The 115,343-nt window shown below is 71.7% G+C and carries 95 protein-coding genes and 3 pseudogenes (1 of these 98 running past the window's edge); 46 read left to right on the plus strand and 52 right to left on the minus strand.

The genetic code is table 11. From position 1 onward, the window contains the following. The 17 genes and pseudogenes from IEJ02_RS07770 to IEJ02_RS07850 all read left to right on the plus strand — a co-directional run. Positions 1-226, plus strand: a pseudogene (locus IEJ02_RS07770) (hypothetical protein); the annotation flags it as partial. A 4-nt stretch (positions 227-230) separates the two neighbouring features. Then, a complete protein-coding gene (locus IEJ02_RS07775) occupies positions 231-1,163 on the plus strand; it encodes a Pvc16 family protein (RefSeq protein WP_191064056.1) in 933 nt (310 codons plus the stop codon). Between the two features lie 266 nt (positions 1,164-1,429). Continuing rightward, positions 1,430-3,721, plus strand: a complete 2,292-nt coding sequence (locus tag IEJ02_RS07780) for an ATP-binding protein (protein ID WP_223863588.1) — start codon at positions 1,430-1,432, stop codon at positions 3,719-3,721. Positions 3,722-3,735: 14 nt separating this feature from the next. Next, the gene (locus IEJ02_RS07785; protein ID WP_223863565.1) at positions 3,736-4,005 is read left to right on the plus strand and encodes a hypothetical protein; all 270 of its coding nucleotides are present in this window, start codon (positions 3,736-3,738) and stop codon (positions 4,003-4,005) included. Beyond that, a complete protein-coding gene (locus tag IEJ02_RS07790; RefSeq protein WP_223863566.1) occupies positions 4,002-10,646 on the plus strand; it encodes an eCIS core domain-containing protein in 6,645 nt (2,214 codons plus the stop codon). The genes IEJ02_RS07785 and IEJ02_RS07790 overlap by 4 nt, the downstream gene beginning before the upstream one ends. Beyond that, complete coding sequence (locus IEJ02_RS07795; RefSeq protein ID WP_191064058.1) at positions 10,609-11,340, plus strand: hypothetical protein; 732 nt, start codon at positions 10,609-10,611, stop codon at positions 11,338-11,340. The genes IEJ02_RS07790 and IEJ02_RS07795 overlap by 38 nt, the downstream gene beginning before the upstream one ends. Then, entirely contained in the window at positions 11,337-12,023 is a 687-nt protein-coding gene (locus tag IEJ02_RS07800) for a hypothetical protein (protein ID WP_125755359.1), read from the plus strand. The genes IEJ02_RS07795 and IEJ02_RS07800 overlap by 4 nt, the downstream gene beginning before the upstream one ends. Positions 12,024-12,029: 6 nt before the next feature. Further along, a complete protein-coding gene (locus IEJ02_RS07805; RefSeq protein WP_191064059.1) occupies positions 12,030-12,413 on the plus strand; it encodes a LysM peptidoglycan-binding domain-containing protein in 384 nt (127 codons plus the stop codon). After that, positions 12,406-13,545, plus strand: coding sequence for a hypothetical protein (locus tag IEJ02_RS07810; protein ID WP_191064060.1), 1,140 nt, complete (start codon positions 12,406-12,408; stop codon positions 13,543-13,545). The genes IEJ02_RS07805 and IEJ02_RS07810 overlap by 8 nt, the downstream gene beginning before the upstream one ends. Positions 13,546-13,563: 18 nt before the next feature. Beyond that, on the plus strand, positions 13,564-14,097 hold the full coding sequence (locus IEJ02_RS07815) for a phage baseplate assembly protein V (RefSeq protein ID WP_191064061.1): 534 nt from the start codon (positions 13,564-13,566) through the stop codon (positions 14,095-14,097). A 46-nt stretch (positions 14,098-14,143) separates the two neighbouring features. Next, the gene (locus IEJ02_RS07820; RefSeq protein ID WP_037947567.1) at positions 14,144-14,491 is read left to right on the plus strand and encodes a hypothetical protein; all 348 of its coding nucleotides are present in this window, start codon (positions 14,144-14,146) and stop codon (positions 14,489-14,491) included. Then, positions 14,488-14,916: a GPW/gp25 family protein gene (locus tag IEJ02_RS07825; protein ID WP_223863567.1), complete on the plus strand. Its 429-nt coding sequence runs from the start codon at positions 14,488-14,490 to the stop codon at positions 14,914-14,916. The genes IEJ02_RS07820 and IEJ02_RS07825 overlap by 4 nt, the downstream gene beginning before the upstream one ends. Beyond that, positions 14,913-18,098: a putative baseplate assembly protein gene (locus IEJ02_RS07830; protein ID WP_191064062.1), complete on the plus strand. Its 3,186-nt coding sequence runs from the start codon at positions 14,913-14,915 to the stop codon at positions 18,096-18,098. The genes IEJ02_RS07825 and IEJ02_RS07830 overlap by 4 nt, the downstream gene beginning before the upstream one ends. Continuing rightward, entirely contained in the window at positions 18,095-22,006 is a 3,912-nt protein-coding gene (locus IEJ02_RS07835) for a putative baseplate assembly protein (protein WP_191064063.1), read from the plus strand. Before IEJ02_RS07830 ends, IEJ02_RS07835 begins: the two co-directional genes overlap by 4 nt. Continuing rightward, positions 22,003-24,204 (plus strand): hypothetical protein, encoded by a 2,202-nt coding sequence (locus IEJ02_RS07840; RefSeq protein ID WP_191064064.1) that lies wholly within the window; start codon positions 22,003-22,005, stop codon positions 24,202-24,204. The genes IEJ02_RS07835 and IEJ02_RS07840 overlap by 4 nt, the downstream gene beginning before the upstream one ends. A 99-nt stretch (positions 24,205-24,303) precedes the next feature. Then, positions 24,304-25,839 (plus strand): DUF6519 domain-containing protein, encoded by a 1,536-nt coding sequence (locus IEJ02_RS07845; protein WP_191064065.1) that lies wholly within the window; start codon positions 24,304-24,306, stop codon positions 25,837-25,839. 79 nt (positions 25,840-25,918) lie between these two features. After that, positions 25,919-26,806, plus strand: coding sequence for a peptidoglycan-binding protein (locus IEJ02_RS07850; RefSeq protein ID WP_191064066.1), 888 nt, complete (start codon positions 25,919-25,921; stop codon positions 26,804-26,806). 221 nt (positions 26,807-27,027) lie between these two features. On the opposite strand, the gene IEJ02_RS07855 is transcribed toward IEJ02_RS07850, so the two are convergent. After that, complete coding sequence (locus tag IEJ02_RS07855) at positions 27,028-27,657, minus strand: TetR/AcrR family transcriptional regulator (RefSeq protein ID WP_275558796.1); 630 nt, start codon at positions 27,655-27,657, stop codon at positions 27,028-27,030. 264 nt (positions 27,658-27,921) lie between these two features. Here IEJ02_RS07855 and IEJ02_RS07860 point away from each other — a divergent pair, with 264 nt between their 5' ends. From IEJ02_RS07860 to IEJ02_RS07870, 3 genes are all read left to right on the plus strand, one after another. Then, entirely contained in the window at positions 27,922-29,235 is a 1,314-nt protein-coding gene (locus tag IEJ02_RS07860) for a UDP-glucose dehydrogenase family protein (RefSeq protein WP_191064068.1), read from the plus strand. Positions 29,236-29,321: 86 nt separating this feature from the next. Beyond that, entirely contained in the window at positions 29,322-30,548 is a 1,227-nt protein-coding gene (locus tag IEJ02_RS07865) for a glycosyltransferase (protein WP_191064069.1), read from the plus strand. Between the two features lie 116 nt (positions 30,549-30,664). Further along, positions 30,665-32,281, plus strand: a complete 1,617-nt coding sequence (locus tag IEJ02_RS07870) for an MDR family MFS transporter (RefSeq protein ID WP_191064070.1) — start codon at positions 30,665-30,667, stop codon at positions 32,279-32,281. 78 nt (positions 32,282-32,359) lie between these two features. Here the strand turns inward: IEJ02_RS07870 and IEJ02_RS07875 are convergent, their stop codons facing one another. Then, positions 32,360-33,076: an SDR family oxidoreductase gene (locus IEJ02_RS07875; protein WP_191064071.1), complete on the minus strand. Its 717-nt coding sequence runs from the start codon at positions 33,074-33,076 to the stop codon at positions 32,360-32,362. An 81-nt stretch (positions 33,077-33,157) separates the two neighbouring features. Here IEJ02_RS07875 and IEJ02_RS07880 point away from each other — a divergent pair, with 81 nt between their 5' ends. Next, positions 33,158-33,970 carry a helix-turn-helix transcriptional regulator gene (locus IEJ02_RS07880; protein ID WP_191064072.1) on the plus strand — a complete coding sequence of 271 codons (813 nt, stop codon included), beginning with the start codon at positions 33,158-33,160 and terminating at the stop codon, positions 33,968-33,970. A 79-nt stretch (positions 33,971-34,049) separates the two neighbouring features. Here the strand turns inward: IEJ02_RS07880 and IEJ02_RS07885 are convergent, their stop codons facing one another. The 5 genes from IEJ02_RS07885 to IEJ02_RS07905 all read right to left on the minus strand — a co-directional run bounded on the left by IEJ02_RS07885 (position 34,050) and on the right by IEJ02_RS07905 (position 39,924). Further along, a complete protein-coding gene (locus IEJ02_RS07885) occupies positions 34,050-35,564 on the minus strand; it encodes an LCP family protein (protein WP_191064073.1) in 1,515 nt (504 codons plus the stop codon). A 132-nt stretch (positions 35,565-35,696) separates the two neighbouring features. Then, positions 35,697-36,344, minus strand: a complete 648-nt coding sequence (locus tag IEJ02_RS07890; protein WP_191064074.1) for an NADPH-dependent F420 reductase — start codon at positions 36,342-36,344, stop codon at positions 35,697-35,699. 31 nt (positions 36,345-36,375) lie between these two features. Then, positions 36,376-37,203, minus strand: coding sequence for an inositol monophosphatase family protein (locus IEJ02_RS07895; RefSeq protein ID WP_191064075.1), 828 nt, complete (start codon positions 37,201-37,203; stop codon positions 36,376-36,378). Between the two features lie 211 nt (positions 37,204-37,414). Further along, positions 37,415-38,809, minus strand: coding sequence for a C4-dicarboxylate transporter DctA (gene dctA, locus IEJ02_RS07900; protein WP_191064076.1), 1,395 nt, complete (start codon positions 38,807-38,809; stop codon positions 37,415-37,417). Then, positions 38,806-39,924, minus strand: coding sequence for a PrpF domain-containing protein (locus tag IEJ02_RS07905; protein ID WP_191064077.1), 1,119 nt, complete (start codon positions 39,922-39,924; stop codon positions 38,806-38,808). The genes dctA and IEJ02_RS07905 overlap by 4 nt, the downstream gene beginning before the upstream one ends. 145 nt (positions 39,925-40,069) lie before the next feature. Between IEJ02_RS07905 and IEJ02_RS07910 the strand changes: the two genes are divergently transcribed. After that, complete coding sequence (locus IEJ02_RS07910) at positions 40,070-41,029, plus strand: LysR family transcriptional regulator (RefSeq protein ID WP_191064078.1); 960 nt, start codon at positions 40,070-40,072, stop codon at positions 41,027-41,029. Positions 41,030-41,035: 6 nt separating this feature from the next. Here IEJ02_RS07910 and IEJ02_RS07915 read toward each other — a convergent pair whose 3' ends face one another. From IEJ02_RS07915 to IEJ02_RS07925, 3 genes are all read right to left on the minus strand, one after another. Then, positions 41,036-41,998 carry an alpha/beta hydrolase fold domain-containing protein gene (locus tag IEJ02_RS07915; protein ID WP_191064079.1) on the minus strand — a complete coding sequence of 321 codons (963 nt, stop codon included), beginning with the start codon at positions 41,996-41,998 and terminating at the stop codon, positions 41,036-41,038. Positions 41,999-42,282: 284 nt separating this feature from the next. Continuing rightward, positions 42,283-46,080: a tetratricopeptide repeat protein gene (locus tag IEJ02_RS07920; protein ID WP_191064080.1), complete on the minus strand. Its 3,798-nt coding sequence runs from the start codon at positions 46,078-46,080 to the stop codon at positions 42,283-42,285. 241 nt (positions 46,081-46,321) lie between these two features. Further along, positions 46,322-47,257, minus strand: coding sequence for a D-alanyl-D-alanine carboxypeptidase family protein (locus IEJ02_RS07925; RefSeq protein WP_191064081.1), 936 nt, complete (start codon positions 47,255-47,257; stop codon positions 46,322-46,324). Positions 47,258-47,448: 191 nt separating this feature from the next. Between IEJ02_RS07925 and IEJ02_RS07930 the strand changes: the two genes are divergently transcribed. Next, positions 47,449-47,754, plus strand: a complete 306-nt coding sequence (locus IEJ02_RS07930) for a hypothetical protein (protein WP_191064297.1) — start codon at positions 47,449-47,451, stop codon at positions 47,752-47,754. 156 nt (positions 47,755-47,910) lie between these two features. On the opposite strand, the gene IEJ02_RS07935 is transcribed toward IEJ02_RS07930, so the two are convergent. After that, the gene (locus tag IEJ02_RS07935; protein WP_191064082.1) at positions 47,911-49,029 is read right to left on the minus strand and encodes an NADH:flavin oxidoreductase; all 1,119 of its coding nucleotides are present in this window, start codon (positions 49,027-49,029) and stop codon (positions 47,911-47,913) included. Between the two features lie 177 nt (positions 49,030-49,206). Between IEJ02_RS07935 and IEJ02_RS07940 the strand changes: the two genes are divergently transcribed. Continuing rightward, positions 49,207-49,656: an RrF2 family transcriptional regulator gene (locus IEJ02_RS07940; protein WP_191064083.1), complete on the plus strand. Its 450-nt coding sequence runs from the start codon at positions 49,207-49,209 to the stop codon at positions 49,654-49,656. Positions 49,657-49,715: 59 nt separating this feature from the next. Here the strand turns inward: IEJ02_RS07940 and IEJ02_RS07945 are convergent, their stop codons facing one another. Next, on the minus strand, positions 49,716-50,639 hold the full coding sequence (locus IEJ02_RS07945; RefSeq protein ID WP_191064084.1) for a LysR family transcriptional regulator: 924 nt from the start codon (positions 50,637-50,639) through the stop codon (positions 49,716-49,718). Between the two features lie 84 nt (positions 50,640-50,723). On the opposite strand from IEJ02_RS07945, the gene IEJ02_RS07950 reads away from it, so the two are divergent. Continuing rightward, positions 50,724-51,485, plus strand: a complete 762-nt coding sequence (locus IEJ02_RS07950) for a sulfite exporter TauE/SafE family protein (protein ID WP_191064085.1) — start codon at positions 50,724-50,726, stop codon at positions 51,483-51,485. Positions 51,486-51,529: 44 nt separating this feature from the next. Here the strand turns inward: IEJ02_RS07950 and bla are convergent, their stop codons facing one another. After that, positions 51,530-52,489, minus strand: a complete 960-nt coding sequence (gene bla / locus IEJ02_RS07955) for a class A beta-lactamase (protein WP_370467007.1) — start codon at positions 52,487-52,489, stop codon at positions 51,530-51,532. Between the two features lie 183 nt (positions 52,490-52,672). Between bla and IEJ02_RS07960 the strand changes: the two genes are divergently transcribed. Both IEJ02_RS07960 and IEJ02_RS07965 read left to right on the plus strand, forming a co-directional pair. Further along, entirely contained in the window at positions 52,673-53,674 is a 1,002-nt protein-coding gene (locus IEJ02_RS07960; protein WP_275558788.1) for a LysR family transcriptional regulator, read from the plus strand. Beyond that, the gene (locus IEJ02_RS07965; protein WP_191064087.1) at positions 53,671-54,573 is read left to right on the plus strand and encodes a serine hydrolase; all 903 of its coding nucleotides are present in this window, start codon (positions 53,671-53,673) and stop codon (positions 54,571-54,573) included. The genes IEJ02_RS07960 and IEJ02_RS07965 overlap by 4 nt, the downstream gene beginning before the upstream one ends. A gap of 54 nt (positions 54,574-54,627) precedes the next feature. On the opposite strand, the gene IEJ02_RS07970 is transcribed toward IEJ02_RS07965, so the two are convergent. Both IEJ02_RS07970 and IEJ02_RS07975 read right to left on the minus strand, forming a co-directional pair. Then, entirely contained in the window at positions 54,628-55,383 is a 756-nt protein-coding gene (locus IEJ02_RS07970) for a dienelactone hydrolase family protein (RefSeq protein WP_191064088.1), read from the minus strand. Positions 55,384-55,554: 171 nt separating this feature from the next. Then, positions 55,555-56,181 carry a 3'-5' exonuclease gene (locus IEJ02_RS07975; protein ID WP_191064089.1) on the minus strand — a complete coding sequence of 209 codons (627 nt, stop codon included), beginning with the start codon at positions 56,179-56,181 and terminating at the stop codon, positions 55,555-55,557. Between the two features lie 196 nt (positions 56,182-56,377). Between IEJ02_RS07975 and IEJ02_RS07980 the strand changes: the two genes are divergently transcribed. After that, complete coding sequence (locus IEJ02_RS07980; RefSeq protein WP_191064090.1) at positions 56,378-57,934, plus strand: alpha-L-arabinofuranosidase B; 1,557 nt, start codon at positions 56,378-56,380, stop codon at positions 57,932-57,934. A 72-nt stretch (positions 57,935-58,006) separates the two neighbouring features. Here IEJ02_RS07980 and IEJ02_RS07985 read toward each other — a convergent pair whose 3' ends face one another. The 3 genes from IEJ02_RS07985 to IEJ02_RS07995 form a co-directional block, all read right to left on the minus strand. Continuing rightward, a complete protein-coding gene (locus tag IEJ02_RS07985) occupies positions 58,007-58,777 on the minus strand; it encodes an SDR family NAD(P)-dependent oxidoreductase (RefSeq protein WP_191064091.1) in 771 nt (256 codons plus the stop codon). Positions 58,778-58,911: 134 nt separating this feature from the next. Beyond that, positions 58,912-59,793: an aldo/keto reductase gene (locus IEJ02_RS07990; RefSeq protein ID WP_191064092.1), complete on the minus strand. Its 882-nt coding sequence runs from the start codon at positions 59,791-59,793 to the stop codon at positions 58,912-58,914. 205 nt (positions 59,794-59,998) lie between these two features. Further along, a complete protein-coding gene (locus tag IEJ02_RS07995; protein ID WP_191064093.1) occupies positions 59,999-60,862 on the minus strand; it encodes a helix-turn-helix transcriptional regulator in 864 nt (287 codons plus the stop codon). A 199-nt stretch (positions 60,863-61,061) separates the two neighbouring features. On the opposite strand from IEJ02_RS07995, the gene IEJ02_RS08000 reads away from it, so the two are divergent. The 3 genes from IEJ02_RS08000 to IEJ02_RS08010 are packed head-to-tail and all read left to right on the plus strand — an operon-like array spanning position 61,062 to position 63,056. After that, complete coding sequence (locus IEJ02_RS08000) at positions 61,062-61,829, plus strand: SDR family oxidoreductase (RefSeq protein WP_191064094.1); 768 nt, start codon at positions 61,062-61,064, stop codon at positions 61,827-61,829. A 44-nt stretch (positions 61,830-61,873) separates the two neighbouring features. Further along, on the plus strand, positions 61,874-62,782 hold the full coding sequence (locus tag IEJ02_RS08005) for an SDR family NAD(P)-dependent oxidoreductase (RefSeq protein ID WP_191064095.1): 909 nt from the start codon (positions 61,874-61,876) through the stop codon (positions 62,780-62,782). A gap of 58 nt (positions 62,783-62,840) precedes the next feature. Beyond that, positions 62,841-63,056, plus strand: a complete 216-nt coding sequence (locus IEJ02_RS08010; protein ID WP_020873857.1) for a tautomerase family protein — start codon at positions 62,841-62,843, stop codon at positions 63,054-63,056. A gap of 131 nt (positions 63,057-63,187) precedes the next feature. Here the strand turns inward: IEJ02_RS08010 and IEJ02_RS08015 are convergent, their stop codons facing one another. Next, entirely contained in the window at positions 63,188-64,522 is a 1,335-nt protein-coding gene (locus IEJ02_RS08015; RefSeq protein WP_191064096.1) for a cytochrome P450, read from the minus strand. 639 nt (positions 64,523-65,161) lie between these two features. Here IEJ02_RS08015 and IEJ02_RS08025 point away from each other — a divergent pair. From IEJ02_RS08025 to IEJ02_RS08050, 6 genes are all read left to right on the plus strand, one after another. Then, positions 65,162-65,947 (plus strand): trypsin-like serine peptidase, encoded by a 786-nt coding sequence (locus tag IEJ02_RS08025; RefSeq protein WP_191064098.1) that lies wholly within the window; start codon positions 65,162-65,164, stop codon positions 65,945-65,947. A gap of 106 nt (positions 65,948-66,053) precedes the next feature. After that, positions 66,054-66,320, plus strand: a complete 267-nt coding sequence (locus tag IEJ02_RS08030) for a hypothetical protein (protein WP_191064099.1) — start codon at positions 66,054-66,056, stop codon at positions 66,318-66,320. 78 nt (positions 66,321-66,398) lie between these two features. Next, the gene (locus IEJ02_RS08035) at positions 66,399-67,634 is read left to right on the plus strand and encodes a sensor histidine kinase (protein WP_191064100.1); all 1,236 of its coding nucleotides are present in this window, start codon (positions 66,399-66,401) and stop codon (positions 67,632-67,634) included. Then, entirely contained in the window at positions 67,631-68,281 is a 651-nt protein-coding gene (locus IEJ02_RS08040; RefSeq protein ID WP_191064101.1) for a response regulator, read from the plus strand. The genes IEJ02_RS08035 and IEJ02_RS08040 overlap by 4 nt, the downstream gene beginning before the upstream one ends. Positions 68,282-68,485: 204 nt before the next feature. Then, a complete protein-coding gene (locus tag IEJ02_RS08045) occupies positions 68,486-69,250 on the plus strand; it encodes an ABC transporter ATP-binding protein (protein ID WP_137976551.1) in 765 nt (254 codons plus the stop codon). Between the two features lie 51 nt (positions 69,251-69,301). Beyond that, on the plus strand, positions 69,302-71,833 hold the full coding sequence (locus tag IEJ02_RS08050; RefSeq protein WP_191064102.1) for an ABC transporter permease: 2,532 nt from the start codon (positions 69,302-69,304) through the stop codon (positions 71,831-71,833). A gap of 47 nt (positions 71,834-71,880) precedes the next feature. Here IEJ02_RS08050 and IEJ02_RS08055 read toward each other — a convergent pair whose 3' ends face one another. The 5 genes from IEJ02_RS08055 to IEJ02_RS08075 form a co-directional block, all read right to left on the minus strand. Then, positions 71,881-73,080 (minus strand): serine hydrolase domain-containing protein, encoded by a 1,200-nt coding sequence (locus tag IEJ02_RS08055; RefSeq protein WP_191064103.1) that lies wholly within the window; start codon positions 73,078-73,080, stop codon positions 71,881-71,883. A 95-nt stretch (positions 73,081-73,175) separates the two neighbouring features. Further along, positions 73,176-73,886 carry a response regulator gene (locus IEJ02_RS08060; RefSeq protein WP_191064104.1) on the minus strand — a complete coding sequence of 237 codons (711 nt, stop codon included), beginning with the start codon at positions 73,884-73,886 and terminating at the stop codon, positions 73,176-73,178. Then, positions 73,883-75,028, minus strand: a complete 1,146-nt coding sequence (locus IEJ02_RS08065; RefSeq protein ID WP_191064105.1) for an ATP-binding protein — start codon at positions 75,026-75,028, stop codon at positions 73,883-73,885. Before IEJ02_RS08065 ends, IEJ02_RS08060 begins: the two co-directional genes overlap by 4 nt. Before the next feature lie 60 nt (positions 75,029-75,088). Further along, the gene (locus IEJ02_RS08070; RefSeq protein WP_191064106.1) at positions 75,089-75,643 is read right to left on the minus strand and encodes a TetR/AcrR family transcriptional regulator; all 555 of its coding nucleotides are present in this window, start codon (positions 75,641-75,643) and stop codon (positions 75,089-75,091) included. A gap of 27 nt (positions 75,644-75,670) precedes the next feature. Next, positions 75,671-76,147 (minus strand): nuclear transport factor 2 family protein, encoded by a 477-nt coding sequence (locus IEJ02_RS08075; RefSeq protein WP_191064107.1) that lies wholly within the window; start codon positions 76,145-76,147, stop codon positions 75,671-75,673. 243 nt (positions 76,148-76,390) lie between these two features. Here IEJ02_RS08075 and IEJ02_RS08080 point away from each other — a divergent pair, with 243 nt between their 5' ends. Further along, positions 76,391-77,722 (plus strand): FAD-binding oxidoreductase, encoded by a 1,332-nt coding sequence (locus tag IEJ02_RS08080; protein WP_223863601.1) that lies wholly within the window; start codon positions 76,391-76,393, stop codon positions 77,720-77,722. A 67-nt stretch (positions 77,723-77,789) separates the two neighbouring features. Here IEJ02_RS08080 and IEJ02_RS08085 read toward each other — a convergent pair. Further along, positions 77,790-77,921 (minus strand): annotated as a pseudogene (locus IEJ02_RS08085) (acyl-CoA dehydrogenase family protein); the annotation flags it as partial. A gap of 20 nt (positions 77,922-77,941) precedes the next feature. Between IEJ02_RS08085 and IEJ02_RS08090 the strand changes: the two are divergent. After that, positions 77,942-78,748 carry an alpha/beta fold hydrolase gene (locus tag IEJ02_RS08090; RefSeq protein WP_191064109.1) on the plus strand — a complete coding sequence of 269 codons (807 nt, stop codon included), beginning with the start codon at positions 77,942-77,944 and terminating at the stop codon, positions 78,746-78,748. Positions 78,749-79,243: 495 nt separating this feature from the next. Here the strand turns inward: IEJ02_RS08090 and IEJ02_RS08095 are convergent. Together IEJ02_RS08095 and IEJ02_RS08100 are read right to left on the minus strand one after the other, a co-directional pair. After that, positions 79,244-80,536 (minus strand): annotated as a pseudogene (locus tag IEJ02_RS08095) (MFS transporter); the annotation flags it as partial. Between the two features lie 241 nt (positions 80,537-80,777). Next, positions 80,778-81,569: a thioesterase family protein gene (locus IEJ02_RS08100; RefSeq protein ID WP_191064110.1), complete on the minus strand. Its 792-nt coding sequence runs from the start codon at positions 81,567-81,569 to the stop codon at positions 80,778-80,780. Positions 81,570-81,679: 110 nt separating this feature from the next. Between IEJ02_RS08100 and IEJ02_RS08105 the strand changes: the two genes are divergently transcribed. Further along, on the plus strand, positions 81,680-82,336 hold the full coding sequence (locus IEJ02_RS08105; RefSeq protein WP_137976543.1) for a YceI family protein: 657 nt from the start codon (positions 81,680-81,682) through the stop codon (positions 82,334-82,336). Between the two features lie 85 nt (positions 82,337-82,421). On the opposite strand, the gene IEJ02_RS08110 is transcribed toward IEJ02_RS08105, so the two are convergent. Next, on the minus strand, positions 82,422-82,796 hold the full coding sequence (locus tag IEJ02_RS08110; protein ID WP_191064111.1) for a winged helix-turn-helix transcriptional regulator: 375 nt from the start codon (positions 82,794-82,796) through the stop codon (positions 82,422-82,424). A gap of 138 nt (positions 82,797-82,934) precedes the next feature. On the opposite strand from IEJ02_RS08110, the gene IEJ02_RS08115 reads away from it, so the two are divergent. Then, positions 82,935-83,903 (plus strand): NADP-dependent oxidoreductase, encoded by a 969-nt coding sequence (locus IEJ02_RS08115; protein ID WP_370467000.1) that lies wholly within the window; start codon positions 82,935-82,937, stop codon positions 83,901-83,903. Between the two features lie 72 nt (positions 83,904-83,975). Beyond that, complete coding sequence (locus IEJ02_RS08120) at positions 83,976-84,296, plus strand: NIPSNAP family protein (protein ID WP_191064112.1); 321 nt, start codon at positions 83,976-83,978, stop codon at positions 84,294-84,296. 50 nt (positions 84,297-84,346) lie between these two features. Here IEJ02_RS08120 and IEJ02_RS08125 read toward each other — a convergent pair whose 3' ends face one another. Further along, positions 84,347-85,702: an MFS transporter gene (locus tag IEJ02_RS08125; protein ID WP_191064113.1), complete on the minus strand. Its 1,356-nt coding sequence runs from the start codon at positions 85,700-85,702 to the stop codon at positions 84,347-84,349. A 214-nt stretch (positions 85,703-85,916) separates the two neighbouring features. On the opposite strand from IEJ02_RS08125, the gene IEJ02_RS08130 reads away from it, so the two are divergent. Then, the gene (locus IEJ02_RS08130) at positions 85,917-87,191 is read left to right on the plus strand and encodes a glucarate dehydratase family protein (RefSeq protein WP_191064114.1); all 1,275 of its coding nucleotides are present in this window, start codon (positions 85,917-85,919) and stop codon (positions 87,189-87,191) included. 229 nt (positions 87,192-87,420) lie between these two features. Then, the gene (locus tag IEJ02_RS08135; protein ID WP_191064115.1) at positions 87,421-89,283 is read left to right on the plus strand and encodes a glycoside hydrolase family 9 protein; all 1,863 of its coding nucleotides are present in this window, start codon (positions 87,421-87,423) and stop codon (positions 89,281-89,283) included. Positions 89,284-89,359: 76 nt separating this feature from the next. Here IEJ02_RS08135 and argG read toward each other — a convergent pair whose 3' ends face one another. The 16 genes from argG to IEJ02_RS08215 all read right to left on the minus strand — a co-directional run bounded on the left by argG (position 89,360) and on the right by IEJ02_RS08215 (position 109,113). Continuing rightward, positions 89,360-90,808 carry an argininosuccinate synthase gene (argG, locus tag IEJ02_RS08140; protein WP_137976541.1) on the minus strand — a complete coding sequence of 483 codons (1,449 nt, stop codon included), beginning with the start codon at positions 90,806-90,808 and terminating at the stop codon, positions 89,360-89,362. Between the two features lie 90 nt (positions 90,809-90,898). Beyond that, complete coding sequence (locus IEJ02_RS08145; RefSeq protein ID WP_191064116.1) at positions 90,899-93,088, minus strand: discoidin domain-containing protein; 2,190 nt, start codon at positions 93,086-93,088, stop codon at positions 90,899-90,901. Between the two features lie 55 nt (positions 93,089-93,143). Further along, positions 93,144-94,742 (minus strand): glycoside hydrolase family 13 protein, encoded by a 1,599-nt coding sequence (locus IEJ02_RS08150; RefSeq protein ID WP_191064117.1) that lies wholly within the window; start codon positions 94,740-94,742, stop codon positions 93,144-93,146. A gap of 30 nt (positions 94,743-94,772) precedes the next feature. Continuing rightward, a complete protein-coding gene (locus IEJ02_RS08155; protein ID WP_191064118.1) occupies positions 94,773-95,648 on the minus strand; it encodes a carbohydrate ABC transporter permease in 876 nt (291 codons plus the stop codon). Then, positions 95,645-96,601 (minus strand): carbohydrate ABC transporter permease, encoded by a 957-nt coding sequence (locus tag IEJ02_RS08160; protein WP_191064119.1) that lies wholly within the window; start codon positions 96,599-96,601, stop codon positions 95,645-95,647. The genes IEJ02_RS08155 and IEJ02_RS08160 overlap by 4 nt, the downstream gene beginning before the upstream one ends. 4 nt (positions 96,602-96,605) lie before the next feature. After that, a complete protein-coding gene (locus IEJ02_RS08165; protein WP_191064120.1) occupies positions 96,606-97,949 on the minus strand; it encodes an ABC transporter substrate-binding protein in 1,344 nt (447 codons plus the stop codon). 252 nt (positions 97,950-98,201) lie between these two features. Beyond that, positions 98,202-99,200 carry a LacI family DNA-binding transcriptional regulator gene (locus tag IEJ02_RS08170; RefSeq protein WP_191064121.1) on the minus strand — a complete coding sequence of 333 codons (999 nt, stop codon included), beginning with the start codon at positions 99,198-99,200 and terminating at the stop codon, positions 98,202-98,204. Further along, positions 99,181-99,492 carry a hypothetical protein gene (locus IEJ02_RS08175; RefSeq protein WP_191064122.1) on the minus strand — a complete coding sequence of 104 codons (312 nt, stop codon included), beginning with the start codon at positions 99,490-99,492 and terminating at the stop codon, positions 99,181-99,183. The genes IEJ02_RS08170 and IEJ02_RS08175 overlap by 20 nt, the downstream gene beginning before the upstream one ends. Positions 99,493-99,531: 39 nt before the next feature. Beyond that, positions 99,532-99,966 carry a hypothetical protein gene (locus IEJ02_RS08180; RefSeq protein WP_191064123.1) on the minus strand — a complete coding sequence of 145 codons (435 nt, stop codon included), beginning with the start codon at positions 99,964-99,966 and terminating at the stop codon, positions 99,532-99,534. A gap of 228 nt (positions 99,967-100,194) precedes the next feature. Beyond that, a complete protein-coding gene (locus IEJ02_RS08185; RefSeq protein ID WP_317985754.1) occupies positions 100,195-100,893 on the minus strand; it encodes a DUF1775 domain-containing protein in 699 nt (232 codons plus the stop codon). A gap of 280 nt (positions 100,894-101,173) precedes the next feature. Continuing rightward, entirely contained in the window at positions 101,174-102,454 is a 1,281-nt protein-coding gene (locus IEJ02_RS08190) for a lanthionine synthetase C family protein (RefSeq protein ID WP_191064124.1), read from the minus strand. Next, positions 102,451-105,561 (minus strand): lantibiotic dehydratase, encoded by a 3,111-nt coding sequence (locus tag IEJ02_RS08195; RefSeq protein WP_223863568.1) that lies wholly within the window; start codon positions 105,559-105,561, stop codon positions 102,451-102,453. Before IEJ02_RS08195 ends, IEJ02_RS08190 begins: the two co-directional genes overlap by 4 nt. A 152-nt stretch (positions 105,562-105,713) precedes the next feature. Next, positions 105,714-105,896 (minus strand): hypothetical protein, encoded by a 183-nt coding sequence (locus IEJ02_RS08200; RefSeq protein WP_191064126.1) that lies wholly within the window; start codon positions 105,894-105,896, stop codon positions 105,714-105,716. 127 nt (positions 105,897-106,023) lie between these two features. Beyond that, positions 106,024-107,550 carry an MFS transporter gene (locus IEJ02_RS08205; protein WP_191064127.1) on the minus strand — a complete coding sequence of 509 codons (1,527 nt, stop codon included), beginning with the start codon at positions 107,548-107,550 and terminating at the stop codon, positions 106,024-106,026. A 126-nt stretch (positions 107,551-107,676) separates the two neighbouring features. After that, positions 107,677-108,165: a MarR family winged helix-turn-helix transcriptional regulator gene (locus tag IEJ02_RS08210; protein WP_191064128.1), complete on the minus strand. Its 489-nt coding sequence runs from the start codon at positions 108,163-108,165 to the stop codon at positions 107,677-107,679. Between the two features lie 93 nt (positions 108,166-108,258). Further along, entirely contained in the window at positions 108,259-109,113 is an 855-nt protein-coding gene (locus IEJ02_RS08215; protein ID WP_191064129.1) for a LysR family transcriptional regulator, read from the minus strand. Positions 109,114-109,181: 68 nt separating this feature from the next. Here IEJ02_RS08215 and IEJ02_RS08220 point away from each other — a divergent pair, with 68 nt between their 5' ends. Next, entirely contained in the window at positions 109,182-110,123 is a 942-nt protein-coding gene (locus IEJ02_RS08220; protein ID WP_191064130.1) for an EamA family transporter, read from the plus strand. A 70-nt stretch (positions 110,124-110,193) separates the two neighbouring features. Here IEJ02_RS08220 and IEJ02_RS08225 read toward each other — a convergent pair whose 3' ends face one another. The 6 genes from IEJ02_RS08225 to IEJ02_RS08250 form a co-directional block, all read right to left on the minus strand. Then, entirely contained in the window at positions 110,194-110,943 is a 750-nt protein-coding gene (locus tag IEJ02_RS08225) for a nucleotidyltransferase domain-containing protein (protein WP_191064131.1), read from the minus strand. A gap of 230 nt (positions 110,944-111,173) precedes the next feature. Further along, on the minus strand, positions 111,174-112,256 hold the full coding sequence (locus IEJ02_RS08230; RefSeq protein WP_191064132.1) for an SDR family oxidoreductase: 1,083 nt from the start codon (positions 112,254-112,256) through the stop codon (positions 111,174-111,176). Positions 112,257-112,303: 47 nt separating this feature from the next. Then, a complete protein-coding gene (locus IEJ02_RS08235) occupies positions 112,304-112,762 on the minus strand; it encodes a MerR family transcriptional regulator (protein WP_191064133.1) in 459 nt (152 codons plus the stop codon). Between the two features lie 78 nt (positions 112,763-112,840). Beyond that, positions 112,841-113,542 carry an MFS transporter gene (locus IEJ02_RS08240; RefSeq protein ID WP_191064134.1) on the minus strand — a complete coding sequence of 234 codons (702 nt, stop codon included), beginning with the start codon at positions 113,540-113,542 and terminating at the stop codon, positions 112,841-112,843. After that, the gene (locus tag IEJ02_RS08245) at positions 113,511-114,152 is read right to left on the minus strand and encodes a TetR/AcrR family transcriptional regulator (RefSeq protein WP_223863569.1); all 642 of its coding nucleotides are present in this window, start codon (positions 114,150-114,152) and stop codon (positions 113,511-113,513) included. Before IEJ02_RS08245 ends, IEJ02_RS08240 begins: the two co-directional genes overlap by 32 nt. A 96-nt stretch (positions 114,153-114,248) precedes the next feature. Further along, the gene (locus IEJ02_RS08250) at positions 114,249-114,659 is read right to left on the minus strand and encodes a LysR substrate-binding domain-containing protein (RefSeq protein ID WP_191064135.1); all 411 of its coding nucleotides are present in this window, start codon (positions 114,657-114,659) and stop codon (positions 114,249-114,251) included. Between IEJ02_RS08250 and IEJ02_RS08255 the strand changes: the two genes are divergently transcribed. Further along, a complete protein-coding gene (locus IEJ02_RS08255; RefSeq protein WP_191064136.1) occupies positions 114,658-115,113 on the plus strand; it encodes an aromatic-ring hydroxylase C-terminal domain-containing protein in 456 nt (151 codons plus the stop codon). The two genes, IEJ02_RS08250 and IEJ02_RS08255, sit on opposite strands and share 2 nt — an antisense overlap. A 49-nt stretch (positions 115,114-115,162) precedes the next feature. On the opposite strand, the gene IEJ02_RS08260 is transcribed toward IEJ02_RS08255, so the two are convergent. Continuing rightward, a protein-coding gene (locus IEJ02_RS08260; RefSeq protein WP_317985764.1) for a DUF6010 family protein crosses the window boundary here: on the minus strand, positions 115,163-115,343 show its final stretch. It continues 275 nt past the right edge of the window; the window shows 181 of its 456 coding nt (coding positions 276-456); its start codon lies beyond the right edge, outside the window — the gene reads right to left on this strand; the stop codon is at positions 115,163-115,165.

The raw sequence follows: 115,343 nt of genomic DNA on the forward strand, positions 1-115,343 counted from the left end.
GACCGACCCCGCCCTGGGCCGCGAGGCCGCGCGGGTCCCCGCCGGGCGGCGCCGCGCCCGGTCCGCCCAGCGCACGGTGCACGTCCAGATCGGGCGGCTGGAGGTCACCGCCGCCGCCCCGCCCGGCGCCGACCGCACTACGGGCGCCCGCGCCGGAACGACGGGACGGCGCGCGCCCGCGCTGAGCCTGGAGGACTACCTGGCACGCGGCGAGAGGAGGGACTGACACCATGAGCAACGGACTCGCCTTCGCGACCGTCACCCAGGCCCTCGCGCTGCTGATCGCGAACAACCTGCGGCCCGAGATCGACATCGCGGTCACGGTGGACACCCGTAGGCCCCCGGCCGAGCCGCCCACCGAACCGACCATCAACATCTTCCTCTACCAGGTCACCCCGAACGCCTCGATGCGCGCCACCGACCTGCCCACCCGCGCCTCGGACGGCACCCTGCTCAAGCGACCGGCCGCGGCGATGGACCTGCACTACCTGATCAGCGCGTACGGCGAGGAGTCCGAACTGGTCGGGCAGCGCCTGATCGGCACCGTGGTGCGCATCCTGCACGAGATACCGATGCTGCCGAAGGACGTGATCGAGGAGGCCGCCCGGCGCTCGTACCTGACCGGCAGCGACCTGGTCGAGGCGGTGCAGCGGGTCCGCTTCACCCCGACGCAGATGGACGTGGACGAGACCTCGAAGCTCTGGGGGATGCTCTACCAGACCCCGTATGTGCTGTCGGTCTGCTACCAGGGCTCGTTGGTCCTGATCGAGGGGCGCGAACGCCCGGTCCCGGCGAAGCCGGTGGAACGGCCCACGGTGCGGGTACTGCCGTTCGGCGCCCCGGGAGCGCCGGAGCCCCCCACCCTGCCGGGGGCGGAGCGGGAACGGCCCGGGGAACCCGCCGAGGCTGAGGCGGAGGGGGAGGGGAAGGCGGCGGGGGAGGCGTCGACGGAGGCCGAGACTCCGACGCCCGCCCAGCCCGCCAAGAAGCGCCCCGCCGCCGCGAAGACGGCCGCGGCCAAAACCGCCAAAGCGGCCGCCACCAAGTCGGCCGCGACCAAGACCACAAAGTCCGCTGCCGCCAAGTCCGCAACCTCACCCACCCGTACCCGCAAGTCCACACCCCGGCGCCGCGGCGGCCGCTCCGGGGACGCGGAGAGCTGAGGCACACGGTGGGGGAGAAGGGGGCGGACGACCGCATGGGCACACGGGAGGGCCGCGCATCGACGGCCGCCGGGACCAGCGGGGGAGCGGGCGCGGACGTGGCCGGGGGCCCCATCCCGGGCTCGGACGCCAGTGTGGGCGGGGACGCCGCTCCGGGTGGCGACTTCGTCGCGGGCGCAGACTCCAGCGCGGGCGCGGGCGCAGACTCCAGCGCGGGCGCCGCTCCCTTCGCGGCCGAGTCCCTCGCGGCCGAGGACGGACAGGCCCTGGCCGCCGCCGTCCAGGCCGTACTGGCCCGCGTCGACGCCCACGCCCGCCGCGCCACCACCAACGGCTCCCGCCCCAGCACCTCCCGGCCCGGCGACCCCCGCCACGATGCCACTGGGCCCGGCGCCGTACGCCCCGATGCCACGGGCTCTGACGCCGCCCGCACAGGCGCCGTTGGTCCCAGCGCCGTTCGCCCCGGCCCCGCCTCCGGTGCTGCCGCGCCCGGCGCCGTCACCACTGACGAGTCCATCGCTCCGGCCGACGACGGCCAAGGCCACGACCGCCACACGTCCCAAGGACCCACATCTCCAACGACGACCGTGGCCGGCCCCACACCGGACCCGTCGGCCGAGCCCGAGCCCGCGACCTCGGACGCCACCCCCGCTCCACTGCCCCGCACCGAAGACCGCGAGCAGCGCCACACCACCGCACGCCCCCACCCCACCCCGAAGGCGATCCCCGGCCCCGCCACGCTCGACGCTCTCGCCTCCTGTTTCGGGCTCAGCACGTTCGAGCGCCAGCTCGTCCTGCTGGCGGCGGCCGCCGAGCTGGACCCCACCGCCGCCGCGCGGTGCGCCGCCGCCAGCGGCGATCCGACCCGTGCGTACCCGACCTTCTCGCTCGCCCTCGCCGCGCTCGACGAGCCGCACTGGAGCGCGCTCACCCCCGTGTCCCCGCTCCGCCGCTGGCGGCTCATCGAGCTCGACGACGAGACCCGGCTGACCACCTCCCGCCTCCGGATCGACGAGCGCATCCTGCACTTCCTGGCCGGATCGCCCTACCTCGACGCCCGGCTGCACGGGCTGCTGCGCCGTGCGCGGCCCCCGCGGACCCTGCCCCCCTCGTACGACCGGGCGGCGGACCAGGTGGCCGCGGGCTGGAACGAGACCCGCCCGGAGGCCCCGCTGCGCGTGGAACTCGTCGGCGGCGACCTGACCACCCGTACGGACATCGCCGCCGCGGCCGCCCGCCGCACCGGACTCGCGCTGTACGTCATGGCCTCGGACGACGTCCCCACCGACGCGGCCGAACGCGATCGCCTGGCCCGCCTCTGGCAGCGCGAGGCGGTGCTGCTGCCCGCGGCGCTCCTGCTGGAGGTCGGTGAGATCGACCGGGAGCAGACCGCCGCCACCGACGCGTTCATCGAGGGCGCCGCCGTGCCCCTCGTCGTCTCCAGCGAGGACCCGCGCCGGACCGGCCGCCCGCGCGGCGAGCGGGTCACCGTGCCCGGGCTGGACGACGGCGAACAACTCGCCCTCTGGGCGGACGCCTTCGCCGACATCCCGCGGATCGAGGAGGCCCATCTGCGGTCGCTGGTGGCCCAGTTCCAGCTGCCGCCGCACATCATCCGCTCCGCGGCCGCCGCCGTACGCCGCGACCTCCCCGAATCGGACACGGACGCGGACACGGGCATGCACACGGACGCACTCGACCCCACCCAACTCGCCTGGCGCGCCGGGCTCATCGAGGCGCGCATCGGCCTGGACGAGCTGGGCCGGCGGATCGAACCCGAGGCCGCCTGGGACGACCTGGTGCTCGCCGACCACCAGGCGCGGATCCTGCGCGAGATCGTCGCCCACGTACGGCAGCGCGCCACCGTCCACCAGGAGTGGGGCTTCGCCGCGACACTCCGCCGCGGCCTGGGCGTCACCGCCCTCTTCGCGGGCGGCTCCGGCACCGGCAAGACCCTCGCCGCCGAGGTGATGGCCAAGGAGCTGGGCCTGGACCTCTTCATCATCGACCTCTCCCAGGTGGTCAGCAAATACATCGGCGAGACCGAGAAGAACCTGCGCAAGGTCTTCGACGCCGCCGAGCGCGGTGGCGCGCTGCTCCTCTTCGACGAGGCGGACGCGCTGTTCGGCAAGCGCAGCGAGGTCAAGGACAGCCACGACCGGTACGCCAACCTGGAGGTCAGCTATCTGCTGATGCGCATGGAGGCGTACCGGGGCCTGGCCATCCTCACCACCAACATGAAGAAGGCCCTCGACCCGGCCTTCATGCGCCGGATCCGCTTCGTCGTGGACTTCCCCTTCCCCGGCGAGAGCGAGCGCGCCGAGATCTGGCGCCGGGTGCTTCCCGCCCGGGCGCCGATGAAGGACATCGACCCCGAACGCCTGGCCCAACTCACCGTGGCCGGCGGCTCGATCCGCAACATCGCGCTCTCCGGCGCCTTCCTCGCCGCCGAGGAGGGCGACCGCCTCCAGATGCGCCACATGCTGGCGGCGGCGCGCACCGAGTACCAGAAGCTGGACCGTTCGCTCACGCCCTCGGAGGTCGCCGGATGGGTCTGAACGAGGAGCCGCGCATGGTCCGTGTGGACATCGGCGAGCTGGCGTTGTCGGGCTTCGACGCCCGGATCGACCCGGACCGGGTCGGGGTGGCATTCCAAACGGAGCTGACCCGACTCATAGCGGAACGCGGCGTCCCGCTGGTGACGGCCGGAGCCGACCGCTCCCTCGACATCCTGTCCGATCTGCCCCCGCTCCCCGCCACCACCTCCCCGGCCCGGCTGGGCGAGGCCCTGGCCCGGGCCGTGCACGCGGGCCTGTCCGGAAGGGGGCGGGAGGGGACATGAGCAACGCACCGTCCACCACCCAGGACGACCGCGGGTCCCAGTCCGCCAAGCGCCGCAAGCGCAAGGAGCGGACCGGGAAGGTCCGTACGCCCGAGCCCAAGGACATCGTCAGCGGTGCCGGACAGCCCCTCGACCCGAGCGTGCGGCGCGACCTCGAAGAGCAGCTCGGCCACGACCTCGGCCAGGTCCGCCTGCACACCGACCGCGACGCGGGCCACCTCACCGAACTGCTGGGCGCGGACGCGGTGGCGGTCGGCCAGGACATCTTCTTCCGCGAGAACACCTACCGCCCCGGCACGACGGAGGGCCAACGCCTCCTCGCCCACGAACTGCTCCACACCGTCCAGAACCCCCACGGCCTCGGCACCCTCCGCGCGGGCCGCGACCTGGGCGCGGTGAGCCTGCCGCAGCAGGCCGTCGAACGCGAGGCGGAGGACACGGCACAGGAACTCGTACGCGGCGGCCAACCGGAAACGCGCGTGGAACCGCCGCAGTCCGCGACCCCGGGCTGGCTCCGCTACGCCACGGTCGACGCCGACCGCAACCGCATGGAGAAGCTCGACCCGGCGACCCTGGTCGACCGCCTCGCCAACAGCGTCGTCCGCTCCCTGCGCGGCGACCCCGAGGACCGCTCCAGGCGCACCCGTATGCAACTGGCGCGGATGCCGGACGAGGTGCAGGACGCCGTCCTCGACCGCCTCGAGACCAGGCTCCTCAGCTCGGAGCACGAGCGGGTGCTCGACTTCGTCGACGAGATCGAGGCCGACGACAACCTGGAGCGGGAGTCCCTGGACGCCCCGGACGTCGAGCCCGATCCGGTCGAGGAGTTGCTGTTCGAACGCGAGACGCAGCGGCGGAGGGCGGAGGAGCGCCGCGAGGAGGAACGGCGGCCGGCACCCGCGCCGGGTCCGGAGAGGGACCAGCCCGCGGGGGAGGGCGCGCCGGGCAGTACGCCGCAGAACGGCGGGGGTGCGCCGGAGAAGGAGGGCCAGGGCGGGAGCCAGGAGCAGCGGCCGGGCGCCAACGGGGGGCGCGAGGGTGGGAGCCCCGCGTCGGGTGGGAAGTCCGGCGGTTCGGCCTCGGCGGCTGCCCCTCGGCCCCAACCCCAGTCTCAACAGCCGTCCGGGGGCGGGCAGCAGGGTGGCGAGAAGAAGGCCGAGGGCTCCGAGAAGGCCAGGGAAGGAAAGGAAGCCAAGGAAGGAAAGGACGGCAAGGAGGGGGAGGGGAAGGAAGGGCAGGAGCAGCAGGGCGTCGCGACGCCGAGCAAGGAGGAGTCGGCGGCCAAGAACCGCCCGGGCGCGGTCGATTCGCTCGTAGCGGGTCAGCAGCTGAAGCAGCAGGACAAGCGGGGCGCGGACAAGCCCACCGGTTCGCCGATGGCGGCCGGCAAGGACACCCAGTCGCCTGGCGCGTTCTCCACGCTCGACGGCGTACGCGCCCAGGATCTGGACGGCCCGGAGGAGCGGGTCGAGGAGGATCCGTTCGGCTCCGGCAGTGAGTCGGAGGTCGAGGTCGGGGGCGCGGAGAAGAGCGCCTGGGACATCAAGCTCCAGCCGGAGGACTTCCTGCCCGAGCAGGACCTCGACGTGTCCGGCGTACCGACCGCGGACACGCTCGACCCCGCCTCGTCCGCCACCCCTCCCGTCCCGTCCTTCCCCGCCCCTCCGCTGACCAAGGCCGACAAGGTGCAGGCCGAGCGGGACGCGGAGGACGCCGAGGACGAGGCGGAGGACGCCGAACCCGAGGAGGACGCCGAGGACTCGGCCGCCGACGCCGAGCCGTCGGCGGAGGCGGACGACGGCGCGGCGGCCGCAGGCGGCGGGCTCGGCGGGCTCGCCGTGGAGCAGGCCGCCGAGAGCCGACCGGGACCGGCCGTGACCCGCGACCCGAAGAGTGGCGCCGACCCCAAGGACGGGCCCGTCGTCGCCCAGACGACGGTGCAGGAGGCCGCGGGCAGGTCGGAGGACGGCAGCCAAGCCACCGAACGGGCCGCGAAGGAGGAGAAGGGCACTTCCGCGGCGGGCGACGCGTCCGGCGGTGCGCAGGAGAAGGCGTCCCCGCAGGCGGTGGGCGGTCAGGCGGCGCAGGAGCCCGCGGCCAAGGAGGAACAGAAGAAGGCGGACACGGCGCCGGCGGCCAAGAGCGAGCCCACCGCGGACGCCCAGTCCCCCTCACCCGCGCGGGACACCCAGGTCACGGGCGGGTCCAACGCGGATACGCCCGGCGGGGCGAGCAGCGGTGCGCAGAGCGGGCAGGGCGGGCAGGGCGCGCCGGCGGAACGTACGGAGACCCCGGCGGCGGAGTCGGCGCCGCCCGCACCGGAACCGAAGAAGTCCGCCGAGCCCGAGCGGACTCCTGCGCCTGCGGCCGCGCCGCCGAAGGAGACACCCGCGCCCAAGGCCGCACCAGGCGCGAAGGCCGCAGCGCCGAAGTCGGCACCGTCCGCCAAGACACCAGGCGGCGGCGGTGGCGGGGGCGGCGGTGGCGGCAAGGCATCCGCCCCGGCCAAGGGCAAGAAGAAGGACTCCGGACCGGCCCCGAACCTCTCCCAAGTGAGCCCGGAAGCGGGCCTGTCCACCGCCTCGAAGCTCAAGCCCCATGTGGCGCTGCAGGCCATGACCGGTGTGAGCGGCTCGGTCAACCGCACCGTCGGCGATGAACACAAGGCGCTCGCCGCCGCCCCGCCCTCGATGCAGCGCCCGGCGGGCGCCCCGCAGACCCTCCAGGGCAAGCCGAAGACCGACGCCCCGGCCCAGTACTCGCAGGATCCGGCCCAGAAGTCCCAGGTCCCGGAGAAGGAAGACGCCAAGGTCACGGGCGCCAAGGAACCCGAGGGCCAGATCGAGGCGGAGAAGGCCGAGGAGCCCGGCGGCTGGGACACCTTCAAGATGGCCCTGGGCTTCGGCGTCGGCAAGCTCCTGAGCTGGGCCGGTTTCAAGGTGGACGCACAGGAGTTGGCCGCCAAGTTCGCCGGGCTGCCGACCAAGGACGAGGCGCTCAAGCAGGCCCAGGCGGGTAACGCACCGGGCGTACAGATGCGGGGCGCCGCCGACCAGACGGCCGGTGAGCAGGGCTCGGCCGTCGACACCAAGGGTCAGGAGACCGTCGCGACGGGCCGCGATGACGCGGGCCGGGGGATGGGCGAGGACCAGGTCTATCCCAACGCTCCCAAGGAGCAGATGGAGGCGAAGGTCCCCGGCCAGCAGGGCGGCGGAGGCGGCGGTGCGCCCGGGGGCGGCGCGGCGACGGGTGCCGTGCCTCCCGAGGCCGCGTCGGAGGTGGCCGAGCACGAACGCGGACCGCAGTTCCAGGCGGCGTTCACCGACGGCCAGAAGAGCATGTCCGAGGGGCGGCAGACCAAGGACCGCGACTTCAGGAACGGTCAGCAGCAGCACAAGCAGCAGGTCAACGCGGAGATCGCGACCAACACCAAGAGTCAAGCGAGCGAGCGTCAGAAGGCGATGACGGAGGTCACCGCCAAGCGTGCGGACTGGCGCGCGGAGCAGGACAAGGAGCTCCAGTCGCTCGGCGACAAGAAGACCGAGCGCCACGAGAAGATCCGCAAGGACGTCAAGGAGAAGGAAGAGAAGACCGACAAGGACGTCGACAAGGAGAAGGACGACAGCGACAAGAAGATCCAGGACAAGAGCGACCAAGCCGAGCGGGATGCCGAGAAGAAGCGCGACGCGAGTGTCAACGAGTCGGGCAACTGGGTCAGCAAGGCTTTCGACTGGATCAAAGACAAAGTCATCGAGATCAAGAACGCGATCGTCCGCGTCATCCGGGAGGCGCGGGACGCGGTCGTCGGTTTCATCAAGAACTTCAAGGAGACCGTCGAACGCTGGATCAACGACGCTCGCAAGGCCATCGTTGACGCGATCAAGAACTTCATCAACGACCTGATCGAGTTCGCCAAGACGATGGTGCGGGCCGTCATCGACCTGGCCAAGCGCATCCGGAACTTCATCACGGGGCTCATCGAGGCGGCGATCGCCCTCGTCAACAAGCTCGCCACCATGCTCAAGCAGGCCATCACCGACCTGCTGAACGCCCTCGGCAAGCTGCTGAGCAGCATCCTGGACGTCCTGAAGAAGATGCTGCTGGACGTCGTCAAGGCCGTCGTGGACGCGGTCAAGGCGGTCCTGGACTTCGCCTCCAAGCTCTTGGGTGCGCTCGGCGACTTCATGCTCATCGCGGTCGACTTCCTCTCCGACCCGGGCGGCTGGCTGAGCGGGGCGAAGAACTCGGCGGTGGACGGCGCGAAGAACCACCTGTTCCGCGAGGTCAAGTCGGCCGTCAAGGAATGGTTCCAGTCCAAGATCCAAGAGATCATCGGCGTCCCCAAGGCCATCCTGGACAGGCTGCTCAAGGGCGGCTTCACGCTGGAGCAGATCGTCAAGGAGACATGGGACGCGATCGTCCCCCAACTCCCCTTCATCATCGGCGAGATCGTCATCACGAAGGTCATCGCCAAGCTGATCCCGGGAGCGGGCTGGGTGATGGCCGTCATCGACGCCATCCGCACGGCCATCGGCGCGCTCGGCGCGATCCTGCGCGCGGTGGGCGCGGTCCTCGACTGGCTGAAGCTCGTCCGCATGGGCGGCGCGGGCCTCCTCTTCGCGAAGGCCGTCGCGGCGGGCATCGTGGCACTCCTCGAATTGGCCTACCAGGCGCTGCTGTCGGGGATCGGCAAGTACGTCGCGAAGGTGGGCCGGCGCTTCAAGGCCATCGCGGCGAAGTTGGGCCGGGGCAAGGGCGGCAAGGGCGGAGCGGGAGGGAAGGGCGGCGCGGACGGAGAGGGCGCGGACAGTCGGGGCAGCAAGCCGAAGCCCGACGAAAAGCCGCAAGAGCCGACCCCACCCGGGACAAGCGCCCCCACAATGCGTCCGACGACGACAACGACCACGAAGCCGAAGCCCACAACGCCATCGCACCCACAAACCAAACCCACCCGGCCTGAAACCCCCGGTAGGCCGAAGCCAAAACCGGACACCAAGGCCCCGGCCCCCACGACAAAGGACAAAAACGGCAAGCCCAAGCCCGAGGAAGACCGCCCGGACACCCGCCCGACCCCATCCCCCAAACCCAAGCCCAAGCCGGAACCCCCGACCAAGCCCAAGCCCGAACCGCAGACGAAGCCCACCCCCAAGGACGACAAAACCCCGAGCACCCCCAAGGACGACAAGGGGCCCGAGAACAGCCCGAAGACCGACGACAAGCCCTCAACCAAGGACCCCAAGGACCAGGACCCCACCAAGCCCAAGCCCGACAAGGACGACCCGAAGAAACCCAAGCCCGACAAGGACGGCGACAAGCCCACCAGGCCGAAGGAAGGCGACGGCAAGAAGCCCAAGCCGGACAAGGACGGCGACAAGCCGGGCCCCCGAAAGCCCAAGCCCGACAAGGACGGCCCCGGCAGGCGCCCGAACAAGAAGGGCCCCAACAAGCGCAAGCCCCACCCCGACAAGAGTGGCCCGGGCAGGCCCAAGTCCAAGCCGGACAAGGACAAGCAGAAGAAGGACGAGAACTCGAAGGAGTCCAAGGACGACCGTCTGGATCAGATCATCGCCAGGATTCGACCGACGATCACCAAGAAGGTCGAACGGCGGATGTGGCTACCTCCGTTCAACGCCATGCTGACAGCGTTGAGGGCCTGGCACCGCCTAACGTCCCTACGGGCCACCGGGAACCCGGAAGTGACCATCATTGCCACCTTGAACCCCTCCCGCGACTTCATGAAAGCTCGACGAGACAGCGACGAGGTGTTTCTTAAGGATCTAGAGAAAGACGAGCTCCCCGATCCCAAGTGGCCGGCATTCCGGGACAGAAAAGCGAACAGCATCACGGCTGAATTCCTCAGCGAACATGTGAAAGACACAGGCGAGGACGCGGACCTCGCCACGGGCGGGGCCACCCCACAGCCTCTGGGCTGGAAGCACGTGAAAGACAATGGCCTCTCCGACGAGGGGGCATGGGTGCGTATGCACTTGCTGCCCGAAGCACTTGGGGGAATGGCTTCCGGGAACAACCTGGTGCCGGCGCGCGGGCCGGTGACGAACATTCCATTCGCTGCAGCCCTGGAACGTAAGGCATATGACGATTTACCAAAGGAGGAAAAGCTTATCTGGTACAAGTCGCGTGTCACGTTCCATCCCGACCAGGGGAAGCCGGGGAAAGACGGGTATCCTCAAGGGTTTCCGCAGTCGATCACCTCTGAGTACGGCGGCTACGACAAGATTGATAACAAACCTGGTCGACTGCCAACCTCGTGGCGCCCAAAGGGAACCAAGAAGACGAAGACAGATTCCAACATTCCGCTGCCAACAAAGGATGAGCACAACAAATTGTTCATCAATCGGGCTGGTGAAGACCGCATATCTGCGGCCATTGGAGTAGAAAACCTTACACTGGCTCGCTATATTTCCGGAAAGAATCCGAGTACCGGGAAAGGGAAGGAGAAGCTGAACGGTGTTGAGGTGGACATCGAGCGTCCGAAGTACGAAAAAGTCGAGGATGTCAAGGATTATCTAGAAAGTAGGCCGAGAATGCAGGCGGATACTCGAGCGAAGATCAAGTCGGTGATAGCGAAGCTAAGGAAGTTGGATGGTGAAGAAAAGATTGACTGGTCCACGTTCGAGTAGCGTACCGAAAGAGAGAACGAGTATGGGCTCATTGGGTTTCGTCGATCGCTGTGAACGCTCTATTTCCTCGCTCGAGGCAGTCGACGGCGTCCACCTTGAAAGGCGATCTGCTGTCTTCCCCGCAGGGCAAGGAAATGGCGTGGAGGGACGGTTGGCCCTCCTGGAGAATGACGGGATCAGTCTCCCTGAAGCAATCCGGCCGTATGTATTCGATGTTCCCGAACTGCATGCGAGTTGGCAATACTCGGATCCCGTTATTGTCGGAGAGTTCTGTCTGGGGAATCTACCCCGCCGTCTCGCGGGGGGAGGCGTTCCAATGGAGGACTCTCGGCTGCCGGAAGCTCAGCAGAGGATTCTGGCTGAGTTGAAGCTGATAGACCAGGCGCCCTTTTCGGGGTCGGGGCGCATCGCGGGACTCCGGATTCCGCAGGAGGGAGAATGGGAAATTTGGTATTATGACATGAAGAAATCCTACTTCGGGCGGCTGGACCTTGACTACGGCTGCTATCTGGAGAACGTTCTCCTTACGAGAGGTGCTTTTGGCTGGCAATACCTCTTCAGTGAAGAGGATATGAGGGCAGGAAAGTATCGCAGCGTCACCAAGAATCTCACTTCGATGCTCAACACCTTCGCGGCCCTCTTTCCCGATCAGGATTACACCGCCTTAGCTGATCGGCTGGAGGCCCGCCTGTGACCCGCTACCCCGACATCCCCAAGCCCATCCGCTCCGGAATCGTCCTCGTCGACCCCGAGCGGGGGACGCCGCAGCGCATCATCGTGCTGCAGTTCAATCCGGACACGCTCGAGCGGTCATTGGCTCCCCAATCCGCCGGCGACCAAGCCGACAGCGGCGGAGGTGGCAGCGGAAGCGGGGACAAAAATGAAGCCCTCCGCCTCAAGGGCCCCGCCCAGGAGACGTGGAAGTTCACGGCGGAGATCGACGCGACCGATCAGTTCGAGGTGGCCGCGCCCGACGGGATACACCCGCAGCTCGCGACGCTCGAAATGCTCGTGCAGCCGACCACCGCCAAGTTACGAGAGGCGATGCGGCTGTCCAAGAAGGGGACCATCGAGATCAGCCCCATCGAGATGCCGCTGACCCTCTTCACCTGGGGGAGTAAGCGGGTCATGCCCGTCCGCATCACCGAACTGTCCATCAATGAATCGGCATTCGACGTCAACCTCAACCCCATCCGCGCATCCCTCAGCATCGGGCTGAAGGTGCTCACCGTCAGCGACCTGCCCGCCGGCCACCGGGGCGCCGAGCTCTATCTCGCGCATCTCGCGCAGAAGGAACGGCTCGCGGCGGCGGCGCGCGGCGGTGCGCTCAGCGCGCTGGGGTTGAACAGCGGGGACATCGGGCTGGGGAGGGTGTAACAACAGATGGCAGAGCCACAGCCGTACGAGAGTGCGCTCGACGCGATTCCAGGGGCGCATCCCTACCCTCGCTCCAGCCGCTACCACGACGCCGAGATCGGCATCCACACCCAACCCGACGGGACCCCCGTGCGGTACGCCAAGCGGCGGCTGCTGCCGCCCATCAGCGAGGTGGACGAGGACACCGCCACCCACACCGTCAGCAGCGGCGAACGCCCCGACCACCTCGGTCAGCGCTACTTCGGCGACCCCGCCGCCTGGTGGCGGATCGCCGACGCCAATCCCGTTCTCGACCCTCGCGAGCTGACCGCCGAGCCGGGCGAGGAGATCGCGATCCCCAACGGATTCCCAGGCGGCGGAGGCGGCGGAGGCGGTGGGCGCCATGGCTGATGAGCCCGTCGGGCAGGGGCCCATCCACCTCGAATTACGGATGGGGCCCAAGCTCACCCGCCCCGTGCCCCCCGAGGTCACCCAGGCGCTGCTGTCCGCGCAGATCACCACCACCGCGGGCGAACGCAGCGGCTTCCAGATGGCGTTCGACCTCACCAAAAGGGGCGCGATCATCGATCGGCTGCTTCCCGAGGGGTTCTTCGACCCCCGCACCCGCGTCATCGTCACGGCCGCCGTCAAGGGCACGCCGATCGTCCTCCTCGACGGGCTCATCGTGCGCCACGAGGTGGGGGCCAGCAATCAGCCCGGGCAGACGACCCTCACCGTCACCGGCGAGGACCTCACCCTCCTCATGGACCTCGAGGAGCGGACCGACCGTTACCCCAACCTCTCACCCTGGCAGCGCGTCACCCGCATCCTCACCAAATACACCGACTACGGCATCGAGGCCGACGTCGTCAAAGAGAAGATCCTCCAACCGCCCAACGCCCAGCGCCGCGTGGACTACCAGACCGGCACCGACCTCCAGTACGTCACCGATCTCGCCCACGCCAACGGCTATGTCTTCTACCTCATCCCCGGGCCCTTCCCCGAGGTCTCCACCGCCTACTGGGGGCCCGAGAAGCGCGTCGGGACACCCCAGCACGCCCTCACCGTCAACATGGACGTCAACTCGACCGTCGACCAGCTGACGTTCGCCTACGACGGGACCGCCCGCGAGGAGCCCCAGGCCCGTGTGCAGGACCCCGCCACCCGCACCTCCACGCTCCTCGCCCAGCCCGACATCAGCCCTCTCCGGCCGCCCCTCGGCAAACGGGCCACCCCCGCCCTCAAGCGCAAGACGCTCTCCGGCACCGCCAAGAAGGACCGGGCGCAGGCCGAGGCCGAGGCCCTGGCGAGGGCCGCCACCACCGCCGACGCCATCTCCGGCTCCGGCTCGCTCGACGTCAACCGGCACGGGTACATCCTCCAGCCGCGCCAGCTCGTCGGCGTCCGCGGCGCAGGGGTCACCTACGACGGGGAGTACTACGTCAAATCCGTCACTCACAACCTCCGGCCCGGCTCGTTCCTGCAGAACTTCACGCTCACCCGCGAAGGGCTGATCGCCCGGAGCGACACCGTTCGGCCCTAAGCCCTCAAGGAGCCCCCCATGGCGGCCACGTCCAACAACCGCTTCCTCGGCAAGTTCCGGGGCCGGGTGCGGGACAACCAGGACCCGCTCGGAATCGGCCGGATCACCGTCGAGGTGCCCGATGTCCTCGGCGATGAGCCGTCCACCTGGGCCATGCCCTGCTTCCCCTTCACCGGGGAGCAGCAGCGGCCCGCCGGGCAATATGTCGTGCCGTCCGTCGGGGCCGGGGTGTGGGTGGAGTTCGAGCAGGGGGACCCCAGCTTCCCCATCTGGACGGGGTGCTGGTTCGGGGCCAGGGAGCAACTCCCGGAGGACGCGCGGACCGATCCGGCGACCGCGCACCCGGTGGTGATCCAGACTCCGGGGAAACACAAGATCGTGATGTCCGACGTTCCGGCCGAGGGCATTTTGCTCCAGGCGCCCGGCGGCGCGTCCATACGGATCGACGCGACCGGAGTGCACATCGACAACGGCCAGGGGGCCTCCGTTTCCCTGGTCGGAGACCAAGTCGACCTGAACCAGGGCCGGTTGACCGTGCCCAAGAAGCGATAGCCACAAGAAAGCGATAGTCAGCAGCCAACGGGGAGGGACCAGCGACGTGTCCGGGAATTCCGGGAACCTCGTCAGCCATACCGCCGTGATCAGTTGCCCGCACGGCGGACGCGTACAGGCGGCCTCCGGCGCGTCGTCGTCCGGTGTGCGGCTCGACGGGCAGCCCGTGCCGACCGCCGACGACGTCTTCACGGTCGTCGGCTGCCCGCACACCGTCGACCGTGTCCCGCTGCCGTGCACCACCGTCCGGTGGACTCCGGACCGCGACACGGTGCTGATCGACGGCGTGCCCGTCCTGCTCGACACCTCCTCGGCACAGTGCTTCAGCGCGGGGCTCGTGCCGCAGGGGCCACCCGTCGTCTCCGCCGCGCGGCAAGGAGTCATGTGCGGATGAGGACACCGACAGGCAGGACACCGACAGGCAGGACACGGACCGGCAGGACACACACCGTACGGACCGATATCGCCTTCCCGTTCCGGATCGACCGGCGCGGGCGCACCGCGCACGCGGACCACGACGACCACATACGCGATCTCATCGAGCAGTTGCTCTTCACCAGCCCCGGCGAACGCGTCATGCGGCCCGACTTCGGCTGCGGGCTGCTCGACCTCGTCTTCACGCCCAACAGCCCCGAGCTGGCCTCCGCCGTCGAGCTGTCCGTCCAGGCGTCGCTGCAGCGCTGGCTCGGCGAGCTGATCGAGGTGGAGTCCCTGGACGTGGTCAGCGAGGAGAACGTCGTACGCGTCCATCTGCGGTACGTGGTGCGCGCCACCGGCGGCCTGCGCGATGAGGTGTTCGAGGGGAGGGGTTCCGCATGAGCCACCCCACCGCGTCACGGCGCGATCGCATCAGGGCCGCCCACCTCAACGGGGTCGACGCCGTCGAGGTCGGCGACGACGGCATCACCCTCACCGTCACCTTCCTCGGCAAGGCCCCGCACGGCCTGTGCCCGGAGAACGTACGCGTCGACGGCGGCCGCCGGATCACCGGCATCGAGGTCATGGAGATCTCCGTCGAGCGCGAGGAGGACCCCGAGCTCGACGACAAGCTGTACGTCACCGTGGACCGGGCCGGGGATACGTCGCCGTACAGGCTCTCCGTCGTCGAAACCGACCCCTACGGGCGCCCCGGCACCGAGCCCTTCCGCGGGTTCGACCAGCGCTACTACTCCGCCGAGTTCCGCTTTCGGCCCGACTGCCCCACCCCCTTCGACTGCAGGGACGAGACCCCAGACCTCCCGGCCACCTTCCACCCCGCCCCCGTCATCGACTACACCGCCCGCGACTACGACACCCTCCGCCAACTCGTCCTGGACCGGCTCCGCCTCACCACCCCCGACTGGATCGAGCGCAACGCCGCCGACCTCGGCACCACCCTGGTCGAGCTGCTCGCCCACACCGCCGACCAGATCAGCTACCAGCAGGACGCGGTGGCCACCGAGGCGTATCTCGACACCGCCCGCCGCCGGGTGTCCGTACGCCGCCACGTGCGGCTCATCGACTATCCGATGCACGACGGCTGCAACGCCCGCGCCTTCGTCACCGTCGAGACGGTCGAGCCGCTGACCCTGAACCCGGGGGAGTACCGCTTCGCCGCCGTGGACATCCGTACGCTCGGCCCGCTGGACCGGCCGGACGTCGGGGCCGTGCTGGACGACCGGGAGCTGGCCGTGCTCGATGAGCGCGGATCGGTGGAGGTGTTCGAGCCCGTCGTCACCGATCGCCCCCTCCACCTGCGGCCGGAACACCACCGCATCCGGCTGTGGACCTGGGGCGGCGAGGTGTGCTCGCTGCCCGTGGGCGCCACCTCCGCGACGCTGCGCGACGCGTGGGTCGACGAGGAGTGCCGGGCCCGCACGATCGATCTGCGCCCCGGCGATCTGCTGCTCTTCGAGGAGGTGCGGGGGCCGCGCTCCGGGACGCCCGGCGACGCCGACCCGTCGCACCGGCAGGCGGTGCGCCTCACCTCCGTCACCCCCGCCGTCGACCGGCTCGCCGAGCAGCCGGTGCTGGAGGTCACCTGGGCGCGGGAGGACGCGCTGGCGTTCCCGCTGTGCCTGGCCACCCGGGGCGGTCCGGACTGCGCGCCCATCGAGGACGTCAGCGTGGCGCGCGGCAATGTGGTGCTGGTCGACCACGGCCGCTCGCTGACCTTCTGCTGCGGCACACCGGAGACCCTCACCGTGCCGCCCGTCCCCGCCGTCGCCGGCACCTGTGACCCACCCGCCTTCGGCTGCTTCGACAAGGAGGCGGGGAACGCGCCCGCGCGGCTCATCGACTCCCTGCTGGACCGGGCCCGCCACGGGCGGCAGCTGACCCCCGGCGACGTACGGGAGCTGTTCACCACCGTCGGCCCGGAGGCCACCGGCCGGGCCGGGATCGGCCTGGAGTCGGCCGGGCAGCGGCGCGAGAAGGTCGTGCCCGGCACCGCGTACGCGCAGGCCGAGGCGTTGCGGACGCTTCTCGCTCAAGTCCTCTACCCCGGGATCGTGCCGCGCTTCCGGCCCGTACTGCACCAGGCGCCCGTCACCCAGGCCGTGCCCTTCCCCGATCCGCGCCATATCGCGGCCGGGCAGGCCGAGCACCTGGCCGCCATCCCGGGGCGGGTGCGGCAGCGGCTGACGGAGCTGTGGCGCAGCGCCCGCGACCGCGACGGGCTCTCGGACGAGGAGATCGCCGAGCTGACCGTCCTGTTCGGGCTGCGTGTCCTGGAGCGCCTCGAACTCGCCCGCCACCCCGTCCGCGCGCTGCGCGAGCTGCTGCACCGCTGCGACCGGCTGCTCGACGCCAAGCTGGGGCGCCTGGCCGCACTGACCGCCAGGGCCCGGGCGGGCACCGTCCTGGACGGGCGCATCGCCTGGGAGGTCGCCCACAGCTGGGGCCGGGCGTACGCGGCCGGGCTGCGGCCCGAGGATCCGGTGCTGCACGGTCCGGCCGCCGCGCTCGTCCAGGACCCACGGGCCGCGCTCCCCGCCGTGACGATCGAGGACGGCGACGAGACCTGGACACCGCGCCGCGATCTGCTCACCTCCCGCCCCCGGGACCGCCACTTCGTCGGCGAGCTGGAGGACGACGGCCGTATCGCGCTGCGCTTCGGCGACGGCCGGTACGGCGCCGTGCCGAAGCCCGGGGCGCGCCTCGCGGTCCACTACCGGACCGGCGGCGGCACGGCGGGCAACGTCGGCCCCGAGGCCATCAACCACCTGGTGCTGTGCCGGGATCCGGAAGCGGCGGACACCGGACAGCCCCTGCCGGTGGCCGGGGTGCGCAATCCGCTGCCCGCCGTGGGTGGCACCGAGCCCGAGCCGGTCGAGCGGGTCCGCCAGCTCGCCCCGCTCGACCTGAAGCGCACCCGGCACCGGGCCATCACCGCCGAGGACTACGCGGCGCTCGCCTCCGAACTGCCCGGGGTGCGGCGCGCGGCGGCGGAGATCCGCTGGACCGGCAGTGTGCGGGAGGCGCACATCGCCATCGACGCGTACGGGACCGGGGCACCGCCCCCCGCCCTCCTCGACGCGGTCGCGCACGCCCTGGAGGGCTACCGCCGGATCGGACACGACCTGGTGGTCGGCCCGGCCCGCGCCGTGCCGCTGGACATCGCGATCGAGGTGTGCGCCGCGCCCGGCCACCAGCACGGGCAGATCCTCGCCGAGCTGTACCGGGCGCTGGGCAGCCGCCGGTCCTCCGGCGGGGGGCTCGGCTTCTTCCACCCCGACGCGCTGACCTTCGGCGAACCGGTGCGGCTCAGCCGTCTGGTGGCCGTCGCCGCGGCGGTGCCGGGGGTGCGACGCGTCGAGGTCACCCGGCTGCGACGGCTGTGGCACGAGGGGCTGGAGGGGCCGAAGGAGCCCGATGACGGCACCTCGTACGAGACGACACACGGCGAGGCGCTGGAGGAGGGCATCCTGCGCATCGGCCCCCTGGAGATCGCCCAATGCGACAACGACCCCGACCGGCCCGAATGCGGCCGCCTGGTCATCGAGCTGAAGGGGGCCCGATGAGCGACCACCCCGACCACATCAACTCCGGCGGTTGTGGCTGCGGTTGCGGCGGCCACGACGAGCGCCGCGCGGCCCCCGGCACCCCGCACAACCCGCCCGGCCGCACCGCCCTGGACTACCGCGTCGGCGACTACGGCTCGTTCCTGGCCGCCATGCTCGACCGGCTCGCCTCGCCCGCCTACCCCGCGCTGCGCGGCCTGACCGTACGCACCCCGGACGACCCGGCCATCGGGCTGCTGGACGCCTGGGCGGTCCTGAGCGACCTGCTGACCTTCCACTCCGAGCGGATCGCCGACGAGGGCTATCTGCGCACCGCCCACGACCCCCGCTCGCTCGCCCTCCTGGGGCGGCTGGTGGGGCATGTGCCACGGCCGGGAGTGGCCGCCGACACCCACCTCGCGTACACCCTGGACCGGGATCCGCGCGCCGAGGACGTGGTGGTGACGATTCCGCGCGGGGCCATCAGCCACAGCGTCCCGGCGGCCTCCGACGAGGAGTCGCAGACCTTCGAGACCAGCGAGGAGCTGACGGCCCGCTGGGCGTGGAACGACCTGGCGGTGCGCCGCCGCCGACCCGCCCTGATCGGCTCCGACGACCTGCGGCGCCGCTCGGAGTTGCTGGTGTCCGGGACCTCGCTCGGGCTGACCGTGGGCGACAAGCTGTTCTTCGTCTTCGGCGGAACGGCCGAGTCCGGGGGCGGTGGCCAGAAGCTGCTGCTGCCGGTGGCGCGCGTGGCCGTCGACCGCGACGAGGACGTGACGGCGATCGGGCTGCCGCAGTCCGCCCCGCCGTCGCTCAAGGAGCTGGTGGACGAGGTACGACGGTGGATCACCGACCCGGAGGCGGACGAGGACCCGGACGACCGGGGGGACGCCGAGCCCACGCCGGACCACCCCGATCCGCGCCCCGTCAGCCGCCTGATCGAGGAGTTCGACGCGCAGGTCCTGGCGCCGCTGCGGGGCGACCTGGACGGGATCACCACGCCCGGGCAGCTCGCCCGGCGGCTCGCCGAACCGCATGACCGGCTGGCGGAGGCGCAGGTGCTGGCCGCTCCGTACGAGGAGGTCGCCGCCTGGTTCGAGCGGCTGGAGGCGGTGATCGGCGAACTGCGCGAGCGGGCGGGGGAGTTGGACGCCACCGGGCCCGGCGAGGTGCGGCTGCGGTCCCAGCTCGCCGAGGACCGGCCCGCGGCCGACAGCGCCACCGGAAGCCGAAGTCCCGACACAGGGGCCCACGGCACCGCCGCCGTGACGGCGCTCGGCGCCGTCCTGCCCGCCCTGCGCACCCGCGTCGTACGGCCCCCGTCCGGTGCCCGCGCCACGGCGGGGCACGATCCACGGCGGCTCTTCGGGCCGGGCTCGGACCTGGCCGCCGGGCTGCTGCCCGCCCTCGACCCGAGGGTGGCGAGCGGGATGTACGCGGCGTGGCGGCGCGCCGCCCCGGCCGCCACCGCCCCGCCGGGGACCCTCCCGCTCCTGCGCGAGCTGCTGGCGATGCGGGTGACGGCCGCGCCCTTCGGGGCGATGGCGCCGCTCAAGCCGGTGCAGGACGACCGGGGCCGGGTCATCCGGCAGACCGACTGGCCGCTGACCGGCGGTGAGCTGACCGCCGTACGGATCGTGTACGACACGGCGGGCAAGGTGCCGGTGAAGGCGGAGTTCCAGCATATCGAGACCGGGACGTCATGGCAGCGCAGCGAGAACCTGCCGCAGACCGCCGAGTTCGAGCTCGGGCCGGGGCGGGTGCAGCTGTCCACCCGCGTCGGCCAGGACCACGACCTGGGCTGGCTCCGGGGCCGTCCCACCGACTCGCAGGAGCCCGGTGTCACCGCCACCCTGCTGCCCGGGCTGCCCGCGCTCACCCTGTTCGTGTCCCGGCCCGCCGAGGACGGGCGGGTGCATGTGGTCGTGGAGAACGGAGAGACCAAGCAGTGGATGCTCAGCCGTGGCGAACCCCCGAAACAGATCAGCTACGGCGCCTATGAACTGACGCTGCGGTTCACCCCCGGCAGCGAGCCCCCGGCCGTCGAGATCGGCGTCGCCACCGTGCCCGAGCCCGCCAACCGCCATGTGCTGCCGCTGGATTCGGTGCAGAACTCCATCACGGTCGGCAGCTGGGTGGCCATCGAGCGCCCCCGCAAGGGGTCCGGCGAGCCGGATGGCATCCCGGGCGACAAGAAGCTCGCCTTCGTCACCACCCGCGTCGTCGCCGTGCGCACCGCCGCGTACACCAACTACGGCATCACCGGCCGGGGCACCCAGCTGACCCTCGCCGACCCGTGGCTCGACGAACACGATGTGCTGCTCTCCGCGATCCGCGACACCACCGTGCACGCGGGCGGTGAGCCGCTGCGCCCGGCGGACGAGCCGCTGGGCGAGGATGTGCACGGCAACGAGATCGAGCTCGCCGAGCTGTACGACGGGCTGCGGCCGGGCCGCCGGATCGTCGTCTCCGGTGAGCGCGCCGACATCCCGGGGCCGGCCGGTCCGGGCGGCCCGACCGGGGTCCGGGGCACGGAGCTGGCGGTGATCGCCGCCGTGGACCAGCGCGTCGACCCCGATCTGCCCGGTGACCACGTGCACACCACCCTCACCCTCACCGCCGATCTGGCCTACCGCTACCGCCGCGAGACGGTCCGGATCCAGGGCAACGTCGTGCCCGCCACGCACGGCGAGAGCCGTGACGAGCCCATCGGCAGCGGCGACCCCGCCCTGGCCCATCAGACGTTCACCCTGTGGCAGTCGCCACTGACCTGGCTCCCCGCCGACAACCCCCTGGGCGCCACCCCGGCCCTCGAGGTCCGCGTCGACGGGCTGCTGTGGCACCGGGTGGACAGCCTCGCCGGACGCGGACCGCGCGAGCGTGTCTACGTCACCGGGACCACCGGCGACGGGCGGACCACGGTGACCTTCGGCGACGGGGTGCACGGCGCCCGGCTGCCCGGCGGCCACGAGAACGTACGGGCCCGCTACCGCTTCGGCACCGGCGAGGCCGCCAACGTGCCCGCGGACCGCATCACCCAGGCCCTGACCCGGCCCCTCGGCGTCACCGCCGTCACCAATCCGCAGCCCGCGACCGGCGGCGCGGACGGCGACGGCCCGGGCCTGACCCGCCGCACCATCCCGCTCGCGGTCTCCGCGCTCGACCGGCTGGTCTCCCTCCAGGACTACGAGGACTTCGCCCGGTCCCGCGCGGGCATCGGCCGGGCCGCCGCCCGCGAACTCTTCGACGGGCGGCGCAGGGTGCTCCATGTGACCGTGGCCGGGGTGGACGACGCGCCGATCGGCGAGGACGCGGAGGTGCTGCGCGCCCTGCGCGCCTCGCTGGCCACCTACGGGGACACCCGGCTGCCGGTCCGGGTGGATGTGCGCGAGCTGGTGCTGCTGGTGCTGGTGGCACGGGTGAAGGTGGCGCCGGACCACTCCTGGGAGCTGGTCGAACCCCGGCTGCGCCAGGCCCTGCTGCGCGAACTCGGCTATCCGGGACGCGAGTTGGGCCAGCCCGCCGTGCTCTCCGAGGTGCTGGCCACCGCCCAGTCGGTGCCCGGAGTGGACTATGCGGACGTGGACGCCTTCACCGGCGTCCCGGCCTCCAGCACCCCACGGGAACTGGCCGACCTGGCCGCCCGGCTGACCGAGCCCAGCCCCGTGGTCCCCGCCCGGCCCGCCGAGTACGCCGAGGACACCTACCGGGTCACCGCCACGGACGGCGAGACGCTCACCGACGTCGCCGGACGCCACGGCATCCCGCTCGCCGAACTGCTGCGCCTCAACCCCGACATCACCGACACCCGCCGCCTCGCCAAGGGCCGCTCGGTGTCCGTCTTCCGCGGCATCCGCCCGGCGCGGCTCGCGATGTTCTCACCCGATGTCCCGGACACGCTGATCCTTACGGAGGTCACCTCATGAGCAGGGAGCCGGACGGGCTCGCCGAGCTGCTTCCGCAGTGGCATCGCCTCAGGGACGCCGAGGCGGGTGAGCCCCTGCGCGCCCTGCTCGCCGTGATCGCCGAGCAGGTCGATCGGGTACGCGACGGGGTGGAGCGCGGTTACGACGACTGGTTCGTGGAGACCGCCACCGCATGGGTGCTGCCGTACCTGGGCGATCTGGTGGGCTACCGTCCGCTGCCCGGCTACGAGCGGGTGCTGGCCACCGGACTGCGCGACGGCGGACCGCCGGACGCGTCCCTGGCGCGGCTGGCCGAGGCGCTCGCGCCGCGCCGGGACGTGGCCGCCACCGTGGCCTACCGACGGCGCAAGGGCACGCTCGCGCTGCTGGAGGAGGTCTCCGCGTCGGTGGCCGGATGGCCCGCCCGCGCCGTCGAACTCTCCCGGCTCACCGCGCACCAGCAGCCGGTCAAGCTCTACGGCGGGACGGGCGGCGCGGCGGCGGACCTCCGCAGGCTCTCCCGGGGCCGGCTCGCCGATCTGCGGGACGGGGCGGCGCTGGACCTGGCGGGCGGGCCGTTCGGCACGGTGGCGCGCTCGGCGGACGTCCGGCGCGCGGCCTCCCGCCGCCGACAGGGCGGCCACACCCCGGCCGGGGTCGGGCTGTTCGTGTGGCGGCTGAAGCCGTACCACGTGACCAGGGCGCCCGCGTACTGCATCGACCGGGCCCGCAACCTCTACACCTTCTCGATCCTCGGCAATGACATCCCGCTGGTGACCCGCCCCGAACCCGAGCCGTCCAGCACGTGCCCCCTGCCTTCGGCGGGGGGACCCCCGGCGTCCATCGACAACGTGCCCGCGTACATCCGCCGCCGTCAGCTCGCCGACCGCCTCCTCGACTCCTACGGTCCGGGCAAGAGCTTCACCGTCTGGCGGGACGGCCACGACGAGCCCGTACCGCCGTCGGACATCGTGGTGGCCGATCTGACGGACTGGCGCTACCGCGCGGGGCGCGGCCAGGTGGTCATCGACCCCGAGCTCGGCCGGATCGCCTTCGGCTCGCGCACCGCGCCGCGCCACGGCGTGTGGGTCACCTACCACTACGCCTACCCCGACGACATGGGCGGCGGGGAGTACGACCGGGACGACCGCGAGACCTCCCCGGCCGCGGAGGTCTACCGGGTCGGACCGGGGTGCGCGTACCAGCGGATCATGGACGCGTACCGGCAGTGGCAGCACGACCGGCGGGGCGGGCGATGCGGCCCTGAGGGCATCATCGAGATCACCCACAGCGGTGCCTACCAGGAGCAGCTGGACTTCGACCTGGACCCGGGCGACCGGCTCGAACTGCGCGCCGCCGAGGGCACCCGGCCGGTGATCCGGCTGCTGGACTGGTACAGCAACCGCCCCGACGCGCTCAACATCCGGGCGCGGGAGGAGCACGGGAACACCGGTGGCGAGGCGCCGCGCATCGTGCTGGACGGGCTGCTGATCGCGGGGCGCGGCCTCAACGTCACCGGGCCGGTCGGCGCCGTGGTGCTGCGCCACTGCACCCTCGTCCCCGGCTGGTCCCTGGAGCCGGAGTGCGAGCCGCGCTCGCCCGACGAGCCCAGCCTGGTCCTGGAGCGCACCACCGCGTGCGTCCAGATCGAGCGCAGCGTCCTCGGCACCATCGAGGTGATCGGCGAGGAGGTGCACACCGATCCGCTCGCCCTCCACATCCGCGACTCCATCCTGGACGCCACCGGACACGACCGCCCGGCGCTGTCCGCCCCGGACTGCCGCCACGCCCACGCCGTACTGCACGCCCACCGCACCACCGTCATCGGCGAAGTGCACACCCACGCCGTGCGGATCGGCGAGAACAGCATCTTCACCGGGCGGATGCACGTGGCCCGGCGCGGTGTCGGATGTCTGCGGTTCAGCTATGTGCCGCCGGGATCGCGCACCCCGCGCCGCCACCGCTGCCAGCCGGATCTGGTGGGCGCCGAGGAGGCGTGGCGGGTGCGGCCGCTGTTCAGCGGCGAGCGCTACGGCACCCCGGTGTACGGGCAGTTGGCGGCCGGATGCGCGGAGGAGATCCGCCGGGGCGCCGAGGACGGCGCCGAGATGGGCGCCTTCCACGACCTGTACCAGCCGCAGCGCGAGGACAGCCTGCGGGCGCGGCTCGCGGAGTACGCGCCGGCGGGCACGGACGCGGGAGTCATCGCCGTGACGTGAGCCGATCTGACACCGACACCGACACCGCTGCCCCAGCCCGCCCGCCCGTCCGAGCCGCGCCCGCCAGACTTCCGAACCTTTTCGAGGGGGACCCCTTCCATGCACGCCGATCTCTCCCGTCTCACCTTCCGGCCCGACCGGCGCTACTCCGCCGTCGTCGCCCAGCAGGGCCGGGTACAGCTCGACGCCGACGCCAACGAGCAGACCGCGATCCAGCTCCACCAGGCCCGGACGCTCGCCGCCGACCTGATCGGGCGGCACGGCGGCCCGTCCGCGGACGCCGGATTCCGCATCCGGTTCAAGGGCGGCAGCCGCGATCTGGACGACCTGATCATCGAGGGCGGCCGCTACTACGTGGACGGCATCCTGTGCGACGCGACCCGGCCGCTGCCCGGTGTGGCCGTCGACGACGAGGCGGCGGACGGGACTGAAGGCCAGGAGGGCGAGGCCGAGGCGCCCGAGCCCGACGAGCCGCCCGCCACCTGGACCTACTGGGACCAGCCGGACGCCTACCGGGACCCGGAGCGGCCGGGCGACCGGCTGCCGGAGCAGCGTCCGTTCCTGGTCGCCCTGAAGGTGTGGGAGCGGTCGGTGACCGCCGCCGAGGACCCGGCGCTGCGCGAGGTGGCCCTCGGCTCGGCGATGCCGGACACCGCGGCGCGGGTCAAGGTGGTCTGGCAGGTGCTGCCGGTGGAGGGCGCGGCGCTGGAGCTGGAGAACCCGGGAGGGGCGAACAAGGAGCAGGTCGGCAAGGCGTTCGAGGCGTGGGCACGGAAGGCCACGGCCCCCGGATCCCGGCTGGCGGCACGCGCCGAGCGGCCGGAACACGCGGACCAGGACCCCTGCCTGGTCCGGCCGGACGCCCGCTACCGGGGGCCGGAGAACCAGCTGTACCGGGTGGAGATCCACGAGGGCGGCACGGCGAAGGAGGCCACCTTCAAATGGTCCCGGGAGAACGGCTCGGTGGTCTTCCCGGTCGACGAACTCGACGGCACCTGGGTGGAGTTGGCCTCGCTGGGCAGCGACGACAAGCTGGACCTCAATGTCGGGGACCTGGTGGAGTTCGTGGACACCGCCTACACCAGCCGGGGCGAGCCGCTGCCGCTGCTGCGGGTGGAGGAGGCCGACCTGCCGGGGCGGCGGGTGCGGCTGTCCGGTGAGCCCGAGCCGGGCGTCGGACGCCGCCCGGAGCTGCGGCCGTTCCTGCGCCGCTGGGACCACCGGGAGACCACCCGGCGTCCCCGCAAGGGCGCGGCGGCGCGGCTGAAGCGCGGTGCGCTCAGGGTCGAGGAGGGCCGCTGGCTGCCCCTGGAGGACGGCGTCGAGGTGTACTTCGCCCCCGACGGCGCCTACCGCTCCGGGGACCACTGGCTGATCCCGGCCCGCACCGCCACGGGCGGCGTGGAGTGGCCGGTGAACGCGGCCCGCAAACCGCTCCTCCAGGCACCGGCCGGGATCCAGGCGCACTACGCGCCCCTGGCGTGGGTGACGGCCGAGCAGGCGGAGCTGGATCTGCGGATGGTGTTCGGGCCGCTGGCCACGCCCGCCCCGGCCGCGGACGCCTCGGCGCTCGCGGCGGAGGCCGAGGCGGAGGCCGAGACCAGGGCCAGGGAGGACACCGAACCGGAAGCGTAGGCCCGGTGCGGAGCCGATTGAGTTCCGTGCCCGCGGCATCCGTACATCACCATGCCTCATCCCTAAGGAGCACATCACCATGGCCACGCCGCTCACCGCCGACCGTCTGCTCAAGGCGCTTCGCGACGAGGGACTGGAAGTCCATGAGTACCGCGACTGGCGGACTCACAACCGCAACTCCAAGGGCCCCTGGGGGCCAGTCAACGGGGTGATGATCCATCACACCGTCACCAAGGGCACGGACTCCTCGGTGGAGCTGTGCTACGAGGGGCACGCATCACTGCCGGGGCCGCTGTGCCACGGGGTCATCGACAAGTCCGGCGCGGTCCACCTGGTCGGCAACGGCCGCGCCAACCACGCGGGCCTGGGCGACGGCGATGTGCTCAGAGCCGTCGTCGACGAATCCGCGCTGCCCCACGACAACGAGGCCGACACCGACGGCAACCGCCACTTCTACGGCTTCGAGTGCATCAATCTCGGCGACGGCGAGGACCCGTGGCCGGAGGCGCAGAAGCTGGCGATCGAGAAGGTGTCCGCGGCCATCTGCCGCGCCCACGGCTGGACCCAGCGCTCGGTGATCGGCCATCTGGAGTGGCAGCCGGGCAAGGTCGACCCGCGTGGCTTCACGATGGACAGCATGCGCAGCCGCGTCGCCAAGCGGCTCGGCGCCAAGCCGGACGGCCCGGCCCCCAAGCCACCGGCGCCCAAGCCACCGGCGTCCTACGAGCCGTTCCCGGGCGCCGACTTCTTCCGGACAGGCCGCGAAAGCAAGATCATCACGGCGATGGGCAAGCGGCTGGTGGCCGAGGGCTGCGGACGCTACGAGGAGGGCCCGGGCCCGGAGTGGACCGAGGCGGACCGCAAGTCCTACGCGGCCTGGCAGCGCAAGCTGGGCTACTCCGGCGATGACGCGGACGGCGTCCCCGGCAAGACCAGCTGGGACAAGCTGCGCGTGCCGAACGTCTAGCCGCCACACCGGTTTCCCCCAAGGGGCGTCCGACGGATCTTGCCGCCTGGGGCGGGCTGCTCCCCTACCCGCCCCTTCCCGCTACCAAGGGCTTCGCCCCTGGACCCCGGGGGCTGGGGCGGAGCCCCAGTTTCGGGGAGGGGCGGGTAGGGGAAAGAACCGCCGGACACCCCGCAGGCCGCCATGGCGGCTTCCCCGCCCCGGGGCGGAGCGAGGACAGGTCAGCCGTCCTCGCGCCTGCTCCCGGGGCAGCCCGCGTCCAGCAGCGGATCGATACCCGCCCGGAGGAACCGCAGCAGGGTGTCGTCCGGCGTGTCGGCCAGCGCGGGTGAACGGATGGCCAGGCGCAGCAGGGTGATGCCCATCAGCCACGCCGCCAGCAACTCGGCCCGCAGCTCGGCGTCCTCGCCCTCCAGACGCCGCGCGAACCCCTCCGAGAACACCTCGGTGACCTCCTCGCGCAGCCGCCCGACGGTCTCCTCCCGGCTGGAGGAGCGCAGCTTGGTCAGCAGCGGATGCGGGGCCTCTTCCTCGGTGGGCCCCGTGGAGACCACATCGCAGATCCACGCCGACACCTCGTCCAGCGGCAGATGGCGCAGCGGCTCGAACATGCCGGTGCTGGTCGACACCGCGTCGAACAGCGCCTCCTTTGAGCCGAAATAGCGGTAGACCAGGGCGGCGTCCACCCCCGCGTCCTTGGCGATGTCGCGCACGCTGCAGCCGTCGTAGCCGTATCTGGCGAACCGCAGCGCGGCGGCCCCCAGGAGGGCGCTGCGCGTGCCCGCCGCGTCGTATCTGCGGGCGCGGCGGGGGTGGTCGTCGCACCCTGGTGAGTCGCTTTCCCGGTTCACCTGTCGTACCTCCGCCTGGACCGTGCCGTACATGCTGCCGGTTCAGCCTCGCATGTCCAGAAGTCATCCACTGTTGTCATCGCTTGTTGACCAAGCTGTGGGTCGGCGCGTTATGTTTTGTCAACGCGTGGTGACTTTGGTCGCCGCCTCGCGCGGTCCCGGCCGGACGACGGTGTCCGGCCTGCTCGTACCCCGACCGGGCGGCCCCGCGCCGTCCCTCGCCACGCACCCGCATCTGACCCCCAGCAGAAGTGGTGATCCCCTGTGCAGATACGACGCGTCGCGGTGGTGGGCACCGGCTATGTCGGATTGACCACCGGCGCCTGTCTGGCCACCCTCGGCCATCGAGTGGTGTGCGCGGACACCGACCATCAGAAGGTCGAACGGCTCCGGCGCGGACAGGTCGACATCCTCGAGCCCCGGCTGCCGGAACTCGTCCGGGAGGGACTGGACTCCGGGCGGCTCGCGTTCGTCCGCGACACCCGGGCCGCGGTCGCCGACGCCGACGTGGTGTTCCTGTGCCTGCCGACCCCGATGGGCGTCGGCGGCGCCGCCGACCTGGCCGCCGTCGAGGCCGTGGCGGACCAGATCCGCGACGCGCTGCCGCGCGGCAGTGTGGTGGTCAACAAGTCCACCGTGCCCGTGGGTACCGCCGAGCGCGTCGCCGCGCTGCTGGACCGCCCCGACGTGGCCGTGGTGAGCAACCCGGAGTTCCTCCGCGAGGGTTACGCGGTGCGCGACTTCCTCCACCCCGACCGCATCGTGGTCGGCGCCGCGGACCGGGACGCGGCGCGGAAGGTGGCGGACCTCTACACCGGGCTGGACGCCCCGCTGGTGCTCACCGACGCCGCGGGCGCCGAACTCGCCAAGTACGCGGCCAACTTCTTCCTGGCCATGAAGCTCTCCTTCGCCAACAACCTCGCCACGCTGTGCGAGCACTTCGGCGCCGACGTGGACGATGTGCTCACCGGCATCGGCCACGACCCCCGCATCGGCTCGGCCTTCCTCAAGCCGGGCCCCGGCTGGGGCGGCTCCTGCCTGCCCAAGGACACCCACGCCCTGCTGACCGTCTGCCAGGAGTCGGGCGTGGACTTCCCGCTGCTGGGCGCCACCATCGAGACCAACGTCGAGCACCAGCGGCGGCTCGTCGAGCGCGTGGTGGCCGGATGCACCCCGGGCGACGGCTCGCTGCGCGGCGTACGGCTGGCCGTCCTGGGCCTGGCCTTCAAGGCGGGCACCTCCGATCTGCGCGACTCACCGGCCCTGGCCATCGCCCGGCTGCTCAAGGAGCGGGGCGCCGAACTCCACGCCTACGACCCCGCGCTCAGCGAGACCCGCCCCGACCTCAGCGATCTGCTCACCCTCGCGGACACCCCCGAGGAGGCCCTCCGGGGAGCGCGCGCATGTCTCGTGCTCACCGAGTGGCCGGAGTTCCGCGACCTGGACTGGGAGCGCGTCGCCGGGCTGCTCGGGGCCCCGATGGTCTACGACTTCCGCAACCTCCTGGACCCCGACCGGCTGCGCCGCGCCGGACTCACCTGCGAGGGCATCGGCCGCGCGCCCGCGATGGCGCGCTGACCGCCCCGCCCCTCTCTCGCCGTACCTCTCGCCGTATTTCTCCCGTACGAGACCCTTCTCACAGAAAGGCCCTTGCGTTGCGGGTTATGTTCACCACGCTCGCCAGCCCCTCCCACGGCCGGGCGCAGCTTCCCCTGGCCCGGTCCCTCGCGGCGGCCGGCCATGAGGTGCTGGTGGTCACCACCCCGGCCCTCGTCCCCGTCTTCGAACGGGAGGAGGTGCGGGTGACGAGCGCCATCCGCGACTTCAGCCCGTCCTCCCTCATCGGCCCCGTCCTGGCCGAGGAGTCCGGACCGGCCGGCCTGCCGGACATGGACGACGAGCAGCGGCAGGAGTTCATGCTGCGCGTCATGTGCAAGGTCGTGTCCGGCCCGATGGCCACGATGCTCCTGGACGCCGTGCTCCCCGAGGCACGCGACTTCCGTCCCGACCTCATCCTGCGCGACGGCATGGACCTCAGCGCCTGCGTCGTCGCCGAAACGCTCGGCATACCCCAGCTGCCCACCCCCTCCGGGGCCGTCAACGGCTTCGACCCGGCCGCATTGCTGCCCGGCCTCAACGCGCTGCGGAAGCGGCAGGGACTGGCCACTCCCGAGGACCCGCTGTCGATCGTGCCGCACGGGCGCATCGACTACGTACCACCGGCCTTCTCCTTCGCCCACCACCTGTCGGCCTCCTGGGCCTACCGGCAGACGGTGGACGTGGACCGCGGCGCCGTGCTGCCGCGCTGGGTGGCCGAACTGCCCACCGACCGGCCCCTGATGTTCGCCGCCATCGGCACCGCGATCCCCATGTTCCACGACGGCTCACGCGAGGCGGACGTCTCCGCGCCGACGCCCATGCCGATCCCGATGCCGGACCCGGTGGACACGTTGCGCGCCATGGTCCAGGGGGTGTCGCGGCTGGAGGAGTGCACCGTCATCCTCGCCACCGGGGGCATTCCCGTGGACACCGACGGGGTGCCACCGCATGTGCACATCACCGATCGGCTGCCTCAGCCGTTGCTGCTGGAATCCGTGGACCTCTTCCTCACCCACGGCGGCTTCAACAGCATCCGCGAGTCGCTGCGCACGGCGACACCGATGGCGGTGCTGCCCCAGTTCGGCGACCAGCCCGGCAACGCACAGCGGGTCGAGGAGCTCGGCCTCGGCCGGCGCGTCACCGACCCCACACCGGACGGCATCGCCGCCGTCTGCCGTGAGGTGCTGGCCGACGACGGCTGCCGCGCCGTGGCCCGCCGGGCGCGGCTGGAGATGCTGGCGCTGCCGGAGATCGACAGCGCCGTCCCCGACCTGGAGAAGCTCGCCGGATAACACCCCGCTCCGGAGCCCGGGCCCCCGGCGCCCGGGCTCCGGGCCCCGCCCCTCCCCGCGGGTTTCCGGCCCCCGCTACGTCCCCCACGCGCGGCAGAGAAGGTTCGCAGGTACGTATGTCGTCCTCATCCACCACCACCGAGCCCACCGAGCCCCAGACCCCCGCCCGGCTGACCCACCGCCAGGTCGTCACCGTGCTGTCCGGGCTGGTGCTCGGCATGTTCCTCGCCGCGCTGGACCAGACCGTGGTCTCCTCGGCGCTGCGCACCATCGCCGACGATCTGCACGGACTCACCGCCCAGGCGTGGGTGACCACCGCCTATCTCGTCACCGGCACCATCGTCACCCCGCTGTACGGAAAGCTCTCCGACATCTACGGCCGCCGCCCGGTCTATCTGTCCGCGATCGTGCTGTTCACCTTCGGGTCGCTGCTGTGCGGATTCGCCACGTCCATCCACCAGCTCGCGGCCTTCCGGGCGGTGCAGGGCCTCGGCGGCGGCGGGCTGATGTCCCTCGCCATGACGATCATCGCCGACATCACCTCGCCACGGGAGCGCGGCCGCTACCAGGGCTACATCACGGCGGTGTTCGCCGGGTCCAGTGTCATCGGCCCGCTGGTGGGCGGGGTGTTCGCCGGACGCGCCACTCTGCTGGGCATCGACGGATGGCGCTGGATCTTCCTGGTCAACGTGCCGCTGGCGGCCCTCGCCATCGTGGTGATCCTCCGCGTGCTGCACATACCCCACCAGCCCGTACGGCACCGGCTGGACTACGGCGGGGCGCTGACGCTGGCGGTCGGCATCGTGCCGCTGCTCGTCGTGGCCGAACAGGGGCGGAGCTGGGGCTGGGCCTCGCCCCGGGCGCTGGTGATGTACGCGGTGGGAGCGGTCGGGCTGGTCGCCTTCGTCCTGCTGGAGCGGCGGATGGCGGATGCCGCGCTGCTGCCGGTCAGGCTGTTCCGCATCCGCGCGTTCCGGCTCGGCACCGTGCTGCACTTCACCGTGGGCATCGCCATGTTCGGCGCCATGACGACCCTCCCGCTCTATCTCCAGCTGGCCAAGGGCATGAGCCCGATGGGGGCGGGCCTGGCCACGCTGCCCACCATGGCGGCGAACGTCACGGCGACCCTGGTGGTGGGCCGGCTGATGTCACGGACGGGCCGGTTCAAAATCCATCTGGCGGCGGGCGTCGGCTCCCTCACGGTCGCCATGCTGGTGTTCGCCACGCTGAGGGACGACAGCCCGCTGTGGTACGTGGCCATCGGCATGGTGTTCATGGGGGCGGGCCTCGGCGCGGCGATGCAGACCATCACCACGCTCGCCCAGTCCGAGGTGCCCGGGCGGGACATGGGGGCGGCCACCGCCTCGGTCAACTTCTTCCGCTCCAACGGCGGCACGGTGGGCGCCGCCGCCTTCCTGTCCATCCTCTTCTCCCTGGCCGGTACGCGGATCAGCGACCGCCTGGCGGTGGCCTCCCAGGACGCGTCGTACCGCAGGCTGGCCGAGGAACCGGCGAACGCGGAGGCGCTGAAGGGCGTCGTACAACCCGACGGCGGGGTGAACCTGGAGGACTCGGCCTTCCTCCACCACCTCGATCCGGCCGTGGCGCAGCCGTTCCTCGAGGGCTATGTCAGCGCCCTGCGCGTGGTCTTCCTCACCGGGGCCGCGGTGGGCCTGATCGCCTTCGTGATCGCCGCCTGGCGGGTGCCGAACACCCAGCTCTCCGCCGACTGACGCGGTCGGCGGGAGCGGGCGGGAGACACCGGTGCGGTGGCGCGGGCGCCACCGCACGGCACGTGTGACGCCGGGGGTCTACCAGGGCGCCGGAGTGCCATCCCAGGAGAAGAACCCGCCGGTGGGCCCGGTGTCCGGGAGCAGGGCCAGCCGGACCGCGCCCGCCGCGCCCTCGGCCGGATCCCCGTCGCTCCCGGCGGCGAGGGCGTTCAGATCCGTCCTGCGCAGCCCGGGAGCCAGTGCGTTGACCTTGAAGCCTTCGGAGGCCAGGGCCTGTGCGGTGTAGAGGGTCAGCGCGTTCAGCGCCGTCTTGGAGGAGCGATAGGCCGCGCCCGACCCGGCGGACACGGCGAACTGGTGGTCCGGGTCCGCGCTCCAGGTCAACGAGCCGGTGCCGCTGGACACATTGACGATCCGGGGCGCGTCCGAGCGGCGCAGGGCCGGGAGGAAGGCGTTGGTGACGGCGAGGACACCGAAGACGTTGGTCTCATAGGTCCGGCGGAAGTCCTCGAGACCGGCCTCGGGCGCCGTGGAGCCGTCCACCATGATGCCCGCGTTGTTGACCAGGATGTCCAGCCGTTCCAGCTGGGCCGCGGCCGTGGCGACGCTGTCCGCGTCGGTCACGTCGAGCACCATCGGCCGGGCGTCGCCGCCGATCTCCCGGGCGGCCCGCCGCCCCCGCTCGGCGTCGCGTGAGCCCACGTACACGGTGAGTCCCTCGGCGGCGAGCTGGCGTGCGATTTCCTTGCCTATGCCCTTGTTGGCACCGGTGACCAGTGCTGTGCGATCGTTCATGGCACCAAGGGTTACCCGGCCACGTTCCCCCTGCCAGGGACAACCTGTCCCAGGCAGCACCCGTCAGCCGAAGGAGGCAGCATGGCGAGGCACGAGCTGGCCCGCTTCCTGCGGGACCGCCGCGAGGGGCTGCGTCCCCAGGACATCGGCCTGCCCGCCGACCCCCACCGCCGTACGCCGGGGCTGCGGCGGGAGGAGGTGGCGGAGCTGGCCCATATGTCGGTCGACTACTACACCCGTCTGGAACAGGCCCGTGGCCCCCGGCCCTCGCCGCGCATCCTGGACGGGCTGGCGGCGGCGCTGCGGCTCGCGCCCGCCGAGCGCAGCCATCTGTTCCGGCTCGCGGGGACGAGCGCGCCCCCGGGCACGCGGGCGGTGCGGCGGGTCCGCCCGCATGTGGCGCAGCTGCTGCGGCGGCTGCCCGACACCGCGGCGATCGTCACCGACGCCGCCTACGACGTGGTCGCCTGGAACCCGCTGGCGCAGACCCTGCTCGGCGACGACCTCGGGCGGCACAGCAACCTCGCCCGCCGCCGTTTCCTCGGCCGGGGCCACGCGTACGAGAGCTCCAGCGCCGAGGAGTTCGGGCACATCGTGGTCGCCCGGCTGCGCCGGGCCGCCGACCGCTACCCCCGCGACGCGGCGCTCACCGCACTCCTGGCCGAGCTGCGCACCGGCAGCGAGGAGTTCCGGCAGATCTGGGAGGAGCGTCCGGTCCACGCCCCCGGACACCGGACCAAGACCGTCGACCACCCCACGGCCGGACCACTGCGGCTGAACTGCGACGTCCTGCTCGTCCCCGAGGACGACCAGGAGGTGGTCCTGATCACGGCCGACCCCGGATCCCCCTCCGCCCGTACAATCCGCGGGCTCGCGGGCGCGGCGGCACCCTGATCGCGCGGCGTTTTTCCCGGATGCCCGGGGAGCGGTGCGCCATGCCCGGACCGGATGTGAGGGCCGCGAGGGGATCCGGTCAGCCGTAGGACAGGTTGGAGCAGGGGTCGTCGTCGGCGGAGCGTGCGTCGTCGGCCACGTGGGAGGACGGGGCGGAGGGCGTGGCGGGCGTGGAGGCGTCGGGGGAGGGCGCGGTGAGGTACGTGCGTCCCAGGGTGAGGCTGATGCCCGGGGTGGTGGCGGGGCGCAGTCCGGCGCCGGGGAAGAGCCGGGCCACCGTCTGGGCCCGGTCCCGCTCACCGGGGCCGTAGCCGACCACGGTGGTGGCGTGGTCCTGGGTGGCGGCGTTGGTGGCGCCGGTCACGGTGAAGCCATGCGTCCTGAGCGTGTCCGCGGCGCGTGCGGCGAGGCCCTGGGTGGTGGTGCCGTTGTAGACGGTGACGCTGATGCCCGCGCCCGACACGGTGGACGTGGGCGTAGGCGTGGCCGGGGCCCGGGGCTCGTCCTTCTTCCCGCCGGCCGCCTTCCCGTCGATGGTGCGGTCGGCCCTGATATCGGCCCACAGCTCATCGGCGTCGGGCTGGACGACGGCGACCCGTTCGCCCTGGTAGCGCCAGGGGATGGTGACGAACTTGGTGTTGTGCAGATCGATGTCCTTCATCGACATGGCGAAGGACATCAGCTTCTTCGCGGAGCCGAGCCCCGGGTCCACGGTCATGGACTTGGTGGCCGCGTCCGCCAGCGGATACAGCGTGGTCGGGTCGATTCCCCGGCTCTTGACCTTCTTGAGCAGGGCGGAGATGAACGCCTGCTGCCGCCGTATGCGCCCGATGTCGGAGCCGTCGCCGATCCCGTGGCGGATGCGCACGTAGTCCAGCGCCTTCTGCCCGGAGACCGTCTGGACCCCCTTGCTGAAGATGCGCTTGCCGCGGGTGGGGCGGCTGGGGCTCAGATCGCGTTCGTAGACGTCCTGGGGCACGCACACCCGCACCCCGCCGACCGCGGAGGTCATCCGGGAGAAACCCTCGAAGTCGATGACGACGGTGTGGTCCATGCGCAGCCCGGTCAGCTTCTCGACGGTGTTCTGGGTGCAGGCCGGGTTGCCCTGGGCGGTCTCGCCCACGGAGAACGCCGAGTTGAACATGGCGTTCCGCCGCGTCCTGGTCCATGAGCCGTCGGGCAGCCGGCACGGCGGGATGTCGACCAGGGTGTCGCGGGGTATCGACACCCCGACCGCGTGCTTGCCATCGGCGTAGACGTGCAGCAGCAAGGCGGTGTCCGAGCGGCCCACGTCCCCGGTGCCGCCGCCCAGCTTGCTGTTGTCGCCGGAGCGGGTGTCCGAGCCGATGACCAGCACATTCCGACCGGCGGCGTTCCCCTCCGGCCGGTTGTCGGAGAGGCCGTCCGCCCCGAAGGTGGTGATGTTCCCGTTCAGCTTGAAGTAGAGCCAGCCCACTCCGCCGCCGAGCAGCACGAGGAACGACGCCACGATCACCAGAGCGATCCGCAGCGGGCGGCGCCCCTTGCGCTGCTGCCCGGCGGCGGTCCGTTCCGCGGTGGCGCTCCCCGTCGTCTCCCCGTCTCTGCCTGTCATGCGCGTCCTTCGTCCGGCGGCTGTTCGGAAGAGAAGACGATCGATGCTGGCCCCAGGTTCTATCGATGCGCAAGGGCACGTTTCACGGCGTGTGGTACGACACGTCCCCGCGGTGCCTAAGGTGCGGGGCGGTCAGCGGGCCAGGGAGACGGCGAACGGCCGGAGTCCATGGCGGCGCAGCACATGGGGAACCAGCAGCACGAGGGCTTCGGTGGCGCGGGCGGTGGTGATGTCGCCGATGTCCTCGATCCACTCGGGCTTCCAGCCGAGGTCGGCGAGGAGGCCCGCGGTGATGGCCTTGGCGTCCGCGTCGTCGCCGGACAGATAGGCGGTGGGCGGGGTGGACAGATCGGCGGGGGCGGTCATGACCGTGAAGAGCATAGTGTTGAGGGTCTTGACCACCCGCGTGGCGGGCAGGGCCCGCTGGAGCCGCTCGGCCAGGCTGCTGCCGGGGTAGCACAGGTCCGAGGGGAGTCCGTCGGGCGCGTGGCGGGTGGCGTTGGAGACGTCGATGAGGATCTTGCCCGCCAGCTCGGTGTGCAGGGCGGAGAGGCGTTCCAGGGTGGTGTCGCCCGGGGTGGCGTTGATGACGATGTCGGTGGTGGCGGCGGTGGTGCGCTGGTCGGCGTGGCGGATCGCCGGGACGGCGCCGGTCGGGTCGGCCGGGGTCTCCTGGGGCGGCTGCCGGTGGCCGAGGGTGATCTGGTGGCCGGTGGCGGCGAGGGTGCGGGCGAGGCCGCTGCCGACGCGTCCGGTGCCGAGGATGCCGATGCTGGTCATGCGGATGAACTCCTTGCCGGGGGGTGGGTGGTCAGGCGATGGGCGACAGGACGGAGACGGCCTCGGCGTGGATGCCGGGGGCGGTGGCCAGGAAGTCGGGGGAGGCCAGGTCCCAGGGATTGCCCCGGGTGTCGGTGACGGTGCCACCGGCCTCGGCGACCAGCAGGGCTCCGGCCACCAGACCCGAGCGCACATCGGAGAACTGCCAGAACGCGTCCATGCGCCCGGCGGCCACTTGGATCAGCTGGAGGGTGGCGGGCACGGAGACCCGGACGACGAGGCCGTGGATCAGCATCCGGGTGACCGACGTGCCGATCCGGTGGAACGTGTGCTCGTCCTCGCCCGGCCGGGCCTGGCCGGTGCCGACCAGGGCCGCGCCCAGGTCCGTCTTGGCCGACACCCGCAGGGGCGCGCCGTTCAGCTGGGCGCCGTGACCGGAAATCGCGGTGTACCAGTCGCCGGTCAGCGGAAGGTGGACGACGGTGAGCACCGGGTGGTTGTCGCGGACGAGAGTGGCGGTCACGGCCCAGTCGGACATGCCGTGCACATGGTTGATGTTGCCCTCGGCCGGGTCGACGATCCACCACTCGCCCGGCGGCAGCGCGCCGCCCTCCAGCTCGTCCTCGGCCCAGCGCGCGCCCGGCCTGGCGGCCATCAGTGGCTGCCTCAGGACGTCCAGCACCGCGTCGTCGTTGGCGTGGATCTCCTTGACGATCTCGTCGAGCTCCACCCCGCGTGCCTGTGGGGTGTGGCGCTCCCGCAGCAGGTCACCGGCGGTGCGGACGGCGGCGGTGACCCGGTTGAGCAACGCGGCGTCGAGGCCGGTGCCGGAGGCGGTGGTGCCGTTGGCAGTGGACATGGGTGCTCCCTCGCATGGTGAAAGAGAAGGGGAGGCTCGGCGCGCGCTTCGCCGTCTGTGCCTCGACCGTAGGCACCCTCGTTCATGACGGCAATTGCACAGATGGCACGGCTCGGTTTACCCACGTGCAACGGGAAAATGGCGGTCCGACGAGCGACGCCCGGGCCGAAGCGTTCGCTTCGGCCCGGGCGGATCGCCTGGCGCGGTGTGGTCAGCCGACGGCGGGGACGGGTTCGCGTGGCGATCCCGCCGGCTCCTTGGACGCGAGGTCGTCGGCGGCCGTGTCATCGGGGTTGAAGGGCAGGTCGCCCCGGAGCACCGCCCGGGTCCGGGCCTCGTCCAGCTGCCCCTCCCAGCGGGCCACGGCCAAGGTGGCGACACCATTGCCCACCAGGCTGGTCAGGGCCCGCGCCTCGGACATGAACCGGTCGATGCCGAAGATCAGCGCGAGGGCCGCCACCGGGACATGGGGGACGGCGCTGAGCGTGGCCGCCAGGGCGACGAAGCCCGAACCGGTCACCCCCGCCGCGCCCTTGGAGGTGAGCAGCATGACGGCGAGCATGGTCAGCTGCTGGGTGAGGCTGAGGTCCACCCCCACCGCCTGGGCGAGGAACACCGACCCCATGGTGAGGTAGATGGCCGTTCCGTCGAGGTTGAAGGAGTACCCGGCGGGCAGCGTGATGCCCACGACCGGCTTCGAGGCGCCCGCGTGTTCCAGCTTGGCCATCATGCGCGGCAGCACCGGTTCGGTGGACGAGGTGCCGAGCACGATCAGCAGCTCCTCCTTGATGTAGCGGAGGAACGGCAGCAGGCGCAGGCCGCCCAGGCGCATCACCGCGCCGAGGACCACCAGGACGAAGAAGAGGGCGGTCAGCCAGAACGAGCCGACCAGCAGCGCCAGATGGCGCAGGGTGCCCAGGCCGTAGTTGCCGATGGTGAAGGCCATCGAGCCGAAGGCGCCGATGGGGGCCAGCCGCATGATCCAGCGGATGAGCCGGAACAGCACCGTGGAGAGCTTCTCGACGCCCGCGGCGATGCCCGCCCCGGCCTCGCCACTGGCCTGCAGACCGAAGCCGAACAGGACCGCCACGAACAGCACCGGCAGGATCTCCTCGCCGGTCAGCGCGGAGACGAGGGTGTCCGGGATGGTGCTGAGGATGAAGTCCGCGAAGCTCTCATGGGCCTGGGTCGCCTCCGCCGGGAGGCTGTCGGTGCTGAGGGTGGAGACATCGACGTGCAGCCCGCTGCCGGGCCGTACGACGTTGACCACGACCAGGCCGAGGACCAGGGCGATGGTGGTCAGGATCTCGAAGTAGACCAGGGCCTTGAGGCTCACCCGGCCGACCGCTCTGCGGTCGCTCATGGCGGCGATGCCGTGGACGACCGTACAGAAGATGATCGGCGCGATCATCATCCTCACCAGCGCGACGAAGCCGTCTCCCAGCGGTTTCAGCTCCGCCCCGAAGGAGGGCCACAGCGAACCGACGACGACCCCGGCGAGGACACCGAGCAGGCACTGGACATAGAGGCGGGACAGCAGCAGGCGGATGCGGCCGGGCCGGTCGGGGGCGGCGACGGTGCCCGGCGCTGCGACATTGCGGCTCATACGGGGCGTCCTTCCGGGACGGGAACGAGGAGTTCGGCTCGGGCGATGCGCCGGGCGGCGCGGTGCAGGAGCACCGTGGGGGACGCGCCGTCCGGTGCGGGGACGGCTCGGGCGGTGATGACGCCCGCGGGGGTGCCCAGCCGCAGCGTGCCGTCGGCGGTCTGCCGCGTGACGCGGTGGGCGAGGGTGCCGGGGGTCGTGGCGGCCATCGCCAGGGCGACGGCGGAGGTGAGGCCGATCGCCGGATGCGGGGCGTGCATGGAGACCATGCGCACGGCCACGTCGTACTGGTCCTGAGTGACCAGGTGGCCGTGAGTGGTGCGATATGTTACGGGGCCGCCGACGACACCGACCTTGGGCACCGCATGGCTGACCGGGGCGTCCTCGCCGACCAGCCCCATCGCGAGCGCCGCCGTGCGGCGCAGCACGGTGAGCGCGGGCACCACGGCGGCGAACGCGGCCGGGGACTCGGAGCCGTCGAGGCCGAACGCCTTGGCGTCGAAGAGCGCGGCGGGCGCCCCCGCGTCCACGAGCGAGGCCTCGACGGGGCCGTCCGGTCCGGTCAGGGTGTCCAGGGGGCGGCCGGTGGGCAGGGCGCGGCCGGTGGTGGACCCGGCCGGGTCCTGGAACCCCAGCAGGACCGGCACCCCGAGCGCGTCGGTGCCGGGCACCACGGCGGTGCCCTCGTCGGGCGCGGTCAGGCCGGGGGTGGGGATGGTGCCGGTGAGGCGGGCCCCGGTGTTCACGTTGAGCATGCGGACGGTGGTGGTGTCCGAGGTGATCGGCACCAGACCGCGGTGGACGGCGTACAGCGCGACCGCGGTGGCGCAGTTGCCGCAGTTGCTGGTCCACTCCACCCGCTCGTCGCCGATGCCCACCTGCGCGAAGGCGTAGGAGACATCCACGCCCGCCACGTCCGACGTCTGGACGATCGCGGCCTTGGAGGTGGTGGACGAGGCGCCGCCCACCCCGTCGATCTGGCGGGGGTCGGCCGCGTTGAAGGCGGCGAGCAGCAGGGTGTCGGCATCCACTCCGGTGGCCACCACCTCGTGGTGGTCGAAGATCCAGCACTTGCTGGTACCCCCGCGGATCATCTCGCCCTGCAGACGCAACACAACGGACTCCCCATGGCCGTGGAATCGACACCCGCCGACGGCTCCTCCGTGGGCGGTGGCATCTACGGTGGGTTACGGCAGTGTGAAGTACAATCTCGAAAATCTGCAGGGGTATTAAGCAGAACTGAAGGCTTGAGGTGATGCCGTGCTGGACGTCCGGCGCATTCTGCTCTTCGCCGAGGTGGCCCGGCGCGGCTCCGTGACGGCCACCGCCCGCGCCCTGAACTACACGCCCTCAGCGGTGTCCCAGCAGATCAGCCGACTGGAGACGGAGGCCGGCCAGCCGCTGCTGGACCGCCACGCACGGGGTGTCACACTCACCGACGCCGGGCGCGCCCTGGCCGACCGAGGGGAGCGGATCGCCCGCGAGCTGAAGGCCGCGGAGAGTGAGCTCGCCGACTTCGCGGGGCTCCGCGCGGGCACGCTGCGCATCGGCACCTTCCCCACCGTCGGCGCCTCGCTGCTGCCGCCCGCCGTCATCGCCTTCCGCGACACCCACCCGGACGTACGGCTGACCGTGCGCAGCGCCCGTATCGCGGGCCTGTGGTCGATGCTGGAGAACCGGGAGATCGAGATGTCGCTGATGTGGGACTACGACTGGTGCCGCATCGATCGCGAGGACGTGGACATCACCCCGCTCCTCGACGATCCGCCCGCCCTCCTGGTCGGCGACCGCCACCCGATGGCCTCCCGTACCGACGCCACCCTCGCCGATCTCGCCGACGATTCGTGGATCACCCGCGCCGACCGCCATCCGGTGGCCGAGGCCCTGGTGCGCAGCTGCCGGGCGGTCGGCTTCGAACCGCAGATCGCCTACGAGGCACACGACTACCAGGAGGCGCAGGCGATGGTGGCCGCCGGTCTGGGCGTGGCGCTGGCCCCGACCCTGGCCCTGGAGGGCATCCGCCCGGGCGTCAGCGTGCTGCCGCTGCGCCCGCCCGCACCGGTGCGCCGGATCCTGCTGGTGCGCATGGCCGACCACGCCCTCACCCCCGCCGCCGGGGCGTTCCTCGGCTCGCTGCGCGAGAGCGCCGCGGCCCGGCGGACCGACGCGATGGACGCGGGCGGGCGAGCGGTGGTGCCGGATCCGCGCTCTGGCTCATGACGGCCCTCACAGCGAGGAGATCACCCGCATGCGGTCCTCCATGGCCCGGCGGGCGAGCCGGGAGGCGGGGGCGAGGCGGTCGTACTCATGGATGGCCCCGCCGTGCAGATGCAGTTCGGTGGGGATGTCGGCGTCGGCGAGCCGCTGGGCGTAGGTGACGGCCTCGGCGCGGAAGATGTCGAGCTCTCCGACCTCGACATAGGCCGGTGCCAGGCCCTCGACGGTGGCGACGCGCGCGGGCGCCACCTGCGGCGGGACGTCGTCGGTGCCGAACGCCGCGCCCAGCAGGGCGTGCCAGCCGGTCCAGTTGTCGTCCCAGGTCCAGGCCACATAGGGGGTCAGCAGGGGATCCGGGGTGAGAGTGCGGTCGTCCAGCATGGGATACAGCAGGGCCTGGCGGGCGAGCGGAACGCCCCGGTCACGGGCGAGGATGGCCACTCCGGCGGCGAGCCCGCCCCCGGCGCTGTCGCCCATGACGGCGACGCGGCGGGGATCGACCCTCAGCTCGGGCGCCTGATCGCCCAGCCAGGTCAGCGCGGCGAACACATCCTCCACGGGGCCGGTGCCGGTGGCCGCGTCGGGGGCCAGGCGGTAGTCCACGGACAGGAACGGCACCCCGGTGGCCTGGACGTATCCGGCGACGGCGGAGTCGTAGAGATCGACGCTTCCGGCGATCATCCCTCCGCCATGGGCGTAGACGACCGCGGAACCCGGTGCGGACTCGGCCTTCTCGTACCAGCGGACGAGGATCTCCGCCCCGTCCGCGGACCGCACCTTGTGCGAGGACGCCTTCACCAGCGGATAGCCGGAGGGGTACGCCGGGAGGAGCGAGGCCATCCACCGCATCGAGGCCGTGCCCCTGGCGCGCAGCGTCCGCCAGTCGTCGCGCTCGGGCGGGGGAGTGGGGTCGCTCTGCTCGGCGAGTGCCTGGAGAACCGCGGCGAGCTCAGGGTCGAGGGTGAAGGCCATGGTCGACTCCGTTCGAGGACGGCGGGGCCGCTGCCCCAACTGTCCTCCCAGACTGTCGAGTTGCGCTCGAGGCCCGGTACAGGGACTGGCGGCGGCCTGACGACTACCACGGGGTGTCCGGCGGGTCTTTGCCCCTCCCCGCCCCTCCCCGCGGCATCGGTATGCGGCTCCGATACGTGGCTCCGCCGTGTGCGGCGCTCCGCCCCGGACTCCGGGGTCCAGGGGCGAAGCCCTTGGTATCGGGAAGGGGCGGGGAGGGGAGCAGCACGCCGCAGGCGTCCGCCTCATCCGGCCCGCAGCGAATCCCTCAGCTTCCTGGCCGCCTCGGTCTCGGAGACGTACGTGCCGGGATGGGCCGCGCCGAGCTCCTCGTACAGTGCCACCGCCTGCTCGGCCGGGGCCAGGGCCTCCGCACGGCGCCCGTCCGCCACCAGCAGCGCCGCCTGCCGGTACGCGGCCATCGCCAGCAGCGGACGGTAGGTGCCGGGCGCGGTGGCATCGAGCCGCTGGTAGATGTCGCGCGCCTCCCGCCATGCGTCGGCGCCCGCGCCGGGCCGGCCCGCGGACTGCAGCAGGGCGCCGAGATTGCCCAGCGCCCAGGCCAGATCGGGCAGATCCTCGCGGCGGCGGTAGACCGCCACCGCGTCGCGTCCGGCCGCCACCGCCTCCTCGTGGCGGCCCGCATGCTGGAGATACATCCCCAGGAACACCAGCGTCTTGGCCATCTCCGCCTCGAAGGCGGGGTTGGCGGCGGCCAGGACCCGATAGGCGGCCACCGCACGCCGCTGCGTCTCCGCGGCCTCCTCGGGGCGACCGGCCTGGTAGAAGAGGGCCGCCAGGTTTCCCAGCGCCCACGCCACGTGCTCCTCGTCCCCGATGGCCCGGTACTCGGCGACGCCCTTCTGGCCGATGGTGATCGCCTCGTCATGGCGCCCGACCCGGGACAGATACATCCCGAGGATGACCAGCGTCTGGGCCACGTCCCGGCGGGCCGGGGCGGACACCGCGGCGAGCTGCAGATACGCGTCGCGGGCCTGGAACTGGACCTCGACGGCCTCGGCGTGGCGACCGGCGTTCGTCAGCACGGCGGCGCGCTGCCGGAACGTGTTCGCGAGCAGACGCATACGCGGGAGGTCGGTGGGCCGGGGGACGTAGTCGGCGGTCCGCCAGTAGTGGACCGCGGCGGGGCCGCCGTCCGCCCGGGTGGTGTACAGCTTGCGGTTGTCCGGCCGGAACACCGCCAGTTCGGCCTTCCCGTCACCGTCGTAGTCGGCCGGTACGGGGATGTCGCCGGGCCGTCCCCAGGGCAGCGAGCGCGGCGGGGCGCCGGACGACGGCCGGATCTGCCAGGAGCCCTCGGCGGACGACCAGATGGCCTCGTCGACGACGCCGTCCCCGTCGTAGTCGGCCCGCACCGGCATGGGCGCGACGGGCTGCGCCGTGCCGGTGGGCGAGGTGAAGTACCAGTACCAGATGGTCAGTTGGAGCGCGCTCAGCCGGTCCAGCTTCAGGCCGCCCTCCCGCGCCGACGTCGGCTCGACGGTGACCGTCCAGGTCGTCGCGGGGCTGCGACCCCAGTAGGACGGCCGCGGATCCGCGGGGTCGGTCGGGTCGCTCCTGTCGAACGTGGCCTCCACGGTGGCGGTCAGGGGACGCCCGCTCGGACGCTCCTCCGTCCCGCTCCGGCGCCGGTTCACGGCCGCGCCTCCGTGCTGGAGGAACAGGACGACGGCCGGTGTCTCGGCGGTGGCTCCGACCAGACCCAGATGCACCCGGTCGATCTTGAGTTCCGAGAAGGCGGCCGGGAAACCGTCGAGGGAGACGGTGAACGTCGCCCGCCCGGTGGTCCGCAGCGCGGTCAGCACCTCGGGCGCGGTGATGTTCACAAAGCGCACCGTGTGGTCGAGAAGCGCCTTGTACTCCATGTACCTGGTGCGCAGCGGCTCCAGTTTGAGCATCGCGTTCCACGACTGGTGGTACCGCTCGAACAGGCCGGGCACTCTGCTCGCGTCGCCCCGGGCGAGCGGCTGATAGGCGTTCTCGACCTCGTCCGGGTGCAGATGGCCCCAGTCGAAGCTGTAGGCCGGGGCCTCGTTGCTGAAGGTGAAGATGTCCAGCGCCCGGTGTGCGTAGAACGAGTACCGGATCAGGACGTCGACATAGAACTGGGTCTGGGTGACCAGGCGGCGGGCGGTGGCGCTGAGCACGGTGATGTCGGAGGCCCAGTCCCCGTCGAGCCTCCGCATCGCCTCGAGGTCGGCCTCATTCCGGGCGATCTTGGCCTCGGCCGCCCGCTTGAGCAGCTGCTTCTGCTGGACCTCCAGGATCTGCACACCGAGTTGCCGGACCAGGTCGAGGTGGCGGGCCACCAGGTCCCGCTCCCTGCTCTCCAGCTTGCCGTCGATCGTGGTGGAGGCCAGCTCCGCGATGGTCCGCCCGGCCTCGATGAACTTCGCGCTCTTCTTGACGAGGTCGCTCAGCCCGCCCATCACCTTGGCGGCTTCCGGCTTGGGCTTGGGGTGGGTGGGGTCGGACCAGTCGATGTAGTTGATGAGATAGGCGCCCTCGCCGTACCGGCCGGTGGCGGTGTCGAACCCCTCGAACGAGGCGCTGGAGGTGGCGATGGCCTCGGCGGCGGCGACGAACGCCACGGCGGTGGCACCGGCGGAGGCGATCGCGGACGCCGCGGCGGCCACCGCGATGGCCGCGCCCACCAGCGGACCGAGGTCGTTGCCCGGCGGGAACTGCATGCGCTGCCGGGTCATCTCCTCGCGGACCTGCTGGATCTGCTGGTTGACCTCCTCGATCTGCTGATTGATGATCTTCTGCCGGCCCTCGGCCCCCTCCAGCGCCAGCCCCGCGGCCTTCTCCTCCAGGACCAGCACATCGCGCATACCGGCCAGCTGCTCCATGTCGGTCTTCAGCAACTCACGCTTCTGGCCAGTGCTGAGGACGGAGAGCAGCAGGTTCATGGCGTCGGTGAAGCGGCCGTGCACGATCGCGTCGTAATCGACGACCACGCCCTCGAAGTTCGGGAAGTCCGGCATGAGGTCGAGGTTGTACGGCTGGCCGATCGGCGAGAGGTTGGTCGCGATGTACCGCGACAGCTCGGCGGCCCGCTCCTGCCCCGGGTCGAGCGCGAGGGCCCGGTCGAACTCATGGGCCGCGGTGTCGCGGTGGCCGCTCCGGTTCGGCAACCCCGGGGCGTAGGAGCGGAAGAGGAACTCTCCCACCGTCGTCCGGTAGTGGGCCCACTCCGCCGCGCGCCCGCCCAGGCGCGACCGCACCACGCCCCACCAGTCGGCGTCGGAGTGCACCAGGAGCCGGGGCTCCACCCCCGGACCGGCCGCGGGCCCGGCGGCGCCCGGCGGTCCGCCGGGACCGTTCTCGCCGCCGTGCCTGCCTCCGGTGCCGCCCCTGCCGCCGGACCCGGCGGCGCCGGGCGCTCCGCCCGCCCCGTCGAGCGACAGGCCCGAGTACGTGGCCGTCTCGACCACGATCTCCGCGGCCGGGCCGCCGACGCCCCCGGTGCCACCCGGTCCGCCGGAGCCTCCGTTGCCGCCCGGGATGGAGTCGGGCGGGTCGGGCCGGTTGGGCGGGCGGCCGCCGTCCTTGCCGCGCCCGCCGAGCCCGCCCGTACCACCCTGGCCACCCTGGCCGCCGCGGGCGGCGATCCGCAGGTCGGTAATGGTGTGCGCGAGCACCGTGACGGGTGTGGCGGCGCCCCCCGTGCCTCCGGTGCCGCCCGGTCCACCGGGGCCGCCGTCCATACCGTTGTAGCCGACACCGGACGGCCCGGTGGCGCCGTAGGCACCCGCGGCCCCGGACGCGCCGCTGTTGTCCAGCGCGCCGCCGTTGCCGCGGTAGGTCTCGGCTACCACGACGAGGGGGTGGCCCGGAAGTCCGGTCAGGACGTACTGGGGATCGTGCACCACCTCGCGCGCGATGAGTGCCAGCCGCGCCTCGGGCGGCAGATGTGTCAGCTCGGCCCTGATCTCGGCGAGCAGTGCGTCGTTGACCTGGATGGTGTCCCTGATGTGGACCCAGTCGACCGTGATGTCCCCACCCGCGGGCATCGTCATCGCGGAACTCCCCCTTTGCGCGCCGCCGATTCGACGTCATTCTTCGGCCGCGCAGGGCTCCTATGATGTGTGTACCCGCTATATCACCCGATCGGGGTACTTCGTTCGCGTGTGCGGGTCCGGGATCAAGGGGCCGGGGTTGAAGAGGCCCAGGCTCAAGGGGCTTGGCCCCGAGCACCGGTGCCCCGGCCGGAACGAGTCCGGCCGGAGCACCGCGCCATCGCCTCACGGGGCTTGTGGATCAGTCCCGTTGAGCGTCCTCGGGAAGCCGGCGCCACTTCACCTCGGTGGTGGTGTCGTACGTCCAGTCGAGCATCTTCTTCGCGTCCGGGTAACGGTCCGCGTCGTTGAGGATGACTCCCACGACCGTCTTGTCACCGCGCTTGGCGGCGAACACCAGGCAGGGACCGGCAGGGGTGGTGGTCCCGGTCTTGACGCCGATCGCGCCCTGGTACGAACCCAGCAACTGGTTGGTGTTGTCCCAGGAGTAGTACCGGGTGCGGCCATTGGCCGCCGGTGCCTCCTGCTTGGTGGACACCGACTTGACAACCGTGTCGAACGTCGCGTTCTCCATGGCGCGGCGGGTCAGCTGCGCCAGGTCGTGGGGCGTCGAGTAGTTGTCGGCGTCGGCCGAGACACCGTCGAAGGAGTCGTACTTGGTGTTGGTCAGCCCCAAGTCCTGCGCCTTGGCGTTCATCTTGGAGATGAACGACTTGGTCCGCTCGGCGGTGGTGTCGCCGGTGCCGAACGTGTCGGCCAGCGCCATCGCCGCGTCGCAGCCCGACGGCAGCATCAACCCGTACAGCAGCTGGTTGACGGTGAGTTTGTCACCGGTCTGCAGATCCGCCGTGCTGGCACCGGACTTGGTCACATAGTCGCGGTACTCCTGCTTGATGGTGACCTGCTGGTTGAGGTCCAGGCCTCGGGTCTCGAGCACCACGAGGGCAGTCATGATCTTCGTGGTGCTCGCCATCGGACGCTTGGTGTCGGCGTCCTTGGCCATCAGCTCCTTGTTGGAACCGGTGTCGAGCAGGTACGCGCCCTTGGCGCTGACCTCCGGTGGCGGTTCGGCCGAAGCCTGGGCCATCGCCACCGGGACCGCGATCGCTACGGCCACCGTGGACGCGACCGCCGCGACTCTCCAGCGACGGGTCACGGTTCCACGACGTTTATGCATTCGCCCTCCGTTTCGCTTGATGAGGTGTGTTTCGGGCGAGCGCATCGTCTCACCAGGCGAAAATGGGCCATGCTTCGGGGTGGCGGACACGTGGCGTCCTTGGGGAAACAACTAGTGTCCGGGCCAGCGCTGTTGACCCGACGGCGGATCAGGGGCGGCCAGAGCGCCGCCCAGCTCGCCCGGGAGTACGGATGCACCGACACCGACACCGACGGCGCGCGGCCCGACAGCTGGTCCGCCCCGCCCGCGGCTCGGTCACCATCGGCTTCACCGCCGGTAAGGGCGCCACCAACTCCGCGCCGACCGCCTTCACCCTCGACGGCGGCGCCTGCGCCCCCGGCTCAGCGCTCCGCTGGAAGGGCCGCGATGCGTCGTCGGCCGTCTGCGGCGCCGTCGTGGCTGGTCCCACGCGGCGGAGCCGCATATCGACGCAGCCGCGCGGCGGAGCCGCACATCGACGCAGCCCCGCGCCCCTTCGGGGCGCTGCCGAACCATAGCGGGCTTCCTCCGACCTGCTGAGCGCCGGGAATGCGGGGCGATCGTGAAATGTTAAACTAACTGCCACACCCCCTGCCCGGCGCCGGCCGGATCCCCCCGTGCCGGCCGGCGCCGTCCCCATCGGTGCGGGGGCGGCGCGGGGGCGGCGTGAGGACTCAGTGCAGGGACTCCACCGCGTCCCGGCTGAACGGAATGAGCTCGCTCGTCCGGCCGCTCAGGACCTTGTCGGCCCACTCGGGGTCGGCGAGCAGTGCGCGGCCGACCGCGACGATGTCGAATTCGTCCCGCTCCAGCGGCTCGAGGAGCCGGTCGATGGACTCCACGGCCGCGGTCGCGCCGGAGAGGGAGCCGGGGTGGAAGGCCTTGTCCAGGCCGACCGAACCGACGGTGATCACCGGCTTGCCGGTGACCTTCTTCGTCCACCCGGCGATGTTCAGATCCGATCCCGTGTCGGGGAACTCCGGCTGCCAGTAGCGCCGCCCGGAGGCGTGGAACGCGTCGACCCCGGCCTCCGCCAGCGGCGTGAGCACGGTTTCCAGCTCCTTGGGGTTCTCGGCGAGGCGGACGTCGTAGTGGTCGGACTTCCACTGGGAGAACCGGAGGATGACGGGGAAGTCGGGCGCGACCCGCTCGCGGATGGCGGCCACGAGGTCGGCGGCGAACGTGGTCCGGGAGGCCGGATCGCCACCGTAGTGGTCGGTGCGCCGGTTGGTGCGCTCCCAGAGGAACTGGTCGATGAGATAGCCGTGTGCGCCGTGCAGCTCCACGCCGTCGAAGCCGATTTCCTCGGCCGCCCGCGCGGCCTTCGCGAAGGCGCCGATGACGTCGTCGATGTCGGCGAGGGTCATCGTCTCGCCCGCACCGGGCGTGCCGTCCAGCGCGATCCCGGACGGGCCCAGGGACGGGGCGTCGGGGAACGGCGGCGCTCCCGGGGTGCGCTGTATGCCCACGTGCCAGAGCTGGGGCATGATCGCGCCACCGTGGGTGTGCACGGCGTCGACGACTTTTTGCCACCCGGCCAGTTGCTCCTCGCCGTGGAACCGGGGGACCCCGTCGAGGTAACCGGCGGACCGGTGGTCGACGGTGGTGCCCTCGGTGATGATCAGGCCGGTCCCCGCCGCCGCCCGGCGCGCGTAGTACGCGGCGACATCCTCGCCGGGGATGCCGTCGGGGGAGTGCCCACGGGTCATGGGTGCCATGGCGATCCGGTTCGGCAGCTTGGCCGAACCCAGTGTGAACGGGCGGGACAGTGCCGTGGTCAGGCGGGTGTTCACTGCGTCGCTCTCCAGACGTGTCGTTCCGAGGAGGCTTCCCCCGAGCCTCGAAAGTGCGAGTCTGAAAGGTACAGTTTTCACGGCGTAAACTGCAACTGTTTGGATTGCTTTTTAGGTGGGGGCGGAACGGCGCCGTCGAGTAGGCTGTGCCCCGATTCGCGGGCGGAGGTGGAGAAGGTGTTGGACATCCGGTTCTCCCGTGCGCTCCAGGTGATGCTGTTCCTCGCCGTGGCCGCCGAGAACGGGGCCGGGCCGCTGAGCTCCGCCGAGTTGGCCCAGAAGCTGAACGCCAACCCGAGCCTGGTCCGCAAGCTCCTCGTCCCGCTGACGGACGAGGGGCTGGTCGTCTGCGTCAAGGGCCGTTCCGGTGGGGCGCGGCTGGGGCGGCCGACCGACCGGATCACCCTGGCCGAGATCTATCGCTGTGCCGTCGGCGACAAGCCCCTGTTCGCCCCCTCGCCGGGGGTGGAGCCCGTGTGCCCGGTGACCGCGCACGGCGGTGAGTACTTCGCCGCGCTCACCGCCGAGGCCGAGGAAGCGGTCCTCGCATCGCTGGGTGACCGCACGCTCGCGGACAGTGTGGGGGAACTGCGCCGCCTCTGCACCGGGCACGCCCGGCAGGGCTGATCCGAGAACGGGCCCGTGCGGAACGGGACCGTGCCGGCGCCACCTCCGGGGACGGCACCCTACTGGGCCGGAAGGCCGTCGCCCCCGTCCGGTTCCGACATGGCCGCGCGGCGCAGATGTTCGGCGAGTGCCGCGGTGGCGGTGGAGGAGGCCCGGGCCTTGGCGCCCCAGGCCAGCAGATGGCGGCGGCGTGCCCAGGGATCGCGGAGGTCGCATACGTCGAGCGGATGGTGCGGGGCGATGGCGCGGCGTGGTACGACGGCGAGTCCGACGCCGGCGGCCGCGAGGGAGACCAGGGTGTTGAGGTGGCCGACGGTGGTGCGGTAGCGCACCGCCGGAGCGTGCGGGCCGAGGTTCTTCTCGATCGAGCGCCGCAGCGAGGAACCGGCGTCGAGCCCCACGAGCGGATGCTCGGCCACCTCGCTGTAGGTCACCTCGGTACGACCCGCGAGGATCCCGCCGCACTGGCCGATCACCACCAGCGAGTCGTCGCCGAGGGGTTCCAGGGCGAGACCGCAGTCGCGGGCCTCGCGGTCGAGGACGACGCCCAGGTCCGCCTCGCCGTCGGCGAGCATCCGCACGGTCCGTGGGGTGCGGCTCTCGGACACCTCGACGTCGACGTCCGGGTGTGCGCGGAGGAACGAGACCAGGGCCCGCGGCACCAGGCGGTGCATCGCGGAGCCGCCGCCCAGCAGGGTCAGCGGGGCGGTCGGTGGCCGGGCGTAGCTCGCCACGGCGCTCTCCAGTCGCGCCGTCCGGTCGAGCACGTCCCGTGCGTGGCGGGCCAGTGCCGTCCCCGCCGGGGTGGGGCGCACGCCCCGCCGTCCGCGGATCAGCAGGTCCACGCCCGCGTGGTGCTCGAGCGAGCGGACCCGCGCACTGGCCGACGGGAGGCTCAGATGCATCCGGCGAGCGCCCGCCGTGATCGAGCCCTCCGCCACGATGTGAAGGAAGAGCCGCAGGTCGTCCAGGTCATACCGCACCCTGGTGAGCCTATGGCACAGCCTTGGGCCGGCTACGCGGATCACGCATTGTGGGCCCACGGGCCATGGGGCGATGCTCGGCGGGTGTCCGAGACAGTGCTTGTTCTGCTGGCGGGGGTGGCCGCCGGGGCGTTGAACGCCATCGGGGGCGGGGGCACGTTCGTGGCGCTCCCGGCCCTGGTGGCGGCCGGTCTGTCCCCCGTGACGGCGAACGCGTCCTCGACCGTGGCCCTCGTCCCCGGGAGCGTGGCGAGCGCGTGGGTGTACCGGCGCGATCTGGTCCCGGTCGGGGACACGTCCACGCGGGCCCTGACGGCGGTCAGTGTGATCGGTGGCGGGCTCGGCGCCGGTCTGCTGCTGGCGCTGCCCGCGGTGTCGTTCGACGCCGCGGTGCCCTGGCTGCTCGCCTTCGCCACGGTGGTCCTCGCCTTCGGGCGCCGCGTCTCCCGTGCGGTGAGCGAGGCGAGGGGCCATGCGGTCGGCATGAGCCCCCGGGCCGTCCTGCTCGGCCAGTTCCTCCTCGCCGTGTACGGCGGATACTTCGGCGGTGCCGTAGGCATCATGATGCTGGCCGTGTGGAGCATCGGCCTCGGCCTCGACACCTCGACCGGGAACCCGATGCGGGTCGCCCAGATCACGGCCATCTACCTCAGTGCGACCGGGCTGTTCCTCCTCGCCTCGGACGCGCTGAGCGCACCGCGTCTGCTCGCCGCCATGCTGGCCGGGGCGGTGGCCGGTGGTGTGGCCGGAGCGCGGGTCGCCCGCCGTCTGCCCGCGTGGCTGCTGCGGGGCGTCATTCTGACCACCGCCGTGACCATGACCGTCCTGTATTTCCTGCGCGGCTGAGGACGCGGCACTTCCTGCGCGGCCGAGGATCCGGGCGACGGGCGTTACGACATCGTGTCGGCCACCACGGACGCCGCGTCCGCGATCAGCTTGTTGTCGAACGGGGTGTCCTTGTCGCCCCGGTACGACATGATCGCCATGACCAGGGGAGCGGCGTCGGGCCGCCACACCACGGCGATGTCGTTGCGGGCGCCGTAGTAGCTGCCGCTTCCGGTCTTGTCGCCGACCTGCCAGCCCTTGGGCATTCCGGCCCTGATGAGCTCGTCCCCGGTGGTGTTGGTCCGCAGCCACTTGGTGAGCTGCGCGCGCTCTCCCTTGCCGAGGACATCGCCGAGGACGAACGCGCGCAGATCCTTGGCCATCGCCCGCGGGGTGCTGGTGTCATGTGTCTCGCCCGGCACCCATTGGCTCAACTCCGGCTCGTAGCGCTCCATTTGGATGACGTCGTCGCCCAACTTCTCGAGGATGGCGTCGAGCCCCTTGGGCCCACCGAGCTGGTCGAAGAGCAGATTGGCCGCGGTGTTGTCGCTGTAGCGGACGGCCGCGTCACACAGCGCGCCCAGGCTCATCCCGGTGTCCACGTGCTTCTCGGTCACGGGGGAGTTCTCGACCAGGTCGTCCTTTGAGTACCGGATCACCCGGTCCAGCCCGCTCAGCTTGTACTTCCGCAGCACGGCACCGGCGGCCAGCGCCTTGAAGGTGGAGGCGTGCGCGAACCGCTCGTCGCCGCGGTACGCCACCTCGCGTCCGGTGCCGGTGTCGATCGCGTAGACCCCCAGGTGCGCGTCATAGGAGCGCTCCAGCTTCTTGAACTCGCCGGTGAACGCCTTCGCGTCCGCGCCCGGACGCGTCGTACTCGCCCTCTCGGCGGAGGTGGACGAGGAACGGGACGGCCCCGACGCGTCCGGGGAATCGCCCTCGCCGCCGCAGGCCGTCAGGGGGACGAGGAGCGCGAGCGTGGCGAACGCGCTGACAGCGGTGTGCCGGGCACGGGTGAATCGCAGGGTGAATCGCATGGTCCGAACCTCCGGTTGGCTCCCCGTCAGGCGGGGCGCACACGGGATGGAATGACCGGGCCCCCTCTTCCGGGGCGTGGGTCTGGCGTTGGGATCACCTTCGCCGTCGGCGGCTATGCGGTCCAATACGCTCGTGCGCTTCTTCATGCCGATCTGGCATAGAGTGCGGCTGTGGATCTGGTGGGAGTGTGCCGGGCGTTCGTCAGCGTCAGCGAGCGGGGAAGTTTCACCGTCGGGGCGGCCGCCGCCCGGATGTCCCAGTCCGTGGCCAGCCGTCGCGTGGCCGCGCTGGAGGAGCGCTTCGGGGAGCAGCTCTTCGAGCGCACCTCGCGGCGGGCCGTGCTCACCCCGTTCGGGCGGGAGATGCTGCCGGTGGCCAGACAGCTCGTACAGGCGGCCGATGTGCTGCTGCACGAGGCGGAGGCGGCCAAGCGCAAGCCGTGGCGGCTCGCGGTGCCCGGCATCTGCTCCACGGCCGGTCTCGCCCAGCTCGTCGCCGAGGCGCGGGGGCACGGGGTCACCCTCGATCTCCGCGTGGCGGCGCCCGCGCAGCGCCTGGAACTCATCCACGCACAGCAGGTGCGGGCGGCGCTGCTCGCGGTGCCCGCGGACGAGGCCACGTGGTCGGTGCCGCTCGGGCTCGCCGGAGTGGGGGATCCCGGTGTGCGGCGGCTCTACCTCGAGACGCTGCGGCTCGGCCGGGCCGCTCCGGGCCCGGCCCGCCGGATATGGATCCAGCCGGAGGACGATGTGCCGCACATCCGCGACCCGCTCACCCGGCTGCGTGACGCGGTCGGTCTGCGGCCCGCGCAACTCGTGGCCGCCACCGATCTGACGACCGCCGCCGCCGAAGTCCTCTGCACCCGCGACCTGTTGCTGTGCTCTCCCGCGCAGGCGAAGGAACTCGCCCTGACGTGGCGGCCCATCGGTGAGATCGCGCTCAGCCGGGGGTTCGCCCTCGCCGCCGCCGCGGACGGCAATCCGCAGCACCTCGAAGGGCGCCTGGGCGGCGCCATCGCCCGCTGCCTCGGCGCTGACACCTGCGCGGACACCGAGGCATCGCGCACCCGGGGGGACACCGCGGCATCGCGCACCCGGGCGGGCACCGCGGCATCGGCCACCCGGGCGGGCGCCGCGGAATCGGGGGACACCGTGGCAGGAGCCGAGGCATGAGCACCGAGGCACTGCTGAGCGAGCTGCGCGGGCAGCTGCGCGACGGCGGCCTGCACGGCTGTCTGCTCGTACGGGACCTCCACACGGGGGACGAGGTGGGGATCGACCCGGACACCCAGCTGCCCTCCGCCTCCCTGGTCAAGGTCCCGCTCGCGCTGGCCACGGCGGAGCGCGTCCGGCGCGGTGAGCTCGACGGAGCCACGATGCTCGATGTGCCACCCGGGCGGATCACCACACCCGGCCCCACCGGGCTGAGCCGGTTCCGCCACCCCGTCCGGATCGCGGTCGACGATCTGCTCTATCTGAGCACCTGTCTGAGCGACGGAACGGCGGCCGACGCGCTGTTCGACCTCACCCCACCCGCCCAGGTGGCCGAGATCCTCCATGAGCTCGGGCTGCGGGGCATCACCGTCCGGCACCGTATGCGCGAACTGAGCGACACCCTCGTGGAGCGCTTCGATGCCGCGCAGGTGCATCTCGCCCACGCCCTCGCCATCGACGCCGGCACCAGCGGCCGCGGCCATCGGGTGCCGCAACTCGACACCACCCGTGCCAACACCGGCAGCGCACGCGCCTGGGTGGAACTGCTCCAGGCCCTGTGGACACCGTCGAAAATCCACCCCGACGTCGGCTTGCGGGTACGCGACCTCATGGCGCACAACGTGCTGCGGCACCGACTCGCCCCGGACTTCAGCTCCGACGCCACCACCTGGTCCTCCAAGACCGGCACGCTCCTCAACCTCCGCCATGAGATCGGGGTCGTGGAGCACTCCGACGGCCAGACCTTCGCCATCGCCGTCCTCACCGAGTCACTGGTGCCCGCCAGTACCCAGCCCGGCGCCGAGGCCCTGATGGCGCAGGTGGCCCGCACCCTGCGGGACCACCTCCGGCAGCTCTAGGCCGGGGTGGTGACCAGCCCGGGGCGGCCGGTCACCAGCCGTGGCAGACCACGGTCAGAGGGCGCGGCCGAAGAGGTCGAGCAGGGCCTCCCAGTGGCGTTCGGCGGCCTCGGCGTGGTAAGCGGCGGTGTCGGCCTGGGTGTAGCCGTGCTGAGCGCCCGTGTAGACCTCGGTGCGGTGGCGGACACCGGCCTCGTCGAGGGCCTTGTCCAGGCGCTCGATCTGCTCGGGCGGAAGGGCGTGGTCCTGGTCCGCGTGTCCGAAGTACAGCTCGGCGGTGATCCGTTCGGCCACCGTGTGCGGGCTGTCCGGCGCCTCGGTGGCCAAGTGGGCCCCGTGAAAACCGGCCGCCGCGGCGACGCGATCGGGGTACGTTCCGGCGGTCCGCAGGGCCAGGCCGGCGCCCATGCAGTAGCCGGTGATCCCCACGGGCCCGTCGGTGGCCTGCGGGCAGGCGGCCAGCCAGTCGAGATAGGTGCCGGCGTCGCGCATCGCACGCTCGGGAGTGAGCTCCCGCGCGATCGGCATGATGTGCTCGAAGATCTCCGGACGCGCCGCCGGGTCGAGGAAGTCGGGCAGCTCCACCACGGGAGCGCGCCCGTGGCGGTAGAACACATTGGGCACCAGCACGGTGTAACCGGCCGCGGCCAGACGGTCGGCCATCCCGCGCAGATGGGGCCGGAGGCCGAACGCGTCCATGTACAGCAGAACGGCCGGGTGGCGGTCGGTGTCGTCAGGATGGGCCAGATAGGCATCGGCGATGCCGTCCTGGGTGGGGATGTCCACGGCTGTTCCGCGCGCTGCGGTCATGTGGGGGTTCCTTTCCTCGATGCGTACCGGACGGCGCGCGAGCACCGCCGAGCAAGATCTCCGGCCTCTCCGGCCCATCGTGCCACTCGCTGTCAGGGCGTCGGACGCCACGCTCGCCGATGGCCGATTCGCTCCGTCCCCGGAGCCATCCGTCCCTGAAGGCGCTCCTCCCTAGAGGCACCCCTCGGGCAGGGCGGCCCCACCGGCGCAGACATGCCTGATCGCCGCGGCGATCGAATAGCAGTCGAAGAGCGCCGAATGCTCCTTGCCGGCCGCGGGTTTGGGCAGGCCGAGCGCTTCCCAGAGCCGACCGGAATTGGCCGAGGCCGTTGTCGGCGCGATGGTGTTCAGCCACGGCCGGATGTTCAGGAACGGGGTGGTGAGAAAGCCGTTCTTGACCTCTTCGCCGCGGGCCCGGGCCCATCCCACGTTCTCCCCGAGGACGACCATGTCATTGCCGTAGGAGAGGACGGACTGTCCCCGGCAGAACGCCAGGAAGTCGCCGATCGCCTCGGCGGGGGCGACGCCCTCGCGGTCCACGGTCCGCTGGTCGATGCCCGTGAGGCCGGTGAAGAACGGAGACAGCCGCGGATTGACCACCGGTCTGACCAGCGCTTCGTATTCCTCGACAACTTCGTATTCCTCGACAGCGGAGTGGGCGTCAGCGGCAGAGCCGGTGCTGATGCGCACCGCGCCAATCTGGACGATTTCGCGAAGCTGCCCCGGTTCCGACCAATCCTGCTCGAGCGCTCCCGGCCACGTGGTGAACTCAAGGTCGAACACGACAAACGTCGACAAACGGTCTCTCCTCGATGTGCGGTGGGGGCGAATGAACCGTACGAGTCGCCGCGCAGGAGGCTACTCCTCCGCGCACGGCCATTGACGCCGACGGTCGCCAGTCCTACCGTCAGGTTCGATTTCACGGTCAATGTGCGGTATATCGAACGTAATGACATGCCCCTGGCATTCACATCGACACGGGAAGGGCGTCACCATGAAGGTTCCTCCGGGTCTCACGAGGGTGAGAAGAGCGCTGCTGTCGGTGGGTGCGACAGCGACCCTCGTCCTCGGGCTCCTGGCCGGCGGCACGGGCACGTCCCACGCCGCGGCCTCCCTGCCGTGCGACATCTACGGTGCGGCCGGTACGCCCTGCGTGGCCGCGCACAGCACCACCCGGGCCCTCTACGCCTCCTTCAACGGCCCGCTCTACCAGCTGAAACGCGCCTCCGACGGCGCCGTGACCGACGTGGGAACGCTGACGGCGGGCGGCTACGCCGACGCCGCCCGGCAAGACTCCTTCTGCGCCGGAACCACATGCGTCATCAACGTCATCTACGACCAGTCACCGCGCCACAACCACATGCCCATCGAACCGGCCGGCACCGCGGGCCCCGCCAACTCCGGTGTCCCCGCCGACGCGTTACCCGTGACCGCGGGCGGCCACCAGGTCTACGGCGCGTCCTTCTCCGGCCGCATGGGCTACCGCCACACCGCGGCCTCCGGTGTCGCCGTCAACGGCCAGCCCGAGGGGATGTACATGGTCACCTCCGGCACCCATGTCAATGGCCTGTGCTGCTTCGACTACGGCAACGCCGAGGTGCGGATCGCCGACACCGGCAACGGCCACATGGACGCCATCAACTTCGGTACGGAGTGCTGGTTCCCGCCGTGCAGCGGCTCCGGGCCCTGGGTGCAGGCGGACCTGGAGAACGGCCTGTTCCAGTCGGACAGCGGCTACAGCAAGAACCCCTCGAACACCGGCAATTCCGCGCCCTTCGTCACCGCCCTGCTGAAAAACAACGGACAGAACTACTTCGCCATCAAGGACGGCAACGCCCAGTCCGGCAGGCTCACCACCCAGTACGCGGGTCCTGAGCCGTCCAGGCCGGGCTACTCGCCGATGCACCAGGAGGGCTCCATCGTCCTCGGCACCGGTGGCGACAACAGCAACGGGTCCATCGGCTCGTTCTTCGAGGGCGTGATGACCAGCGGCCTGCCGACCGACGCGGCCGACGACGCGGTGCAGGCCAACGTCGTCTCCGTGGGCTACGGCGCGCCCAGCCCCGTGGCGGGCGGCACCCTGGGCGCGGGCTCGACGATGTCCCTGCGCGCCACCACCCCCGGCTACACCGACCGCTACGTCCGCCACCAGGCCAACAGCGCCGTCACCTCCGTGGTGTCCTCCGGCAGCTCCGCACTCGACAAGGGCGACGCCTCCTGGATCGTGCGCCGCGGCCTCGCCAACGCCTCCTGCGTGTCGTTCGAGTCGCGCAACTACCCCGGAGACTTCCTGCGCCACTACAACTACCAGCTGCTGCGGCAGCCGATGGACGGCACCGCCGTCTTCCGGGCCGACGCCACCTTCTGCCCCCAGACCGGCAAGAACGGCCAGGGCACCTCGTTCGCGTCCTACAACTACCCCGACCGGTTCATCCGCCACTACGAGAACAAGGTCTACATCGCCTCCAACGGAGGGTCCAACCCCTTCGACAGCGCCACCTCATGGGCCGACGACGTGAGTTGGCGGGTGTCCACGCCCTGGACGCCGTAGGAGGCACGCCCGTAGGACGCCGCAGGACGGCCTGGCCCGCCGTAGGGCCGCAGGACGGCCCCGGGGGAGCCCTCAGCCGCGCAGGCTCATGCCGCCACAGACCGACCACACCTGGCCGTTGACCCACTCGGCGTCGTCCGAGAGGAGAAACGCCACGGTGCCCGCCACGTCCGCGGGCTCGCCCAGCCGCGGACTGCGGGCGATCTTCAGCGCCATGGCCTGCAGCCGCTGGTCGTCCCGCTGCTTCTGGGTGTCGCCCATGACCAGCCCGGGCGCCACGGCGTTGCAGCGGATGCCCTCCTTGCCCCAGCGGGAGGCGATATGGCGGGTCAGCGCGTTGATCCCGGCCTTGGACGCGGCATACGCGGGACGCCGGGGCTCCCCTCCCCAGGCCGCGCCGGAGGAGGTGTTCACGATCACGCCGCCGCCCTGGGCCAGCAGCCGGGGGATGACCGCCCGGCAGGTGAGGGCGTAGCCCAGCAGGTTCACCTCGTGGGTACGCCGCCACACCGCCGGGTCCATCTCCAGCAGATCGGTGTCCCGGCCCAGGTGCTCGTCCGAGAGGTCGGCGCCGACGTTGTAGAGCCCGTCGACCCCGCCGAGTTCGGCGGCGGCCCGGTCGATCAGCGCGCCGATCGACTCCTCGTCGGCGAGGTCGAACGGGACGGCGACCGCGGTGCCGCCGGCCTCGGCGACGCGCTGGGCGGTGGCCTTCGCTCCCGTGAGGTCGATGTCGCCGACGACGACGGAGGCACCTTCCCCGGCGAGCCGCTCGGCCGTGGCGGCGCCGATCCCGGTGGCGCCACCCGCGATGACGATCCTCTTGCCCTGAAGTCCCCTCATGCCTCTCTCCCGCCGACAGAGGTCTGGAACCGACAAAAGCACGCGTCATCATTCCACGAAGGAACTCAATAGTCTCCTGCCCGGACGACCGTGTGCGGGGCGGCCGGTGGCCGCCCCGCGCCCGCGCCGGTGTCTCAGGAGAATGTGTCGGGCCCGACCCGGTCGGGGTCGGGGCCGCCGCGCGCCCCGGTGTCGAGGGCGTCGACGGCGGCCACCTCATGGGGGGTCAGGGAGAAGTCGAAGACGTCGATGTTCTCCGCGATGCGGTGGGGTCTGACGGACTTCGGGATCGCGCACAGGTCGTGCTCGACCTGCCAGCGCAGGATGATCTGGGCCGGGCTCTTGCCGTACTTCTCGGCGAGGCCGGTGATGGTGGGCTCCTGGAGCGGATCCCTGACCGCGGCCGCGCCCTCGGCCCCGTAGCGGTTCACCCCGCCGATGGGCGACCAGGACTGGGTGAGGATGCCGTGGCGGACGTCGAACGCGCGCAGCTCGGGCTGGCTGAAATTCGGGTGCAGCTCGACCTGGTTCACCGCGGGTACGACCTCGGTGCGCGCCATGAGAGCGGTCAGGTGTTCCGGGGTGTGGTTGCACACCCCGATGGCCCGCACCCGGCCGTCGGCCAGCAGCTTCTCGGCCGCCTTGTACGACGCCACCGTGGTGTCGTACGCGGACGGGATCGGCCAGTGCAGCAGATACAGGTCGAGGTGGTCCAGGCCCAGCTTGGTGAGGCTGGTGTCGAAGGCGCGGAGGGTGGAGTCGTAGCCGTAGTCGGTCAGCCACAGCTTGGTGATGACGAAGATGTCCTCGCGGGCGATGCCGGAGCGGGCGATGCCCTCACCGACCTCCTTCTCGTTGCCGTAGGCGGCCGCGGTGTCGATCAGGCGGTAGCCGCATTCGATCGCGGTCGTCACCGCCGGGACGGTCTCCTCGGGCGGGCTCTGGTAGACACCGAGGCCGAGGGCGGGCATCCGCACGCCGTTGTTCAGGGTCAGAAGCGGGGCTGGTCCAGTCATACGGGGTCCTTGGGTGAGTCGGAGACCGGCGGGCCCACCGCCGGTGCCGTGGCCCGGCACCGGGCAGAGCCCGCTCGTACTGCGACAGGGGTTCCCAAAGACGCGCCGCTCGCTCACTCCGCACCCCGAACGTCACCACGTTGGCACGATCAGGACGCCGTGCCCGGCCTCCGGGGCCGCCACTCCGCCGCCGCAGGGCGGGGGATCACGGCGACGCGCTGCGCTCGCCGACCGTCATGTCCTGTGTGCCGATCACCGAGAGAAGCTCCAGCTGGGCGGCGCCCTCGGTGCCGGGCGGGGCGCTGAACCACAGCAGCCGCTGGTGGCCGTCCTCGCTGAACAGGGTGTGGCAGTCCAGCTCGATGACGCCCAGCGAGGGGTGGACGATGCGCTTGTGGTCGGTCCGCCGGAGCGCCACGTCATGGGTGTCCCAGAGGGCGGCGAACTCCTCGCTGCGGCGGCGGAGCGCCGCCACCATCCGCCGTACCTCGGAGTCCCCGCCGCGCCGGGCGGCGACGGCCTGGAGATCGGCCACGAAGACCCGGGAGTGGTGGGCGTGGTCCTCGGCCGGGTAGATCCCTCGGGCCTCCGGATCGGTGAACCAACGGTAGACGAGGCTCGCCGCGGGGCCGCGCACCGCCGGGGGACGGCCGACCAGCGCCGCGGCCAGCTCGTTCTGCACCAGCGTCTGGTGCAGATCGGTGATGACCTGGGCGGGGGTGGTGGTGAGCCGGTCCAGCAGGCCGAGCAGGGCCGGCTGGACCTGCGCGGCCGGGCCGTGCGCCGCCGGGGGGACGGGGCGGTCGGCGAGGTGGAACAGATGGTCCCGCTCGTCGCCGTTCAGCCGCAGCGCCCGGGCGAGCGCGGTCAGCACCTGGGCCGAGGGCTGAGCGCCGCGGCCGCGCTCCAGCTCGGTGTAGTAGTCAGCGGACAGCCCGGCCAGCTGGGCGACCTCCTCGCGCCGCAGGCCGGGCACCCGGCGCCGCGGACCGGCGGGCAGACCGACGTCGGCCGGGCGGATGCGGTCGCGCCGGGACTTCAGGAACGCGGCGAATTCGGAGTGGTTCACACCCTCATGGTCGCCTGTGCCGGTGAGCTGAGCCAGGGGCTGACAACCCCAGGGTGGGGACAGCCGTGGCTGGCCCGGCGATCCCGGCCCAAGCTGGAAACACCGACGGGGCACGGCGGCGAACGACGCCGGCGCCCCCGGGGGCCACGGCCCGTACGCCGTGGCATCCGCCCACCAGCACCTGTCCCCAGGAGCCCCCATGTCCCCTCAGGAAACCGCGCCCCAGCACCCCACCGACCGGCCCCGCGTCGCCATCGTCACCGGAGGCTCCCGCGGCATCGGCCACGAGGCGGTGAAGCGGCTGGCCGCCGACGGATACGCCGTCGTGATCGGCTACGCGGGCCACCGCGAACCGGCCGAGGCCGCCGCCAAGGACATCACCGCCGCCGGTGGCCGGGCCGTCGCCGTCCAGGCCGACGTCGCCGACGAACAGCAGGTGGCCACGGTCTTCGACACCGCGGAGTCCGAGTACGGCGGGGTCGACGTCGTCGTCCACGCGGCCGGCCGGATATACCTGGCGCCCATCGCCGAGCTGGACCTCGCCGAGCTGGACACGCTGCACCGCACCAACATCCGCGGCACCTTCGTCGTCGCCCAGCAGGCCGCCCGCAGGATCCGCGGCGGCGGCGCGCTCATCACCTTCTCCACGTCCATCGTGGGCCTGGCCCTCCCCGCCTACGGCGCCTACAGCGCCAGCAAGGGAGCCGTCGAGGCGCTGACCATGATCCTGGCGCGCGAGCTGCGCGGCCGCGACGTCACCGTCAACACCGTGGCCCCCGGCCCCACCGCCACCGATCTGTTCCTCGACGGCAAGGACGAGGAGACCATCGCCCGGATGGCGGCCCAGCCCCCGCTGGAGCGCCTGGGCACCCCCGCCGACATCGCCGAGGTCGTGGCCTTCCTCGCCTCCCCGGCCGGCCACTGGGTCAACGGCCAGTGCGTCCGCGCCAACGGCGGCATCGTCTGACCGCCGCCGCACCACCGTCCCCTTCTCCCGCCCGTAAGGACCCCATGCCCTCCGACACACCCACGACCATCCTGGTCACCGGGGCCTCCAGCGGCTTCGGGGCGCTGACCGCACGCGCCCTGGCCCGCGCCGGCCACACCGTCTACGCCGGGATCCGGCAGCCGGCCACCCGCAACGCCCCCGCGGTGGCCGAGCTGACCCGCTACGCCACCGACCACGACGTCGACCTGCGCGCCGTGGAGCTCGACGTCACCTCGCAGGACTCCGCCGACGCCGCCATCGCCCGCGTCCTGGCCGACCGGAACCGGCTGGACGTGATCGTCCACAACGCCGGACACATGGCCACCGGCCCGGCGGAGGCGTTCACCCCCGAGCAGCTGGCCCAGCTGTACGACGTCAACGTCCTGGGCACCCAGCGCGTCAACCGTGCCGCGCTGCCGCGGCTGCGGGCCCAGGGCGAGGGGCTGCTGGTGTGGATCGGCAGCTCCAGCACCCGCGGCGGCTGCCCGCCCTTCATCGGGCCCTACTTCGCCGCGAAGGCCGCCATGGACGCCCTGGCCGTCAGCTACGCCGCCGAAGTGGTCCGCTTCGGCATCGACACCGCGATCGTCGTCCCCGGCGCCTTCACCTCCGGCACCAACCACTTCCGCCACGCGGGCGCGCCCGCCGACACCGACCGCGCCGCCGCCTACGACGAGCGTTACGGCACCCTGCTGGCCGAGCTCGACCAGCGGCTGGCCGCGCTGATCCCGCCGGACGCGGACGCCGCGCACGTCGCCGACGCCGTCGTACGCCTGGTGGCCCAGCCGGCCGGCACCCGGCCGCTGCGCACCCACATAGACCCCAGCCGCGACGGCAGCGAAGTCGTCTCCGCGGTCGCCGACCGCGTCCGCGCCGAGTTCTTCCGCCGGGCCGGGCTGGACGATCTGCTCACCACGGGCAGCTCACGGTAATCACACCCGAATCACACCTTCGAACACACCGACAACCCCCGTACGAGAGAGAACGACCATGCCCTTCGCGAACTTCAAGGTCCCTGCCGGATCCCTCGACGAGAAGCAGAAGGAGGAAATCGTCACCCGCGCCACCGAGCTGTACGTCGAGATCTACGGTGAGCGCGCCCGCGCCACCACCCTGGTCCTGGTCGAGGAGGTCACCGACGGCGGCTGGGGCATCGGCGGCAACGTCCTGACCCTCGCCATGCTCCAGCAGCCACCCGGCAACTGACGCCGCTGGAACCCCAGGGCCCCGGCGTCCCCTCTCCCCCGGGGGACGCCGGACCTCCCCCGGGGGAACGCCGTGCCACGCGGGCCGGACCTCCGCCCGTCGCGACGCTGCGGAGATCAGTCAGAAGGACCCTAGCCCGCGGTGACCGGAGTGGGGCTGAAGGTGACGGGCAGGGAATCCAGGCAGCGGTACCAGAACGAGTCCACCCATGTCAGCTCGTCGGGCGCCACGGCCAGCGTCAGGTCCGGAACCCGGTCCAGCAGTACCTCGATCGCCGTCTCCGCGATGATCCTGGCCGTCTCGGGGCCGCCCGCCGGGCAGCCGTAGTCGCCGCTGCTGAACGCGACATGGGAGTGGTTGCCGGCGTGGCCGACGGGGGTGTCGGGCCACAGCAGCGGATCGGCGTTGGCGGCGGCCAGGCCGAGGACGACGAGGTCGCCGGCGTGGATGCGCCGGCCGCCGAGGTCGGTGTCGCGGGTGGCGTACCGCCCGATGAGGTTCTGCAGCGGGGAATCCGCCCACAGCACCTCGTTCATGGCCTCGCCGATGCTGCGCCGGTTGCCCGAGAGGGTCATCGCGAAGCGCTCGTCGGTGAGCATCAGCCGCAGGGTGTTGCCGATCCAGTACGAGGTCAGCGGCAGCGCCGCCGCCATCAGCACCATGACGTCCGCGGTGTGCTGCTCCTCGGTCAGGTCCGGGGTGTTCAGGATGAACCGCGAGGTGAGGTCGGGGCCCGGATCCTCGCGCTTGGCCCGCACCAGCTCCGCCACATACCCGGCGACCCGCTGCTGACCGGCGATGGCCTCCTCGTCGGAGAGGAACGACACCGTCAGCCCCGCCGCCAGGGTCTCCAGCCCGGCCTCGTCCTGGGGCAGGCCGAACAACTCGGCCGTGGCGAGGGTGGGCACCGAGTAGATGTAGTCGTACACCAGATCCGCCCTGCCGCGCGCGGCGAACTTGTCGATCAGCTGATCGGCGAACCGCTCGCAGTGGCCGCGCAGCACGAAGGGGTCGACCGTGGCGAGGGCCTCGCTCACGGCCGTCGCGCGCCGCCGGTGCTCCTCGCCCTCCGTGAAGGGCATCATCGGGCTGTACGCCACCCACGGCATCAGCGGCCAGTCCGGCGGCACGCTGTCCCAGCCGTTCCAGCGGCGCGGGTCCCGGCCGAACGTCTCGGTGTCGGACAGCACCTGACGGGTCTCGCGGTAGCCGAGGACGAACCAGGCGTCGATGTCGCCTTCGAGCAGGACCGGGGCGACCTGTCCGCCGTCCCGCCGTATCCGCTGGTAGGTCTCGTCCGGGCGGCGCCGGAAGTCCGGCCCGTACAGCCGCGCGGCGTGGGCGGGGCACCCCGGGGGCGGCGCGTCGGGCGCGTCCGGAGCGTGCTGCGGGGCCGGTGTGTCCTGGCTGTCCTGGGCGTCCTGGCCATCTTGGGCGTCCTGGTCGTCCTGGAGGTTCGTTACCAATGGTCTTCCTCGGAGCGGCGGGCCTACGGGGATGCCGGGAGGCTAACAGCATCCGCTGCGGCAGGCGGGCCCATCGCGTAATGCGGGGCTGCCGTGAATGCGTGAATACTTCCGTGAATTCGGCGAGAGAAACGCGATCGCGGGTTCCGGACACTGTCGGGGATCGGGTGGCCGTCGCCGCGTGGGAGAAGGCGGAGGTTGACGCGCGTTGACGCGTCGGAATTCCTCGTTCAATGCGGCACACGGCCCGTTCCGCTTTTACCGAAAAGGGCAGCCCAGCAGGCGCGAGGCGAATTTCCGTACCGGGCCCGGGGCGTCATGCCTGGCCGGATACCGCTCTGACCACCTGCGGGATCTTGGCGCGCGCACTTCATCGCGCGATACGGTGCGCCCGGGATTTCGCCGGGGGCATCCGCTCCCTGTCCCGATCAGAAATTGGGGGGACTGGTGCAGATACGCAAGGTCGTTTTAGCGGCGAGCGGAGCGGTTTTCGCGTTCGCCCTGACGATTCCGGCGGCCGCGTTCGCCGATTCGCACAGCACCGTCACACGCAGCGCGGACACCGCGGTGTCCACGCACAAGAATGCCGCGTCCCGCTCATCCGCGGAGTCCGCCGAGAAATACTGGACCCCGCAGCGTATGCGCAGAGCCGTCGAGGCCGACACGCCCGCCGACGCCAAGGCGTCGCGGAAGGCGGCCACCGACGCGGCGGCCGAACCCGCTCAGCTCGCGAAACCGCAGAAGGCCACCTCGAAGAAGGCCCGCGGGGTGCGGATCGCCACCTCGATCGTGCAGGGCAAGGTCTTCTTCCACAACCCGACCAACGGCGGCGACTACGCCTGCTCCGCCGCCGCGGTCAACAATCCCACGAAGAACATGGTGTTCACCGCGGGGCACTGCGTCCACGGTGGCGCCGGCGGCACCTGGGCCACCAACTGGGTGTTCGTGCCCGCCTACTACAACGGCTCGCGGCCGTACGGAACCTGGTCAGCCAAGACGCTGACCACGTTCAACGGCTGGATCAACAACAGCGACCTCAACTACGACATCGGCGTGGTCAACGTCTGGGACAACGGCGCCGGCAAGCTGGTCAACACCGTCGGCGGCATGGGGCTGGGCTACAACTACGGGTACTCCAACACCGTGACGGTCTGGGGCTATCCGGCCGCCTTCGGCTACGACGGCGAAGTGCCCTACGTGTGCCAGAACATCCCCACATGGCAGGACGGCTCCCGGGTGCAGAACGGGTGCACCATGGTCGAGGGCGCCAGCGGCGGCCCCTGGCTGCGGGACTACAACGAGACCACGGGCCTGGGGACCGAGATCGGCGTCACCAGCACCCGGACCGATCCGCCCGCCTACATCGACAGCCCCTACTTCGACAACAAGATCCAGACGATCTACAACAACACCGCCAACGGCTGAGCACCACCCACGGCTGAGCACCACCCACACCGCAGTCGGCCGGGGCCCCGCACTCAGGGGTCCCGGCCTCCGGCATCCGCAGGCCCCACCATCGGGAGAAGACGTCATGCGCCCGCTCACCGCAGTCCTCATCACCGCGGCGGTCGTGGGAACCGGCATCGTCGCGGTCCTCGCCGTCACCGCCCGGGGCGAGGACACCGGCGATCCCCCCGCCCCGGACACCCCACGGACCCACCGGGCGGATCCGCCGGACCCCTCGTACTGGACACCGGAGCGGGTGCGCGACGCACGGCCCGCGCCCATGCCCACCGACCCGGGCCAGAACCCGGGCGCGGGGCCCGGCGCGGGAGGCGGGCGGCAACCGCCGCCGTAGGTGCGTAAGGTGGCGCGGGTGCGAATAGCTGTGTCCTCCGGCCGGCGCGCCGGTTATCGACGTTGGCCGGGGCGGATCGTGATTTCCGTGCTGGCGCTGTGGTTCCTCTTCTCCGTCTACCAGGACGTGCGGGACCGGCTCGTCCTCGACCCGGAGTTCGATACGAAGGCGTTCGCCGGGGACTGGGCGCCGATCGGTTCCGGAGCCCTGGCCGGGGCGATGGCCGTGCTGGCCGTCGTACGCGATGTCCGATGGGTTCCGCGGGCCGCGCTGGTGGCCTGTGCCGGCACCTTCGCGGCCACGGTGGCCTACCACCTGATGCCGGTGAACATGGTGACCAGCGAGTCCAGCGGCACCGAACTCATGGGCCTGCTGTTCCTCCTCGCCGTGGCGGTGCGCCGCTGCGCGCCCTGGTGGGCCCTGGTGTCCGTGGCCGCGATGAGCGTCAGCGTGTTCTCCATCCCGCTCCTGCGGGACTCCGATCCCGGTGACTTCTCCGACAACACCGCGCTGTTGCTGGCGCTGGCCTTCGTCTGCGGGCTGGTGCTGCGGCTCTACGACGCCCAGCAGGAACGCACCGGACAGCTGGTGCGGCAGGAGGAACGGCTCGCGCTGGCCCGGGACCTGCATGACACCGTGGCCCACCAGGTGACCGCGATCGTGGTGCAGCTGCAGGCCGTGCGCCATGTCACCGGGCGGGGCACCCCCGACCCGCAGGCGCTGAACGAGATGCTCGAGGCCGTCGAGCACGCGGGCGGCGAGGCGCTGACGTCGATGCGGCGCCTGGTGGGCTCGATGCGCGGTGACGAGACCCCGCGGCACCCGGAGAACCTCGGCGAGGTCCTCACCCGCATCGTGGAGGAGGCACGGGGGACGGGGCTGCCGGTCCGGCTGGACCTCGGGCGGGACCTGCCGGAGGACGTACCGGCCGAGGTCACCGGCGGGCTGAGCCGCGTCCTTCAGGAGGCCCTGACCAACGCTCAGCGCTATGCGCGCGGAGTGCGGTCGGTGGATGTGTCCGCCCGGGTGGCGGCACGCCACGCCGAACTGGTCGTGGAGGACGACGGACACGGCTCCCCGTCCGGGCACCGGGGCAGCCTCGGCCGGCTCGGCGGCGGCTTCGGCATCATGGGCATGCGGGAGCGGATCGAGCTGCTCGGCGGCGCCTTCGAGGCGGGCCACCGCGCCGAAGGCGGATGGCGGGTGCGCGCCTCCGTACCACTGCGTCCCGACGAGGCAGCGCGCACCCCGCGGACGCGCGGGCGGCACGCCGTACGAACCGGGTTGCGGCTACGGGAGGGCAGGACGGCATGACCATACGCATCCTGGTCGCGGACGATCAGCATCTGGTGCGGGCCGGGTTCCGCATGGTGCTGTCGGCCGAGTCCGACATGGAGGTGGTGGCCGAGGCCGCCGACGGGGCCTCGGCCCTGTCGCTGGCCCGCGAGACCCGGCCGGACGTGTGCCTCGTGGACATCCGGATGCCCCCGCCCGACGGTCTGGAGGTCACCCGCCGGCTGGCCGGCGGCGGACGGCCCGGAGCACCGAAGGTGGTCGTGGTCACCACCTTCGACCTCGATGAGTACGTGTACACGGCGCTGTCGAACGGAGCGTCCGGTTTCCTCCTGAAGGACGCCGGTCCGGCGCTGCTGACCGAGGCCGTGCGGGCGGCCGTCCGCGGGGACGCCATGGTCGCCCCGCAGATCACCCTCCGTCTGCTCCAGCACTTCACCAAGCCCCGGCGGCGCGCCACGCACGAGCCGGCCGAGCCGCTGACCGACCGCGAGGAGGAGGTCATCCAGGGCATCGCCCGCGGACTGACCAACCCGGAGATCGCCGCAGAGCTGTACATCGCGCCCAGCACGGTCAAGACGCATCTGGGGTCGATCCAGGCGAAGTTGGGCCTGCGCAACAGGGTCGAGATCGCGGCCTGGGCCTTCCGCACGGGGCGCGCCGAGTAGCGGTCCCGGACCGGGGGCCCGCGGCCCGCGTGGAGTGTGCCGGGCAGCGGTTCCGCGGCGATCTCCCCCGATCGGGGGATGCGGCTTTCGGATGGTTGGGGGATCCGCGCGGGGGTGGCCGAGCGGGAGGCTCGTGGACGTCGCCACCAGCGGCGGCGCCCTCCGCCACGAGGGCCATCCCCCGAGCGCTCACCGAGGATCGGCATGCACGCACACCAGCCCCCTTCCGCCCCGGAGTCCTACGCGGCCCACACCACCGATCTGACGAAGGTGTACGGCACGGGGGACACCCGTGTGGTGGCCCTCGACGCGGTCACGGTCGGCTTCGGCAAGGGGCGGTTCACCGCGATCATGGGTCCGTCCGGGTCGGGGAAGTCCACCCTGATGCACTGCATGGCCGGTCTCGACTCGCCGTCCTTCGGCTCGGTCCGCCTCGGTGACACGGAGATCGCCTCCCTGAACGACCGTCAGCTCACCCGGCTGCGCCGCGACCGCGTCGGCTTCGTCTTCCAGGCGTTCAACCTGCTGCCCACGCTGAGCGCGCTGGAGAACATCACCCTCCCCATGGACATCGCGGGCCGCAAACCGGAGCGGGCCTGGCTGGAGAGCATCATCCGGACCGTCGGCCTGGCCGACCGGCTCGGCCACCGGCCCGCCCAGCTCTCCGGCGGCCAGCAGCAGCGCGTCGCCGTCGCCCGCGCGCTGGCCGGGCGGCCCGACATCGTCTTCGCCGACGAGCCCACCGGCAACCTCGACTCCCGCAGCGGCGCCGAGATCCTCGAGTTCCTGCGCGGCTCCGCGAGCTCGCTGGGCCAGACCGTCGTGATGGTCACCCATGACCCCGTCGCCGCCTCCTACGCGGACCGCGTGGTGTTCCTCGCCGACGGCCGCATCGTCGACGAACTTCACGCGCCGACGGCCGAGGCCGTCCTGGAGCGCATGGGCCGCCTGACCCCGGCGCACGCCTGACACCCGCCCTGCTCCCACCTCACACCCGGCACCCTCCCGGAAGGCCGTCCCGTGTTCCGTACCGCCGTGCGCAACCTCCTCGCGCACAAAGCCCGCCTGCTGATGACCATGCTCGCCGTGCTGCTCGGCGTCGCCTTCGTCGCGGGCACCCTCGTCTTCACCGACACCGTCAGCAACGCCTACAAGCAGCAGTCCCTCACCTCCTTGAACCATGTCTCGGTCCAGGCCGAACCGCCCTTCGACCAGAAGATCGGCGAACCCGGCACCGTCGGGAAGGACACGCTGCGGAGTCTGCGACGGCTGCCCGGCGTGGCGTCGGTCACCGGCACCATCGAAGGGTTCACCGCCGTGGCCGGCAAGGACGGCGCTCCGATCGGCGTGAAACACTCGACCATGGGCGGCAACTACTTCCCGCAGGCCGATGGCAAGGACAACCGCCACCCCCTGACCGCCGGACGGGCCCCCAGCGGGCCCGACGAGGTGCTGATGGACACCAGCACCGCCGACCAGGGCGGTTACCGGCTCGGCGACACCGTCCGGCTGGCCGTCGACGGACCGGTGCTGCACAAGAAACTCGTCGGCCTCGTCCGCACCGACGACACCGCCGCCTCCGGTGCCACCCTCGTACTCTTCGACGACGCCACCGCACAGAAGCTGTTCCTCGCCCCCGGGCAGTACGGCGGGGTCACCCTCGAGGCCGACCGTGGCACTTCCGAGGAGCGGCTCGCCGCCGAGACGCGCGATCTGCTGCCCAAGGACTTCGACGTCAGCACCGGAACGCAACTGCGCGAACAGGAGCGGTCCGACGCCGCCGACAGCGCGACGGGGCTCAGCCAGGTGCTGACCGTCTTCGCCGCCATCGCGCTGTTCGTCGGCATCTTCGTCATCGGCAACACCTTCACCATGCTCGTCACCCAGCGTTCGCGGGAGATGGCCCTGATGCGGGCCGTCGGCGCCGACCGCCGCCAGGTGACCCGCTCCGTCCTCATCGAGGCCGCCCTGCTGGGGCTGTGCGCCGGCGCGGCGGGCTTCGTGCTCGGCATCGGCGTGGCCGTGGGGATCCGGCAGTTGTTCGGGGCCACCGGGTCCGGTTTCCCGGACGGGCCGCTGATCGTCTCTCCGCGCACCGTACTGGTCTCGTTCCTGGTGGGCGTCGTCGTCACCATGCTCGCCGCCTATGTGCCGGCCCGCCGCGCCGCCGCCGTGCCTCCCGTGGCGGCCATGTCCGCGATCCACACGCCCCCGCCGGTCCGCAGCCTCCGCAGGCGCAACGCGATCGGCGTCGCCCTGCTCGCCATCGGCGTGCTCGGCGTGCTGTACACGGTGTCCAGGGGTGAGGAGGGCAGGACCACCGTCTTCTACCCGGCCGCCCTGCTGCTCATCGGGATCATCGTGATGACGCCGATGCTCTCCGGCCCGGCCATCTCCCTGGCCGGCCCGCTGCTGCGCCGCTTCGGCGTCCCCGGCACGCTGGCGCCGCGCAACGCCCGGCGCAACCCCCGGCGCACCGCCTCCACGGCCTCGGCCCTGATGATCGGGCTGTCCCTCGTCACGGGCCTCACGGTGGTCGCGGTGTCCACCACGGCATCGCTCCACCGTGGAGCCGAGAACAGCGTCAGGGCCGACTTCGAGATCTCGGCCAAGAACTTCGACCACCTGCCGGCGTCGGCCCACGCCTCCCTGGAGAAGTCCGCGGCCGTGACCTCCTCCAGCCCGCAGCGCGAGACCACGGTGCGGACCGGCGACACCGAGGTCGACCTGACCGGTGTGGATCCCCGGACCATCGGCGGCCTCCTCGACCCGAGCTTCGTCTCGGGATCGTTGGCCGACCTGAGCGCCGGCGGGGGCAAGAACCTGCTGATCGACACCCGGACGGCCGACCTCGAGGGCTGGTCCGCGGGACAGCGGATTCCGGTGGTCTACGAGAACGGTGACCGGGACACCCTACGGATCGGCGGCATCTACCACGACGACGAATTCCTCCCCTCCACCATGATGCCGGTGGCCACGCTGCAGCCCCATCTGAAGGAGATCAAGGACACGTCGGTCCTGGTGCGCACCAAGGCCGGTGACGGCGACGACGTACGGCGGTCCCTCGAGCGCACCCTCGACCGCAACCCCCTTGTCCAGGTGCGGAACGTCGAGGACCTGGCCGAGGCGGCCGGCGGCGAGGCCGTCACGCTGCTCCTCAACGTCCTCTATGCGCTGCTGGCCATGGCGGTGGTGATCGCCGTCCTGGGGGTCGTCAACACCCTCGCGATGTCCGTGCACGAGCGCACCCGTGAGATCGGGATGCTGCGCGCGGTGGGACTCCAGCCCGAGCAGGCGAAGCTCATGATCCGACTGGAGTCCCTGCTGATCTCCCTCTTCGGGGCCCTTCTGGGCATCGGCGCGGGCGTCTTCCTCGGGTGGGCCGCGGGCCGGTTCGTCACCGACTCCATCCGGGATTACGAGATGGTCATCCCCTGGGGCCGCATCGCCGTGGCCCTCGTGGGCGCCGCGCTCGTCGGGGTGCTCGCCGGACTCTGGCCCGCCCGCCGCGCGGCCCGGCTGAACGTCCTCACGGCGCTCAAGGCGGACTGAGCCGCGTCGTGGGCGCGGGGCGACGCGCCGCCGTGAGGCGGCGCCGCTCAGGGGTTGCCGAAGGCCGCCACCATGATGTTCCGCACCACCGTGTTCATCTCCTGGCCCTTGGCGTCGGTGGAGTTCACGCTGTAGACGAGGGTGCGCGAGCCGTCGCGGGTGGAGACGATGCCGGTGTTGTAGCCCCAGCGGCCGCCCGACTTCCCCCACACCTCCCGGCCGCCCAGCTTCTTCATCGACAGTCCGATCGAGTACGCGGCCGGGTCGCCGGTGGTGAAGTCCGCCACCTTCGGCAGCGTGAACATCTCCCGCAGCAGCGGGCCGCGCACCACCCGCCCCCGGAACAGGGCCTTGGTGAACCGCTCCAGGTCCGCCGTGGTCGAGATGATGTCCCCGGCCGCCCAGCCGTCCGTCGGCCCCCACACCGACACATCGCGCAGCCCGGTCGTGCCGTCGTCCAGCCGCATCCTCTGGTAGCCGTGGTTGTGCGGCCCGGCGATGTGCGGATCCCTCCCCGGGAGGTAGGTGTCGCGCAGGCCCAGGGGCTTCAGGATCCGGCGGGTCACCTGGTGTTCGTACGTGTCGCCCGTGATCCGCTCGATGACCAGAGCGGCGACGGTGTAGCCGATGTTCAGGTAGTGCTGCTTCTCGCCGGGCGCGAACTCGCGCTGCTTCGCGGTGGCCGAGCGGACCATCTCCTCGGGGTCATGGATCCGGAAGCGGTCGGCGTACCGCTCCTCGACCGTGTCCCCGGGGATGTCGGCGGCCGGGATGCCGTGCGTGTGATTGAGCAACTGCCGGACGGTGACCTTCCCGTACGACGCCGGGATCAGCTCCGGCAGATACGAGCGAGCCGTGCGGTCCAGGTCGAGCGTGCCCTCGGCGGCCAGTTGCAGGGCGACCGCGGCCGTGAAGACCTTGGTCACCGAACCGGCGCGGAACCGGCCCGCCGGATCGGCCGGCCGGTTGGTCGTCAGGTCGTGCACGCCCGAACTGCCTCTCCAGACGCCCTCGGTGCCCCCGAGCCGTACCAGCGCGGCCGTGGCATCGCGCGTCGGCAGATCCGCGATGGCGGCCTTCAGCGCGGGGATCCCGGACCGCTCGGAGACGGTGGGTGACGAGGTGGCCGTGGGCGATGAGCCGTCCGCGTGCGACGAGGTGGCCGCGAGGGCCGGCGGCACCGCCGGGCCCGCCACGACGCCCAGGACGAGCGCCGCGGCCAGCAGGGTGCGGTTGGTGCTCTTCATGGTCAACTCCAGTGACATGAGCCGTTGTTCTCGGTGGCTCCATCCTGGTGACCGGCGGTCTCGCGCGGATCGCCCGCGCGGGCGGTGTCGCGGGGTCAGTTCCTCGCCGACGCGGGGGAGGAGCCGGGCCGGGCCGCTCCCCCGGGCGGGGGATCCCCGGCCGTGATCAGGCCCGTCTCGTAGGCGCAGATCACCGCCTGGATCCGGTCCCGCAGCCCCAGCTTGGCGAGCACATTGCCGACGTGGGTCTTGACCGTGTGATCGCTGACGACCAGCTCCGCGGCGATCTCGGCGTTCGACAGGCCCCGCGCCAGCAGCAGCAGCGTCTCCCGCTCCCGCCCGGTCAGCGCGTCCAGCCGGGGATCGGGCCGCCGTGGCCGGGCGGTGGCCCGGGTGTACTGCTCCACCAGACGCCGGGCCACCGACGGCGCGAGCAGCGAGTCGCCCCGCGCCACCACCCGTACCGCGTGCACCAGATCGTCCCTGCGCACATCCTTCAGCAGGAAGCCGCTCGCGCCCGCGTGCAGTGCCTCGTAGACGTACTCGTCGGAGTCGAAGGTCGTCAGCATCACCGTCCGGCAGGCGCCGGACGCGGCGATCTCGCGGCATGCCTCGATACCGTCCACGCGTGGCATCCGGATGTCCAGCAGGGCCACATCGGGCGTGTGCCGCCGCACCGCCTCGACGGCCTCGGCCCCGTCGCCCGCCTCCGCGACCACCTCGATGTCCGGCTGGGCGTCAAGGATCATGGCGAAGCCGCCGCGCACCAGCTCCTGGTCGTCGGCCACCACCACACGGATCGTCAACGCGCCACCTCCGCCGTGGAGGGTACGGGCAGGTGGACCCGTACCTCGAAGCCCCGGCCGTCCGGGCCCGGCCCGGTGGCCGCCGTACCGCCGTGCGCCGCCGCCCGCTCGCGGACCCCGATCAGACCGTGGCCGCCACCGGAACCGGGCCGCGGTCCGCGCCCGTCGTCCAGCACCCGGATGTCCACCGCGCCTTCGCCATAGGTGAGTTGGACCAGAACGCCGCGGGCCGCCGCGTGCTTGACCACGTTGGTCAGGGCCTCCTGGACGATCCGGAAGACGCTCGCCCCGGTGGCCTCCGGCAGCGGCCGCAGGGCCCCCACCGACTCGTACGTCACATCGAGGCCACTCGCCCGGATCCGGTCGAGCAGCTCGGGCAGATCGGCCGGGCCCGGCTGTGGCTCACGCGGGGCGCGGCCCGGCTCCTCGCCCTCGCGCAGCACGCCCAGCATCCGGCGCAGCTGGGCCATCGCGTCCCGGCCCGTCGCGGAGATGGCGTCGAAGGCGGCCTCGGCCCGCTCCGGGGCCGTCCGCACCGCCACCGGACCGGCCTCCGCCTGCACGATCATCAGGCTCACCGCATGGGAGAGGATGTCGTGCATCTCCCGTGCGATCCGGGTCCGTTCGCGCGCGGCGGCCCGCTCCGCCTCGATCCGGTGCCCCCGCTGCCGGGCATCGGTCAGCCGCCCGAAGACATAGGCCGCCGCGAACACGAAGAGGGAGAAGGTCAGCTCACGGGCCGTCCGGGTGTTCAGCCACACCGACACCGGCACGGCGACCGTCAGCAGACCCCCGGCGACCAGCCGCTTCCACGGCGGTGAAACGGCGGCGACGGTATAGATGATGACGAGGCCGGTGTACGGCAGCGGCTGCCCGGGCCCCTCCACCGCCAGCTTGTACAGCGCGCTGGTCGCGATGATCGCGGTCAGCACGGCGAGGGGAGCGCGCCGGCGCCAGATCAGGGGGACGACGGTGAGCGTGGTCAGCCCGTAGGCGGGCCAGGTCGCCGGCTCCTGACCGGGTGGCCGCGGCACCACGAACGGCATCGTCATGGCCGCCTGGACCAGGAGCGCGATCCCGATGTCCACGGCATGGGGGTGGGCTGCTCCCAGCGCCCGGCCCCGCTCCCACCACCCCCGCATGAGACTGGATGGTAGCCGCTGTGCCCGTGATGGCGACGGCTGTGCCCGTACTGGTGACGGCTATGCCCCCTCCAGCAGGACGCGTGCGGCCGCTTTCGCCTGGTGCGCGGGTTCGGCGCTGCCGCTGATCGCCGCGGTGGTGATGGCGCCTTCGGCCAGCAGGGCCAGGTGGTCGCCCAGCGAGGCCGGTTTGCCCGCGGCCGCCGTCAGTTCGGTGAGGTAGCGGAAGAACGCCTCCTTGTGTGCCCGGGCCGTCTCGGCGACGGCCGAGGAGGTGGCGCCGAGTTCCCCGAAGGAGTTGCTGAAGGCGCAGCCGCGGAAGTCCGGCTCGCCGAACCACTCGTGGAGCCAGTCGAAGACCGCCAGGATGCTCTCCTCGGGGGTGGCCTGGGCATCGGCGTACGCGGCCAGCTTCTGGCGCCAGCGGACGTCGCGCCGCCGCAGATAGGCCTGTATGAGCTCGCCCTTGGACGGGAAGAGCTGGTAGAGCCGTTTGAGGGAGACACCTGACGCGGAGCGGATCTCGTCCATGCCCACCGCCTGGATGCCCCGTCCGTAGAACAGGGTCTCGGCCGCGTCGAGGATCTTCAGCTCCGCGGTCTCGGGACTGATCATTGCCTTGCTCTCCTGGTGTCCGGCCGGTCAGAGGCCGAGGTCGCTCAGCCCGGGGTGGTCGTCGGGGCGGCGCCCGAGCGGCCAGTGGTACAGGCGCTCCGACTCCTTGATGGGGAGGTCGTTGATGCAGGCGTAGCGCAGGCGCATCAGGCCGCCTGCGTCGAATTCCCAGTTCTCGTTGCCGTAGGAGCGGAACCAGTTGCCGGAGTCGTCGTGGGATTCGTAGGCGAAGCGTACGGCGATGCGGTCGCCGTCGAAGGCCCACAGCTCCTTGATGAGCCGGTAGTCAAGCTCCTTCGCCCACTTGCGGGTGAGGAAGGCGACGATCTCCTCGCGCCCGGTGGCGAACTCCGCGCGGTTCCGCCAGCGCGAGTCGACGGTGTAGGCCAGGGCGACCTTCTCCGGGTCCCGGGAGTTCCAGCCGTCCTCCGCCAGCCGGACCTTCTCGATGGCGGTCTCGCGGGTGAACGGGGGGAACGGCGGACGTGCGGCGTCGGTCGTCATGTCGACTCCTCGAGTCGTGCGGAGAGGAGGGGGGAACGAGCGTTCTCCCCATCGGGCGCGAGCGTAGGAGAACGATGGTTCTCGCGCAAGTGCCGACCCGCCGCCGTCCCGGAGACAGGGGGTGGTGATCACGTTTTTCGATGGCGGTGGGTACCGTGCGAGCGGGAAGTACCGTGTTCGACGACAAGGCAGGGGACCGGCGTGTTGCTCGATGATCTGCGGCAGGAGCTGCCGGACGGCCGGATGGTCGAGGACCCCGGCGTCGCCGCCGGATTCGTCCACGACGAGGCGGAGTGGGCACCGTACGGCACGCCCCGCGTGGTGGTGCGGCCACGTACGGCGCCGGAGGTGCGCTCCGTGGTGCGGGCCTGTGTACGGCACGGGGTTCCGCTGGTCACCCGGGGTGCGGGCACCGGCCTTTCCGGCGGTGCCAACGCCGTCGAGGGCTGTGTGGTGCTCTCCACCGAGGCCATGGACACCATCCACGAGATCGACCCCGTGGAGCGCCTCGCGGTCGTCGGACCCGGGGTGGTCAACGACGATCTGCGGGCCGCCTGCGCCGAGCGGGGGCTGTGGTACCCGCCGGACCCGGCGAGCGCGCCCTGGTCCACCATCGGCGGCAATGTGGCGACCAACGCGGGCGGGCTGTGCTGTGTGAAGTACGGCGTCACCCGTGACTATGTGCTCGGCCTGGAAGTGGTGACCGGCACCGGTGAGCTGGTGCGGCTCGGCCGCAGGACCGCCAAGGGCGTCGCCGGGTACGACCTGGCGGGGCTGATGGTCGGCTCCGAGGGCACCCTGGGAGTGATCACCGAGGTCACGGTGCGGCTGCGGCCCCGCCGCGAGGCGGAGCGCACGGTCGCCGGATACTTCTCCTCGGTCGTGGCGGCGGGACGCGCGGTGGCCGCGATCGGGGCCGCGGGGCTCACCCCGTCCGCGCTGGAGCTGATCGACCGGCACTGCCTGGCGGCGGTCGACAAGTGGAAGAACATGGGCCTGTCCGTCGACGCGGACGTGGTGCTCCTCGGGCGTACGGACGCCCCGGGCCCGGCCGGCGCGCAGGAGGCCGAGCGCATGCTCGCCTGTTTCGAGGAGGCCGGGGCGACCTGGGCCGCGCAGTCCACGGACCAGGAGGAGGCCGACGCGCTGTTCGCGGCCAGGCGGCTCGCCTACCCGGCGCTGGAGCGGCTGGGGCCGGTGCTCACCGAGGACGTGTGCGTGCCCAAGGCGGCCGTCCCGGAGATGCTGGCGCGCATCGAGCGCGCCGCCACCCGCCATGACACGCTCATCGCCAACATCGCCCACGCTGGTGACGGCAACCTCCATCCGCTGCTGATCACCCAGCCCGGCGACACGGCGGCGCGGGAGCGGGCCCAGGCCGCGTTCCACGAGATCATCGCGGACGCCATCGACCTCGGTGGCACGGTCACCGGTGAACACGGTGTGGGCCTGCTGAAGCGGGAGGGCCTGGAGCAGGAGCTCACCCCGGCCGTTCTGGACATGCACCGCGCGGTCAAGGCGGCCCTCGACCCGCACGGCATCCTCAACCCGGGCAAGGTCATCGCCCGCGGCTGAGCGGGCGGCGGCTGAGCGCGCGGCGGGGACGTGGGCGGCTAGGGCGCGGGCGGCTAGGGAGTGGGCGTCACTCCAGTCCGCCTCGTTTGACGAGCCGCGCCGCGATCACATTGCGCTGGATCTCGTTGGTGCCCTCGCCGACGATCATCAGGGGCGCGTCGCGGAAGTAGCGCTCCACGTACACCTGAGAACATAAACCCCGAGAGGCGACAGACACCCATGCCACGCACCGACGCCCCCCAGCAGGTCAGCGGCCACGCCCGCGCACTGGACGGCACCCTCCTCGCCTACCAGCGCCAGGGGACCGGAGCGCCGCTGGTGCTCCTGGCCGGCCAGGCCAACAACCACCACTGGTGGGACGGCATACGGGCGGACTTCCACGCCACGCACTCCACCCTCACCATGGACTGGCGCGGCACCGGGGAGAGCGGAAAGCCCGACCACCCCTACGCGACACGGGACTTCGCCGACGATGTGATCGCCGTCCTCGACCATCTGGGCATCGAATCCGCCGATCTGTACGGGACCTCCATGGGAGGACGGGTCGCCCAGTGGGTCGCCGCCCGCCACCCGCACCGGATCCGGCGGCTCGTCCTCGGCTGCACCTCACCCGGCGGGCCACGGGCGACGGAGCGCGACATGGCGGTACGCCGCTCCCTGGCCCAGGCCGACGCGCGGGCGGCGAGGGAGGCGCTGATCGACCTCATGTACACCCCCGCCTGGCGGTCCGGGCACCCCGGGCCGTACACGACCCTCGGCGACCCCGCCATGCCCCCGCACGCCCGGCGGCGCCACCTGGTCGCCAGCAATGAACACGACGCCTGGGACGTCCTCCCGCTGATCGGCGCGCCCACGCTGATCCTGCACGGAGCGGACGACCGGCTCACCCCGGCGGTCAACGCACCGCTGCTCGCCTCGCGCATCCCCCGGGCACGGACGCACATCTTCGAGGGCGCCCGGCACGGCTACTTCGAGGAGTGCCGCCCGGAAGCCGGGGCGGTCGTGTCGTCGTTCCTCACCGACTGACATGCCATCGCGGCCAAGAACCCCTTCCGCGCCGCGCCGACCCCGCTCAGCTCGTACGTCGCCGCATGGGCCCCCGGGACCCGTCACGGCCGAGGACGCCCTGGCCGCCGGTCCTCTCGCGGCCCTCTCGCGGCCCTCGACCTGCCGGAGCCCGTGGCGGGGGACGGTGATCCCCTGCCGCCGCTGTGGCACTGGCTCTCCTTCCTGCGGTGGCCCACCCAGCGGGAGCTCGGCACCGACGGCCACCCCCGGGAACGGGCACCTGCTGCCGCCCATCCCGCACCGGCAGCGGATGATCGCCGGTGGTCGGTGCGAGATCGCCGAACCGCCGCGCCTCGGCGAGCCCGCAAGGGGAGGAGGGCTACCCGGGCCCCGTCGTCCACGGCCCGCTGCCGGCCCTGCTCATGCTCGAACTCGCCCGCCGCCACGCCCCGGCACGGCGGGTGGCCGCCCTGTCCTACCGGTTGCGGCGGCCGCTGTTCGCCGGGGAGCGCCTCCTCGCGTGCGGCACACCGTCCGGCAACCGCGGGGGGCGATGTGGGCGCGCAGGGACACCACCGTCAGCAGGGCCAGGGCCGTGCCCACGAGCGGCACGGTGAAGGCGGCGCTCGCGCCGAAGCCGTCCGCCACCTGTCCGCCCGCCGTCACCGCCGCGGCCTGCCCCAGCGCGACCGAGCCGGTCAGCCAGGTGAACGCCTCCGTGCGGGAGGCGGCCGGGACCAGCGCCTCCACCAGGGTGTACCCGGTGATCAGCGCCGGTGCGATACACAGGCCCGCCAGCAGCCCCAGCCCGCCCAGCGGCAGCGGCGCGGACACCGCCCACAGCGTCGAGCAGATCAGCGTCAGCGCGGCGTAGGCGGTCAGCAGCCGCCGGCGCGGGGAGGTACGCCAGGCGATGGCGCCGCAGGCCACGCCCGCGAGCATGTTGCCCGCCGCGAAGACGCCGTACAGCACACCGTTCAGACCCGGTCGGCCCTGTTCCTGGGTGAGGGCGGTCAGGGCGACCTGCATCCCGCCGAAGACCGAGCCGATGCCCAGGAAGGCCACGGCCAGCACCCGCACACCCGGCACGGACAGGGCCGACGCCTGCCGCTCCCGCGCCCCCGCCCGCGCCGGGCTCGGCGGTGGCGCGGTACGGCGCCGGGCCGCGAAGAGCAGCCCGCCCACCAGCGTCAGCGCGGCCTCCGCGACCAGGCCGGAGGCCGGGTGCACGGCGGTACTCAAGGCGGTGGCGAGGACGGGGCCGATGACGAACGTCAGCTCGTCCGTCACGGACTCGAACGCGGCCGCCGTCGCCAGCAGCGGATGGCGTCCCGGGCGCGGCCCGGACCCGCCCGGCGCGCCGTCCCCGAGGGCGGCCGCCCAGCGGGCCCGCACCATGGGCCCGACCTGCGGGACGGAGGCGCCCGTGGGCACCGCGGCGGCGAGAAGCGCCCACAGTGGCGCGTGGGCCAGTGCGAGCACGGTCAGCAGGGCCGCGGCCGCCGCGTGGAGCAGCACACCCGGCACCAGGACCGCGCGCTGCCCGTGGCGGTCGGCCAGCTTGCCGCTCTGGGGCGCGAACAGCGCCATGGAGACGCCGGTGACGGCCGCGACCGCACCGGCGGCACCGTACGACCCGGTGGTGTGGCGCAGCAGGAGCACGATGCTGATCGTCAGCATCGCGAACGGCTGCCGGGCGGCGAACCCGGGCAGCAGGAAGGTCCACGCGCCCGGGGTGCGCAGCAGCTGCCGGTAGCCGACGCGCTGAACGGGGGGAGGGGTGTCGCTGGAGACCGCGGATGCCACGGCCGACGCCTTTCCGCCGCCTGGTAGCGCACCCGGGCCGGCGTGGCGGAGTGCGCCGAGAGCTGTCCTCTCGCGCTGGACCGGGGTAGATACCGGGTCCGCGCCGATCAGGGGGCTTGAAGGACCGCGGCCGCCGAGCGGTCGCGCCAGCTCTGCGTCAGGCAGAGTGGTTCGTTGCTTGCTCGGCTCATCGTACAGGGGGAGCCGCCACCTCGCCGGTGGCGGCCTGTCCCGTGCGCGGTCAGGTGCCGGGCAGGGGCCGGACGGTGAGGATCTGCTGGGCGTGGCCGACCGGACCGCGCAGGTCGTGCAGCACGGTGCTGGTGGTGCCCTGACCGGTGCCGCCGAAGGTGACCGTGGTGTCCAGCCCGGTCCAGCGGCCCTCGGGCTGCCGGTGGAGGTGGATGGTCAGGTCGACGTTGGGGAACATCCAGGCGGTGGGCGACTGCCGCACCGCGATGCCGTTGGCGGTGTCCACGAGCGCGATGTACGAGGCCAGCGGGGTGCTGGTCTGCCCCGCCACGAGGTCGAGCGGGGTGGAGACCCAGACGGTCGCGCGGCCCGGCTCGCGCGGCCCGAGCGGACGGGAGTCCAGGGAGGCGATGTACCCGCCGGGCCACAGCGAGCCCATCGCCCAGGGTTCGAGCTTCCCGGGAGGGGTGAGCCGCTCCCCGGCGCCACCGGCCACGGAAGCGGTGTCCACGGCGGCGAGGAGCCAGGCGCGGGCCCGGACCACGGGACGGTCCGCGATGAGCACCACGGCCTCGAGGAGTTCGATGGTGCGGCCGGGCCGGATGGTCTCCACCCGGATCTCGCACTCGTCGAGGGCGAGCCGCCCGAGGATGTCGAAGCTGATCCGGCTGAGCAGCAGCCCGGTGTCCGGACGGGTGGCGAGGTGGCGGTCGATGGCGTGGACGATGAGGCCACCGAGCGGGCTGAAGTGCTGTTCGTCGGTGCTCCAGGCGCCACTGACGTGGGAGGTGGGCTTGTAGCGGTGCTCGTCGATCGGCTCGTAGTAACTATCGGTCGTCAACGGGGGCTTCTCCTCGGGGGTAACATCGCGGACACTTACTCAAGATCCTTGAGTATCTGCTCTTGATCAAGGGTTGCGTCATCCCGTAAGTTGAAATAACAACGGGTGGCATGAACCTGTTCAGCCGCAGTACCGCCCGCCGCGCGATCGCCAGCGCCGCACCGGCGGCCCCCACTACTCGGGCGACGTCCGGCGCCGTCGCTCTGCCGGATCCCGGCCTCGCGGCTCTCACCGGAGAGTGGATCGTCGACCCGGCGCACAGCCGGATCGGTTTCTCCGTCCGGCACGCCATGGTGAGCACGGTGCGTGGCGCCTTCACGGAGTTCGAGAGCCGTCTCTACTTCGACGGCCGCGACCCGCGCCGTTCCCGGGCCGAGGTCCTGCTGTCCACCGCCAGTGTCCAGACCGGTGTCGAGCAGCGCGACGACCACTTGATGGGCCGGGATTTCCTGGACGCGAGAGCCTTCCCGCACATCCGGTTCATCAGCACCGCCGTGGAGACCGCGGGCCCGGACGTCTACCGCATGGCCGGGGACCTCACGATCAGGGACGTCACCCGCCCCGTCGTCCTGGAGCTCACCTACATCGGACATGTCACGGATCCCTTCGGCTACCAGCGGGCGGGCTTCGACGGCACGACCACCATCAACCGCTCCGAATGGGGGCTGACCTACAACGCCAGGCTGGCCGAGGGCGGTGCCCTGGTGAGTGAGAAGGTCCGCCTCCAGTTCGACATCGCCGCCATCCGTACCGCTCCCACCGCCTGACAGGACCCGGAACAGGGCGCCCTCCCGTCAACGGGGTGGGTGCTGAGGGGGGGGCCGGGCGGCGGCGGCAGGGGACCGGCGCCGTCTACATCGGCTTCGTGGCCGTGGTGGTGAGATCCAGATTGTCCTCCACCCACAGACGCAGATTCCTGAGCGGAACGGACGCGCTGTGGCCCAGGGAGGAGAGCTCGTACTCCACATGGAGCGGGACGGCCGGGTAGACGGTCCGCTCCACCAGCCCGGCGTCTTCGAGGCGCCGCAGCGTCTGGGTGAGCACCTTGGGGCTGACCCCCTGAAGGCGGCGCTGCAGCGCGCCGAATCGGAGGGGGCCGTCCTCCAGGGCGCCGATGGCCAGCGCCGACCACTTGTTCGCCAGCAGGTCCAGCATGGCGCGGCACGGGCACTGGGCCTCGTACACATCATGATGGGCGTGCTGGCCCGTGTGGCATCGCGTACTCATGGAGGAAACCTTCCGGGGCTGCTTCGTACTACCCAAAAGGTAGCAGTGTCCCTTGTGGGTAACCAGGTCCCCGAGGTTAGCGTGCGAGCGCGCCCGGAGAGCGGGCGCGAACGATACGGATGAGCTCAGGAGGCACACGTGTCCAGGTCCATGATGCGTGCGGTGGTGCAGGACGCGCTCGGCGGCCCGGAGGTGCTGCGCGTCGCGGAGGTCGCGCGGCCGGAGCCGATCCCCACCGAGGTGCTGGTGCGGGTGCACGCCGCCGGCATCAACCCGGTCGACTGGAAGACCCGTCAGGGCGGCGGGATGGCGGGCGTGCTCGGCGAGCCGCCGTTCACCCTGGGCTGGGATGTCTCCGGTATGGTCGAGGAAGTCGGGTTCGGGGTGACCACGCTGGCCCCCGGTGACGAGGTGTACGGGATGCCGTGGTTCCCCCGTCAGGCGGGTGGCTACGCGGAGTTCGTGACGGCCCCCGCCCGCCAGTTCGCCCGTAAGCCCGCCACGCTGGGCCACGAGGCGGCGGCCGCCGTGCCGCTGGCGGCGCTGACGGCCTGGCAGATCCTGGTGGACACCGCCAAGGTGGAGGCCGGGCAGCGGGTTCTGGTGCACGCCGCCGCCGGTGGCGTCGGCCACTTCGCCGTCCAGTTCGCGCGGCACCTGGGGGCGACGGTCGTGGGGACCGCCCGGGAGAGCCGTCACGAATGGCTCGGCCGGCTCGGAGCGGCGGAGCTGATCGACTACACCGAGCAGCGCTTCGAGGACACGGTCGAGAACGTCGATGTGGTGATCGACCTGCTGGGCGAGGAGCACGACGCCACCAGCACCCGTTCCCTGAAGGTGCTCAAGAAGGGGGGCCTGCTGGTGGCCGTCCCCGGTGGCGTCGGCCCCGAGCTGCGGGAGGCCGCGGACGCCCGCGGGGTGCGCACCAGCCCCTTCCTCGTCGAGCCGGACGGCGCCGCCCTGACCACCATCGCCGACCTCATCGACCAGGGAGCGGTCGAGGTCGAGGTCGAGGACGTCTTCCCGCTGGAGGAGGCCGGCCGCGCCCACCGCCAGGGGGAGGATGGCCACACCCGCGGCAAGCTGGTGCTCCGCACCGGCGCCTGACCGCTCCACGGCCGAAGGCCGACGCCCGAGGCCACTTCCCGCCACTCGTCACACCAGTCCGAGGAGACGCGCATGTTCTATGAGATCCGCCGCTACCAGACCAGGCCCGGCCGCCGGGAGGAATGGGTCAGCTTCATGGAGGAGGTGGTGATCCCCTTCCAGACGTCGCGGGGGATGAACGTCATCGCCTCGTTCATCGACGAGGAGGACCCCGACGGCTATGTGTGGATGCGGCGCTTCGCCGACGAGGCGGAGCGGGTGCGGCTCTACGAGGCCGTCTACCAGAGCGAGCGGTGGCAGCAGGAGATCGGGCCCCGGGTCGACGAACTGCTGTTCCGGGAGAAGATCCAGGTCACGCGCGCCGTGCCCACGTCCGCGTCCGGGCTTCGCTGACCGAGACGGCCCCGCCCGGAACCACACGGATCCGGGCGGGGCCGCCGGGGTCACCCGGAGACGGTCCGGACGGGGGCGGGCTCGGCGGCTTCCGCTCCGCCACGGCCGCTGCCGCGGCGGATGAAGTAGACGCCGACGGTGGCGAGCAGCGAGGCCGCGGAGAGCGCGTAGAGGCCGCCGTTGGTGCTGCCCGTCGTCTCCTCCAGATAGCCGAAGAGGGTGGGGGAGACGAAGCCGCCGAGGTTGCCGAGGGAGTTGACGACGGCGAGCCCCGCGGCCGTGACCTTGAGGTCGAGCGTGGACTGGGCCAGCGGCCAGAAGAGGTTGGCGGCGCATTTGCTGCCGACGGCGGCCAGGGTGACGGCCGCGAGCCCGAACCACGGGGAGCCCAGGGTGGCGAGGAAGGTGCCGATGGCGGACAGCACCAGCACGATCGCGAGGTAGGGCCGACGGTCCGGCACGCGGTCGGTGTAGCGGCTCATCGTGTACATCGCGATGACCGCGCAGATCCACGGAATGGCCGTGAGCAGCCCGATCTGGAAGGGCGAGAGCCCGCCGATGTCGTCCACCAGGCTCGGCAGCCAGAAGGTGATCGCGTATCCGGTGAGCGCCATGGCGAAGAACACGCCGGTGAGCAGCGCCACCTGGGGGTGGATCACCAGGCGCAGCCTGGACACCTGGGGCTCGCGGCTGCGCGCCTCGCGGTCCCGCTCGATCGCCGCGCTGAGGGCGGCCTTCTCCTCGGCGCTCAGCCAGCGGGCGTCGCTGATCCGCGAGACGAGGAAGAATGCGGCGACGAGGCCCACGGCGATGGAGACGGCGCCTTCGAGCGCGAACATCCAGCGCCAGCCGGCGATTCCGCCCAGGCCGTGCATTTCCAGCAGCGCGCCGCTGATGGGGCCGGTGACGATGTAGGCGGTGGCCGAGCCGCCGAGGAAGATGGCGCTGGCCCGGCCGCGCGCGGAGTCCGGTAGCCAGGTGGTGAGGTAGTACATCACACCGGGGAAGAACCCCGCCTCCGCGATGCCCAGCAGGAACCGCAGGATGTAGAAGGAGGTGGCCCCCGTCATGAAGCACATCAGGACGGTCACCGCGCCCCAGCTGATCATGATCCGGGTGAGCCAGACGCGGGCGCCGAAGCGCTCCATCAGCATGTTGCTGGGGACTTCGAGCAGGGCGTAGCCGATGAAGAACAGCCCGGCGCCGAGCCCGTAGGCCGCGCTTCCGATGCCGATGTCGGCCTTGAGGTCGTCCTGGACGAAGCCGACGTTGGTGCGGTCCATCTGATTGACCACGAGCATGATGACCAGGATGGGCATCACACGTCGCAGAAACTTGGTCACGGACCGTTGGACGAGCTCCGAGGAGGCGGCCGCATCACGGTCGGGGGCGGGGGGATTCACCATGGCGGCTCTCCTCGCATCGTTCACACACATGAACCCACGGGAAGTGGGGTGCAGACCTTACGAGCACGCGTTCCGCCGGTCAATGACTCCGGAAGCAACAATTCCACGCCGAATCACACGAGTTGTGGCAGGCGTTTTGGCTGCTCGTCGACGGGGCAGCCCCTTGATAGGGTTCACCCACCTACCAGCTGTTCAACCATATGAATGGACGTCGATGTCTGACGGAGCCCCCCTGCGCATCACGGATGTCACCATCACCCCCGTCGCCTTCCGCGACCCGGCCCTGCTCAACTCCGTCGGCGTCCACGAGCCCTTCGCGCTCCGCTCGATCGTGCAGATCCACACCGACGCGGGCCTGACCGGGCTCGGCGAGACCTACGCCGACGAGCTCCACCTGGAGCGCCTGGCGGCCGTCGGACACGAGATCGTCGGGCTGGACGCCTTCGCCACCGAGGAGCTGCACCAGCGCGTCCAGCGGGTCATCGACCGCGTGGGCGGCTCCGGCGGCTCCGGGCTCACCGGCATGATCACCACCAGCAGCACCGTCGACCGGGTGGTCTCCCCGTTCGAGGTGGCGCTCCTGGACATCCAGGGCAAGGCCATCGGCCGCCCGGTCAGCGACCTGCTCGGCGGCGCCGTGCGGTCCGCCGTCCCGTTCAGCGCGTACCTCTTCTACAAGTGGGCCGCCCACCCCGGCCAGGAGCCGGACGAGTGGGGCGAGGCCCTCGACCCCGATGCCATCGTGGCGCAGGCCCGCCGGATGGTGGACGACTACGGCTTCACCGCGATCAAGCTGAAGGGCGGTGTCCGGCCCCCGGAGGAGGAGATCGAGGCGATCAGGGCGCTGCGCCGCGCCTTCCCCGACCATCCGCTGCGCCTGGACCCCAATGCCGTCTGGACGACGGAGACCTCGGTGAAGGTCGGGCGCGCGCTCGAGGGCGTGCTGGAGTACCTGGAGGACCCCACCCCCGGGATCGACGGCATGGCCGCGGTCGCCCGCGAGGTCCCCATGCCGCTGGCCACCAACATGTGCGTGGTCGCCTTCGACGAGCTGGCCCCCGCGGTGGCCGCCGACGCCGTCCAGGTCGTCCTCTCCGACCACCACTACTGGGGCGGGCTGCGCCGTTCCAAGCTGCTCTCCGGCATCTGCGACACCTTCGGCATGGGCCTGTCCATGCACTCGAACTCGCACCTGGGCATCAGCCTGGCCGCGATGACCCACCTCGCCGCGGCCACTCCGAACCTCACCTACGCCTGCGACACCCACTGGCCGTGGAAGACCGAGGACGTGATCGTGGACGGCGCGCTGACCTTCGTGGACGGCGCGGTGCCCGTGCCGGGCGCCCCCGGCCTCGGTGTGGAGCTGGACCCCGACGCCCTGGCGCGCCTGCATGAGAGTTACGTCCGGTGCGGACTGCGCAACCGCGATGACACCGGGTACATGCGGCGCTTCGACCCGTCCTTCCAGGCGGACCTCGCCCGCTGGTAGCCCGCCGCCACCGCGGCTCACCTCCTGACATACCTCGATCGAAGGAGGCCGGCCCCGGTCACCTGGTGTACCCGGATTTCGGCTAAGCGTACGAAGCCGCAGGCCAGGGCCTCTTCCTAGCCTCTGAGGGACGGAAAAGACGCCGAACCCCCGGAAGTGCTGAGTCTTGTCTGCTACCGCTCCTCGCGCACGGATCACCCCTGATCGGACCGACCGCCGCCGCCGGCGCATGGTGGGCGCGGCGGTCGCGGCCGGACTGACCCTCGGCGCCCTGGCCGCGCCCGCGGCGGGCGCCGCGGACCTCCACGCGCGGCACGGAGCCGGGACGGCCGCTCCCAAGGTCGACACCGGCTCGCCGGTGCGGGTGAACCAGGTCGGCTATCTGACCCACGGCCCCAAGAAGGGCACCGTCGTCACCCCCGCCACCAAGCCGCTGACCTGGACGCTCCGGGCCGCCGACGGCACCGAGCGGGCGAGCGGGACCACCACCCCCGCGGGCGTGGACCCCAGCTCCCGCCGACACGTCCAGACCTTCGACTTCAGCAAGGTCACGGACGCGGGCGAGGGCTACACCATCACCATCGACGGGAAGAAGAGCGAGCCGTTCGCCATCGGCGACCACCTCTACGACTCGCTGCGGAGCGACGCGCTCGCGTACTTCTACCACAACCGCAGTGGCATCAAGATCGACAAGGACCTGGTGGGTGCCAAGTACGCCCGTCCCGCGGGCCACGACAAGGCGGCCCCGCACCGGGGCGACACCGACGTCCCGTGCGTCAAGGGCGTGTGCGACTACCGCCGGAATGTCTCCGGTGGCTGGTACGACGCCGGTGACCAGGGCAAGTACGTCGTCAACGGCGGTATCTCGGTGGCCCAGCTGATGTCCGCGTACGAGCGCACCCGCACCACCAAGGGCGTCGACGCCGCCTCGCTGGGCGACGGCCGGCTCCGGGTGCCCGAGCGTGGCAACGGCGTCCCGGACATCCTGGACGAGGCCCGCTGGGAGATGGAATTCCTCCTGCGCATGCAGGTGCCGAAGGGCAAGCCGCTCGCCGGTATGGCGTTCCATAAGGTGCACGACAAGCAGTGGACCGGGTTCCCCACCCGGCCGGACCAGGACCGGCAGCAGCGCGAGCTGCACAAGCCGTCCACCGCGGCCACACTCAACCTGGCGGCGTCCGCCGCGCAGAGCGCCCGGCTGTTCAAGCCCTACGACCCGGCGTTCGCCGCCCGCTGTCTGCACGCGGCCCGGGCCGCGTGGGACGCGGCCAAGGCACACCCGAAGATCTTCGCCGGCGACAAGGACTCCACGGGCGGCGGCGCCTACGGCGACCGGTACGTCGGCGACGAGTTCTACTGGGCCGCGGCCGAGCTGTTCATCACCACCGGCGACCCCACCTACGCCAAGGCGGTGCTCGACTCGCCGCTGCACCACGACGTGGGCGCGCTCTTCCCGCGCGGCGGCGGCATGTCATGGGCCTCGACCGCGGGCCTCGGCGCGCTGGACCTGGCCACCGTCCCCAACAAGCTCACCGCGCCGCAGCGCGCCGAGGTGCGCGCGATGGTGACGAAGGCCGCCGACCGCTACGCCGCGGACTCCGCCAAGTCGGCCTACGGTGTGCCGTACGCGCCCAAGGACGGCATGTACGAGTGGGGCTCCAACAGCCAGGTGCTCAACAACATGATCGTGCTCGCCACCGCCCACGACCTGACGGGCAAGCCCCGCTACCTCGACGCGGTGCTCCGCGGCATGGACTATCTGCTGGGCGGCAATCCGCTCAACCAGTCCTATGTCACCGGCTACGGCGAACGGGACTCGCACAACCAGCACCACCGCTTCTGGGCCCACCAGCGCGACCACCGGCTGCCGCACCCGGCGCCCGGTTCGCTGGCGGGCGGCCCGAACTCCGGGCTCCAGGACCCGGTGGCCAAGAAGAAGCTGAAGGGCTGCGCCCCGGCGATGTGCTACACCGACAGCCTGATGGCGTTCTCCACCAACGAGATCACCATCAACTGGAACGCGCCGCTGGCCTGGATCGCCTCGTACGTCGACGGCCTGGGCGGCGGCACGGCGGAACAGTCCGTGCGCTGACCCGGCCCCACCGGAACACGCCGCCGCCCACCCGCGCTCGGGCGCGGGTGGGCGGCGGACCAGGGAAGCGGGGAGGTCAGTCGGCGCCGAACTCCATCGCGGCGCGGTCGAGCAGCTTGTCCTGTCCGGATACCTGTCCGTCCGAGGCGATCGCCTCGGAGGCGCCCTGCGGCATCGCGCCGATCAGCCCGGTGGAGGCCGCCTGCGCGGCGCCGATCAGCGCCGGATGCGAGCTGCCGACCATGCCGAGACCGGCGTACTGCTCCAGCTTGGCGCGCGAGTCGGCGATGTCGAGGTTGCGCATGGTCAGCTGGCCGATCCGGTCCACCGGACCGAAGGCGGAGTCCTCGGTCCGCTCCATGGAGAGCTTGTCCGGGTGGTAGCTGAACGCCGGTCCGGAGGTGTCCAGGATGGAGTAGTCCTCACCGCGCCGCAGCCGCAGGGTCACCTCACCGGTGATCGCCGCGCCGACCCAGCGCTGCAGCGACTCGCGCACCATCAGCGCCTGCGGGTCCAGCCAGCGGCCCTCGTACATCAGCCGGCCGAGGCGGCGCCCCTCGGTGTGGTAGGTGGCGACGGTGTCCTCGTTGTGGATCGCGTTGACCAGCCGCTCGTACGCCGCGTGCAGCAGCGCCATGCCCGGTGCCTCGTAGATGCCCCGGCTCTTGGCCTCGATGACGCGGTTCTCGATCTGGTCGGACATGCCCAGGCCGTGGCGGCCGCCGATGGCGTTGGCCTCCAGCACCAGATCGACGGCGGAGGCGAACTCCTTGCCGTTGATCGTCACCGGCCGGCCCTGCTCGAAGCCGATCGTGACGTCCTCGGCCGCTATCTCGACCGACGGGTCCCAGAACCGTACGCCCATGATCGGCTGGACGATCTCGATGCCCGTGTCGAGGTGCTCGAGCGACTTGGCCTCGTGGGTGGCGCCCCAGATGTTGGCGTCGGTGGAGTACGCCTTCTCCGCGCTGTCCCGGTAGGGCAGGTCATGGGCGAGCAGCCACTCCGACATCTCCTTGCGGCCGCCGAGCTCGCTGACGAAGTCGGCGTCCAGCCACGGCTTGTAGATCCGCAGGGAGGGGTTGGCCAGCAGGCCGTAGCGGTAGAACCGCTCGATGTCATTGCCCTTGAAGGTGGAGCCGTCGCCCCAGATCTGCACATCGTCCTCGAGCATGGCGCGCACCAGCAGGGTGCCGGTGACCGCCCGCCCGAGCGGTGTGGTGTTGAAGTAGCTGCGGCCGCCGGAGCGGATGTGGAACGCCCCGCAGGCCAGGGCCGCGAGCCCCTCCTCCACCAGGGCCGCCCGGCAGTCCACCAGCCGGGCGACCTCCGCGCCGTACGTCGTGGCGCGCCCGGGGACCGAGGCGATGTCGGGCTCGTCGTACTGGCCGATGTCGGCGGTGTAGGTGCAGGGCACCGCGCCCTTGTCGCGCATCCACGCGACCGCTACCGAGGTGTCGAGGCCGCCGGAGAAGGCGATCCCGACGCGTTCGCCGACGGGGAGGGAGGTGAGAACTTTGGACACAGCAGGAGTATGCAGTCTTCCGCATGATCATGCAAGGCCTCCTGGTGATGACCTTGATCCCCACCTCGCTCCCCGGCGTGAGGACGGGGCTCACGAGGAGGTCAGATACGCCTCCACCTCACTGACCTGGGCCGCCGGCCAGCCGGTGTTGCCGGTGACGTCGAGCCTCAGGTAGCGCACATTCGTGCTGTCGGGCAGGGCGACGGTGACCTTGTTGCCGGACGCCGGGTCGAAGCGGTAGCCCCGCGAGCCCACCACCGTCGCGTACGAGGAGCCGTCGGTGCTGCCCAGCACCGACAGCGTCTGGGTGCGGGCGCCCCACGCCGACGAGGGCGGCAGCTTGAGCACCAGCCGGCGGACCGCCTGGCCGGCGCCGAGGTCCACGGTCAGGGCCTGCGGAAAGGCGTTGTTGGTCGACTCCCAGTAGGTGTTCGCGTCGCCGTCGACCGCCTTGCCGGGGGTGTAGACGTCTTGGGAGCCGGTCGCGGTGGCCGGGCGGCCCTTGGCGAGGTTGCGGCCCGGATCGGGATCCGGGTTGCCCTGGCCGGGCTGGGGCCAGCTGGAGCAGTCCGACCAGGTGCTGCTCCAGCCGGAGTTGCCACCGCCGTCGGTGAGGTTGAAGGTGCCGGAGCCGGACGGGTAGGGGCAGTTGTAGACGCCCGCCGCGCCGACGCCGGCGGCCGTGACGTCGCCGAACTTCGCCGCCCCCTGAGCCTCGGCCTGGACGACGACCGTTCCGGGGTTGGTCACGGTGGCGCCGGAGACATTGACGTTCTTGACCGCGTAGCCCCTGCCCCCGCCGGACACGAACTCGAAGGCGCTGTACGGGCTGTCGGTGATGGTCGTATTGGTGATGTTGACGGTGGCCTCGATCGCGCTGTCGTAGGAGTCGACGCGCAGGGCGCCCATCGGGTGGTTCCAGTTGGGGTTCATGGCACCCGCGCGGACCAGCGTGTTGCCGTCGACCGTGATCGTGCCGGCCAGCGGGTGGAACGGGTCCATGAACTTCTGGTTGGAGATGGCGATACCACTGCCCAGGGCGTTGGTGTCGGAGATCAGGTTGTTCTTGACCGTGATGTCGGTACCGCCGTAGATGGCGATGCCATTGGCGAGGTTCGGCTGCGAGATGGTGTTGTTCTCGAAGCTGCTGCCCGTGTCCGGCGAGTTCAGCGACCACATGGCGAGCGCGTCGTCGCCCTGGTTGCGCAGGAAGTTGTTCCGGACCCGTACGTTCTTCGCGGAGCCGTTGAGGTTGAGGCCGTCGGCCGTCATGTCCAGGAAGCGGTTGTTCTCGACCACGAGGTTGTCGTTGTTGCCCATCAGCCACAGACCCACCTTCAGGTGCTGCAACCACATGCCCGACACGCTGGAGCCCGGGCCGAGCGAGCCGTTGACGAAGTTGTCGGGGTTGGAGTCGACGCGCTCGGTGACCTCGCCGATGACCGCGAAGTCCTTGATGTGCACGTTGCCGGAGGAGCTGGACTGGTCGATGAACCGCGAGGTGTGCACCACGGAGTGCCAGCTGCCGGCGCCCTGGAGGGTGACGTTCTGGACCCCGCCCAGTGAGGAGGTCAGCTTGTAGTCACCCGGCGGGATCCAGACCACTCCACCCTGCGCGGCGGCGATGGCGTCCCGGAACGCCTGGGTGGAGTCGCCCTGCCCGCTGGGGTCGGCGCCCTTGGAGGTGACGGACACCGATCCGGCGGGTTGGGAGGCGGCCGCCGCGACCTGCTCGAAGTCGGCCACGTCCACGGTGACCTGGGTGTTCGCCGCCTCGAAGGCGATCTTGTCACCCGCCTGGACGGTCTGGCCGAGCAGCACCCGGGCGTTGTCGTAGAAGTGGTGGGTCTTCGACCCCGCGATCCAACCGGTGTCCACATACGAGTACCTGGACGTCACCGCGAGGGTCTTGGCCAGCTTGGTGCCGTTGACGTAGATGTTCAACGTGCCCGACTGGCCGTCGGGCACGTTGTAGGCCACGTTCACCGCGTTGGCGGCGCGCGGCGCGGTGAACTCCACGCGCTGCCCGGCGGCGAGGCGGACGGCCTGGCGCCCGGACGCCTCGGAGGCGAGCGTGGCCTGGGTGAAGTCGGGGCCGATCTTCGTCCCCGTGGTGGTGGCCGACTCGGCCTCGGCCGAGGTGAACGGCAGGGAGGCGCCCGCGGCCGCGTGTGCGGTCGTGGGGGTCAGGGTGACGAGCATGCCGGCCGCGAGGGCGACGGCCGCGCCGATCGCCGACAGGCGTGTGGCGGATGCCGATGCGGTACTGCTGCGGTGCATGTGCTGATCCCTTCGTGGTGGGGGTGGTGGGACAGCGCGGTGGGGTGGTGGTGGCTCAGCGGAGCAGCCAGGCCGCCGTGTCCCGCGGAAGGCGGCCCCGGTCGTCCAGCGGTCCGCTGCTGAGCAGAAGCCGGGAGGCGCCGTCCAGCTCGGTGGGGGTGTCCGCGAGGTTGACCACGCAGACCAGGCCGTCGTCACGGGCGAAGGCCAGGACGCCGTCGGCCGAGGGGAGCCAGGTCAGCGGCCCGTCGCCGAAACCGGGGGTGGCGCGGCGGATGCGGATCGCCGCCCGGTAGAGGCTGAGCATCGAGCCCGGGTCCTCCGCCTGCTGATCGGCCGCGTACACCGCCCAGTGCGTGGGCTGCGGCAGCCACGGCTCCCCGCGCGAGCCGAAACCGGCGTACGGCGCCTCCGCCGCCCACGGCAGCGGCACCCGGCAGCCGTCGCGGCCCGGGTCGGTGCCGCCGGAGCGGAAGTGCATCGGGTCGTGGATGCGGTCGCGGGGGATGTCGGCCTCGGGCAGGCCCAGCTCCTCGCCCTGGTAGACGTAGACCGCTCCGGGCAGGGCCAGCGACAGCAGGGCGGCGGCCCGCGCGCGCCGGGTGCCGAGGGCGAGGTCGGTGGGGGTGCCGAACACCTTGGTGGCGAAGTCGAAACCGGTGTCCTCGCGCCCGTAGCGGGTGACCGTGCGGGTCACGTCGTGGTTGCACAGCACCCAGGTGGCCGGAGCGCCCACCGGAGCGTGTTCGGCGAGCGTCTCGTCGATCGACGTCCGCAGCCGCCGGGCGTCCCAGGGGCAGGCCAGAAAGGAGAAGTTGAAGGCGGTGTGCAGCTCGTCGGGGCGCAGATAGCGGGCGAAGCGCTCGCTGTCCGGCAGCCACACCTCGCCGACGAAGACACCGCCGTACTCATCGGCCACGCCACGCCAGGAGCGGTAGATGTCATGGAGCTCATCACGGTCGACGTACGGATGCGGATCGCGGCCCTCGACGAAGTCGGGCAGCCGTGGATCCTTGGCCAGCAGGGCGGCCGAGTCGATGCGCACCCCCGCGACACCCCGCTCGAACCAGAAGCGCAGGATGTCCTCGTGTTCCTGGCGCACGGCCGGATGGGCCCAGTTGAGGTCCGGCTGCTCGGGGGCGAACAGATGCAGATACCAGTGGCCGTCGGGCAGCCGGGTCCACGCCGGGCCGCCGAACTCCGACGTCCAGTCGTTCGGCGGCAGCTCACCGTGGTCGCCGCGGCCCGGGCGGACGTGGAAGAGCTCGCGCTCGGCGCCGCCCGCGAGGGCGGCACGCCACCAGGGGTGCTGATCGGAGACGTGGTTCGGCACGATGTCGACGATCGTGCGGATGCCCAGCTCGCGGGCCTCGGCGATGAGCTTCTCCGCCTCGGCCAGGGTGCCGAAGGCCGGGTCGATGGCGCGGTAGTCGGCGACGTCATAGCCGCCGTCCTTCATGGGCGACTGGTACCAGGGGCTGAACCACAGCGCGTCGACGCCGAGTTCGGCGAGGTACGGCAGCCTGGCGCGGACACCCGCGAGGTCGCCGGTGCCATCGCCGTCCCCGTCGGCGAAGCTGCGCACATACACCTGGTAGATGACGGCGGAGCGCCACCAGTCGTTCGGTGTCCGGGCAGGGGTGGGCTGGGCCACGGTGGGAGCCTTTCTGTCGAGGGGGCGGTGTCAGCCCTTCGTGCTGCCCGCGCTGATCCCGGCGATGATGTGCCGCTGGAAGACGAGGAACAGCGCGACCATCGGGATGCTGGCGATGACCATCGCGGCGATGAGCACGGTCAGCTGGATGTTCTGCGACAGCTGGACGAGTGCCACGCTGATCGGCTGCTTGCCGGTGTCCGAGAAGACCATCAGCGGCCACAGGAAGTCCTGCCACACCGCCACCAGCGCGAAGATCGACACAACGCCGAGCACCGGACGCGACATGGGCAGCACGATCGACCACAGGGTGCGCAACTTCCCGGCGCCGTCGATCTCGGCGGCCTCCAGGACATCGCTCGGGAGCTGGTCGAAGAACCGCTTGAGGAGATAGAGGTTGAAGGCGTTGGCGACGGCCGGCAGCCAGATCGCGAGCGGGTCGTTGAGCAGGCTGGTGTGGACCAGCGGCAGGTCGGCCACGGTCAGGTACTTCGGCACGACCAGCGCCTGGGCCGGGACCATCAGCGTGGCCAGGATGCCACCGAGGATCACCTTGCCGAAGGCGGGCTTCAGCCTGGACAGGGCGTACGCGGCGGCCGTGCAGAAGACCAGCTGGAACAGCCATGCCCCGGCCGCCTGGACCACCGTGTTCCACAGGTGCCGCGGAAGCTCCATCAGCTCCCAGGCGTCGCTGTAGCCGCTGAGGTGCCACTCCTTCGGAGCGAGGGTGGGCGGGGTCCGCGCCACCTCGTCCGGCGACTTCATCGCGCCCGTCACCATCCAGTAGACGGGGAAGAGGAAGGCGATCGCGAACAGCACCACCACGGCGGCGAAGACCGTCCAGTAGACGGCCCGGCCGCGGGGGCGGGCCAGGGTGGCGGGGGAGATGAGGGTCCGGGTGCTCATGCGTCGTCCTCCCCGGAGCGGGTGAGCCGCAGATAGAGGGCGGAGAAGGCGCCGAGCAGCACGAGCAGCATCACGCTCAGCGCACAGGCGCCACCGAAGTCGTTGTAGAGGAAGGCGTACTTGTAGATCAGGTAGAGGACGGTGACCGTGGCGTTCTCCGGACCACCGCCAGTGATCACGAACGGCTCGGTGAAGACCTGCATCGTCGCGATGATCTGCAGCAGCATCAGCATGAGGATCACGAACCGCGTCTGGGGGATCGTGACGTGGCGGATGCGCTGGAGCAGGCTCGCACCGTCCAGTTCGGCCGCCTCGTACAGCTCACCGGGGATGGACTGCAGCGCCGCCAGGTAGATCAGGACGGTGCCGCCCATATTGGCCCAGGTGGCCACGGCGACGAGCGAGACCAGGGCGGTGTCGGCGCCGTTGGACCAGTTCGAGGTGGGCAGGTGCAGGAAGCGCAGCGCCTCGTTGGCCAGCCCGGCGCCCGGGTCGTAGAACCACTTCCACAGCAGGGCGCTGACCACCGGCGGGATCATCACCGGCAGATAGACCACGACCCTGAAGAACGCCTTGGCGTGCCGGAGTTCATTGAGCACGAGGGCGAGCAGGAACGGGACGGCGAAGCCGATGAGCAGCGCCAGCAGGGTGAAGGTGAGGGTGTTCCGCCAGGCCGCGGTGAACTCCGGATCGTGCAGGACACGGCTGAAGTTGGCGGTGCCGACCCATTCGGGGGACGAGCCGGGCGTGTACTTCTGGAAGGCGATCACGACCGCGCGGATCGCCGGATACCAGGAGAACAGCGCGAAGCAGATCAGGCCGCCGAGGAGGAAGCCATAGGCCCGGACCTGGTCGGCGAGGCGGCGCCGCCCCCGACCCCCCGCCGGGGGCGGCGCCTGCACCGGGTGGACGGCGATCGCCTCGGCGGGCGGCCGCGCGGCGGTCTTGGGCATCGGATCAGCCCCGGGCCAGAATGGTGTCGATCTTGCCGGAGGCTTCCTTCAGGAGCTGGCCGATATCGGCGTCCCTCTTGGTGAGGACGGCGGAGACGGCCCCGTCGAGCACGGAGTAGATCTGCTGGGCGTGCGGCGGCTCGATCTTCATCCGCAGCTTCTGATTCCCGTCGAGGAAGGACTGGTAATTGCCCACGGGGACATTGGCGTTGGCCATCTTGATCCGCTGGTCCTCGGCGTCGGCGGCGCCGGTGAACAGCCGTGGCTCGGGCAGGCCCACCGGTGCGTTCCGCTTCTTGGCGCGGACGTAGTCGCCGAGGAATCCCTTGCCCGGGGTGAGGAACATGTGGTCGAGCCACTTGAGGCCGGCCCGGATCTGGGTGGGCGTGTCCTTCTTCTGGAACATGTAGCCGTCGCCGCCGATGAGCGTGCCCTTGCCACCGGGCATGGGGGCGATGGCGAGGTCCTTGTAGTTGCCGCCCTTCTCCTTCACCAGGATCGGGAGGTTGTCGGGCGCGGCCAGGTACATGCCCAGCTTGCCGGAGCCCATCAGCTGCTGGGCGTCGTTGATGACCAGGAGCTGCTTGCTGCCCATCGAGCCGTCCACCCAGCGCATGTCGTGCAGGTTCCGCAGGACGGCCCGCGCCTCGGGGGTGTCGATGGTGGCTTTCTCGCCGTCCGCGCTGACGACATCGCCGCCGTGTGAGTACAGCTCGGCCGTGAAGTGCCAGCCGCCCTGGTTCTGGGCGCTGTAGTCCGCGTAGCCGACCGTGCCACCGCCCAGCTTGGCGATCCTCTTGGCGTCGGCGCGGACCTCCTCCCAGGTCATCGGCGGCTTGTCGGGATCGAGTCCGGCCCGTTCGAAGAGCTTGCGGTTGTAGATCAGGCCCATCGAGTAGCCGGTGCGCGGGATGCCATAGATCTTGCCGTCGAGCGTGTAGATGTCGCGCAGCTGCTTGCTGAGGGTGGAGTAGCTCTTCAACTCCTTGATGTACGGGGTGAGATCGGCCGCCTGGTTGATGTCGACGACATGTCGGGCGTCGGTGAAGTACGTGTAGAAGACGTTCTCCATCTGGCCCCCGGCCAGCTTGGCGTCGAACGTCTTCGGGTCCTGGCAGGGGAACGCGTCATGCGCGACGACGTCGATGTCCGGGTTCCGCTTCTCGAAGGAGGCGATGTCCTCCTCGAAGAACCTGCGGTCGACCTTGGCGCTCTTGGGCGGCATGCAGTTGACCGTGATACGCGTCTTTCCGCCCGCCGATCCGCCGTCCGCCCCGCCGCAGGCGGTGAGGGCGAGGGAGAACGTGCCGAGCGCGATGAGAGTACGACGGAACCCGGTGCTTCTCATGGGTGGACCCCTCTGTACAGGAGCAGGGAAGCCCCACGGCCGCGAGCGGGGCGCCACACAACCGTGAGTGCGCCGCACACTCAAGCACCGACGACATCGGCCCGCAAGATGTCGCGTAGATTCTGTAATTATTCAACCGCGCTGCGAATCATGTGGATTGAGCCTGTCGACCGCCTCTCGGCCGTCTCCTGACCGCCTTCCCCGACCGCCTTCCCGGCCGCCTCTTCGGCCGTCCCTCGACGGTCCGCTGTCTCACGCCCGTGGCGCCTGGGCGGTGGAGCCGCGCACCACCAGCTCCGGCTCGAACAGCAGCTCCTCGGCCGGTACGGCCGCCCCGCCGATCCGCGCGTTCAGCACCTCCACCGCCGCCCTGCCCATGGCCTCGATGGGCTGGCGGACGGTGGTCAGCGGCGGCTCGGTGCAGTTCATGAACGCGGAGTCGTCGTAGCCGACCACGGACACCTGCGACGGCACGCCCAACCCCTTGCGGCGCGCGGCTCGTATCGCGCCCAGGGCCAGCGGGTCGCTGGCGCAGATGATCCCCGTGACGCCCCGGTCGATCAGCCGGGACGCCGCGGCGTGGCCGCCCTCGATCGAGAAGATCGCCCGGGCCACGAACTCCTCCGGAAGGTGGCCGGCGATCGCCCGCGCGGCGGCCAGCTTGCGTGCCGACGGCATGTGGTCACCGGGCCCGAGCACCAGCCCGATCCGCTCGTGGCCGAGGGAGGCCAGATGCCGCCACGCCTGCTCCACGGCCACGGCGTCGTCGCAGGAGACGCCCGGGAATCCGAGGTGCTCGATGGCCGCGTTGACCAGCACCACCGGGATGTTGCGCTCGGCGAGCTGCCGGTAGTGGTCGTGCGGCGCGTCGGCCTGCGCGTATAGCCCGCCCGCGAACACCACCCCCGAGACCTGCTGTTGCAGCAGCAGGGCCACGTAATCGGCCTCGGAGACCCCGCCCTTGGTCTGGGTGCACAGCACCGGAGTCAGTCCACGCTGGGCCAGCGCGCCGCCGATGACCTCGGCGAACGCCGGGAAGATGGGGTTCTGCAGCTCGGGCAGCACCAGCCCCACCAGCCGGGCCCGGTCGCCCCGCAGCTGCGTGGGCCGCTCGTAGCCGAGGACGTCCAGCGCGGACAGCACCGCCTGCCGGGTGGCTTCGGAGACCCCGGGCTTGCCGTTGAGGACCCGGCTGACCGTGGCCTCGCTGACACCGACCTTCTTCGCCACTTCAGCAAGTCGTCGCGTCATGCGCGCAAGCGTAGCGCAAGGATTGCAAGTCGCTTGCGTAAGAGGGGTGGAGAACGTGTGACTGGATGCCCTCGTCGCCGATGCTGCCGACGTCGGCGGGCTCGGCCGAGGGGGCATGCTCGGGATCGACCAGCCACTGCTGGGTCAGTCCGGCGTTCAGGGCGATGTGCACCGAACCGACCGCACGGGCCACCTCGCCCTCCTCCGCGCCCTCGATGCCGTGCAGATCGGCCGCCAGCGTCGTACGGGAGCGTTCGAGCGCCTTGATTGGGTCCGGGGCTGTGCTGTGCAACCGCTGTCCGTGCGAGCGCTGTCTGTGCGAGCGTGAATCTCAAGCGCCGAGTCGGCCGCCGGTCAGCCGTGCCAGCGGGCGGCGGCGACGAGCCGCGCGCCTGCGCAGGACGACCGCGGTGGTGGCGCCCGCCGCGGCGGCACCGGCACCGGCGACGGCTGCCAGGACCTTCCGTGCCTTGATCGCCATCCAGGCCGAACCCGCCGCCGCTGCCGCCTTCTTGGGCGCCTCGGCGGCCACGGTACGACCGGTGGCCACGGCCTTCCCGGCGGCCACTTGAGCCTTGTCGGCGGCGACATGAGCGGTGTGCGCCGCGGTCGTCGCCGCACCGGAAGCGGCGGTCTTCGCCGTGGTCTCCGCCGTGCCCGCGGTGTCCTTGGCCTTGTCCGCGGTCTCCTTGGCCTTGGTGGCGGTGGCCTTCGCGCTCGCGTTGGCACTCCGGGCGGTGGTGTGTGCGTTCTTCTTCTCGGTCATGTTCACCGCGTTACCACTCGACCCGACAGCAAACCCGCGCCCCGGGGCAATTGGCGCGGCGCGTCACCGGCTCGTGCGTCCGCCACGGCCGGGGCGATGTGCCCTTCTGGAGTGACCCGCCTCCGGGCGGCTTCGACGGCACCCTGACCGTGTGTGTGTTCGCCTGGGAGGAGCGGGCGAAGGAGTCCTCGGCGTTCATCGCGCACCGGCAGGCGCGCCGCCCCCGGATCATTCGGTGCCCGAGCCGCCCGAGCCGCCCGAACCAGCCGAACCACCCGAGCCGCGCCGCTGCTGGACCAGCACAAACCCTCCGGCCAGGGCGAACAGACAGACGCCGATGATGATGCCCACGGCGGGCCACGCGGATCCGCCGTCGGACGTCGCGGCCTTCGCGGGCTCCTTGCCGTCCGGGGTGGCGTCGGCGGCCGCGGCCTTGAGCTTCAGCACCGGCGCGGGATTCTCCGGCTCCGGGTCTCCGTCGCGGGCCACCTCGATCCATCGGGACACCTTGCCGCCCTCGTAGGTGTCCACGGTCTTGAAGGCCAGCGATGCGGCATCGGGCAACTGCCGTACGACGACGCTGTGTTCGGCGTTCTCGCCGGGTGCGAGCGCCGGTCCGCCGACGGTGTAGCCGTCATGGGTGGGCTTCAGCTTCCAGCCCTTCGGGGCCTGCTTCAGCTCCACATCGCCGGGGTCGATGCCCTTGGGTAACACGGTCCGGATCGCGGTGAAACCGGCCCCCTCGTCCTCCGCCTCCGACTCGAACGTCAGCGTGACGTCCTTCGCCAGGGCACGGGAGTCGGAGGCGGTCACCTCGGTGTGGGCCAGGGCGGGGGCCGCCGTGGCGAGGACGAGTGCCGAGCCGGCGACGGCCAGGGCGCCGATCCGCCGCGGCCGCGAGCGGGACGGCAGGCGATGTGCTTTCACGGTATCTCTCCTCGTCCAAGGGGCCGACACCCGAACCTCCTCACCGGTCACCCGGCGCGCTCACCAGGTGCGTTCACATTCCCCGGTACGTACGGCCCGGGCGCGACGTTCATCCTCGCCCCGGCCGGGAGCCCGCTTGCCCGCGGGGGAGCCGGACTGTGTCTCCGCCCAGATGCCGGGGCCGTTGCGGCGGGCGTAACCGCCGGGCACCACGATTCGACTCCGTCGAACATCACGATGTGGAGGTCTTCGGGGCCCGCGAGAGGCGGGCCGGAGAGTGTCAGGACAGCATGAGGGCCGCGTCCCAATGTGGTGGTGTGCCGGGGCGGTGGAGGGTGAGGGCCACTCCCGCGGCGCCTTCCAGGAACGTGGGGGCGTCAAGGGGCGCCGGATGCGTGCGGGTGGGGTAGCCGAAGGCCGTGTCCGGGGCGAAGTCCGCGCACAGGCGCTCGGTGAGGGCGTCCGCGTGGCTCGTCAGGGCCGGGTCCCGGAGGTCGGCCGCGATGACGCGGGTGATGTGGGCGAGACCGGCCAGGCCGTGGCACAGGCCCGGGTCCGTCAGGTCGGTGAGACCGCCGGGGCGGCGGTGGACCGCGTGCATGGCGTCCGCCGCCGAGCGCACCCACTCCTCCTCGCCCAGCGCCGAGCCGGCGAGCTGCATCGCCCGTGCCACGCCCGGTGCGCCGTAACACCAGCTGGGGCGGTGCGGGGGCCGCGGCGCACGGTGTTCGGCGAGTTCCTCCTGGGCCGGGAACAGCGCGGGCCAGTAGGGGCCGCTGTCGTCGGTCTGCCGCCAACTCATCAGCCAGTCGGCGATGCGCCGGATGGCGGTGTCCTGGTCCGGCACCTTGATGCCCCGGGTCCAGCACAGGGACAGCAGGGCCAGCGGGCCCGCGATGCCGTGGCCCAGGCCCAGGTCGATCTGGTCGCCGTCCGTCTCCCGGCCCGGCCAGGGTGTCGCCGTCCAGCCGGGCAGGGTGTGCCCATGGCGGCGGATCGGCTCGGTCAGGGCGGTGAGATAGCGCAGGACCTCACGGACCGGCTCCGGATCCGCCGGCTCGGTCAGGAAGTAGCGGGCCAGTCCGCTGGCGCCGCCGATCACGTCGAACCGCTCGCGTGGCGCCGGCTCCGTGCCGTCCGCCAGCCGGGTCTGCTCCAGGTCGAGGACGCGCCGGAGCCGGTCGCGCACGACGGTGTCCAGCTGGCCCAGCACGGTGGCGTAGTCGCCGGGTGCGCGCACGGCCGCCTTGATGGCGAACGCCAGCCCCGCCAGGCCGTCATAGAGGCCGTGGCCGCCGGATCCCGGGGCGGGACCGATCGTCTTCGCCGCGGCGGCCAGCCGGGCGTGGGCGATCGGCCTGAGCGCGGGGTCGTCCTTGCTGAGCTCGACGAACAGCAGGGCGGCACCCGCCGAACCGCCCGACAGCCCGATCGGCAGATCGGCCGGTGGGCTCCACGCCTGGGCCCGCCGCGCGATCTCCGCGACTACGTCCTCCCGGCTCGAACCGGCCGTCGTATTGCTCGCGAGTGTTTCCTCGCGCGGGACGCCGGCTGTGTTCATCGGTGGTTCCTCCTGAGGGCCCGCTCGGTGGCCGCCATGCCGCGGGCCACCGCGAGCGAGCGCAGCTCCGCGTCACGCCGGACACCTGCCAGCCGGTTGTGGTGCATGTGCAGAACGCTCGCCATGACGCCGCGTTGGGACGCCGCCGGATAGGCGCGAAGCGCTTGTGCCCGTGCGGCGCGGGCGCTCAGGCCCAGTGCTCCCTCGTCGAGGAGGCCGAGCGCCGTCGACCGGTGCGTACGGAAGAAGGGGTGGTGCTCGTCGTCACGTGGCATGGCGAGGAACCAGTCGGGCCAGTCCTCGCCATGGACCTGGCGCACCAGATCCACGTAGTGGGCGGCGACGAGGACGCCGACCGGAGTGGTGTCGGCCCCGGAGGCCAGGCGGGTCAACTGCTCGATGACGGTCACGCTGTCCCGGTGGAAGAACCGCTCCGCCGCGTCAAGGGCCTCCGGACCTCCGTAGCGGACGGTCTCGGGCTCGTAGGTGTCCACGACCATCCGCCCGGCCAGCCGCTGCCCGTGCAGATCGTCGACCCAGTCCAGGACGGTCGGGGCGATCCGCGACCACACCACGTCCCGGTCGCCGTGGAACCGCAGCCGCAGATGCGGCTCGGGGTCGGCGTAGCGGATGAAGAACCACCGGCCGCCGTCGTCCGGCAGGGCCGCGAGCAGCCGCGGCAGATGGTCGACCAGCACCTCCTCCTGCTGGGCGGTGGCGGTGTAGAGCTTGCCGTAGAACCAGGAGCGGTGACGGCGGTCGTCCATGTCGACGGGCCGCGGTGTCACGGCGCCCGGGGTGCCACTCGCCGGGCGGGACACCCTCTCCCCGGCGGTGCGCGCCGTGGCGTCGGCCGTCTGCTCGCCGGTGCGCGCCGTGGCGTCGGCCGCGTGGCCGGGCAGGACGGGGATGAGTACTTCGCTGCGGTATGCGTCGCCACGGCTGTCGCACAGCCAGTGCTCGCCGTGCTCGCCGTGCCCGCCGGCCTCGGGCGTCTCGTGCACCGCCAGTTCGCCACCCCGCGTCAGATCGCGCCGGAGCAGCGCCCGGTGCAGCGGTGCGGACAGGTCGAGCACCACCCGGCGGTCGCCGAACCCCACGCTCACCCGCCGGGGAACGTTCCAGCGGGCACGCCACGCGTCCAGCGCCCGGCCCCACGCCTCGTCGGTGGCGCTCGCATCGGTCAGCGCGGGGTCGGACAGCCGCCATCGCGCCGCGGCCAGGACCGTACGGCCGTAGCGGACCCTGGGCAGACAGGGGGCGTTGTCCAGCGCACCCCACGACCACACCGACCACACCGGCCGGCCCATCGCCGGGATCTCGCGCAGCAGCCGTGCGGCCGCCGGTGCCAGGGCGAAGTTCAGCACGGTGGCGGACTGCGGCACGATCTCCCGTCCGGTGGTCGTGTCCACCACGTACAGCCGCTCCTCGTCGGCGGCCAGGGCCACATCGGCGACGCCTTGCACGGTCACGCCGGACGGCGCGTCGGGGAAACAGCCGACCGACAGCCGCCGGTCCCAGAACGCGGGCACCCGGGCCACGTTCGCGGCCCCGCCCGACATCGGCTGGAAGTCCAGGAGCACCGGCTCGGCCTGGGGACGGCACGCCGACGCGGCGGCCTCCCGGGCCAGTTGGGCCACCGGTTCGGGGTCGTCGAGCAGATAGGCGAACCGGCCGAACATCCCGCCGGGAGTGACCGATCCGGTCGTCTGCGACAGGACGAGAGAGAACTTCCCGCGTGCGAGATCCGCGGTGGACGGTGCGGTCAGGTGGGCACACAGCTCCGCCGCGACCGGCGGTATCCGCCGCACCGTGCCGGACAGCCGCTCCAGCGCGGCGTCGTCCAGGACGATCTCCCGCTGTCCCGTGGCGATCGCGGACAGCGCCCACTCCGTCAGCACCTCGTCGCGGTCCGGGTTCCGGTCGGCGCCGTCGATCGGCAACTGCCGTTCGCTGGTGGGGTGTTCGTAACCGGCCGGTGTGCCCAGGCCGGTGTGCGGGTCCAGCACCTCCATGAGCGGCACCGCCTGCCCGGTGCCGTACCGCTCCACGAACGCCCCGTGGTACTCGGTCAGGTGCCGTACGGACTCGTTCTTGGCGGACGCCCGCCACAGCGCCGTCGCGGCGCGTTCCGCCTCCCGCAGCACCTCCCGCGGCAGTACGACGTCGGCGTCCATCCGCAAATCGACCTGGAGCGGCCGGTCGTGCCGGTACAGCGACCGCAACTCCCCGACCGCGGTCCGCCAGCGGGACACGCCCGCGCCGAGCGGTTCGGCCTGGCAGCCCTCCGCCAGCTTCGCCACCCTGGCGACGGTATCGGCCTTCTCGCTCTCCCCGGCGGACGTCAGCACGTCCCGGAGGTAGGCCAGTGGGTCGGTGCGGGTCAGTGGCGGACGCAGCTCGGTGAGCAGGAAACCCTGCTGTACGAGCCCGATGAGCAGCCCCTCCACGACCTCCCTCCCGACCGCCGGGTACGCCGTCGTCAACCGCTCGGCGATCTCACCGGCAGCGATGGGCCGTTGCGCGCACTCCAGCGCCAGCCCGACCGCGGGAGTGCCGCGTACGGAGACCTCCTCGGTGCGGGACGTCGGCGTATCGCCCTCGTCCGGGGCGGGGGCGAACGGCAGCACCCAGCGCTGTCCGCGCCGGAACGCCAGGCCGTTGGTGACCACGCGCAGCTTGCGCAGCAGCGCCGGTTCGCTCTCCCACGGCCGGATCAGCCCGAGCAGCCAGCCGCCGTCCGGCCGTACCGCGCCACGATGGGCGTCCCCCACCCGCGCCCGGCAGTCATCCGCGAAGGCGACCGGTGCGACCCCGGCCATCAGGCCGAACGGAGTGGGACGGCCGGCCGCACGCAGGACGTAGCGCGTCGTCCCCAACACCAGTTTGCGCAAGGCAGCGGGCTTCATCGGCGCCCCGCTGAACAGGGTGTGCAACGCGTGGTCGAGCGAGGGGCTGGAGATCGCCAGCGCCTCGCGGACCCGCTCGTCGGCGGTGAGCGCGGTGATGTAGCGCTCGACCTGCGCTCTGTCCCGCGGATCGAATTCCACGTCCGCCGCGACGGTCTTCTCGACCATGGTGTGCGGCAGCAACGGCATGCGGAGCATGCCGACTTCCAAGGCGCGGAACGATACGTTGTCGCCGGACGCAGACACGGCCATTCTTCCCCTCTGGAGGAGGTGGCGCAGAGCCGGTACGAGGCTCGGAGGCTTCGGGCCGGCCCTGCGCCCTTGGTGGAATCAGGAGCTGATGCCGGACATCAGCAGCCCGAGATCACCGAGCAGAGGCATGAGCTGGTCCAGGGGCCATTGGGGATCGAGACACTCTTCGCCGCGGTCGCCCCCTTACTGTCCTCCAGGTCACGCAGGCTGGAACGGATGTCCAGATCGAAGTCCGCGTTCGCGGAATCCATGGCGGCCTGGCCTTCGACACGCGTCGTCATAGCGACTCCTTTCGGGTTGAGGTGCATTGAGCTGTGCCCGAGGAGCGATCCAACATCTTCCCCCGGAATGGAACACAGCCATGTCAGTCTGTGGTGGCATCTGAGGGATAGTCCAACGTCAAACGCCCTATCTAGGGGCAACACCAGCGATATTGGTCATGATCATGTCGTCCCCTTCCGGAGTGATGGCGTTCCGCGGGTCGGCGTTCCGTGGCGCGGCGGGGAATTTCCGCGCGGGCGGCCGCACGACGGTGAACGCCACCGCGAAGGCCGCCACGATGAGCCCCGCTCCGACGGCGAAGGCCAGGTGGTAGCCGCTGGTCAGCGCCTCGGCCCGGCCCCTGCCCCGGGCGAGCAGGGTGTCCGTGCGGGAGGCGGCCAGGGTGGACAGCACCGCGACGCCCAGTGCCATGCCGATTTGCTGCGTGGTGTTGAACAGCCCGGAGACGAGCCCGGCCTCGCCCTCCTTCGCACCGGACATTCCGAGGCTGGTCAGCGCCGGGAGGGCCAGCCCGAAACCGGCGGCGAGCAGCATCACCGGGAGGAGGTCGGGGAGGTACCGGGCGTGCACGGGGACGCGGATGAGCAGTCCGAGGACCCCGGTCAGGAGCGCCAGCCCGGTGAGCAGCACCGCGCGGTCACCGAAGCGGGCGCTGAGCCGCGCCGAGACGCCGAGGGACACCGCGCCGATGGCGAGGGCGGCCGGGAGCATGGCCAGGCCGGTCCTGGTGGCGTCGTATCCCAGTACGTTGCGCAGATAGAGGGCGACCAGGATCTGGAACGAGAAGAGCGCGGCCACCATCAGGAACTGGACCAGATTGGCCCCCGCCACGCCGCGCGACCGCAGGATCCGCAGGGGCATCAGCGGGGTGCGGGCGGTGGCCTGGCGGACCAGGAACAGGGCGATCAGGAGGATCGAGACGGCGCCGAGGCCGAGTGTGTGCGCCGCCGTCCAGCCGTAGTCCGCCACCTTGACCACGGTGTAGATGCCCAGCATCAGCCCGGCCGTGACGAGCAGGGCGCCGAGGACATCGGCGCCGGCCGCGAGGCCCGGCCCGCGGTCGGCGGGCAGGACGGGCAGGGCGACCGCGAGCGTCAGCAGTCCGATCGGCAGATTGATCAGGAAGATCCAGTGCCAGCTGAGCGTGTCGGTGAGGAGGCCGCCGAGCACCTGGCCGATCGACGCTCCGGCGGCGCCGGTGAAGCTGAACACGGCGATCGCCTTTGACCGTTCGGCGGGTTCGGTGAAGAGCGTGACGAGGATGCCCAGGCTGACCGCGGAGGCCATCGCACTGCCGACCCCCTGGAAGAACCGGGCGGCGATCAGTGTCGCGGGGGTGGTGGCCACGGCCGCGAGCAGCGAGGCCGCCGTGAACACCGCGGTACCGGTCAGGAACACGCGCTTGCGGCCGATGTGATCGCCGATGCGGCCCCCGAGCAGCAGCAGACCGCCGAACGCGATCAGATAGGCGTTGACGACCCAGCTGAGCCCGGCGGGGGAGAACCGCAGATCGCTCTGGATGGCGGGCATGGCCACCGTAACGATGCTGCCGTCGAGGATCACCATCAGCATGCCGGTGGCGATGACCCCGAGGGCCAGTTGACGTGAAGGAGGGACGCGGGGGGATGTCGGGTCGGGAGAGGTGGCGGACATGCGGACACTCCTGTCAGTAGGCGCGACAGGAGTGACCGTAGCAGATAGTTTTGTTGCAGACTATTTGTTTCGGTTCTACTTGCCGGTCTCGACGGCCGCGTGACGGGCCGCGCGGGCGTCTCCGCTCTACTTCTCGCGCTGCCGCGCCCTCCGGGCCGGGCGGGGGCTCTCGGCGGGCGTGGCCAAATGCCCCTCGGACAGCCGGGTCAACGCCCTTATCAGCGCGGCGCGTTGGGTCTCGGGGAGCGCCGTCAGCGCCTCCCGGTGGACGCGGTCCACGATCTCCTGGCTCCGCTCGGCGACCCGCGCGCCCTCCTCGGTGACCGCGATGATCCGGGCCCGGCGATCGTGGGTCGAGGCGCGCCGCTCCGCGAGACCCGCCTCTTCCAGGGCGTCCACCGTCACCACCATCGTGGTCTTGTCCATGTCGCCGATCTCGGCGAGCTGCGCCTGGGTGCGCTCCTCCTCCAGGGCGTGGACCAGTACGCAGTGCATCCGCGGCGTCAGCCCGATCTCGGCGAGCGCGGCCGACATCTGGGTGCGCAGGACGTGGCTGGTGTGATCGAGGAGGAACGACAGGTCGGTTTCGGTCTTGGTGGGCGCCATGGCGGTCATATGGCCCAGGGTAACAATTCGATCCGTACTGGATTATCCGGAACAGTCCATCCGGGGGCCGGAGGGCCGAGGGGGCGGGGGCCGGGGGCAGGGTCAGTCGTTGCGGTAGAGGGCGGTGAGCAGTTCGACCGCGGTCTGGGTGGCGGGGTGCGGGTCGTCCCGCCACCAGGCGAGGCGCACCGCGATCGGCTCGGCGTCGCGGACCGGCCGGTAGGCGATTCCGGGCCTCGGGTACTGGTTGGCGGTGGACTCCGCCGTCATGCCGACGCAGCGGCCCGCGGAGATCACGGTGAGCCAGTCCTCCACGTCATGGGTCTCCTCCGTGGCCGGCCGGGAGTCGGGCGGCCACAGCTCCGCGGTGGTGGTGCCGGTCCTCCGGTCGACCAGCAGGGTGCGCCCGCTGAGGTCGGCCAGCCGGACCGAGCGGCGCCTGGCGAGCGGGTCGTCGGCGGCCACGGCACACAGCCGCCGCTCCAGCCCGACGATGGCGGAGTCGAAGCGGCGCTCGTCGAGCGGTCTGCGCACCACGGCCAGGTCGCAGGCGCCCTCCGTCAGCCCGGCGGAGGCGGAATTGACGCGGACGAGGTGCAACTCCGTCTCGGGATACGCCTGTGCCCAGCGGCGCTGGAAGGCGGGGGTGTGGCGGCCCAGCGCGGACCAGGCGTAGCCGACCCGCAGATGGGCGTGGCCCGATACCGCCTCCCGGATCAGGCCGTCCACCTCGGCCAGCACCCGCCGGGCGTGTGCCACCACGCGCAGCCCGGTGCCCGTCGGGGTCACCTCACGTGAGGTACGCCGCAACAGCCGTGTGCCCAGGGCGCGTTCGAGCGCGGCCAGGGTCCGGGACACGGCCGCCTGGGAGACGCCGAGCGCGATGGCGGCGTCGGTGAAGGTGCCCTCGTCGACGATGGCCACGAGGCAGCGCAGTTGCCGTAGCTCCACATCCATACGCCCATCGTATAGATGGCGCGTCGAACGCATTTTGCGTATGCGCGGGCCGAGCGGACGATCGACGCATGCGACTCGCCCCCGCGTCACGCACCCCGTCCATACGAGCGGCGGAAACCGCACACCGGACCGCGCCGACCCCTGCCGACTCCGCCTCGGGCCTTGAGCAACAGCCGACCCGGCGGCGGTTCGCCGGTGTGGCCACGATGATCGGCAGCGGGCTGTCCAACCAGACCGGCGCCGCGATCGGGTCCCATGCCTTCCCCGTCATCGGCCCGGTCGGGGTCGTCGCCGTCCGCCAGTACGTGGCCGCGATCGTCCTGCTGGCCGTCGGCAGGCCCCGGCTGCGGAGCTTCACCTGGTGGCAGTGGCGGCCGGTGGTGGGGCTCGCCGTGGTGTTCGGCACCATGAACCTGTCCCTGTACAGCGCCATCGACCGCATCGGCCTCGGGCTGGCGGTGACCCTGGAGTTCCTGGGCCCGCTGTGCATCGCGCTCGCCGGCTCACGGCGCCGCGTGGACGCCTGCTGTGCGCTGGTCGCGGCCGCCGCCGTGGTGACCCTCATGCGTCCACGGCCCTCGGCCGACTACCTGGGCATGGGGCTGGGGTTGCTGGCCGCCGTGTGCTGGGCGTCGTACATCCTGCTCAACCGCACCGTGGGGCGGCGAGTCCCCGGCGCCCAGGGGTCGGCGGCGGCCGCGGGGATCTCCGCGCTGATGTTCCTGCCGGTCGGGATCGCCGTCGCCGTCCACCAGCCGCCGACCGTGAGCGCCGCGGCGTACGCCATCGTCGCGGGCGTCCTCTCCTCGGCCGTGCCGTACCTCGCGGACCTGTTCACGCTGCGCCGCGTGCCCGCGCAGGCGTTCGGGCTCTTCATGAGCGTCAACCCCGTCCTCGCCGCACTGGTCGGCTGGGTCGGTCTGGGGCAGGGCCTGGGGTGGATGGAGTGGATCAGCGTGGGCGCCATCGTCGCGGCCAACGCGCTGAGCATCCTCACCCGGCGCGGATGACAGACCGGCGGCCGGCCCGGCGCCCCGGATGGCCTGGGGGCGGAGACTCGCTCCGCCCCCAGGCCACCGCTCAGCCCGCGGCCTCGAACAGCGCCTCCGCGGCGGCGATCGCCTCGGCCAGGGCGGTGGGCTCCGGCCGCAACCCCGCCACGATCGCATCGATGGCACGCAGGTCCGCCCGCTGGAGGAGCCGCTTCTCGTTGGTGACCCACTCACCGCGCGCCGCCAGCACCGCGTGTGCCGTCTGGAGGGCGGCGGTCGCCACCGCCCCCGCGACCTCGGTGGCCTGGCCACGTGCCACGTACGCGGCCGAGGCGTACCGCAGCGTCAAGGCCGCGCGCCCGCGCCACACCGGGGGCGCCGCCTCACGCAGCGCCTCCGGGTACTCGGGGCGGGGGAGGGTGCCCCGCAGCACCTGGTTCAGGGCGAGTTCGGCCACCACCAGATAGCTGGGGATGCCCGCGAGGTGGAACATCAGCGGCTCCCAGTGGAAGCGGCCGCGCCGCGACTCGGCGAGTTCGTGTTCCACCACCTCGAGGTCGCGGTAGTGGATGTCCACGCGCCGTCCGTCGATCGTCAGCCAGGCGCCCCCGTTGAAGACACCACCGCCCCACTCGCCGAGCTCGGAGACCGCACCCTCCCAGCCGACGGCCCGCAGGGCGGCCGGGTCGAAGCCGCCCCGGTAGTACAGGGCCAGGTCCCAGTCGCTCTCCGGGGTGTGGGTGCCCTGCGCACGCGAGCCCCCGAGGGTCACGGCGCGCACGGCGGGCAGGGCGGCGAGTCGCTCGGCGACATCGTCGAGGAACTTGTCGTCGGTCATACGGATCCGATCGTTGTGAAGTGGATGACGGGTGCCGCGGGCACACCGAACACACGCCACGCCGGAGCACGGGCTCGAACGGCGGCGTTCATACGGATCGGTGTGCGGGGTCATCACTCCATGACGTCGATCTTACCGCCCCCGCCAAGAAGCCCATGGCGGGGGAACACCGATGGACGGCGGGACGGGAACACCGGCGGACGGCGCGGGCGGTACGGGCCAGAGGCGGGTCAGCCCTTCACCAGGCCCAGGCGGAACAGGCTCTCCGCGGTGTCCAGGATGGTCGTCACCGGGTCGCGAGGGGCCCAGCCGAACACGGAACGCGCCTTCTCGGTGCGCAGGACCGGCACCCGCTCCGCCCCGCCGGCCGCTTCCCGCGCTCGTTCGTCGTCGAACTCCCGCGTGGGCACCCGGGCGGCGCGCTCGCCGAGGTGCTCCGCCAGCACCCGGGCGATCCACAGGAAGCTGACGGCCCGGTCGCCGCCGGCGAGGAAGCGCTGTCCGGCAGCGGCGGGATGTGTCATGGCCCGGAGGTGGAGGTCGGCGACGTCGCGTACGTCCACCATGCCGAAGTGCGCGCGGGGGACGGCCGACATCGCCCCCTCCAGCATCGCCCGGACGTGCTCCGTCGAAGCGGACAGCCGGGGCCCGAGCGCCGGACCGAAGATCCCGGTCGGGTTGATCACCGTCAGTTCGAGGCCGTCCCCCTCCTTCGCCACGAAGTCCCAGGCGGCCAGCTCAGCGATGGCCTTCGAGCGGATGTAGGGCGGGTTGTCGTCCTCGGGGTCGGTCCAGTCGCTCTCGTCGTACTCGTCACCGTCCTTGGGGCTGTATCCCACCGCGGCGAACGAGGACGTCATCACGACCCGCCGCACACCGTGGTCCCGTGCGGCCCTCAGCACACGAAGGGTGCCGTCGCGCGCGGGGACGATCAACTCGTCGGCGTTGTCCGGCTGGACGGAGGGGAAGGGTGACGCGATGTGGTGGACATGGGTACATCCCGCCATCGCGTCGTCCCAGCCGTCATCCGCGGTCAGGTCGGCGCCGACGATGTCGAGCCGCCCGCCGGGATCGACACCGGAGGCCGCGACGGCCGACCGGACGCTCGCGGCGGCGCTGGTGGCGGCGCTGGTGGCCGGGCCGTGTGAACGGACCGTGGTGCGGACCCGATGGCCGTTCCGCAGCAGGCCGCTGATCACATGGGTGCCGACGTAGCCACTGCCTCCGGTCACCAGGACGAGTTCGCCATCACCGGCGTCGGTACGGGAGTTGGCAACGGCGTCAGCGGACACGGGGGTCGTCTTGCCTTCCATGGGTCCTTCGGATTCCTTCCCAAGTGTGTTTCTCGCGCCGGTGTTCCTCACAGCGCGTCGATGACGTCCGTGAGCTCGTCGATCGCCCGGTGCTCCGCAACGGCGTCGGCGCGCTCCCGGGCGTCCCACATGTCCGCCTTGAGCCGCAGATAGCGCAGGCGGACCTCCATGAGCGCGATCTCCCGCTCCAGGCGGTCCGCGTTGCGCTGGAAGAGGTCACGCAGGGGAGCCGCACCCCCCGCGCCCTCGTCGAGGAGACTGAGGTAGGCACGCATGTCCCGCACGCTCATGCCGGTGGATCGCAGGCACCCCAGCGACTTGATGGTCTCCACCACGCGGGGGTGGTAGCGCCGGTGGCCGCTGTCCCGGTCGCGGTCCACCGCGGGGATCAGGCCGATCTTCTCGTAGTAGCGCAGTGTCGGCTCGGAGAGGCCGCTCAGCCTCGACACCTGCTGGATGGTCATCGGGGAGCCCCGGACCTCGGTCTCTGTCTCTGTCGCCGTCATATGACGAGCATCCGACACTTCAAGCGCTTGAGGTCAAGTGAGCGCTTGAGGTCCTTCAGGTCGGTCGAGCGCTCGAGATCAAGTGCGCCGATCGGCCTTCCGCGCCGCTCCGGAGACGGCGGGCGGGGGAGTGGGTGCGCCGGGGCGCTTCCCGGCCGTGGCGATGGGGATGTCGCGCATGAGGAGCAGCGCCCCGAGGGCGAGGAGTCCGGCGGCGCCGCCGCTCCAGGCGACGGTGGAGCCGATGGCCGTGGCGGTGGGCGCGGCCGCGCCGGAGTGGCCGATCAGGGACTGGGCGCAGGCCAGGCCGACCGCGCCACCGATCTGCTTGGTGAGCGCGGAGCCCGCGGTGGCGGTGCCCATGTCGGCACGTGGGACGGCGTTCTGGGTGGCGATGGTGAGCCCGCCCATGGCCGGTCCGGCGCCGAGCCCGACGAGCAGCAGCAGAACGGACGTCAGCGCGAGAGGGGTCGTGGCCCGCAGGGCGGCGAAGGCGGCGGTACCGCCGGTGAGCAGCCCCGCCCCGATCAGCAGGACCGGCTTGACGTGCCCGCTGCGCAGCACGGTGGCGGCGGTGAGCCGGTTGCCCAGGGCCATGCCGATGAGCAGGGGGAGCAGCAGCAGACCGGAGGCGGTGGCCGAGTGGCCGCGGACGTGCTGGAAGTACAGCGGCAGGAAGATCCCGACCGGCACCGCGGCGCCCTGGAAGAAGAAACCGGCGGCAGCGCTTCGTAGGTGTCGGGTCCGCTCACCGGGCCTCCTCTGGCGCCGTGAGCGCACCGTGCAGGAAGAGGTCCACGACTTCCTCGGTGGTCAGCGGGTCGGGGGCGCCCAGGCGCCCGGCCGACATCAGTGTCAACTGGAAGGCGTCGGCGAGCCGTTCCGGGGCGAGCCGCAGGCGGTCCCGGTCGGGTTCGAACAGCGCGGCCAGCGCGGCGCGCGGCCGGGCCAGGCTCGCCTCGCGGTCCGGGAGCCGCCCGTCCTTGCCGGGCTTGGGCGCCATGCGTTCCAGCCGCCCGGCCGCCGCGAGCGCTCCGGCGATCGCGCCGATGCGCGCCATGTGCCCGCGCACCACGTCGGCCGCCTCGGCGAGCCGGTCCGCCAGCGGCTGGTCCAGGGCGATCGACTCCAGGTGGGCCACGGTGTCATCGGGCCGCAGGGCCTCCGCCATACAGGCCGCGAGCAGGGCGTCCTTGTCCTCGAAGACCCGGAAGATGGTGCCTTCCCCGATGCCCGCGGCCCGGGCGATCTTCGCGGTCGTCACGGAGGCGCCGTATTCGACGACGAGGGGGAGCGCCGCGGCGACGATCATCGCGCGGCGCTGGTCGGGATCCATGGCCGGAGCGCGGCGACGAGACGGGGTGGCGGGGTTCTCTGCCTTCTCTGTCATGCGGGACACGGTACGGAGTGAGTACTCACTCCGTCAATGCGCATCAGCGCATCACGGAGGAGAGTGCTGGTGAGAACTCCGGTTTCGACGCCGCGGTCAGCGCGCGGCCAGCAGGGTCCGGCGCAGGGCGCGGCCCGCTTCGGACGGGGGATGGTTGCGCGAGGCGGCGAGGCCGAGGCCGTGCAGCGGCGGCGGATCGGCGAGATCGACCTGGGTGAGGCCGGGCTGCGAGGCGATGGCTTCCTCGGGCACGAAGGCGAGCCCGAGACGCCGCCGGACCATGGTCAGGGCGGTGGCGGTGTCGACGACCTCCAGTGCCACGGTGCGCTGGACCCCCGCGGCGCCGAAGAGGCTGTCGACGATGGTGCGGTCGCCCCACCCCGCGGGGAAGTCGATGAAGCGGCGTTCGGCGAGGTCGGCATAGGTCACGCCGTGGGCCTCGGCGAGGGGGTCGTCGGTGCGGCAGGCCAGCCCGAGACGTAACCGCGACACATCATCGATGATCATGCGCGCCGTCACCCTCGGACCACGCCCGGCGCGGTGGCTGCGCGACCGTCTGGCCCCGGCCGTGCTGGGTGTCGGCCGGGTGCGCGACACCATCGCCGGAGGCTTCACCGGTGTCACCCTGCGCTATCCGCGCGGACGGCGTCAGCACGCGCTCGTGGGCACCCGCGCCACCGAAGTCCCCCTCGCCGAGGGCAGGTTGACGGAACTGCAGCGGGCCGGCGGCTTTCTGCTGATCCGCCAGCGGGGCGCGTCGAGCGTCGACACCGAGGTGGCCCAGGCCGAGCGCACCGACTCCGGCCCCGCCCTGCTGGTCCGCCCCGACGGCTATGTCGCCTGGGCCGGACCCGGTGTCCGTACGAACGGTGCGTACGGTACGGACGGCCCCGGCGGCTGGCACTCCACGTGGCGGGCCTGGACCGGCCCGGCCGCCGAAGCGGTGCGCACCGGGCGCTGAACAGCAGGTGCGCAGACGGCGCCGGGCGGGCGGCCCGGCGCCGATGCCCTCATCCGTTTCCCACCGCCTGCCCGGCGGACAGGGAGTCGGGCAGGGCAGTGGCCGCCGGTTCCTCGGGCCGTCCCTTGCGGAAGGACCGGAGCAGCGATGGGCCGCCCCGGAAACACCACAGCGCGATGACCGGATCGCAGATCGCGCAGCCCAGCGACGAGCCATGGGCGAAGGGGACG

Source organism: Streptomyces sp. 5-10 (assembly GCF_014712245.1).
GTDB classification, from domain to species: domain Bacteria; phylum Actinomycetota; class Actinomycetes; order Streptomycetales; family Streptomycetaceae; genus Streptomyces; species Streptomyces violaceusniger.

What these genes read in the sequence shown, in the direction of transcription:
- IEJ02_RS07890 (WP_191064074.1), bottom strand. Translation starts at nt 36,344, where the DNA reads ATGACCAGCATCGGCATCCTCGGCACCGGACGCGTCGGCAGCGGCCTC.
- IEJ02_RS08255 (WP_191064136.1), top strand. Translation starts at nt 114,658, where the DNA reads ATGCGCGCCGTCACCCTCGGACCACGCCCGGCGCGGTGGCTGCGCGAC.
- IEJ02_RS08055 (WP_191064103.1), bottom strand. Translation starts at nt 73,080, where the DNA reads ATGAAGAGCACCAACCGCACCCTGCTGGCCGCGGCGCTCGTCCTGGGC.
- IEJ02_RS08120 (WP_191064112.1), top strand. Translation starts at nt 83,976, where the DNA reads ATGTTCTATGAGATCCGCCGCTACCAGACCAGGCCCGGCCGCCGGGAG.
- dctA (WP_191064076.1), bottom strand. Translation starts at nt 38,809, where the DNA reads ATGAGCCGCAATGTCGCAGCGCCGGGCACCGTCGCCGCCCCCGACCGG.
- IEJ02_RS07875 (WP_191064071.1), bottom strand. Translation starts at nt 33,076, where the DNA reads ATGAACGATCGCACAGCACTGGTCACCGGTGCCAACAAGGGCATAGGC.
- IEJ02_RS07810 (WP_191064060.1), top strand. Translation starts at nt 12,406, where the DNA reads ATGGCTGATGAGCCCGTCGGGCAGGGGCCCATCCACCTCGAATTACGG.
- IEJ02_RS08025 (WP_191064098.1), top strand. Translation starts at nt 65,162, where the DNA reads ATGCGCAGAGCCGTCGAGGCCGACACGCCCGCCGACGCCAAGGCGTCG.
- IEJ02_RS07965 (WP_191064087.1), top strand. Translation starts at nt 53,671, where the DNA reads ATGAGCACCGAGGCACTGCTGAGCGAGCTGCGCGGGCAGCTGCGCGAC.
- IEJ02_RS08235 (WP_191064133.1), bottom strand. Translation starts at nt 112,762, where the DNA reads ATGACGGCGACAGAGACAGAGACCGAGGTCCGGGGCTCCCCGATGACC.
- IEJ02_RS08105 (WP_137976543.1), top strand. Translation starts at nt 81,680, where the DNA reads ATGAACCTGTTCAGCCGCAGTACCGCCCGCCGCGCGATCGCCAGCGCC.
- IEJ02_RS07990 (WP_191064092.1), bottom strand. Translation starts at nt 59,793, where the DNA reads ATGACTGGACCAGCCCCGCTTCTGACCCTGAACAACGGCGTGCGGATG.
- IEJ02_RS08165 (WP_191064120.1), bottom strand. Translation starts at nt 97,949, where the DNA reads ATGAGAAGCACCGGGTTCCGTCGTACTCTCATCGCGCTCGGCACGTTC.
- IEJ02_RS07805 (WP_191064059.1), top strand. Translation starts at nt 12,030, where the DNA reads ATGGCAGAGCCACAGCCGTACGAGAGTGCGCTCGACGCGATTCCAGGG.
- IEJ02_RS08215 (WP_191064129.1), bottom strand. Translation starts at nt 109,113, where the DNA reads ATGGATGTGGAGCTACGGCAACTGCGCTGCCTCGTGGCCATCGTCGAC.
- IEJ02_RS07895 (WP_191064075.1), bottom strand. Translation starts at nt 37,203, where the DNA reads ATGTCCACTGCCAACGGCACCACCGCCTCCGGCACCGGCCTCGACGCC.
- IEJ02_RS07980 (WP_191064090.1), top strand. Translation starts at nt 56,378, where the DNA reads ATGAAGGTTCCTCCGGGTCTCACGAGGGTGAGAAGAGCGCTGCTGTCG.
- IEJ02_RS08135 (WP_191064115.1), top strand. Translation starts at nt 87,421, where the DNA reads ATGGTGGGCGCGGCGGTCGCGGCCGGACTGACCCTCGGCGCCCTGGCC.
- IEJ02_RS08225 (WP_191064131.1), bottom strand. Translation starts at nt 110,943, where the DNA reads ATGACCGACGACAAGTTCCTCGACGATGTCGCCGAGCGACTCGCCGCC.
- IEJ02_RS08010 (WP_020873857.1), top strand. Translation starts at nt 62,841, where the DNA reads ATGCCCTTCGCGAACTTCAAGGTCCCTGCCGGATCCCTCGACGAGAAG.
- IEJ02_RS08000 (WP_191064094.1), top strand. Translation starts at nt 61,062, where the DNA reads ATGTCCCCTCAGGAAACCGCGCCCCAGCACCCCACCGACCGGCCCCGC.
- IEJ02_RS08220 (WP_191064130.1), top strand. Translation starts at nt 109,182, where the DNA reads ATGCGACTCGCCCCCGCGTCACGCACCCCGTCCATACGAGCGGCGGAA.
- IEJ02_RS07930 (WP_191064297.1), top strand. Translation starts at nt 47,449, where the DNA reads ATGCACCGACACCGACACCGACGGCGCGCGGCCCGACAGCTGGTCCGC.
- IEJ02_RS08040 (WP_191064101.1), top strand. Translation starts at nt 67,631, where the DNA reads ATGACCATACGCATCCTGGTCGCGGACGATCAGCATCTGGTGCGGGCC.
- IEJ02_RS08230 (WP_191064132.1), bottom strand. Translation starts at nt 112,256, where the DNA reads ATGGAAGGCAAGACGACCCCCGTGTCCGCTGACGCCGTTGCCAACTCC.
- IEJ02_RS07775 (WP_191064056.1), top strand. Translation starts at nt 231, where the DNA reads ATGAGCAACGGACTCGCCTTCGCGACCGTCACCCAGGCCCTCGCGCTG.
- IEJ02_RS08195 (WP_223863568.1), bottom strand. Translation starts at nt 105,561, where the DNA reads ATGCTCCGCATGCCGTTGCTGCCGCACACCATGGTCGAGAAGACCGTC.
- IEJ02_RS08250 (WP_191064135.1), bottom strand. Translation starts at nt 114,659, where the DNA reads ATGATCATCGATGATGTGTCGCGGTTACGTCTCGGGCTGGCCTGCCGC.
- IEJ02_RS07870 (WP_191064070.1), top strand. Translation starts at nt 30,665, where the DNA reads ATGTCGTCCTCATCCACCACCACCGAGCCCACCGAGCCCCAGACCCCC.
- IEJ02_RS08090 (WP_191064109.1), top strand. Translation starts at nt 77,942, where the DNA reads ATGCCACGCACCGACGCCCCCCAGCAGGTCAGCGGCCACGCCCGCGCA.
- IEJ02_RS07830 (WP_191064062.1), top strand. Translation starts at nt 14,913, where the DNA reads ATGAGCCACCCCACCGCGTCACGGCGCGATCGCATCAGGGCCGCCCAC.
- IEJ02_RS08170 (WP_191064121.1), bottom strand. Translation starts at nt 99,200, where the DNA reads ATGACGCGACGACTTGCTGAAGTGGCGAAGAAGGTCGGTGTCAGCGAG.
- IEJ02_RS07885 (WP_191064073.1), bottom strand. Translation starts at nt 35,564, where the DNA reads ATGACAGGCAGAGACGGGGAGACGACGGGGAGCGCCACCGCGGAACGG.
- IEJ02_RS08075 (WP_191064107.1), bottom strand. Translation starts at nt 76,147, where the DNA reads ATGACGACCGACGCCGCACGTCCGCCGTTCCCCCCGTTCACCCGCGAG.
- IEJ02_RS08145 (WP_191064116.1), bottom strand. Translation starts at nt 93,088, where the DNA reads ATGCACCGCAGCAGTACCGCATCGGCATCCGCCACACGCCTGTCGGCG.
- IEJ02_RS08065 (WP_191064105.1), bottom strand. Translation starts at nt 75,028, where the DNA reads ATGCGGGGGTGGTGGGAGCGGGGCCGGGCGCTGGGAGCAGCCCACCCC.
- IEJ02_RS07815 (WP_191064061.1), top strand. Translation starts at nt 13,564, where the DNA reads ATGGCGGCCACGTCCAACAACCGCTTCCTCGGCAAGTTCCGGGGCCGG.
- IEJ02_RS07915 (WP_191064079.1), bottom strand. Translation starts at nt 41,998, where the DNA reads ATGGCCTTCACCCTCGACCCTGAGCTCGCCGCGGTTCTCCAGGCACTC.
- IEJ02_RS08045 (WP_137976551.1), top strand. Translation starts at nt 68,486, where the DNA reads ATGCACGCACACCAGCCCCCTTCCGCCCCGGAGTCCTACGCGGCCCAC.
- IEJ02_RS07985 (WP_191064091.1), bottom strand. Translation starts at nt 58,777, where the DNA reads ATGAGGGGACTTCAGGGCAAGAGGATCGTCATCGCGGGTGGCGCCACC.
- IEJ02_RS08190 (WP_191064124.1), bottom strand. Translation starts at nt 102,454, where the DNA reads ATGAACACAGCCGGCGTCCCGCGCGAGGAAACACTCGCGAGCAATACG.
- IEJ02_RS07850 (WP_191064066.1), top strand. Translation starts at nt 25,919, where the DNA reads ATGGCCACGCCGCTCACCGCCGACCGTCTGCTCAAGGCGCTTCGCGAC.
- IEJ02_RS07835 (WP_191064063.1), top strand. Translation starts at nt 18,095, where the DNA reads ATGAGCGACCACCCCGACCACATCAACTCCGGCGGTTGTGGCTGCGGT.
- IEJ02_RS07825 (WP_223863567.1), top strand. Translation starts at nt 14,488, where the DNA reads ATGAGGACACCGACAGGCAGGACACCGACAGGCAGGACACGGACCGGC.
- IEJ02_RS08125 (WP_191064113.1), bottom strand. Translation starts at nt 85,702, where the DNA reads ATGGTGAATCCCCCCGCCCCCGACCGTGATGCGGCCGCCTCCTCGGAG.
- IEJ02_RS07845 (WP_191064065.1), top strand. Translation starts at nt 24,304, where the DNA reads ATGCACGCCGATCTCTCCCGTCTCACCTTCCGGCCCGACCGGCGCTAC.
- IEJ02_RS08200 (WP_191064126.1), bottom strand. Translation starts at nt 105,896, where the DNA reads ATGACGACGCGTGTCGAAGGCCAGGCCGCCATGGATTCCGCGAACGCG.
- IEJ02_RS08030 (WP_191064099.1), top strand. Translation starts at nt 66,054, where the DNA reads ATGCGCCCGCTCACCGCAGTCCTCATCACCGCGGCGGTCGTGGGAACC.
- IEJ02_RS08130 (WP_191064114.1), top strand. Translation starts at nt 85,917, where the DNA reads ATGTCTGACGGAGCCCCCCTGCGCATCACGGATGTCACCATCACCCCC.
- IEJ02_RS08205 (WP_191064127.1), bottom strand. Translation starts at nt 107,550, where the DNA reads ATGTCCGCCACCTCTCCCGACCCGACATCCCCCCGCGTCCCTCCTTCA.
- IEJ02_RS07790 (WP_223863566.1), top strand. Translation starts at nt 4,002, where the DNA reads ATGAGCAACGCACCGTCCACCACCCAGGACGACCGCGGGTCCCAGTCC.
- IEJ02_RS07925 (WP_191064081.1), bottom strand. Translation starts at nt 47,257, where the DNA reads ATGCATAAACGTCGTGGAACCGTGACCCGTCGCTGGAGAGTCGCGGCG.
- IEJ02_RS07865 (WP_191064069.1), top strand. Translation starts at nt 29,322, where the DNA reads ATGTTCACCACGCTCGCCAGCCCCTCCCACGGCCGGGCGCAGCTTCCC.
- IEJ02_RS08070 (WP_191064106.1), bottom strand. Translation starts at nt 75,643, where the DNA reads ATGATCAGTCCCGAGACCGCGGAGCTGAAGATCCTCGACGCGGCCGAG.
- IEJ02_RS08080 (WP_223863601.1), top strand. Translation starts at nt 76,391, where the DNA reads ATGGTCGAGGACCCCGGCGTCGCCGCCGGATTCGTCCACGACGAGGCG.
- IEJ02_RS08155 (WP_191064118.1), bottom strand. Translation starts at nt 95,648, where the DNA reads ATGAGCACCCGGACCCTCATCTCCCCCGCCACCCTGGCCCGCCCCCGC.
- IEJ02_RS07970 (WP_191064088.1), bottom strand. Translation starts at nt 55,383, where the DNA reads ATGACCGCAGCGCGCGGAACAGCCGTGGACATCCCCACCCAGGACGGC.
- IEJ02_RS07785 (WP_223863565.1), top strand. Translation starts at nt 3,736, where the DNA reads ATGGTCCGTGTGGACATCGGCGAGCTGGCGTTGTCGGGCTTCGACGCC.
- IEJ02_RS08180 (WP_191064123.1), bottom strand. Translation starts at nt 99,966, where the DNA reads ATGACCGAGAAGAAGAACGCACACACCACCGCCCGGAGTGCCAACGCG.
- IEJ02_RS07795 (WP_191064058.1), top strand. Translation starts at nt 10,609, where the DNA reads ATGGTGAAGAAAAGATTGACTGGTCCACGTTCGAGTAGCGTACCGAAA.
- IEJ02_RS08005 (WP_191064095.1), top strand. Translation starts at nt 61,874, where the DNA reads ATGCCCTCCGACACACCCACGACCATCCTGGTCACCGGGGCCTCCAGC.
- IEJ02_RS08245 (WP_223863569.1), bottom strand. Translation starts at nt 114,152, where the DNA reads ATGACAGAGAAGGCAGAGAACCCCGCCACCCCGTCTCGTCGCCGCGCT.
- IEJ02_RS07920 (WP_191064080.1), bottom strand. Translation starts at nt 46,080, where the DNA reads ATGACGATGCCCGCGGGTGGGGACATCACGGTCGACTGGGTCCACATC.
- IEJ02_RS08110 (WP_191064111.1), bottom strand. Translation starts at nt 82,796, where the DNA reads ATGAGTACGCGATGCCACACGGGCCAGCACGCCCATCATGATGTGTAC.
- IEJ02_RS07840 (WP_191064064.1), top strand. Translation starts at nt 22,003, where the DNA reads ATGAGCAGGGAGCCGGACGGGCTCGCCGAGCTGCTTCCGCAGTGGCAT.
- IEJ02_RS08160 (WP_191064119.1), bottom strand. Translation starts at nt 96,601, where the DNA reads ATGCCCAAGACCGCCGCGCGGCCGCCCGCCGAGGCGATCGCCGTCCAC.
- IEJ02_RS07880 (WP_191064072.1), top strand. Translation starts at nt 33,158, where the DNA reads ATGGCGAGGCACGAGCTGGCCCGCTTCCTGCGGGACCGCCGCGAGGGG.
- IEJ02_RS08210 (WP_191064128.1), bottom strand. Translation starts at nt 108,165, where the DNA reads ATGACCGCCATGGCGCCCACCAAGACCGAAACCGACCTGTCGTTCCTC.